Consider the following 112,819-nt stretch of genomic DNA (forward strand, 5'->3'; position numbering starts at 1 on the left):
GTCAGCAGGCAGGGGTCTCGGCGATAAAGCGGGGTCTCGGCGAGGGAGCTCAGGCGAGATGGAGCTCAGGCGAGGATGAACGTGACCTCGACCTCGACGGGGGTGTCGAGCGGCAGCACCGGCACGCCGACGGCGGCGCGGGCGTGCTTGCCCGCGTCACCGAAGATCTCGCCGAGCACCTCGCTGGCACCGTTGATCACGCCGGGCTGCCCGGTGAACGACGGATCGGATGCCACGAAGCCGCCGACACGCAGCACCCCGGCGATGTTGTCCACCCCGCCTGCAGCATCCGCGGCCGCGGCGAGCGCGTTCAGCGCGCAGGTGCGGGCATAGCCCTTCGCGTCGTCCGGGTCGATGTCGGCGCCGAGCTTGCCGGTCGCAGGCAACGCACCGTCGACGAAGGGGAGCTGACCTGAGGTGTAGACGAGGCCACCGTGCACGACGGCGGGAACGTAGGCCGCCACGGGTGCGGCGACGGCGGGAAGCTCAATGCCGAGCTCGGTCAGGCGCGCGGAGATGCTCATGCCGCACCGCCCTCGAACTGGCGGGCGGCCTCGGCGGCGGCCGCGAGGCCGGCGTTGCCTGCGGCATCCGCGGTGACGGGACGCTTGAAGTAGGCGACGAGACCGCCTTCGGGACCCGTGACCACCTGCACGAGCTCCCAGCCCTGCTTGCCCCAGTTGTTGAGGATGGCGGCGGTGTTGTGGATCAACAGCGGCGTGGTCAGATACTCCCACGTGGTCATGGCACTCCCGTCGAGGCTGGTATTCAGGGAACTCCCCTACGATCAAGCGTATGCCTGAAACGAAACGCTCGGTGAAGGGTGTCCTCGGCGGCCTGCTCGGCCTGGTCGGACTCAGTGCCGTCGCCGGACTCCTGGTCACGGCCACCGTCACGCCCGCCATCGCCATGGCCGGCTTCACCGGCTCGACCGCGATGTCGCTGTTCGAGGACCTGCCCGACAACCTCAAGGTCGGCACCCCGATGGAGCCCACCACGATCTACGGCACGAACGCCGAGGGCAAGGCATTCCAGCTCGCGACGTTCTACGACCAGAACCGCATCCCGGTGACCTTCGACGAGGTCTCGCCGGTCCTCTACGACGCCATCCTCTCCAGTGAGGACAAGAGCTTCTACGAGCACGGCGGTGTGAACCTGGGCGCCACAGTCAAGGCCGTCGTCGACAACATCCGTGGCACGTCGTCGCGCGGCGCCTCGACGATCAGCCAGCAGTTCGTGAAGAACGTGCTGATCCAGGAGTGCGAGAAGGGTGTCTCTCCCAGCGAGGAGGACTACTCCGAGAAGCTCAACGCCTGCTGGACCGAAGCGACCCAGGCGACCGGCTCTGAGGGTGTGGAGCGCAAGCTGCAGGAGATGCGCTACGCGATCCAGATCGAGAAGGACTACTCGAAGAACGACATCCTGCTCGGCTACCTCAACATCGCCAACTTCGGCGGTCAGACCTACGGCATCGAGGCCGCGGCGAACTACTACTTCGGCACCACCGCCGCCAAGCTCACCCTGCCGCAGGCGGCGACCCTGGCCGGCATCGTGCAGAACCCGAACCGCTACCGCATCGACAAGCCGGGCGGCACGGGAACGGATGCCGAGGACAACCCGACCAACGGCGCCGACGACGGCTACGCCGACACCAAGGTGCGTCGTGACTATGTCATCAAGCGCATGTTCATCGACGGCAAGATCACCGAAGAGCAGCGGGATGCGGCCTACGAGACGCCGATCGAGCCGAAGATCACCCCGTCCACCCAGGGCTGCGCGGCGGCAGGCAAGAACGCCTACTTCTGCCAGTACGCCAAGTCGATCGTCGAGAATGACCCCGCCTTCGGCGAGACCAAGGCTGAGCGCCAGGAGAACCTGCGCCGCGGCGGCATGCAGATCTACACCTCGCTTGACATGCGCGTGCAGCAGGCCGGTATCGACGCGATGGCTGCCAACGCCCCCGTCTACCTGGACGGCAAGGACTTCGGTGCCAGCGGTGTGACGATCGAGACTGGCACCGGTCGCGTGCTCGCGATCGTGCAGAACACGAAGTTCAACGAGACGGCGAACGCCAATCGCGCCAAGGGTGAGACGAGCCTCGTCTACGCGGCCGACAAGACCCACGGCAACTCGAACGGCATGCCGCCCGGATCCGCCTATAAGTTGTTCACGCTCATCGACTGGCTGGAGAAGGGCCACTCGGTGAACGAGGTGGTCAACGGCAACACGCGCGTGTTCAACAACTTCACCGTCTGCGAAGAGCCGTTCTACAACGACGAGATGATCTACAACTACAACAAGCAGCGAGGCTTCACGGGCACCGTGCGCCAGTTCACGGCGAAGTCGCTCAACACCGGCTACCTCGCGATGGCCGAGCAGCTCGATACCTGCGACATCAACAAGGTCGCCGAGCGCATGGGCGTGCACCTCGGAAACGGCGGCCCCGTCGGCGGCGAGCCCGATCGCCCGAACAAGCAGGACGGCAACTACCCCTACGACTCCGTGCTCGGGTCGAAGTACATCGCACCGATCCAGATGGCCGGCGCGTACGCGACCGTCGCGAACAAGGGCAAGTACTGCACGCCGCGCGCGATCGACAAGGTCATCGGTCAGGACGGCAAGGAGATGACGCTGCCGGAGTCCAAGTGCTCGCAGGTGATCGCACCCGAGGTCGCCGCGACGGCCGCCTACGCACTGGAGAGCGTGATGCAGAGCGGCGGTACCGGTGTGACCGCCCGCCCCTACGACGGCGTCCCCCTGATCGGTAAGACGGGTACCCACCAGTCCTTCGCCACGTCGATGACCGAGTCGAGCACCAAGACCACCACCATGGTCTGGGCCGGTGCGATCACGGGCGACTTCAGCATGGCGCAGACGTACTGGAACGGCATCCAGATGTCGCAGATCCGGTACTACATCGCCCGGGCCATGCAGGGTGCGGCCAACGCCGCGTATGGAGGCGACGCCTTCCCCGCACCGGACCGCAACCTCACCCGCCAGGTGCTGCGCGACCTGCCGAACGTCGTCGGTCAGCCCCTTGATCAGGCTCGGCAGACCCTCGAGAACGCGGGCTTCCGCGTGAACGTCGGCGAGGCCATCGACAGTGAGGTCGCCGCGGGCAGCGTCGCCGAACAGACGCCCGGCGCCGGCCGCGTGGCCGGCGGTACAACGGTGACCCTGGTGCCCAGCACCGGAAAGGCACCCGCTCCGGAAGAAGTTGATGTGCCGAACGTGACAGGGCAGAAGTTCAGCCAGGCCAAGAAGGCGCTCGAAGACGCTGGCCTGGCGGTCTCGGGCGACTGTGATGGCGGTGACGATGTCACCGCTCAGGAGCCCGCGGGCGGCAAGGCGGCACCGGGCACCACGATCACCCTGGTGTGCGATTGAACGCGTCCACTCAGCGCCATCCGGCCCTCACCACGCTCGGCGTGGTGGGGGCCGTCGGCCTGGGTGCCGCCGTCTGGGGCATCGGCATCGAACGGTATCTGTTCACGGTGCGTGCGGCGTCAGCTGCCGCCCTCCCGCCGGGTTCCGCGCCGTTGCGTGTGCTGCACATCTCCGACGCCCATATGGCCCCGTGGCAGCACCGCAAACAGCAGTGGCTGGCATCCCTCGCCGAGCTCGAGCCCGATCTCATCATCAACACCGGAGACAACCTCGGTCACCGCGATGGTCTCGACGGCATCCGACGGGCCTTCGCACCGCTCGCCGGCATCCCCGGGGTGTTCGTGCACGGTTCGAACGACGTCACCGCGCCCACGCCGCGCAACCCCCTGAAATACTTCGCAGGGCCGTCGAAGAAACACAGCGACAAGCCGCTGCTCGACACCGCAGGTCTCGACCGGTACCTGACCGACGCTCTCGGCTGGCACGATCTCAACAACACCGCCGCCCGTGTACAGGTCGGCACCCGCACGATCGACACGTTCGGTGTGAATGACGCCCACCGCAACTGGGATGACCTCGACGCGCTGCCTGACGCGATCGCCGGCCTCGGCGAACGGGATGCGGCTACTCCCCTACTCGGTGTCACCCATGCCCCCTACCAGCGCGTGCTGAATACGTTCAGCTACCTGGGCGCGGATGCCATCTTCGGCGGCCACACCCACGGCGGTCAGGTGTGTGTACCGTTCTACGGCGCCGTGGTCGCCAACTGCGACATCCCCCTGAAGCAGGCCAAGGGACTGAGCACCTGGTCGTACGGCGACCGCGAAGTGCCGCTGAACGTCAGTGCCGGCTGCGGCCACTCGATCTACGCACCCGTGCGCTTCGCTTGCCGCCCCGAGGCAACGCTGTTGACGCTGACGGCGCGCGACTGACATGCGCACGTGTCGGATGACACGATCAAACCAGGAACCCCGCAACGACCCAGAGTAACGCCAAGCAGGCTCCAGGTTAGGCGACTGCGACCATCAGCCGTGTCACCACGACCGCCGCAATCTGAGCACTTGTCAGAACGACGCTCATCGCCGACGTGATCACAATCAGGCCTCGACGTGATAGCCATCGCGAGTGTTGCCATAGCAACATGGCCAGAAACGAGGTGAGCATCGGACCTGAAGCGGTAAAAAGCGCGACGAAAAATACGCCCGTGACGAGGACGCTGCGCGAGTCCAGCAGAAATATGCCGAAGTACAGCACTGAGAGCGCGATCGAGGCGAGCCCTGCGACAACACAAACAATCAGAACTGCCTGCCGCTGCCTAGCCGAAAGACCCCCGATACAGGATCCCACGATCAAGGCGGCGGAGACGCCGATGAGCAGGAGGAACAGAACTGGTGCGAGGTCGGAAGTTCCACCCTGCCTGGGAAGAAGGAGGTCTCCAAGACTGGTGAGCAGGACGATGCTCGCCGCGGAGTTCGCCGCAATCAGGGTCGCAGTAATCGTCGATGACAGGTGATTCATCACCGCTTGACGCTCCTTGCGCGCTTGGTTCGATCTCATACTGTCACCATCGCACCCTCACCCGTGAACGGCCCGACTACAGACCGGCAAACGCAATCACAGCGTCTGAAAAGCCCCACCTACAAGTAAGAGACTTATGGGTGCTATTGGGGCTCGAGTTTTGAGGGCAGTGGATGCTGGCCCGAACCTTAGTCCCGCTGGAGGCCAGCGACGGGGTGCGAGAAGCTGCCTCTGATAAGGACGCCCGACGGACGCCTCGCTCCACGCTGTGGTCCAACGGCGGACACACCTCAATTGGGCGTTTGAGTACTTCACGGGGTAGACTCGAACGGTTGTCAAACGGGGTGTGGCGCAGCTTGGTAGCGCGCTTCGTTCGGGACGAAGAGGTCGCAGGTTCAAATCCTGTCACCCCGACACAGCACACGAGAGGGATCGGTCGCGAGGCCGGTCCCTCTCGCTGTTTCCGAAGCTTCTCCCCCTACGATCGGGCCCATGAGCACAGACAGTCCGCCACGGCGCAGCCTCGCCCTCCCCGTCGCCCTCGTGCTCGGCATCCCGTACCTGATCGGGCTGCTTCTGCTCACCATCTGGCCGCGCCCCGTGCAGGACAGCGCCCCGGTGATCCTCGATCTCGTGGTGCGCGCAGTGCACCGCGGCCTGGGCTGGACATGGCTGGGTTTCAGCGAGCTCGAGGCGATCGCGAACGTGCTGGTGTTCGTGCCGATCGGCACCCTCGCCTTCCTCGCCTTCCGCCGGGTCGCCTGGCCGCTCGCCTTCGCCGCGGGCCCACTGCTCTCACTCGGGGTCGAGTTGGTGCAGAAGGCGGCCCTGCCGCACCGGATCGGCTCTGTCGCCGACATCGTCCTCAACTCGGTCGGCGCCACCCTCGGCGTGCTCCTCGCGTGGGCCATTGCCGCCGCGGTCTCCCAGCTCCGCCCCTCTAAACTGGAGGCATCATGAGCATGCCCCGCCTCGTCGCCTTCGACCTTGACGACACTCTCGCCCCGTCGAAGGGCACCATCGACTCCCGGATCGCCGACCAGCTGCGCGCCCTGCTGCGCGTGACCCAGGTCGCCATCATCTCCGGCGGAAACGAGCAGCAGTTCCGCACGCAGGTGATCGCCCGGCTCGCCGACACGGATGCCGACGACCTCAGCCGTCTGCACCTGCTGCCCACCTGCGGCACGCGCTACCTGCGCTTCGACGGCGAAGGTTTCACCCTCGTGTACGCGCATGATCTCGCCGACGATGAGAAGTCCGCCGCCATGGCGGCCCTGCGTGAAGAGGCCGAGAAGCTCGGCCTGTGGGAAGAGCAGACCTGGGGCGAGATCCTCGAGGACCGCGGCTCCCAGATCACCTTCTCGGCCCTCGGCCAGAAGGCCCCGCGCGACGCCAAGCACGCCTGGGACCCGAGTGGCGACAAGCGCTCTGCGCTGCGTGACGCGGTGGCCCCGCGCCTGCCCGACCTCGAGGTGCGTTCGGGCGGTTCGACGTCGATCGACATCACCCGTTCGGGCATCGACAAGGCCTACGGCATGCGTGAGCTCGCCGCCCGCACCGGCATCGACCTCACCGACATGCTCTTCTACGGCGACCGTCTCGACGAGGGCGGCAACGACTACCCGGTCCTCGCGCTCGGCGTGCCCTCGGTGGCCGTCGTCGACTGGGAAGACACCGCCGCGAAGCTCGACGAACTGCTCGAGACCGCGAACGCCGGCTGAGCCGGTCGGCGCGCGGCCCCTGCCCTATGCGGTGACCGCACCTGCCGCATCCCTCGCCACCGGCACGAGGCGCGTCAGCTGCGTCACGTGCGCCGGCGTGAGCTCGTCCAGCGACGAGACGCCCAGCAACCGCATGGTGCGCTCGATCTCGGTGCGCAGAATCGCGATCGCCCGGTCGACCCCCTGCCGCCCACCGGCCATCAGCCCGTACAGGTAGGCGCGCCCGATGAGCGTGAAGTCCGCCCCGAGCGCGATGGATGCCACGATGTCGGCGCCGTTCATGATGCCGGTGTCGATCATCACCGTGAAGTCGTCACCGACCGCACGCCGCACCTGCGGCAGCAGGTGGAACGGGATGGGAGCACGGTCCAGCTGACGCCCGCCGTGGTTGGAGAGCACGATGCCGTCGACTCCCGCGTCACGCAACCGCAACGCATCCTCGGTGGTCTGCACGCCCTTGACGACGATGTTCCCCGGCCACAGGTCACGGATGATGGCGAGGTCGTCGTAGCTGATCGTCGGATCCATCGCCGCATCCAGCAGCTCGCCGACGGTGCCACCGGTCGTGCTCAGCGACGCGAACTCGAGCTTCGGTGTGGTGAGGAAGTCGTACCACCACCACGGGCGCGGGATGGCGTTGATGATCGTGCCGAGGGTCAGCTGCGGCGGGATGGAGAATCCGTTGCGCTTGTCGCGCAGGCGGGCACCGGCCACGGGTGTGTCGACCGTGAAGTGCAGGGTATCGAACCCGGCGGCCGCGGCGCGGCGGGTGAGCTCATAGGAGATCTCCCGGTCGCGCATGACGTACAGCTGGAACCAGTTGCGCGCCGGCACCGGCCCCTGCGGCTCGCGAAGGGTCGCCGCCTGCACTCCTTCGATCGAGGTCGTCCCCAGCGTGGAGAGCGTGAACGGGATGCCCGCCGCGGCGGCCGCACCGGCACCGGCGACCTCCCCCTCGGTCTGCATGAGGCGGGTGAATCCGGTGGGAGCGATGCCGAACGGCAGGGCGCTGGGTGCGCCGAGGATCTCGACCGAGGTGTCGACGGTCGGCGCCGGCGTGAGGATGCCGGGGTGGAACTCGACGTCTTCGAAGGCCTGCCGCGCGCGCTGCAGCGACAGCTCGCCCTCGGCGGCACCGTCGGTGTAGTCGAAGGCCGCCTTCGGTGTGCGTCGCTTCGCGATCGTGCGCAGGTCGGCGATCGTCAGGGCCGCGTCGAGCCGGCGCGTGCGGGCGTTGAGCTCGGGCTTCTTGAATCGCAGCAGCTCGAGCAGCTCGGCGGGGTTGGGCAGCTGACGCTGAACCATGGTGTCCTCTCGGGGGTCAACCGGAGACGAGTCCGGTGGTGCGGTAGTAGTCGGTGATGTGCTCACGGACGAGCCGAGACGCCGCCTCAGCGTCGCCCGCGTCGATCGCGGCCACGAGCGCGCGGTGCTCGGCGCGCAGGCCATCGGCGGTCGTGTGCCAGTCATCCACGCGGGCGGAGCCAGCCAGCACGTACGACTCGATCGAGGTGCGCAGCCCCGCCATCATCGCGGCGATCACGGTGTTGCCCGACGCCTCGGCGAGCGACAGGTGCAGCTGGGCGTCGAGCGCGAGGAACTCCGCGGCGGTGAGACCTGCCGCATCCATCGCTTCCAGCATCCGGTGCGCTTCGGCGGTATCGCGGCGGGAATCGGTCGCGAGCGCCCTGGCCACGGCATCCTCGAGCACGAGTCGGGTCTGCACGACATCCGCCAGCGGGAAGCCCTGTGCGGCCACCTGCAGCCGCAGCAGCGCCGACATGCCCCCCTGGGGCGTGGCGATCACGATGGCGCCCGCCTGCGGGCCGGAGCCGGTGGCTGTGCGGATCAGACCCATGACCTCGAGCACGCGCAGTGCCTCCCGCACGCTGGACCGCCCCACACCGAGGTCGGCCGACAACTCGCGCTCTGAGGGCAGGTGGTCGCCGGGGCCGAGGCGTCCGTCGAGCAGGTCGCGTTCGAGATGCTCGAGCACGACCTGCCAGGCGCGCGGGGCGTCGCTCATCCGTCCTCCTGTGGTCAGACCACAGACTAGCCGGATGTGGTCAGACCACGCAAGGTCGGGATTCAGCCGAGGACGCCGCCGGATTCGCGCAGGTAGCAGTCGCCGCACAGCGACTCATAGGTCACGGCAGCGCCGTCGATGGCCACCTGGTCGCCGTCGAAGACGAATCGCCCGTCGACGATGCGTCCGTTGAACACCGCCTTGCGCCCGCAGCGACAGATCGTCTTGAGCTCTTCGAGCGTGTGCGCGATCGCCAGCAGCCGCGCGGACCCGGGGAAGGCATGCGTGAGGAAGTCGTTGCGGATGCCGTAGGCCATCACCGGGATACCGTCGAGCACCGCAATGCGGAACAGGTCGTCGATCTGCTCGGCCGAGAGGAACTGCGCCTCGTCCACCAGCAGGCAGGCGACATCGACCGGTCCGGTCGGGATCAGCTCATCCTCCGTCGACCGGCGCAGCCGATCCCGCTGGGCCTGGAAGAGTGCACGCGCACTCTCCCCCGCGCCGATGAGGAAGTCCACCTCACGGGTCATGCCGAGCCGGCTCTCGATCTGCGAGGCGCCCTTGGTGTCGATCGCGGGCTTGGCCAGCAGCACCCGCTGCCCGCGCTCTTCGTAGTTGTACGCGGCCTGCAACAGGGCCGTGGACTTGCCCGAGTTCATCGCGCCGTAGCGGAAGTACAGCTTCGCCACGAGCGGCGCCTCAGGCCGTGAGGTCGAGCGCGGCGGCGGTCGCCTTCATCGAGGCCTCAGCCGCCGTGGCATCCTCGTTGAGCTTCTCGCCGAGCGTGGGGATCAACTCGCGCAGCGCGGGCTCCCAGCCGGCGTACCGCTCAGGGAAGCACCGCTGCAGCAGTCCGAGCATGATCGGCACCGCCGTCGACGCACCAGGCGATGCGCCCAGCAGGCCCGAGATGGTGCCATCCTCCGAGGCGATGACCTCGGTGCCGAACTGCAGGATGCCGCCCTTCTGGGCGTCCTTCTTCATCACCTGCGCGCGCTGACCGGCCTGGATCAGCGTCCAATCCTCGTCCTTGGCGGTGGGCATGAAGGTGCGCAGACTGTCGACCTTCTTGCCGTGGTTCTTCACCAGCTCACTGACGAGGTAGGTGATGAGGTCGGGGTTGGCGAACGCGACGCGCAGCATCGGCCACAGGTTGTGCAGGCGCACCTGGCCGACGATGTCGAACCACGAACCGTTCTTGAGGAACTTCGGGCTGAAGGTCGCGAACGGGCCGAACAGCAGCGACGACTCGCCGTCGACGACGCGAGCGTCGAGGTGCGGCACCGACATGGGCGGGGCGCCGACGGATGCCTGCGAGTACACCTTCGCCTTGTGCTGGGCGACGATGGCGGGGTTGGTCGTCTTGAGGAACTGTCCACCGATGGGGAAGACGCCGTAGCCCTCGATCTCGGGGATGCCCGAGTTCTGCAGCAGCTTGAGCGCCCAGCCGCCGGCACCGACGAACACGAAGCGGGCGTTCACCTCACCGGGGGCGTGGCCCACGGAGCGGCGGTACTTCACCCGCCAGGTGCCATCCTTGCGGCGCTTGAGGCTGCGCACCTCGGTGTCGGTGCGCACATCGACACCGCTCTGCTGCAGGTGGTCGAAGAGCTGGTGGGTGAGCGCACCGAAGTCGACGTCAGTGCCGGCCGGCACCCGGGTGGCCGCGAACGGCTCACCCTTGACGCGCTTCTGCATGAGCAGCGGTGCCCACTGGTTGATGACGCGGGAGTCCTCGCTGTACTCGATGCCCTCGAACAGCGGCTCGTTCTTGAGCACCTCGTAGCGCGCCTTGAGGTAGGCGACGTCCTTCTCGCCGCGCACGAACGTCATGTGCGGGGTGGAATTGATGAAGGTCGAGGGGGCATCCAGCACGCCACGCTCGACGAGCGACGACCAGAACTGGCGGCTCTGCTGGAACTGCTCGTTGATCGAGACGGCCTTGGCCGAGTCGAGCGAGCCGTCGGCGGCCTGCGGCATGTAGTTCAGCTCGCACAGGGCGGCGTGCCCGGTGCCCGCGTTGTTCCACGGGTTCGAGCTCTCCTGCCCGACATCGCTGAGGCGCTCGAACGCGACGATCTTCCAGTCGGGCTGGAGTTCGTGCAGCAGGGTTCCGAGGGTGGCGCTCATGATGCCACCACCGATCAGGACGACATCGACGGTTTCAGACACCAGAACAGTCTAGTTCGCCCACGCCCCCGGCGCCGTGCGCAGAACGTCGGTCTCTTCCGACCGCAGGGGCCTCCGCGGTGTCGCGAGAGGCCCCTGCGGCGGAAATTGACAGGTTCTTAAGAAGGTCAGGCGAAGACCCGGGCGGCGACGACCTCGGCGATCTGCACGGCGTTCAGCGCCGCGCCCTTGCGCAGGTTGTCGTTGCTGATGAACAGCACGAGCCCCTTGCCCTCGGGCGCGGACTGGTCGGCACGGATGCGACCGACGAAGCTCGGGTCCTTGCCCGCCGCCTGCAGCGGGGTGGGCACCTCGTCGAGCACGACGCCGGGGGCGGACGCGAGCACCTCGCGCGCCCGCTCGGGGCTCAGATCGCGCGCGAACTCGGCGTTGATCGACAGCGAATGTCCGGTGAACACCGGCACCCGCACGCACGTGCCGGCGACGCGGAGGTCGGGCAGTTCGAGGATCTTGCGGCTCTCGTTGCGCAGCTTCTTCTCTTCGTCGGTCTCGTTCAGACCGTCGTCGACGATGGAGCCTGCCAGCGGGATGACATCGAAGGCGATCGGGGCCACGTACTTCTCGGGCTCGGGGAAGTCCACCGCAGACCCGTCGTGCACGAGCCGCAGGGTGTCGCCCTGAGCGAGCACGCCCTCGACCTGACCGAGCAGCTCCTGCGCGCCGGCGAGGCCAGAGCCGGAGACGGCCTGATAGGTGGAGACGATGAGACGCTCGAGGCCGGCCTCGGCATGCAGGGCCTTGAGCACCGGCATGGCGGCCATCGTGGTGCAGTTGGGGTTGGCGATGATGCCCTTGGGGCGATCGTCGACCGCGTGCGGGTTGACCTCGCTCACCACCAGCGGCACCTCGGGGTCCATCCGCCACGCGCTGGAGTTGTCGATCACGACGGCGCCGGCCTCGGCGAAGCGCGGGGCGTAGGCGCGGCTGGCGGTGGCGCCGGCCGAGAAGAGCGCGATGTCGATCCCGGCGGCATCCGCCGTCTCGACGTCTTCGACGATGACGGTCGCGCCGCCGAAGTCGATGGCGGTGCCCGCCGAGCGCGCGGACGAGAACAGGCGCAGCTCGCGGATCGGGAACGACCGCTCCGCGAGAATCTCGCGCATCACGGTGCCCACCTGGCCGGTGGCGCCGACGATGGCGACGGAGAGTCCTGAGTCAGAGATGCGGGTCATGGGCAGAGTCCTTGGCGTGGAGACGGTGCGCCAGGCTCAGCCCCAGGGTGCGGATGCTGCGCCCGGCGCCGATGTCAGGGTTGCCGCGAGTCTACCCCGTCGCGGAGCGGGCGGATGCTCGCGCGTCAGCGACCGGTGCCGGCGTGAACGGTGGCCTCGATCTCGCTGTCGAGTCCGTAGGCGCTGTGCACCTCGCGGGCGGCGTCGGCGAGGTCGGAGCCGCGCAGCACCACCGAGATGCGGATCTCGGAGGTCGAGATCATCTCGATGTTGATGCCGGTCTTGCTCAGCGCCTCGAAAAGAATCGCCGAGACACCCGAGTGGGTGCGCATGCCGGCGCCGACGACCGAGAGCTTGCCGATCTGGTCGTCGTGCACGAGGTTCTCGAATCCGACATCGGCCTGCTCGGCGGCGAGGGCCTTCAGGGCCGCGGGAGCGTCGGACTTCGGCAGCGTGAACGAGATGTCGGTGCGGCCCGTGGAAGCTGCCGACACGTTCTGCACGATCATGTCGACGTTGGCGCCCGCCTTGGCGACGACCGTGAAGATCTCGGCGGCCTTACCCGGCACGTCTGGCACGCCGACGACGGTGATCTTCGCCTGCGTGAGGTCGGTGGCGACTCCGGCGACGATGGGTTCTTCCATGGCTGCTCCCTCGGTTTCGCGCGGGTCTTTCATACCCTCGCCCAGAACGTAGGTGCCTTCGGCCGACGAGAACGACGACCGGGCGTGGATGAGCACGCCGTGGCGGCGTGCGAACTCGACGGCGCGGATATAGAGCACCTTGGCGCCGTTGGCGGCCAGCTCGAGCATCTCTTCGCTGCTGATGACGTCGAGCTTGCGGGCCCGCGGGATGACCCGGGGGTCGGCGGTGAAGATGCCGTCCACGTCGCTGTAAATCTCGCAGACGTCGGCCTCGAGCGCCGCGGCGAGCGCGACGGCCGTGGTGTCGGAGCCGCCGCGACCGAGCGTGGTGATGTCGCGGGTGTCCCGGTTGAAGCCCTGGAAGCCGGCGACGATCACGATCGCACCCTCATCGAGCGCCTCACGCAGCCGCACGGGGGTGACATCGACGATGCGGGCGGAGCCGTGCTTGGCGTCGGTGATCATGCCGGCCTGGCTGCCCGTGAACGAGCGGGCCTCGAAGCCCATCGAGTGGATGGCCATCGCGAGCAGCGCCATCGAGATGCGCTCACCACTGGAGAGCAGCATGTCGAGCTCGCGCGGAGCGGGCAGCGGAGCGACCTGGTGGGCGAGGTCGAGCATCTCGTCGGTGGTGTCGCCCATCGCGCTCACCGCGACGACGACGTCGTGGCCGGCGCGCCGCGTGTCGACGATGCGCTTGGCGACACGCTTGATGCTCTCGGCGTCGGCGACGGATGAGCCGCCGTATTTCTGCACGATCAGGGCCACGTTCACTCCCGGGGGACGTCGGGCGGATCCGCCCACGCTCATTCTACGGATGACGCTCATGCGCCCCGGCGCATGTGACGGCTACAGCAGGCCGCGGCGGCGTGCCTCAGCGGCAGCCTGGGTGCGGCTGCCGGCGCCGAGCTTCTCGAGCACGTGCACGATGTGGGTCTTCACCGTTGCCTCACTGATGAACAGGCGCTCCGCGATCTCGCGGTTGCTCGCCCCCTCGTCCACGCACGCGAGCACCTCGCGCTCCCGGGCGGTGAGCGTCACGCGCGGGGCCCGCAGGGCGGCCAGCAGGCGGTCATCCCCGGGCGAGAAGACGAGCGAGCCCGCGGCGGCATCCGTGATGGCCTTGGCGATGACATCGGTGCCGACGTCTTTGAGCAGATATCCGGCGGCCCCTGCCTCGATCGCGCGGACGATCTGCGCGTCGTGGTCGAAGGTGGTGAGGATGATCACGGCAGGTGGTTCGTCGCTCGCCCGCAGGGCGGCGGTCGTCGCGACGCCGTCGATCCCCTCCCCCAGCCGCAGGTCGCAGAGCACGACGTCGGGATGCAGAGCGGATGCCGCAGCCACGGCCTCTTCACCGGTGCCGGCCTCACCGATCACCGTGAACCCGCGGCTCTCGACCACCGCGCGCAGACCCGCGCGCACGATCGGGTGGTCATCGACGATGAGCACCCGGATGCTCATGCCGTCACCTCAGCGCGCAGGGTCGTACCGGTTCCAGGGATGCTGTCGATCTCGAGCTCGCCGCCCAGTTCGCGCAGCCGGGAGCGCATGGCCACCAGCCCGTAGGAGCGTGACTGTTCCGGCAGGCCCTGCGGATCGAATCCGCGGCCGTCGTCGGCCACCGTGAGCCGCACGCGCTCCCCCACTGTGGCGAGGCTCACCTGCACCGCGCCCGCCCCGGCATGCTGGCGCACGTTGGCGAGGGCCGACTGCGCGATGCGGAGGAACATGACCTCCACGGGGGTGCGCAGCGGCGGCATCCGCTCGTCGACCGAGAGGGACGTGCGGATGCCGGTCTCGGCGGCCAGCGCGTCGAGCATGCGCCCGAGGGCTCCGGCGAGTGCGGTGTCGTCGAGGTCTGCGGGCGCGAGCGCGGCGACGATGCGGCGCAGCTCGACGAGGGAGTGCTGCGCGAGCGCGTCGATCTGCGGTAGCCGCTCCGCGTCTCCGGAGCGAGCCAGCAGCGAGACCGAGCTGAGCTCTTGTGCGATCGTGTCGTGCAGGTCGCGCGCCAGCCGGGTGCGCTCGCGTTCGGCGCCGGCCTCGTGCTGGGTGCGGGCGAGTTCGTCCTGCAGGGCGGCGGTCTCTTCGTGGGCGCGGACGAGCGAGTCGATCAGGCGCTCACGCTCGGCGGCGTCACGCAGGAGTGCGTCGTAGCCGAGCGAGACGGCCAGCGCGAAGCCGCCTCCGAGCAGGGGGCCGGCGATGTGGGCGAAGGTGAACGGGGCGTCGTGCAGCAGCGGCGCGAGGATCGCGGCGGCGAGCACGACCGCAGCGTACACGGCCGACCAGCCGGCGCGCAGCAGATGACCGGCCAGCAGCAACAGCGGGAAGGACAGCCACACATACTCGGCGGAGAGCACCAGCATCCCGCCCCAGATGAGCGTCAGGGCATACAGCCACCAGCGCGCGGCGCGCCCCTGCGCGTAGACGGCCCCCAGGGCGTACCAGGCGAGGAATGCTCCGGCGGCGAGCAGCGCCGGCAGGAGCGGCACGCCGGCGGATGTCGCACGGATGGTCGTCACCACGGCCAGGGCGACCGTGATCACGTGTAACGCAAAACGGGCGGCCCGCAGCATCCCCTGTCGGTCTGGCGCGGCACTCATGTATCGATTCTCTCGGGTCGGCGTCGCACGCACATCCCCGCCAGATCGATCCTTCGATCGATCTTGTGCCGCGTCGGGTCAGCGCACGATCGGTTCGGCGGCGTCTGGCAGCGGCGCCCGGGGCCGCATCCGTCCGCCCGTGGCGGCGAACCAGCATCCGATGAGGATGAGCGGGAACCCGATCAGCAGACCGGCGGTGACCGGCTCGCCGAGCAGCAGGGTGCCGAGCACGATGGCGACGACCGGGTTGACGTAGGTGAACAGCGGCGCCCGCACCGGGCCCACCTCGCGGATGAGCGCGAAGAAGGCGATGAACGCCACGGCTGTGCAGACGATGCCGAGCAGCAGGAGCGAGACGGTCGAGCGCACCGTCGGCACATCGTGCTGGGTGAGCAGCGCGGCGGGCAGGTAGCCGAGGCCGATGCCGAGCAGCGCGAGGGTGATCGTGCCGATCGAGGGCACATCGGCCAGCTTGTAGGCGATGATGAACGGCGCGATCGCGTAGAGCAGGGCCGTCAGCAGAATCTCGCCGATGCCGAGGAAGCTCGCCGCTCCCTGCGGGAAGAGCCCGGGCCCGGCGACCACGACGATCACCCCGGCGAAGCCGAGCAGCAGCCCGCCCAGGCGCAGCGGCGAGAGCACACTGCGGTCTCCGCGCAGCAGGGCGATGAGGGCGGCGAACAGTGGCACGGTGGCCACGAGCAGACCGGTGAGGCCGGAGGGCAGGGTCTTCTCGGCATGGCTGAGCAGCAGGAACGGCCCGGCCATCTCGATGAGCCCGAACGCGAGCACCCACGGCCAGTACTTCCAGGCGGCCTTGAGCGCTCCACTGCGGATGGCGAACGGCAGCAGCACGAGCGCGCCGAGCAGTGTGCGACCCGAGACGACAGCGGGCGGGCTGTACGAGTGCACGGCCTCTTTGATGAAGAGGTAGGTGATGCCCCAGACGATCGCCATCACGGCGAAGAGGATCCAGCCGCGACGGCTGATCCCCTGGCCCTGTGCGTTCACAGGCGGCGCCGGCCCTCGAATGCACGCCCGAGGGTGACCTCATCGGCGTACTCAAGGTCGCCACCGACGGGCAGACCCGAGGCGAGGCGGGAGACCGTGATCTGCATGCTGGTGAGCAGGCGGCTGAGGTAGCTGGCCGTCGCCTCCCCCTCGAGGTTGGGGTTGGTGGCGAGGATGACCTCTTGCACGGTGCCGTCGGCGAGGCGCGTCATCAGCTGCGCGATGCGCAGGTCGTCGGGGCCGACGCCGGCGATCGGGCTGATCGCGCCGCCGAGCACGTGGTACAGACCACGGAATTCGCGGGTGCGTTCGATCGCGGCGACATCCTTGGCGTCTTCGACGACACAGATGAGTTCGGGGTTGCGGCGCGGGTCGCGGCAGATGGCGCAGCGTTCCTGTTCTGCGACGTTGCCGCAGATCTCGCAGAAGCGCACGCGCACGCGAATCTCGGTGAGCAGCTCCGACAGGCGTGCCACGTCGAAGCTCGGCGTCTGCAGGATGTGGAACGCGATGCGCTGGGCCGACTTCGGCCCGATGCCAGGGAGGCGACCGAACTCGTCGATCAGTTCTTGGACAATGCCGTCGTACATCAGTTGAACCTCGTCGGGGGCTCGTAGGGCTCTTCACGCACGAAGGTCGCACCGAGCACCTGGCGCACGACAGCCTCGCCGTACCGCTGCACGCCCTGCGGCGCGGCGGAGCGTGACGAGACGACCGGGGTGGCCGGTGCTGTCCGGGGCGCTACCGAGGCGCCGTGAGACGTGGTGCGAGGTGCGGCAGTGGTGCGGGGAGCGGCCGTGGCGCGAGGTGCGGCAGGTGCAGCCGGTCGCGACGGCGCACTCCGGCCGTCGACCGGCGCCGGGCCGTCGTAGTCGGGGTCGTAGGGCGGTTCGTCGTCGAACGGGGGCACGTCGTCGTAGGGCGCGGGCGGCGCTGCGACGAGACCGTCGACCGGCGGCTTCGGCGCCGAGGGTGCGGCCTCGACGTCGGCCGGCTCCTCATCGACGGGGAACTGCGCGGGCCGTGCGGATGCCGCAGCGGCGCTCACCGCCACCTCGGCGTCGGCCGGCGTGACCGCGTTCGGAGCGACGGCAGCCGGTGCACCGGTCGCCACCGGTGCGGACGGCTTCTCGGCCCGGGGCGCGGAAGACGGGATCGGCGCGACTGCCCAGTCGGTCACCGCCGCGGATGCCGCGCGCGGGCCCGGCGTGCGCGCGGGCTTCTCCGCTGCCCCGCTGGGGCTCTGCATCGGGTTCGCCCACCCGGCGGCGGGGGCATCGTCCTGCGCGGGGCGCGGCGCGGATGCCGGAGCCGATGGTGCGGGCGACGCCGGCGGCGTGGGCGTGCTGCCGCCGCGCCCGCCCTCGTCCCCGGATGGGGGCAGCGGGGCCGGCCGGTACTTCACGGTGACGCCGAGCTCCTGCTCGATCGCGGTGCGCAGGTGGTCGCTCGTGCCCTTGCCGGGGGTGGTGCCCTTGAACCGCGCGACGTCGTTCGGGCTGCTGAACCCGAGGGTGAGCACCTCACTGTCGGTGTCGTAGGCGAGCGGCTGCACACCGGTGACGACCAGCCACGACGCACGGCTGATGCTCTCCAGACGCCCGAGGACTGCCGACCATGCCGCGCGAATGCGGTCGAAGTCGACCGGTCCTGAGGGCGCGGGGGGCGCAGCAGGCTGGGGGTCCGGTGCGGCGGGCGTACGGAGCGTGGGCACCGCTGGTGCGGCGGGTTCGGCTGATGCCGGTGATGCGGGTGCCGGTGACGCGGGTGCCGATGCCGCCGCCGGTTCCGGCGCCGCGGGCTGCGGCGCGGGGGCTGTCGCCGCCGGGCGGGCGGCAGGCGCCGGTGCCGTGGCCGGTACGGGGGCGCTCGTCGGTGGCGCCGATGCGGCGGGCACACTCGCGGGTGCGGCATCCGCTCCGGCGAGCACGCGGGCCACCATGAGTTCGAGGTGCAGGCGCGGAGAGGTCGCCCCGCTCATGTCGTCGAGCGCCTGGCTGACGAGGTCTGCGGTGCGCGACAGACGCGCCGTGCCGAAGCTCGCGGCCTGGGCACGCATGCGTGCCAGCTCGTCGTCGGGGATGCCGCGGAGCACCGCCGAGGCTCCCTCTCCGACGGCAGAGATGACGATGAGATCGCGCAGCCGCTCAAGCAGGTCATCGACGAAGCGACGGGGATCCTGCCCGGTCTGCACGACCCGGTCGACGGCGGGGAAGGCCGCCGCGGCGTCCGCCGCGCCCAGCGCCGCCACGATCTCGTCGAGCAGCTCGGCGTGCGTGTAGCCGAGCAGGGCGACCGCCCTGGCGTACGAGACCGTCGCCTGACCGGAGTCGGCCGCGACGTCAGAGCCGGCGATGAGCTGGTCGAGCAGCGACAGCGTGTCTCGTGGCGAGCCACCGCCTGCCCGCACCACGAGCGGAAGCACACCCTGCTCGACCTGCACGCCCTCCTCGGCGCAGAGCTTCTCGACGTACTCGAGCATGGCCGCCGGCGGCACGAGCCGGAACGGATAGTGATGGGTGCGAGAGCGGATGGTGCCGAGCACCTTCTCGGGCTCGGTGGTGGCGAAGATGAACTTCACGTGCGCGGGGGGCTCTTCGACGAGCTTGAGCAGCGCGTTGAACCCCTGTGGCGTCACCATGTGCGCCTCGTCGAGGATGAAGATCTTGAACCGGTCGCGGCTGGGCGCGAACGTGGCGCGCTCACGCAGGTCGCGGGCGTCGTCGACACCGTTGTGGCTGGCCGCGTCGATCTCGACGACGTCGAGCGAACCGCCGCCGTTGCGCGAGAGCTCGACGCAGCTCGGGCACACGCCACAGGGCGTGTCGGTGGGGCCCTCTGCACAGTTGAGGCACCGCGCGAGAATTCGTGCTGACGTGGTCTTTCCACACCCGCGTGGCCCCGAGAAGAGATACGCGTGGCCGACCCGGTCACCCCGCAGCGCCGTCATGAGGGGATCGGTCACCTGGGACTGCCCGATCATCTCCCCGAAGGTCTCGGGCCGGTAGCGGCGGTAGAGGGCTGTCGTCACCTGACCAGCCTACGGCGTGCCACCGACATCGAGGTCGCCGCATCCGGCATCCGCCCCCGCACACACGACGCCCCTCCCCACCGAGGCGGAAGGAGGGGCGTCGCGGTGCAGACCGTGCTGCGAATCAGTCCTCGTCAGCGACGACCGGGATCGCGCTGGTCGACACCGGCACGGTCGGAGCCATCAGCGTGCCATCGTCGCGGCGCGCCTCGGCGAACTTCTGCATGGTCGGACGGCCCTCGAGCACCGGGCCCTGGTCGGCCAGGGTCGCCACGGCATCCGCTCCTGCCGCCGCGGTGAACTCCTCACCACGCACCGTGAACGACACCGGCTCGCCCTCACGCACCGACACGCGCAGGGCGTCTCGGGTCAGCGTGACATCGAGCTGGGTGCCGTGCCACTGCAGCGGGAAGGCGAGCTCGGGCCAGTCGGCGGGCAGACGCGGGTCGAAGCTCAGCTTGCCGTCGTAGTCGCGCATACCGCCGAAGCCGCTCACCAGCGCCGTCCAGACGCCACCGGCCGACGCCACGTGCACACCGTCGGAGGCGTTGTGGTGCAGGTCGCCGAGGTCGACGAAGATCGCCTCCTCGAAGTACTCCTGCGCGAGGTCCTGATAGCCGACCTCGGCGGCCATGATCGACTGCACCACGGCCGACAGCGTCGAGTCACCCGTGGTGAGCGGGTCGTAGTAGTCGAAGTCGGCGAGCTTCTCCTCGGCGGTGAAGTGGTTGCCCTGCAGGAACAGCGCCAGCACAACATCGGCCTGCTTGAGCACCTGGAAGCGGTAGATCACCAGAGGGTGGAAGTGCAGCAGCAGCGGGCGCTGCGAGGCGGGAGTGCCCTCGAGGTCCCACACCTCCCGCTCGAGGAACAGCGAATCCTGCGGGTGGATGCCCAGGCTCTCGCTGAACGGGATGTGCATCGCCTCGGCGGCGCGCTCCCAGGCGTCCGGCTCACCGGCATCCAGCCCCGTGCGGTCGACGAGCTGGGCATAGGCCGCCGGGTCGTTGGCCTGGATCTCGCGCACCACCCGGGCGGCGAAACGCAGGTTGTAGCGGGCCATGACGTTCGTGAACAGGTTGTCGTTCACGACGGTCGTGTACTCGTCCGGGCCGGTCACACCGTGGATGTGGAAGGTCGCGTCGCCGTTCGTGCCACGCCAGAAGCCGAGCGTCGCCCACAGTCGCGCGGTCTCCACGGCGATGTCCGCACCGTCGTGGTAGAGGAAGTCGATGTCTCCCGTGGCGCGGGTGTACTTGCCGACGGCGAAGCTGATGTCGGCGTTGATGTGGTACTGCGCCGTGCCCGCGGCGTAGTACGCCGAGGCCTCTTCGCCGTTGATCGTGCGCCAGGGGAACAGGGCGCCCGCCTCGTTCAGCTGCGCCGCGCGCTTGCGGGATGCCGGCAGCATGAGCGCCCGCGCGCGCAGCGCGTTGCGCGCCCAGCGCGGGGTCGTGTACGCCAGGAACGGCAGCACGTAGACCTCGGTGTCCCAGAAGTAGTGCCCGCTGTATCCCGAACCGGTCAGGCCCTTCGCCGGCACGCCGGCGCCGTCTGCCCGCGCGGCCGCCTGCGCCAGCTGGTACAGGCACCAGCGGGTGGCCTGCTGCACGTCGTCGTGTGCGGCGATGCGCACATCTGAACGGCTCCAGAAGGCATCCAGCCACTCGGCCTGGCGAGCGAAGAGCGCGGCCGTGCCCTCGATCGCGGCGCGGTCGAGCGTGCGGCGGCAGCGGTCGACGAGTTCGCGGGCCGGCACGCCACGGGAGGTGTGATAGCTGACGGTCTTGGTGATGCGGATGGGCACCCCGGCCTTGGCCTGGATGCGGAAGACGTTCTTCGCGATGTCCGGCTCGACCAGAGCGCGGGCCGAGTACTCGTTCTCGGTCTCGATCGTGTGGTCGGCGACCACGGCGACCGTCATGCCCGAGTCGGCGACCCGGTACGACAGCGCCGAACGCAGGCCGTCCTGCCAGTACTCCTCCGGCTGCAGCACCCGCTCACCGCTGATCTTCTCCGCCTTGCGCGGGTCGAATCCGGCGCCCTTCTGGGCGACCGTCGGCGTGCCGGCGTAGATCCCGGCCCCGTCCTGACGGTTGAGGATCTGGCAGCTCACGGTGACCGGCGCGTCGGAGTTCTCGACGACGACGTCCAGGCGCAGCACGGCGAGGTGGCGCTCATCGAAGCTGACCAGGCGCTCGTCGTGGATGCGCACGCGCTTGCCCGACGGCGTCTCCCAGACCAGCGAGCGGCTCAGCACACCGGTGCGCATGTCGAGCACGCGCTCGTACTCGCGCACATCGGCCTCGTCGAACGACAGCGGCTCGTCGTCGACGTAGACGCGCATGATCTTGGCATCCGGCGCGTTCACGATGGTCTGGCCGACCTCGGCGAAGCCGTAGGCCTGCTCGGCGTGCCGGATCGGCCACGTCTCGTGCAGGCCGTTGATGAAGGTGCCGTGCTCGTGGGCACCACGTCCCTCGACGTGGTTGCCGCGCAGGCCCAGGTACCCGTTGCCGACGGCGAACAGCGTCTCAGAGACACCGTTCTGCTCGTAGCGGGTCTCGACCAGTCGCCAGGGGTCGACGGGATAGCGGTCGCGGTCGATCATGCGTTCTCCGTTGCAGTGGGGAGGAGGCGGGCAAGGTCGTCGACGATCACGGTCGCGCCGGCGGCGCGGAGCGCCTCGGCGCCTGCTCCCCGGTCGACCCCGATCACGACGGAGTATCCGGCGGCCGCCGCAGAGGCGACCCCCGAGGTGGCGTCCTCGACGGCGATGGCGACAGACGGGTCGACGCCCAAGGCCCGAGCACCCTCACGGAACATGTCGGGCGCGGGCTTGGAGGCGAGGTGGTCGCGTTCGGCGACGACGCCGTCGACGACCACGGTGAAGAAGTCGCGGATGCCGGCGCTGGCCAGCACCTCTTCGGCGTTCTTCGAGCTGGAGACGACACCCATCGGCACGCCGGCATCCTTCAGCACCTGCAGCAGGGCGAGCGAGCCGGGGAAGGGCGCGATGCCCTCGCTGCGCAGCGTGGCGGCGAAGGCGGCGTTCTTGCGGTTGCCGATGCCGCACACGGTCTCGGCCTCGGGCGCGTCGTCCACGTCACCCCACGGGATCTCCACGTTGCGGTTATGCAGCAGGCTCGCCACACCGTCATAGCGCTTCTTGCCGTCGACGTAGTCGAAGTAGTCGGCATCGCTGTACGGCGGCTCGATGTTCCAGGCCGCGAAGACCTCGTCGAAGACGCTCTTCCAGGCGCGCATGTGCACCTCGGCGGTGGGGGTCAGAACCCCATCGAGGTCGAACAGCACGCCGGGCGCGCGAAGGAGGTCAGGCAGGGACTCTGACACGGGGATCCTCCCGGTTGAGCAACGGATAAAAAGGGGGCACCGGGGGTGCTCGCAGACCAGCGTAGTGGCGCGGTGGCCCGCGGTGCACGGATTACAGATCAGACGGCGGCGAGCGTCTGTCTGGCGATCTCGAGCTCCTCGTCGGTGGGCACCACGAGCACCGCCACGGCCGAGTCGTCGGTGGAGATCAGACGGATGCCCTTGGCCTTGCGTTCATTGCGTTCGGAGTCGATCCGCACCCCGACGAAACCGAGGGTGGAGAGTGCGTCCGCGCGCACTTTCGGGGCGTTCTCGCCGACCCCGGCGGTGAAGGAGATGACATCCACTCCCCCGAGTTGGGCGATGTAGGCACCCGCGTAAGCACGCAGCCGGTGGATGTACACGTCGTAGGCGAGGGTCGCCGCCTCATCACCCTCGGCGACGCCGGCGAGGATGTCGCGCATGTCGTTGCGGCCGGCCAGCCCGAGCAGGCCGCTGCGCTTGTTGAGCAGCTCGTCGAGGTCGTCGATCAAGAGCCCCGCGCGGCGGGCCAGGTGCAGCAGGGCGGCGGGGTCGAGATCGCCAGACCGGGTGCCCATGACCAGCCCCTCGAGCGGGGTCAGACCCATGGACGTCTCCACCGAGAGTCCCCCGTCGATCGCGGTGACCGAGGCCCCGTTGCCGAGGTGGAAGACCAGCTGGCGCAGCGTGGCGAGGTCGCGTCCGAGGAAGGCCGCCGCCTCTTCTGAGACGTACTTGTGGCTGGTGCCGTGGAAGCCGTACCGGCGCACGCGGTGCTCGCGGGCGAGGTCGGCATCGATCGCGTAGGTGTAGGCCGCCGGCGGCAGCGTCTGGTGGAAGGCCGTGTCGAAGACGGCCACGTGCGGCACGTCGCCGAAGACGGTCTTCGCGGCACGGATGCCGGCGAGGTTGGCGGGATTGTGCAGTGGCGCGAGCACGCAGAGCTCGCCGATCTGCCGTTCGACGTCGCCGGTGATCAGGGTGGGGGCGAAGAAGCGGGCGCCGCCGTGCACGACGCGGTGCCCGACGGCGACGGGCGGATGCTCGGCGAGCTGGGGGCCGTGCTCGGCGAACTGGGCGAGCATCGCGGCGAACGCCGCATCGTGATCGGGAACGGGCTGTTCGGAGCGGTAGGTCGCGTCGAGCATCGTCACGGCCGGCTCGCCCGGCGCGGCCTGCGGATGCACGGTGTGCGAGATCACGCTGAGCGGCTGGCCGATGCGTTCGATGAGCCCCGAGGCCAGAGGCACCTCGGTCGCCGTGTCGATGAGGCTGTACTTCAGCGACGACGAGCCGCTGTTGATCACGAGGACGACGCTCACGAGCGATCTCCCTGCGCCTGGATCGCGGTGATCGCGACGGTGTTGACGATGTCGTCCACCAGCGCGCCACGGCTGAGGTCGTTGATCGGCTTGTTCAGACCCTGCAGCACCGGGCCGATCGCCACCGCGCCGGCCGAACGCTGCACCGCCTTATACGTGTTGTTGCCGGTGTTCAGGTCAGGGAAGACGAAGACGGTCGCCCGTCCCGCGACCGCCGAATCCGGCAGTTTCGCCTTGGCGACCGCCGCGTCGGCGGCGGCGTCGTACTGGATCGGACCCTCGACGGGCAGTTCCGGCATCCGCTCCCGCACGAGGGCTGTCGCCTCGCGCACCTTGTCGACGTCGGCGCCGGTGCCGGAGGCGCCGGTGGAGTAGGAGAGCATGGCCACCCGCGGGTCGATGCCGAACTGCTGGGCGGTGGCCGCGGAGGAGATCGCGATGTCGGCGAGCTGGATGCTCGTCGGGTCGGGGATGACCGCGCAGTCGCCGTACACGAGCACCCGGTCGGCGAGCGCCATGAGGAAGACGCTGGAGACGACATCGACGCCGGGTTTCGTCTTGATGATCTCGAACGAGGGGCGGATGGTGTGCGCCGTCGTGTGCGCGGCGCCGGAGACCATGCCGTCGGCGAGGCCGGTGTGCACCATCATCGTGCCGAAGTACGACACGTCGGTGACGGTGTCGGCCGCCTGCTGCAGTGTGATGCCCTTGTGGGCGCGCAGGCGTGCGTACTCCTCGGCGAACCGCTCGACGAGCGCCGGGTCGGTCGGGCTCAGCACGTGTGCGGCATCGATGTTCAGGCCCAGCGCGGACGCGCGGGCACGGATCGACTGCTCGTCACCGAGGATGGTGAGCTCGGCGACGTCGCGGGCGAGCAGGATCGAGGCGGCGCGCAGGATGCGGTCGTCGTCGCCCTCGGGCAGCACGATGTGCTGGCGGTCCGAGCGCGCGCGTTCGATCAGGCCGTACTCGAACATCAGCGGAGTCACCACGGTCGACTCGGCCAGCCCCAGCTCGATGCCGAGCTCGGTGAGGTCGACGTGGGTCTGGAACAGCGACAGCGCCTTCTCGTAGCGCTGCACGGACTCGGCGGTGAGCCTGCCCCGGGTGTTCATGATGCTCGCGGCGGTGTCGTAGGTGCCGAGGTCGGTTGCGACGATCGGGATCGAGAGCGTGAAACCGTCGAGCAGCGTCTGCACGGACTCCGGCAGCTCGAACGGCCCGTTGAGCACGATGCCCGCGATCTGCGGGAACGTGCCCGAGGCCGAGGCGAGCAGGGTGGCCAGCAGCACATCGGTGCGGTCGGCGGCGATCACCACCACCGCGTCGGCGGTCAGACGCGGCAACACGTTCACCATCGACATGCCGGCGATGACGACGTCGAAGGCCTCACGGTCGAGCAGTTCGGGGGCGCCCTTGACGAGGCGGCCGTCGATCGCGCGCAGGATGCTGCGCATCGAGGGCGCGACGAGCGAGCGATCTTCCGGCAGCGCCCACACCGCGGTGTGCGGTGAGTGCACGGCGCGGACGGCCTCGATCGTGGCATCCAGCTGCGCGGGGTCGGCGCGGTTGACGACGACGGCGAACAGGGATGCCTGCTCGACGGCGAGTTCCGCGACGGCGAGCGCAGCGATCTGCCCCACCTCGCCGGGGGTGCGCGCGGTGGTGGTGCCGAGCTGCTCGGCGCGGCGCTGCTGATCACGGCCGGAGATGACGAGCATGACCGGGGCGCCGAGGTTCGCGGCGATCCGCGCGTTGTAGCTGAACTCGGCGGGGCTGGCGACGTCGGTGTAGTCGCTGCCGACCACGACCACCGCGTCGCAGCGGGCCTCGACGGCTTTGAATCGCGCGACGATCGTGGCGAGCGCACGGTCGGGGTCGTCGCGCACGTCGTCGTAGGTGACGCCGACACCGTCGACATAGTCGAGCTGCACCCCGTCGTGCGCGAGCAGCAATTCGAGCACGCGGTCGCGCTCCTCGCCGGGCCGCACGATGGGGCGGAACACTCCGACGCGGGGCGAGACCCGCATCAACGCGTCAAGCACCCCCAGGGCGATCGTCGACTTTCCGGTGTGTCCCTCGGCCGAGGTGATGTAGATGCTCTGCGCCACGGCTCCAGCCTAGGTCTGAGGGATGCCGCTGACCTAGGAATCCGGTGTGCTCTGAGCGCACTCCCCCGACAGCCTGTCGACGATCTCTGCCGCGTCATCGGCGAAGCGGGCGTAATGCTCGGGGTCGCTGTTGATCTGCACCCGATGGATCGCCTGCGACGGTGGCAGCTGCTGCCACCCGCTCAGGCGCGCCAACCGCTCGTAGAAGAGGGTCGCCGCAGTCGCCGGATCCATCCGTTCCTCGACGCTCCCCCACCAGTCCTGCTGCTGGAACAGCCCGATGCTCGAGGTGCGGGAGCCGTCTGGGTTGGTGACCCCAGAGGTCTCCCAATCGCCGTAGTCGATGTTGCGCAGCGAGCTCTCCCCCATCGCCGCCATCACCCCGAGGATCTGCCCGTCGCGGTCGAACCCGAGTGCGTCGGCGGTGCGAATGATGATCGCCGCGTTCTCGAGCTGCTCACCCCGCCAGCCGCTCACCCCGAACGGAGGGAAGGACGCCGGTTCGACGATGCAATACCGAGTGGATGGATGCTGCGCTGTCGCGACACCGATCACGCCGAGGACGAGCGCGAGACCGAGCCCGCTGACCGCCGTGATCGCGAACACGCGCCTCCCCCGGGCGCGCCGGGCGCGGCGCTTCGTGAGGCGGCGGCGCTCGGCCGCCGTGCGGGTACGGGTGCTCACGCGCTCACGGCGCGCCGGCGGCCACCCAGCGCCGCGAGACCGCCACCGATCGCACCGAACAGGTGTGCCTGCCACGAGACCCCCGCAGCCGCGTCGAACACGCCGCCGAGCATGGCACCGCCGTAGAGCACGATCACGATGAGGGCGATCGCCGCGTACAGCAGCCGGTGCGCCAGGCGCGCAGGCGAGAACACGCGCAGCACGACATACCCGAAATAGCCGAACACGAGCACGGAGGCGCCGACCGTGAGGGTACCGGGCGCATTGAAGAGCCAGGTGCCCAGACCCCCGATCACGGCGGCGAAGGCGGTGACCGTCCAGAACCGGACCGCCCCCTCGACCGCGACGAGGCAGCCGAGCACGAGCAGCGGTCCGGTGTTGGCGATGAGGTGCGCCCAGTTCGCGTGCAGGAGAGGGCCGAGCACGATGCCGAGCAGACCCTGCAGATCCCACGAGCGCAGTCCGAAGCCGGTGAACGACAAGGGCAGCACGGCATCCACGAACTGGATCACCCACATGGCGGCCACGAGCAGCACGGGCGCGAGAAATCGCGAGAAGGTGCTGGGCTGTGCGGCCGTCGCTGGGGCGCTCATGGGCTGATCCTCGCAGAGCGAGTGTTGAGGTCGCTGACAGGGGAAAAGAAAAGACCCTCCGCGCACCCGACAGAGCCCGGTTACCCTTGCTACGTTTCCGTCCTGGGGGAATTGGCCTGGATGCCGTCACGCGGAGAGCCGCCGACAAGTCTACCCGACCCGGCCACCCCTCGCGCACCGAGCCCGCTCCCAGGTGAACGCGTACGATCGACACAGACGCACCGACGCGAGAGGCACCGCATGCAGGAGACCGATTCCCCCATCACGGCCGAGCAGTTCGCGGTGCAGACCTCGCGCATCATCGCGTCGGTGAGTTCGGTGATCGACGGCAAGCCGGATGCCGTGCGCAGTGCGCTGGTGTGCCTGCTGGCGGAGGGGCATCTGCTCATCGAAGACGTGCCGGGGGTCGGCAAGACCATGCTCGCGCGAGCGCTCGCCGCCAGCGTCGATGCGACCGTGCGCCGCATCCAGTTCACCCCCGACCTGCTGCCCGGCGACGTCACCGGCGTCTCGGTGTATGACCCCGCGGATCGCGAGTTCGAGTTCAAGCGCGGTGCAGTGTTCGCCAACATCGTCATCGCCGACGAGATCAACCGCGCCTCGCCGAAGACGCAGTCGGCACTGCTGGAAGCCATGGAGGAACAGCAGGTCACCGTCGACGGCACCACGCATCCGCTCCCCGAGCCGTTCCTCGTCGTCGCGACCCAGAACCCGCTCGAGATGGAGGGCACCTACCCGCTGCCCGAGGCGCAGCGGGACCGGTTCATGATGCGCATCTCGATGGGGTACCCGGATGCCGCCGCCGAGACCCTCATGCTGCGCCAGCGCGAGCGCATCAATCCGCTCACCGCCGTCACCGCGATCGCCGACGCCGCCTCGATCCGGCAGCTGATCGTGTGGGCGCGCCAGGTGCACGTCGCCGAACCCCTCGAGGAATACGCCGTCGCCCTCGCCCAGGCGACCCGGATGGACCCCAGCCTGCACCTGGGCGCGAGCCCCCGGGCCACCCTGCAGCTGGTCCGCGCCGCGAAGGTGTGGGCCGCGCTCGACGGGCGCGATTTCGTGCTTCCCGACGATCTCACGGCGCTGCTCATCCCGGTCTTCGCGCACCGTCTGCTGCCCGCCCGCGGCGTGCACCGCGCCGGCGCCCAACCCGTCGAAGCGGCCCTGCGCCAGATCATCGACCGCGTTCCCGTCCCGCTGGCGATCGGGCGCGTCTGAGACATGCGTCGCCGGCCCCTGACCACCCGCGGCGTGGGCACACTGCTGCTCGGCCTGCTGCTGGTCGTCGCCGCCAATGTGCTCGGCGCGCGCTCTCTGCTGTACGTCGCGGTGCTGCTGCTGGCCCTGCCGCTGTTGGCTCTGCTGGCCGTACACCTGCCGCGCCGCCGCGGTGAGGTCTCGCGCGTGATCTCGACCGATCTGCTCACCGTGGACGAGGTATCGCGGGTGTCGGTGCGTTTCGATCTGCGCTCGATCGGCATCCCCCGCGGGGTGTGGCACGACACGTTGCCGCCGGCCGTCTCCGGAGACGCCTCGGGCGACTATCCGGGTGAGACGGCGACGCTGCGCTATGAGCTCATCGGGGTGCAGCGCGGCGTCTCGTCGCTGGGCCCGCTCGTGCTGCGCACCGTCGATCCGTTCGGTCTTGCACAGCGCGAGGAGTCGTTCGGCAGTACCCGCATGATCACGGTCGTGCCCCAGGTGCTGGCCCTGGTCTCGCTGCCCACCAAGGTGGGTGCCGCCGGGGGCACGGCACAGACCCGGTCCAGCCGGCTCGGCCAGGGCAGCGACGACCTCATCCCCCGTCGCTATGCCGCAGGCGACTCGATGCGCCGCATCCACTGGCGGGCGACAGCGCACCGCGGTGACCTCATGGTGCGCCAGGAGGAGGAAGAGGCCAGTCCTGACGCGATGGTCGTGCTCGATCGCGCCGCCGCGCACTGGCCGCGCCCCGGCGACGACCCCGACCCGGGTTTCGAGGCAGCCGTCTCGCTGTGCGCATCGGCCGCGCTGCGGCTGATGCAGGACGGCTACAGCGTCGACGTGGTGGATGCCGGAGGCACCCTGCTCGGCGCACTGCGCGGCCACGAAGACGACCGCGACTCGCTGCTGGCGGCCCTGGCGACCGTCGCGCCGCGCGGTGAGGCGCGCGACATCCGCACGATCGTCGGCGGCACCCCGCCGGGCCCGCTCGTGTTTATCACCGGGCGTCTCGACGAAGAGGCGGCCGGCCGACTGAGCACCGCGGGCGCCGCGGCACCGCTGCTGTTCGCGGTCGACCCGGCACCGGGGGCGATCGCCGCCGCCACCCGGCGCGGCTGGCATGCGGCCACGCTCGACCCCGCCGGTGACCCCGCCGAGATCTGGCACGACGCCCTGCCCACGTTCGGAGTGAGCGGTGTCTGAGGCGACGCGTGCGCCGCGGAGGCCCTCCCCTACGCCGAGTGCGGAGAAGCAGCGCTCCCCGCTGGCCATCGCCCTGCTCACGCTGGCGGCGACGGTCGTCGCCGTCTGGCCGTACACCAGCGTAATCACGCCGGGACTGTGGACGACCGCGATCGTGCTGGTCGTGCTCGTCGTGGCGGTCTCCGGGCTGGTCGTGCGGCTGGCCGCGCGGCGGCTCGCCCCGGGTATCCGTGCCGTCCTCGCCGTGGTGGTGCAACTGCTCACCGCGACGGCAGCGGCGACAGCCCTGCTCGCCGAGCAGACGGCGCTGTTCGGCATCATCCCCACCTCCACCACATATCGATTGCTGGAGGTGCGTTGGGCAGAGGCGGCGCAGGAGATCCTCCAGGGCGCGGCGCCCCTGCCCGCCACCCTGGCGCTCGCGACACTCATCGCCCCCGCCTTTGCCGTGATCGCGATCCTTGTCGACCAGCTCATCGCCGAGCGGCTGGCGTTGCTGACGATCGCCTTGACCACCCTTGTGGGCGTGGTGCCGATGATCCTCTCGTTCGGCGGAGTGAACTTCGGATGGTTCCTCGCGCAGGCGATCATCGTGCTCGTGGTGCTGCGCGCCGCGGCTCGCGGTGATCGTCGCAGCGCGCGTGAGAGCCCGGTCGTCGTGGTCGGCGCGGTCGGCGTGGGCGCGATCGCGGGCGCGGTCGTGCTCGCCCCGGCACTGCCGTTGAGCCCTCCGCTGGGCGGAGTCGGGCCTGTGCTGACCATCGACGCGACCCTGCGCCTGGGCGATGACCTGCGCCGCCCGAACAACGTCGAGGTGCTCACGATCGCCACCGAGGAGACCCAGGCGCCGTACCTGCGGCTGGCGACCCTGTCGCGGTTCGACGGCGACACCTGGCGACCGGACGGCGGCACCAACCAGAGCGTCACCGAGGGATTCGGACCGGTCGACTGGGACGCAGAGATCGAGAGCGAAGAACGGCAGACGTCGATCCGGGTGCTGGGGGTCTCCAGTCCGCTGCTGCCGGTGCCGTATGCGGCGGAAGAGGTGGACGGACTGGGCTGGCGGTGGAACGTGGTGCTCGAGAACCGCACCGTGCGCAGCCCCTCGCAGGATTCGCTGGGCGCCGACTACACCGTGACCTCTCGCGCGGCGGAGCCGACGCTCGAGCAGATCCGCGCGAGCAGCGCCCCGCCACGCCAGCTGCCCCTGCCCGCCGACCTGCCGGCGGTGATCTCCGAGACGGCCCGCGACGTGACCGGTGACGCGACGAACGACTTCGACCGGCTGATCGCGCTGCAGGAGTGGTTCCGCACCGAGTTCTCCTACTCGTTGGATGCCCCGGTGGAGGAGGGTTTCGACGGCACGGGGGTCGACGCCGTGGCGACGTTCCTCGAAGCCCGCACCGGATACTGCGTGCACTTCGCCGGCGCGTTCGCTCTGATGGCGCGTTCCCTCGACATGGAGGTGCGCGTCGTCGTCGGCTACCTGCCCGGCACCCGCACCACCGAGAAGCGCGGTGACGAGAACATCTTCACCGTGACCAGCGATCAGCTGCACTCCTGGCCCGAGGTGTTCTTCGAGGGCATCGGCTGGGTGCCGTTCGAGCCGACCGCGACGCTGGGCGTTCCCACCTCGTTCGCCTCGGGTGAGACCGGCGGCGGGGCGGGCGAAGGACCCGACGCGCCGACGGCGACGACCTCCCCCACGCCCACGGCGACCTCCGCCACGGACGCCGGCGCGGATCAGGACACCGGCAATGCTCCCGGCGCCGACAGCCTGCGAACCCTCGACCCCACCCCGCTCGGGCTGACCCTGCTCGGCATCCTCATCGTGGTGCTGCTGCCAGGGATCATCCGGCTGATTCGCACACGCCTGCGACATGCGAGGGCGCGGGACGGTTCGGCGACGGACGCCTGGCATGAGCTGTTGGACACGCTCGTGGATCTCGGGCTGCCCGCGCCCGAGGCGCAGACGCCGCGTGCCCTTGCCGCGCAGTTGGTCGCCACCCGCGGGGTCGACGCCGCGGCGATCGGTACGCTGGCGGATGCCGTGGAGCAGACCAGCTACGCCAGGGACCCCCGCGCGGCGGGCGACCTGTCGGGGCCGCTGTCGGAGGTGACGGCGGCGCTGCGCGCGAGTGTCGACCGGCGGGTGCGCACCACGGCGCGGCTGCTGCCGCGTTCGCTCATCACACCGCAGCGGACACGGCGCCCGCTGGCATCCTGACCGCTCAGGCGGCCGCGTGCTCGGTGCACCGCACCGTGTCGCAGGCTGCGCAGACGACGAACTGCCGGCGGCACGAGGCGTCGGGGCAGTTCGCGGTGCGGGCGGTCGGTTCACCGCACCCGGCGCACGTGCCGATCACGGCGGTGTGGTCGGAGAAGTCGACCGACCCACGCCCGTCGAACACGTACAGCGAGCCGTCCCACAGGCCGTCATCGCCGTAGGTCTCGCCGTAGCGCACGATGCCGCCCTCGAGCTGGTACACCTCGCCGAAGCCGCGGGCGGTCATCAGGCTCGAGAGCACCTCGCAGCGGATGCCGCCCGTGCAGTAGGTGACCACGGGCTTGCCCTTGAGGTCGTCGTAGACGCCCGAGTCGAGCAGCCGTACGAAGTCGCGGGTGGTGTCGGTGTCGGGCACGATCGCCCCGCGGAACCGGCCGATCTCTGCCTCGAGCGCGTTGCGTCCGTCGAAGAAGACCACCTCGTCGCCACGCGCGTCGACCAGCTCATGCAGCTGCTGCGGGGTGAGGCGGATGCCGCCGCCGACGACACCGTGCTCATCGACCTGCAGCTCGCCCGGCGCACCGAACGAGACGATCTCGTCTCGCACCTTGACGCTGAGCTTCGGGAAGTCGAGGCTGTGCCCGTCGGCATCCACCCCGGTGCCCTCGCTCCACTTGATGTCGGCGTCGCGGAACGCGGGGTATTCGCGGAACCGGCGCACCCAGGTCTTCACCGCGGGCAGGTCGCCGCCGAGGGTGCCGTTGATGCCGTGCTCGGAGATGATGATGCGCCCGCGCAGGTGCAGCGAGGCCGCGAGGTCGCGCTGCCACAGCCGGATCGCCTCGGGGTCGGGCAGCGGGGCGAACGCGTAGAACAGAACGATCTTGGGGGTGGCCACCCAGAGATTCTAGGCCGGGGCGCCTGCGGTCGGGCGGGGCGTCTGTGATCGGCTAGGATGGACAGGTTGTTCCTTGGTGACGTGTCCGAGCGGCCGAAGGAGCACGCTTGGAAAGCGTGTGTTGTGCAAGCAACCGCGGGTTCGAATCCCGCCGTCACCGCCAAACGTCTGAAGGGCTCCGCGCATGCGGGGCCCTTCAGACGTTTATTGGACACTGTGGGATTCGGGAGGAGCGAGCGCAGCACGCGACGGCTCCCGCCGTCACCGCCAAACGTGAAGGGGCCTCGCTACGCGGGGCCCCTTTCGCGTGCCCACCCGTCAGTCGAAGCGGATGCCGTACATCACGGTGTCCGGCCCGGACTCGAGACGGTGCATGCCGAGGCGCTCGTAGAACGCCCCTGCCCCCGCGTTGGACGGGTTCATGCCCAGGTGCAGCCCCGCCACCCCGCGGGCGCGCAGCTCGGCGAACAGCATGTCGGTCAGCCTGCGACCCAGACCCTGCCCCTGCGTCTCAGGCAGCAGGTCGATGTGCAAGTGCGCCCGGTACTCAGCCGCGTGCTGCTCGGTGCCAGGCGCACGCCGCTCCGCGTAACCGATCATGCGGTCCTGACGTGTGGGTTCGGTCTCACCCGAGAGCGGATAACTCCCGGCCCGCGTCGGCCACCACTCGTCGCGGAACCACCGCTCGAAGGCATCCGTGTCGTCGGTCGCGACGATGTACCCGATCACGCGCCCGTCGGCCGCCTCGACCACCCAGGCCAGATCGGGGTGCCGGCGCACATACGGAACGGCGAAGATGTCGCCCCAGAGCCGGTCGTCGGTGAACACCCCTGTGGCATCGCCACCGGCATCCGCGGTGCGCACGCACACGTCATACAGGGCCTCGTCGTCGCCAGGGCGATAGGGGCGGATGCGGGCGGGCTCGGTCGCTGCGGCCACGGGGGTCTCCTCATCGGTCATGCGGCGGGTGCGGCCGATCCAGCCGGGCACGATCGCGGCGACCAACAGGGCGCCGGCCGCGCCGGCGAGCGCCCCGCCCAGGGTGTCGGTGATCCAGTGCACGGCCAGCACGGTGCGGGAGAAGCCCATCAGCACGGTCCACACGACGCCGGCGATCGCCACCCACACACGAGGGAAGATCAGCCAGAGCACCACGGCGATGGTCGCCGCATTGGCCGTATGCCCCGACGGGAATGAACCGTAGTCGGAGGCGACGAGCATGTCGTCGGGACGCGCCCGACCGAACAGGCTCTTCAACACCTGCACCAGCAGGGCGCTGAACAGGAACGCCATCAGCGCATACAGCGCCTCCCACCGACGATGGGCGAGGAACAGGGCACCAGCGATCGCCAGCGGCGCGATGACCGCGGCGATCACTCCCCCTCCGACGCGGTTCATCACCTGCGCGAAGAGCAACAGCGCCTCCGGCCGAGTGGCGATCACCAGGTCGTGCCACCACTGGTCGAAAACCGGGATGGCCCCTCCTTCGAGCACGACCACGAACAGGCCGAGCACACAGGCCAAGGTGAGCGCGGAACCACCGGCGATGAGAAGTCGTCGTCGCGTCATCCGCCCATTCTGCCCTCTCTGCCCGAGCCGCACGCCGGGCGCGCTCAGGGCGCCAGCATCCCGACCGTCCGCGGCCGCACGATGAGCCACAGCGAGAGGATGGCGATCACGGCGCAGCCGACCATGACCGAGGCCATGGTGGTCGCCGTGATGCCGGATTCGGCCGAGATGAGTCCCACCACGGGCGAGATGATGGCTGCCACGCCGAAGTTCGTCGCCCCGAGCAGGGATGCCGCGGTGCCAGCCGCCTTGCCGTGGCGGTCGAGCGCGAGCACCTGCACGCACGGGAACGTGAAGCCGCAGGCCGTCATGAAGAACCACAGCGGCACGACCGTGCCCCAGAAGCCCCAGCCGACCTGATCGGCGAGGATGATGGCCGCGCCCGAGATGAGCAGGAACGCGGTGGAGACGGCGAGCACCCACTGCGGTCCGAACCGCGTCGCGAGGCGCGAGGAGATCTGCACACCGCCCACGACGCCGATCGAGTTCACGGCGAACAGCAGCCCGTAGGCCTGCGGGTCGAGGCCATGGGTCTGCTGGAACAGGAACGGCGAGGCCGAGAGGTACGAGAACAGGCCAGAGAAGGTCATGCCGCCGATGATGAGCACGCCGAGGTAGACCCGGTCGGTGAGCACGCTGCGGTAGCGCTGCCACACGGTCGTGCTGCCCCGGTCGTTACGCCGCTCACGCGGCAGCGTCTCGGGGAGGAACACCAGCGCCGAGACCAGCATCACCGCGCCATAGGCGGCGAGCACGACGAAGATGCCCCGCCATGGCATGACCGTGAGCAGCGCCGATCCGATCAGGGGGGCCACGACGGGTGCGACACCCGAGACGAGCGCGAGCCGCGAGAGCATCACCACCAGCCGCTGGCCGCCGAACAGGTCACGCACGATCGCCATCGCGACCACGCCGCCCGCGGCCGCGCCGATGCCCATGAGCACGCGGGCAGCGCCCAACAGCAGCAGGTCAGGGGCGAGGGCGGCAGCGATGCTGGCCAGCACGTGCAGGGCTGTCACCGCGATCAGCGGCACCCGCCGACCGACCTTGTCACTGAGCGGGCCCACCACCAGCTGCCCGATCGCGAAGCCGATCATCGTGCCGGTCAGCGTGAGCTGGATCATCCCCGCCGAGGTGCGGAAGTCGCTCTCCAGCTGCGGGAAGGCCGGCAGGTAGAGGTCGATCGTGAACGGCCCGAGAGCGGTGAGCGCCCCGAGCAGGATGATGTACAGCACGCGGCGTCGCGTGGGGATCGCGTCGCCGGGATGCAGCATGATCGGCGCGGTCGCCGGGTTGGCGCCGAGCGTGCGGATCGCGCCGGTGGAGGTGGGGATGCGGAGACTGCCGGTGGGGGTGCGTTCGTCGGTCACAAGGAGCTTTCGCGAGAGAGGGGGATGCTCCGCCGAATCGTTTCGACGTGGGGAATCACCCATGCTACCCCGCCGGCCGTCGCGCGGTCAGCCGGAGATGCGGCCCAGCGCCTGCTCGAGGTCGGCGATGAGGTCGGAGACATCTTCGATGCCGACCGACAGTCGCACGACGTTTTCGGGCACGGCGAGCTCGGTGCCGCGCACCGAGGCGTGCGTCATATCGGAGGGGTACCCGATCAGCGACTCCACGCCACCGAGCGATTCCGCGAGCTGGAACAGCTCGGTCGACTCGGCGAAGGCGCGTGCCGCCTCCGGGCCGCCGGAAAGGGCGAGCGAGAGCATGCCGCCGAAGGCACTCATCTGGCGGGCCGCAATCTCGTGACCGGGGTGACCGGCCAGACCCGGGTAGTAGACGGCCTCGAACTCGGGGCGCTGCTGCGCCCACTCGGCGATCGCCTGCGCGTTCTCGGAGTGCTGGCGCATGCGCACCGCGAGCGTCTTGATACCGCGGGTGGTGAGCCAGGCATCCATCGGCGCCGAGACAGCACCCACCGCGAACTGCTGGAAGGTCACCTGCTCGACGAAGCGCTCGTCGCCGAAGATGAGCGCGCCGCCGAGCACGTCGGAGTGCCCGCCGAGGTACTTGGTCGTGGAGTGCACGACGATGTCGGCCCCGAGCGCGAGCGGCTGCTGCAGGGCCGGCGAGGCGAAGGTGTTGTCGACGACCACGAGGACACCTGCCGCATGCGCGATCTCGGCGATCTGGGCGATGTCGACGATCTTCAGCAGCGGGTTGCTGGGCGTCTCGACCCAGACGATCTTCGTCTCGGGCCGGATCGCCGCGCGGAGCTGGTCGGCGTCGCCGAGCTCGATCGTGGTGGTCTCGATGCCCCACGGAGCCAGCACCCGGCTGAGCAGCCGGTAGGTGCCGCCGTAGACGTCGTTGCCGATCACGATGTGATCACCCGGCCGCAGGATGCTGCGGAGCAGGGCATCCTCGGCGGCGAGGCCCGAGGCGAAGGACAGCGCAGCCGCCCCGCCCTCGAGTGCCGCGAGCTGTGTCTGCAGCGAAGACCGCGTCGGGTTGCCGGCGCGGTTGTACTCGTATCCGTCGCGGAGTCCGCCGACGCCATCCTGCACATGTGTGGACGACTGGTAGATCGGCGGGATGATCGCCCCGGTGGTGGGGTCGGGAGCCTGGCCTGCGTGGATGGCACGGGTGGCGAAGGCGCGGTCGGACATGACTCTCCTGAGATCGGGGGGACGGTATCTCAACGGTACTCGCCCCCGGAGGCGCCGAGGCGACTCCTGTGACGTGCGGTAACGGGCGGCGGTCAGCGCGAGAGGTATCCCAGCAGGTCCTGCCGGGTGAGCACAGTATGCGGCTTGCCGTCCTGGGTGACGAGCAGCGCATCGGCATCGGCGAGCGCCGCCCGCGCCTGCTCGACCGGAGCATGGATGCCGATGAGCGGCAGCCGCTCCCCCACATGCGCACCGACCGCGTCGCCCGGCTGCGCCTCGGCGCGGAAGAGCAGATCCAGCAGACCCTTCTCATCGACCGTGCCGACCACCTCGCCCATCATCACGGGCGGTTCGGCGCTGAGCACCACCAGCTGTGACACGTCGTACTCGGTCATCACCCCGATCGCGTCGAGGACGGTTTCGGAGGGATGCACGTGCACGAGCTCGGGGATCGCCCCACCACCGCGCGCCGGACGGGCGGCGAGCACGTCCGCGACGGTCTCGCCCGCCTCGACGGCGCTGAAGCCATAGGAGCGCATCCAGCCATCGTTGAAGATCTTGCCCAGATAACCGCGCCCGCCATCGGGCAGCAGCACCACCATGACGGCCTCCGCCGGCAGGGCGCGGGCGACCCGCAGCGCGCCGACGACGGCCATTCCGCTGGACCCGCCGACGAGGATGCCCTCCTCGCGGGCGAGCCGGCGCGTCATCGCGAAGGCCTCGGCGTCGCTCACCGCGACGATCTCATGCGGCACGGCAGGGTCGTAGGCACCGGGCCAGATGTCCTCCCCCACGCCCTCGACGAGATACGGGCGACCGGTGCCTCCGCTGTATACGCTGCCCTCGGGGTCGACACCGACGATGCGCACCGCATCGCCGGAGACCTCGCGCAGGTAGCGGCCGGTGCCGGTGATCGTGCCGCCGGTGCCGACGCCGGCGACGAAGTGGGTGATCGTGCCGTCGGTGTCACGCCAGATCTCCGGCCCGGTGGTCTCGTAGTGGCTGCGCGGACCGTTCGGGTTCTCGTACTGGTTGGGCTTGAACGCCCCCGGAATCTCGCGCGCGAGCCGGTCGCTGACGCTGTAGTACGACTCGGGACTGTCTGCGGGGACCGACGTCGGTGTCACCACCACGTCGGCACCGTAGGCGCGCAGCACGTCGATCTTGTCGGTGCCGACCTTGTCCGGCACGACGAACACGCAGCGGTAGCCGCGCTGCTGCGCCACGAGAGCGAGCCCCACCCCGGTGTTGCCGCTGGTGGGTTCGACGATCGTGCCGCCGGGCTGCAGGTGCCCCGCCTTCTCGGCCGCGTCGATGATCCGCTCGGCGATGCGGTCCTTGGCTGAACCACCCGGGTTCAGGTACTCGAGCTTGACCAGCACGGTGCACGCGATGTCGTCTGTGACGCGGTGGAGTCTGACGAGGGGCGTGTCACCGATGAGGTCGGTGATCGAGTCCGCGAAGTGCATGATTCCAGCGTACGCAGAGTCTCGCGCAGACAGACGAAAGCCGGATGCTGCGCTTGCGGCAGCATCCGGCTTTCGTCGTTTCGGCTGCGTCAGCCCTTCGTGGCGCCGGCCAGCAGGCCGCGGACGAAGAACCGCTGCAGGGCGAAGAACACGATCAGCGGAACGATGATCGAGATGAACGTTCCCGCCGACTGCAGGAACCACTTGTTGCCCCAGGTGCCGGACAGCGAGTTCAGCGCCTGAGTGATCGGCAACGCCCCTGGCGAGGCGAAGATCGTCGCGACCAGCAGGTCGTTCCAGACCCAGAGGAACTGGAAGATCGCGAACGAGGCGATGGCCGGCATGGCCAGCGGCAGGATGACCCGGAAGAACACCTGACCGTGACCGGCGCCATCGACGCGCGCGGCCTCGATGATCTCACCCGGGATCTCCGAGATGAAGTTGTGCAGCATGAACGTCGCCAGCGGAAGAGCGAAGATCGCGTGAGCGATCCACACGCGCGCGAAGCTGTACTGCACATCGTTGAGCGCCAGGCCGGGGAAGATCATCACATCGTTGATGACCAGACCGTCCGAGAACAGGCTCAGCAGCGGCACGAGGGCCATCTGCAGCGGCACGATCTGCAGCGCGAACACGAAGATGAACAGCATGCTGCGACCCTTGAAGTCGATCCATGCGAACGCGTAAGCGGCCAGCGCGGCGATCACGATCGGGAAGACCGTGGCCGGGATGGTGATCGCCAACGAGTTGATGAACGCGGTGCCGAGAGTGGTCGACGTGCCACCGGCGCTCAGTGCCTGGGCGTAGTTCTCGAGCGTGAACTCGGGGTCGGTGAAGACCGTCCACCAACCGGTCGACTGCGTGTCGGCACCGGGTCGGAACGAGGTGACGAACAGGCCGAACGTGGGGATCGTCCAGAAGACGGCGATGATGATCGCGACGATCGTCGCGCCCTTCGACGTCAGCTTCTTCTGCGCGGTCGCCTCATTCCGGCGCGTGTCGCGCTCGACCTGACGCTTGGTGCGCGTGTCCATGACGATGGCTTCGGTGGTGGACATCAGCGGATCTCCCTCTGCTTGCGCATCGAGCGGGCGTTGTAGATGATCAGCGGCAGCACGAAGATGAACAGCACCACGGCCAGGGCCGAGGAGTGTCCGTAGCTCTGGAAGCGCTGCTGCTGGTTCACCATCTCGAAGCCGAGAACGGTGGTCTCGTCACGGCCACCGGTCATGACGGCGACGATGTCGTACACCTTCAGCGAGGCGATCGTGATGGTCGTGAGCACGACGATCAGGGACGAGCGGATGCCGGGGACGGTGACGTTCCGGAACCGCTGCCAGGCGTTGGTGCCGTCGAGCTGTGCTGCTTCGAGCTGCTCGGCGGGAACGGCCTTGATCGCGGCGGAGAGGATCACCATGGCGAAACCGGTCTGGGTCCAGATGAAGACGATCAGCAGCATGAAGGTGTTGATGATCGGCTTGACAGCCAGCCAGTTCACCGGGTCGCCACCGAACAGGGTGACGATGGCGTTGAGCAGACCGATCTGGTCGCCCTGCCGGTAGTCGTACATGAACTTCCAGATGATGCCGGCGCCGACGAACGAGATCGCGACGGGCATGAACACCAGGACCTTCAGCACCTTCTCACCGCGTGCACGGTCGATGAAGACGGCGTAGGCGAGTCCGATGGCGACCGAGAAGATCGGTGCCAGCAGGGCCCAGATCAGGGTGTTGACGACCGACGAGGTGCCGACCGGGTTGGTGAACACCCAGATGTAGTTCTCGAGTCCGACGAAGTTGGCCCCCGTCTTGTCGAAGAACGACTTGAAGAACGTCGAGATCGCCGGGTAGATCAGGCCCAGGATCAGCAGCAGCGCCGCCGGGGTCATGAACAGCACGAGCTGGAACAGGTAGCCGGCTCCCTGACGGGAGCGGTAGTCGGCGAAGAACAGCAGTGCGCCGGCGAGCAGGGCGATCGCGATCACGTACAGCAGCGCGTTGGAGTACGGGCGCAGCAGCATGAAGGCGAGCACGGGGATGGCGAGGCACGCCACGAGCCGCAGGATGAAATAGCCACGGCCGGGGCGGGGTGCGTACTCGATGAGCACGAGCACGACGCCCACCACGAGGGCGAACACCAGCAGGATGACCGGGATCTGCGCCAGCGGATGCAGACCGCCGAGCCAGACGAAGAAGCTGTTCAGCGAGAAGCCGATGGTGACCCGGGACGGGTCTTCGACCGGAGCGCTGAAGATGAGCAGGAAGAACACGGCCGCGAGGAGCACGAAACCGATGATCACGACGGTGCGCGTGATCGCACGCCCCCGTGGGTCGGCACCGTGGGTCATCGACGGCGGGCCCTCAGTTACAGGACTGTCGACTGTCGTTTGCGACATGGAAAACCTTTCGAGTACAACGCTGGACTCAACCGGATGCGACTGCGGGGCCGGGTCTTGCGACCCGACCCCGCAGCGCCGTGCGGGTTGCGTTCAGACTATCGATGAGTGCTGATCGCAGCCGCTCTTAGTTCTCGTAACCGGCCTGGATGTCGGAGAGCACCGTGGTGGTGTCCTTGCCGTCGATCCAGTCGACCATGCCCTTCCAGAAGGAACCGGCGCCGACCGTGGACGGCATCAGGTCAGAGGCGTCGAAACGGAACACCGTGGTGTCGTCCTGCAGGACCGTCATGGCCTCCTGGAGGAACTCGCTCGAAGCGAGCGTCGGGTCGGCGTTCTTGTTGGCGGAGATCACACCGCCGAGCTCGACGCGAGCGTCAGCGAACTCGGGCGAAGCCATGAACTCGAGCACCTTGACGGTGGCCTCGTCGTCGTTGAAGGCTGCGACGAACTCGCCGCCACCCTCGACCTGCAGCTCACCCTCGGTCATGCCGGGGAGCAGGAAGGCGTAGACGTCACCGTCGGGAGCGACCGTGGGGGTCTCGCCGTCAGCCGTCTGCACGTCGAGGAAGTTCGCCGACAGGAACGATGCCTGGTGGGTCAGCGCGCAGGTGCCGTCGGCCACCTTGGCGGCGACGTCGGCGAACGCGGTCGAGTTGATGCTCTTGACGTCACCGAATCCGGCGTTGACGTACTCCGGGTCGAGCAGGATGGTGCCGACCGCGTCGAACGCGTCCTTGATCTCGGGGTCGGTGAACTTCACGTCACCGGCGATCCAGGAGTCGTAGACCTCGGGGCCGGACTGGCGCAGGACGAGGTCCTCGATCCAGTCGGTGCCGGGCCAGCCGGATGCCGCGTCGGACGCGAAGCCGGCGCACCACGGTGCCTCGCCCGACTTCTCCTTGATGGTGTCGGTGAGCGTGATCAGCTCGTCCCACGTCTTGGGAACCTCGAGGCCCCACTCCTCGAACGACGCCGGCGAGTACCAGACGTAGCCCTTGAGGTTGGCGAGCATCGGAGCAGCGTAGAACGTGTCGTCGAAGGTGCCGTAGGCCTTCCAGTCCGCAGACCAGTTCTCGTCGACGGCAGCCGAGACGGACTCGGGCGCGGGGGTGACCTTGCCGGTGTCGACAAGGGTCTTCAGCAGACCGGGCTGCGGAACGATGGCGATGTCGGGCGCGTCGCCACCGGTCACCTTGGTGACGATGTTGCCCTCGAATGCCTTGTCACCGGTGTACTCGACCTTGATGCCGGTGTCTTCGGTGAACGCGGCGAAGGACTCGTTGAGGTCGTCGGCCTCGGTGCCGGTGATACCGCCCGAGATGCGGACCGTCTGCGAACCGGAGTCGCCGCCGGGGCTGTCCGTGCTCTCGGCACAGCCAACGAGCGTGATGCCCAGCACGGTCGGGATCGCGAGCGAGGCGAGCAGCGCGCGCCGCTTGGTCATACCCATGTGTCTTCTCCTCTTTCAGGGTGGATGAACCGCCTCCAACGGCCGATCCTCGCTACTTTGCGGAACCGATTCCAGAGTGACTTCAGGCGATTCCTGGACAACCTACTGGCCAATCCACCCCCGGCACAATACGGAATTGTCACAGATCGGCAACCTTTCGAGATGCGCCAGAAACCCCGAAGTCGATGCGACTGAAAGAAAAGTGTGGAACCGGTTTCCGACACGCCTGTAAACCGCTAATCTGTGAGCGTCACGTGCCGTACCCACCCCCGTTGGCCGCGACGACAGCCGAAAGCGGTCGAGGAGGACCCATGAGCACCATCGCCGATGTCGCGGCGCGTGCCGGTGTGTCCAAGGCGACCGCGAGCAGGGCTTTGAGCGGACGCGGCTACGTCTCAGAAGACACCAGACAGCGCGTGGAAGACGCCGCCGCCGCACTCGCCTATGTCGCGCACTCGTCTGCCACGAGCCTCGCGACCGGACGCACGCAGACCGTCGGCGTGGTCATGCCCCTGGTGGATCGGTGGTTCTTCGCCGAGGTGCTCTCGGGCATCCAGCAGGCGCTCTTCGCCCTCGACTACGACCTCGCCCTCTACGGCATCCCCGGTGACGCCCTCAGCCGCGAACGGCTGTTCACGACGATGCTCCCCCGGCGTCGCTTCGACGGGATCATCGCGGTGGGGATCCAGCCGGATGCCGTCGAGCTCGAGCACCTGCGCCGGGCGCAGCGCCCCCTGGTCAGCGTCGGACCGTTCAGCGACAGCGTCACCTCGATCGCGATCGACGACCGCGCGGCTGGTCGGATCGCCACCGAGCACCTGATCGAGCTGGGACACACCGACATCGCCTTCCTCGGGGCCTCCGGCACTGCCTACCCGCACAGCTTCGGTGACGACCGTCGGATCGACGGCTACCGTGAGGCGCTCGCCTCAGCCGGGCTGTCATCGGCGGCACGGATCGTTGATGCCGCTCCGACCATGCCGGGTGGCTACGCGGCGGCGGCCGAGCTGCTCGGCGACCGGCGCGGCAGGCCCTCGGCGATCGTCGGCGTCTGCGACGAGGCCGCCATCGGCGCGATGATCGCCACACGCCGGCTGGGCATCACCGTGCCGACCGAGCTGAGCATCATCGGCATCGACGATCATCAGCACGCCGAGATGTTCTCTCTGACGACGATCCGGCAGGCGCCCCGCGAACAGGGCGTGGATGCGGTGCGGATGCTGCTGGAGCGTATCGAGCATCCGGATGCCCCTCTCGGTCAGGTGGTCGCCTCCTCCGCTCTGGTGGTGCGCGCCTCGACGGCCGCACCACGCTGACCGACGGCGCCCACAGACGCACGAAGGCCCCGAGCACATGCCCGGGGCCTTCGAAAGAAGCGCTGACGCGCTGGAATTACTTGAGGGTGACGGTGGCGCCAGCCTCTTCCAGAGCAGCCTTGGCCTTCTCGGCGGTCTCCTTGTTGGCGCCCTCGAGGACGGCCTTCGGAGCGCCGTCGACGACAGCCTTGGCCTCGCCGAGGCCCAGCGAGGTGAGCTCGCGGACGGTCTTGATGACCTGGATCTTCTTGTCGCCAGCAGCCTCGAGGATGACGTCGAAGGAGTCCTTCTCCTCAACCTCTTCAGCAGCGCCTGCGCCACCAGCGCCGGCAACGGCGACGGGGGCGGCAGCGGTGACGTCGAACTTCTCCTCGAACGCCTTGACGAACTCGCTGAGCTCGACGAGGGTCAGGCCGGCGAACTGCTCAAGCAGCTCCTCAGTGGTGAGCTTAGCCATGATGTATCTCCTAGATAGATGGGGTTTGTGAGAACGAGAACGCCGGTCGCTTACGCGGCCTCAGCGGTCTCCAGCTTTTCGCGAAGAGCATCGATGGTGGCCGCAGCCTTGCCCATCGTGGCCTTCATCATGCCCGCAGCCTTCGCCAGCAGAACCTCACGGCTCTCGAGCGCGGCGTACTTGTTGACCTCGTCGGCGGTGAGCGAGTTGCCCTCGAACACGCCGCCCTTGATCACGAGAAGCGGGTTGGCCTTGGCGAAGTCACGCAGAGCCTTGGCAGTGGCGACGAAGTCACCGTGCACGAAGGCGACAGCCGACGGACCCTTGAGGTCCTCGTCCAGCGCCGTGATCCCCGCGTTGTTGGCGGCGATCTTGGTCAGCGTGTTCTTCACCACGGCGTACTCAGCGTCCTGACGGATGCTGTTGCGCAGCTGCTTGAGCTGGGCAACCGTCAGACCGCGGTACTCGGTCAGCAGGACGGCGTTCGAGTTCTCGAATGACTTCGTGAGCTCGGCGACCGATGCATCCTTCTGCGCCATGGTCACTCCTTGGTGGGTACGGAATGCCTCACGGTGGTGAGGCATTGGACCGGCGACCGCCCGCCCGGAAAAACAGAAGAGCTCCGGCGCAAGCGCACGGAGCTCAGAAGAAGTTCGTGTCACCTGCGCGGGCCCCTGCTGAGCAGAGCTTCGATCTTCGCGCTTGCGCACGACGATGACCAGCGGTCTTCGGTTGATCCCATGCTACGACATCCAGGACGACCACCCAAATCGAGGGGGCGCGCCGCCACGGTCGGCGTGTGACGCCGCCGCCGTCCGCGGCCAGGGGTAGCCTCGTGAGGTGACCCCGGAACTCGAAGCGCGCATCGTCGCCGACTCCCGCGACCGGGTCGCGTGGCTTCGGGCGCGAGCCCGTGGGATCACCGCCACCGACGTCGCAGGCCTCTCCGGCGCCGCCTCGATCGCCAGGGCCGCTGATGCCAAACTCGGCGCCGGCCCCCGCTTCGGCGGCAACGCGTACACCGATCATGGCCGGCGTCGCGAGCCCGAGATCGCGGCATGGGTCGCTGCGACACACGGCATCCTTCCCTCCAGCGCCCTGTTCTGCGCCGAGACCGAAAAGCGCCACCTCGCCACCCCCGACGGCGTCTGCGTCGACGGCGATGGCCGCGTGCTGCTGGCCGAGATCAAGACGACGAACAAGTCGTGGCGCACGATCCCTCGTACCTACCTGCGCCAGGTGTGGTGGCAGCAGCACGTGCTCGGCGCCGAGCGCACGCTGTTCGTCTGGGAAGAGCACGACGACTTCAACCCGATCCACGATGAGCCCAAGTCGGTGTGGATCGAGCGGGATGACCGTGAGATCGGTCGCCTCGTCGGACTCGCCACCGACCTCATCGACGAGTTGTACCGGCGCACCACGGGCCGCGAGGTGCCGGCACGCGGCCCCGAGGCCGCACCGACGCGACGCGAGCAGTTGCGCGAACGCGACGCCTTCCGCGCACTCGCCCTGGCGGATTGACGCGCACCGCCCCCTCCGCGAGTTAGTTGACGAAACTCAACCATCGGCGTATGGTTGACAAGTTCAACGATTTCGTGCGCGCCACTGTCGACGCCGCATCCCCCTCGACAACGGAAGGCGTGCATGTCACACCCGTCCCCCTCCTCCATGACGCACCGCCAGGTGCTCGAGGCACTCACCGGCCTGCTGCTCGGCATGTTCGTCTCGATGATCGCCGGCACCGTCGTCTCCACCTCGATGCCGGTCATCGTCCACGACCTCGGCGGCGACCAGGCCGCCTACACCTGGGTGATCACCTCGACCCTGCTGACGACGGCGATCGCGACCCCGATCTGGGGCAAGCTGGCCGACCTGTTCAACCGCAAGCTGCTCATCCAGATCGCTCTGGTGATCTTCGTGCTCGCCACCGCCGCGGCCGGCTTCGCTCAGGACACGAACGTGCTCATCGCCTTCCGCGCGGTGCAGGGCATCGGGGCCGGTGGCCTGGCCGCCCTCAGCCAGGTGATCATGGCCGACATCATCAGCCCGCGCGAGCGGGGGCGCTACATGGGCCTGTTCGGCGCCGTGATGGCCGTCGCCACGGTCGGCGGCCCGCTGCTGGGCGGCTGGATCACCGACACCCTGAACTGGCGGTGGAACTTCTTCGTCGCGCTGCCCTTTGCGGTGGCCGCGCTGTTCATCTTGCAGAAGACACTGCACGTGGCGAACAACCGCACCCGCAAGGTGTCGATCGACTACACGGGCATCGTGCTGCTGTCGGTCGCGGTCTCGCTGCTGCTGATCTGGATCACCAACGCCGGCTCCTCCTTCGACTGGTGGAGCATGCAGACCGTGCTCATGGTCGGTGGCGCACTCGTCGCGGCGATCGTCTTCGTGATCGTCGAGCTCAAGGTGCGCGAGCCGCTCATCCCGCTGACCCTGTTCCGGGGCCGCACCTTCACCCTCTCGGTGCTCGCCTCGATCTCGATCGGCGTGGCCATGTTCGGCACCTCGGTCTACCTGGCGCAGTACATGCAGCTCTCCCGCGGGGCCTCCCCCACGCAGGCGGGGCTGATGACCCTGCCGATGATGGCCGGCCTGTTGCTGTCGTCGATCATCGTCGGTCAGCTCGTCACGCGGTACGGCCGCTGGAAGCCGTACCTGATCGCCGGATCGGTGATGCTCATCGCCGGCTCGATCCTGCTCTCGACACTGCACTACGACACGAACTTCGTCCTCGTCTCGATCTACATGTTCCTCATGGGCGCGGGCGTGGGCATGACCATGCAGAACCTCGTGCTCATCGTGCAGAACGTCGCGAAGCCGAGCGAGATGGGCGTGTCCAGCTCTGGGGTGACCTTCTTCCGCAGCCTCGGCGGCACCGTCGGCGTCTCGGTCATGGGCGCCGTGGTCGCAGGACACATCACCACGCTGTTCTCCGACGGCAAGGAGAAGCTCGGCGCCGCCATCGCCCAGCTCGGCGAGAAGGGCGCGGCCGTGGCCGAGCAGCTCAGCAGCGGCACGCTGCCCGAGGTGCGCCTGCTGCCCGAGCCGGTGCGCTCGATCATCGAGGACTTCTACGCCCAGGCGATCTCGCAGTCGTTCCTCATCGGGGTGCCCCTTGCGGTGCTCAGCCTGGTCGCGATCCTCTTCCTGCCGAACACGCCGCTCACGCGGATGACGACCTCCGAACGGGCCGCGGCGGAGCGGGTCAAGGGCGAGTCGCACGCGATCGAGGAGGCGGCGGAGATCGCCGTCGCCGACGCCACTGCCCTGGCCGGCGCGCACACCGACACGATCCCGGTGATCCGCCCCGAGTCCGAGCGCGGTGAGGAGAGCGGCCGCGGCGATGAGCGCTGACTCCGGCACCCCCCAGGAGCGTGCGAGCGCGGTCCGCTCGCTCGAGGCCGAGTTCGCCGAGCTGATCAACCACACCCGTCGGGTGATGGTCGAGAATGCGAACCGGGTGAGCCCGGGGATGCTTCCCGGGGCCTACAAGGTGCTCTCGACGATCGAGCGTTGCGAAGAGGTCACGGCCTCGGCCCTGGCCGAGCGGCTGCTCAGCGACAAGGGACAGGTCAGCCGCACCGTGCGCGAGCTCGAAGACCTCGGCTTCGTCGAGCGCACCCCCGATCCGCGCGACCGCCGTTCCGCGCTGCTGCGAGTCACGCCGCTGGGTTCGCAGCGTCTCGCGGCAGCCAGGGAGCCGCAGGAGGGGCGGTTGCTGCGCACCCTCGAGGAGTGGAGCCTTGCCGACATCGACAACCTCACGCGACTGCTGCGTGCCCTCGTGACCGGAGTGAGTCCCTCCCGCGACTGACCCTGCCGGGCGCGGTCAGCGCGCGGTGCCGATCTGGGCATCCAACCGGTGCGGATTGACGTCGAGGACCGCGCGGTCCCAGTCAGCGAGATCGGCGGCGAGCGCGTAGGTGTCGTTGAGGAACGTCAGCAGCGTCTGCTCCGGATCGGCACTCGTGCGCACCTGCTCGTAGGGCAGGATCCACTCGCCGAGACTCGTGTCGAACTCGCCCACCGATACCGTCCCGTCGTTGTATCCGGGCGGGGTGGGGTTGGCGTAGGCGTAGAAGCTGCCCTCCTCCGAGCCACCGGCCCAGAACCCGGCACTGGCGTTCTGCCACGACTCGGCCTCCTGCATGACCCAGCTCGGGCACGAGGGCGGAGGGGTGCCCTCCCAGGTCGGAGCCAGCCGCCCGGAGTAGCGCACGCAGGACAGATCCATCGAGCCCCAGAACAGTTGCACCGGGCTGTCCTTGCCGGCGAAGCCGGCGCGCCACTGCTCGAACACCGCATTCGCGGCGAGCAGCTGCCGCCAGAAGGTCTGCGCATGCTCGGGGACATAGGTGTGGTGCGCGGTGTCCTCGGCGAACGGCACCGCCGGGGAGACCTCGTTCGGGCTGGCGACGATGATGCAGTCCAGGTGCAATGCCCGCAGCGCTGCCATGGTGGCGGCGTAGAAGTCGGCGACGGTGCGCGAGCGCAGCGCCACGGTCTGCTGGTCGCCCGCGCTGGTGCGGATCACGAGCTGGTGGTCGATGAAGTCGAACTCGGCGTCGAAGCTGAGCCCGCGGTCGCGCATGAGCCCCGTGCGCAGCCCTCGGGCGCTGACTTGGAAGGTGACGTTCCACCAGTGGTTGATGAGCGCAGTGGAGGCCAGCTCGATCTTGCCGACGATCTGCAACCACATGTGCAGCGTCTCGCGGGTGTCGGTCCAGTCGGCGACCTTCAGCGCCGGCCAGCTTTCGTTCTCGGGCATCATCGGCTCCCGCCTGTGAGGGGTGTGGCGTCGAGTCTGCCAGAGCAGTGGCCGCCGCGCCTCACCGGCGCAGGACGCGTGCGGCTTCCGCGGCGACCTCGGCGGCGATGACGTCGAGCAGCTCAGAGCGCAGATTCCACTGCTGCCAGTACAGCGCCACCCGCACGGCCGGGCCTCCGAGGCCCGTGAGCTCGGGGCTGTCCTGCAGCACCGGCAGCATGCCCCAGCCCAGCCCCAGCTGCACGGCGAGGGCGTAGTCATGAGAGGCGGGCACATAGTGACGCGGCACTCCCTGGTGGGCGACCCCCATGGCGCGCAGCCAGTCGTGCTGCAGACTGTCGCGGCGGTCGAAGTCGACGAAAGGTGCGGCGGCGAGGGCCTCCGCCGTGATGCCGTCCGGGAACCACCGCTCGGCGAAGGCGGCGTCCGCGACCGCCCGGTACTCCAGCACGCCGAGCGGGCTGACCGAGCATCCGCTGACCGGCTCGCTCTGACTCGTGACGGCCGCCATCACCGTGCCGGACTCGAGCAGCCGTGCCGTGAAATTCTGATCGTCGCGGTGCAGGTCGAAGTCGATGCCCCGGCGGGCCGAGAGCCGAGCCAGCGGGGGCAGGAACCAGGTGGCCATCGAGTCGGCGTTGACGGCAAGCGGGATACTGATGCGCGCGGCATCCGTCTCATCGACGAACCCGACGCCGCTGAGCGCATCGTGCTCCAGCAGCGCGATCTGCCGCGCCAGTCGCACGACCGCCTCTCCTGCTTCGGTGAGCGTGGCCGGCTTGGAGCGCACGACGAGGATGCGGCCGAGCTGCTGCTCGAGCGTCTTCAGTCGCTGGCTCACCGCGGAGGGGGTGATCCGCAGGCGCCGTGACGCCGCGTCCAGCGTGCCTTCCGCGGCGACGGCGGCGACGGTGGCGGCGAGTTCAGGATCGATCTTCACATTAGCGATGCTAATGGTGCATGAGTAATCTTCGCTGGTGCTGTCGTCGCGAGGTTCCTAGTCTGAGAACATGCTCTCGCTCCTCGCCGGCCTCGGACTCGGCCTCTCGCTCATCATCGCCATCGGCGCACAGAACGTCTTCGTGCTGCGTCAGGGCATCCGCCGCGAGCACGTGCTGGCCGTCGTCATCATCTGCGCACTGTCGGATGCCGTGCTCATCATCGCCGGCGTCGCCGGCCTCGGCTACATCATCAACGCCGCCCCGTGGCTCGTCGTGGTCGCCCGCTGGGCCGGCGCGATCTTCCTCACCGTGTATGGCCTGATGGCGGCGCGACGGGCCTGGCGCGGCGGCGATGAGGCCCTCGAAGTCGAGGCGGAGGAGAGCGCCGCGTTCGCCGGTGGCGGCACGGCGACCGTCACCCGCACGGCGACCCGCACCGCCCTCGCACCGGTGATCCTCACCACACTCGCCCTGACCTGGCTGAACCCGCATGTCTACCTCGACACGGTGCTCATGCTCGGCTCGATCGCCGCGACCCACGGGGACCAGCGCTGGCTCTTCGCCGCCGGCGCTGTCGCGGCGAGCATCCTGTGGTTCACCGGCCTCGGTTTCGGTGCCCGTTATCTGGGTCGCTGGCTGCGCACGCCGCGCGCCTGGCGCGTGCTGGACGCCATCATCGCGGTCGTGATGATCGCCCTCGCGATCAGCCTCGTGCTGCCGGTGCTCGGCGGCTGAGGGTCATCCCTCGATCTCAGCCGACCGGAAGGCTACGAGAGCGCGGATGAGATCGTCCGGTATCGGAGTGCCGGGGCGGAAGCGAATCGCCCCGGTGCTCGCATCGGCTCCGTCGATCTCGGCCACCTGCGCGGATACGGCCGCCACGGCGGCCGCACTGAATGGATACACGCCCAGATGCCGTGCCGCCCTGATCGCCGAGATCAATACCTTGCCACGGTGCTTCAGCGCGGGCATCCGATAGCCGGTGCCCTGCTCGGCATCCGGCACGACCTCCCGCGCGAGCGCGTAGACGCGCGCCAACGCCGCCCGATCGTCTGGATCCTCGACGCCGGCGAGGTATTCGTCCACTGCACCCATGGGGGCATCATGGCACGGGAGTCAGTCGCCCTCCAGAGGGCGGAGGATGCGGGTGAGGAAGCGCTGCGTGCGCTCGTGCCGCGGGGCGGTGAACAGCTGCTCGGGCGGCCCCTCCTCGACCACCACTCCCCCATCGAGGAAGAGGACGTGATCGGCGGCCTCGCGCGCGAAGGCCAGCTCGTGCGTGACGACGACCATGGACCAGCCCTCGTCGGCGAGCTCCTTGATCACCAGAAGCACCTCGCCGACCAGCTCGGGGTCCAGCGCGCTGGTGGGCTCGTCGAACAGCAGCAGCTCGGGCTTGAGTGCGAGCGCCCGCACGATGCCGACGCGCTGCTGCTGACCACCGGAGAGCTCGTGCGGGTAGGCGTCTTCCTTGTCGGCGAGTCCCACCCGGGACAGCAGCGCACGCGCCTCGGCGACGACCTCGTCCTTCGGGCGACGCTGCACGCGCCACGGACCCTCGATCACGTTCTGCAGCACCGTGAGGTGCGGGAACAGGTTGTGGTGTTGAAAGACCATGGCCGAGCGGTCGCGCAGCGCGAAGCGCTCATTCTTATCGATGCCGACCGTGAAGTCGGCCTCCGGCGCCCCGGCGATCTCGAGCGTGCCCGCGTCGGGAATCTCGAGGCCGTTCAGCGAGCGCAGCACCGTGGTCTTGCCCGAGCCACTCGGCCCGATGAGCACGACGACCTCGCCACGGTGCAGCGTCAGATCGACCCCGCGCAGCACCTCTCGGTCGTCGAAGCTCTTACGCAGACCCCTGGCGGTGAGCAGTGCGGAGGTGCCCGATCTCTCAGCGCGCGACATGACGATCCAATCTGCTCTCCACCACGTTCTGCAGCGTAGACAGCACGAGGCAGATCACCCAGTACACGAGGGCCGCGGCCAGATACACGACCATGAACTTCAACGATGCCGAGGCGATCTGCTGGGCCACTTTGAACAGCTCGGTCACGAGGATGAGCGCGGTCAGCGACGTGTCCTTGACGAGCGAGATGAACGTGTTCGACAGCGGCGGCACCGACACCCGGGCGGCCTGCGGCAGGATGATGCGCACCAGCGTGCGCGTGCGCCCCATCCCGACCGTGTACGCCGCCTCCCACTGCCCCTTCGGGACAGAGAGGATGGCGGCACGGATGACCTCAGCCGCGTAGCCGCCGACGTTCAGCGACAACGCGATGATCGCGCTCGGCCACGGGTTGATGAGCACGCCGATCGACGGCATCCCGTAGAAGATCACGAACAGCTGCACGAGCAGCGGCGTGCCCCGGATGACCGAGATGTAGGCGCGCGCGATCCCGGAGAGCACCCGATGCTCGGAGATGCGCATCAGGGCCACCGCGACCGCGATCGCGAGCCCCACCAGGAAGGAGATGATCGCGAGCGGGATCGTCACGGTCACGCCCGCCAGGGCCAGCGGCCCCAGCGAGCTGAGGAACAGCTCCCATTCGCTCATCGACTACTCGGTGACGTCGGCGCCGAAGTACTTGTCGCTGATCTCGGCCAGAGTGCCGTCAGCACGCAGCTCGTCGAGCGCACCGTCGATCGCCTCGATCAGCGCCTCGTGCTCCTTGGTGGCCACGAAAGCCTGCTCGCCGGCCTCGTCGGTCTCGGCGGCGATCTTCAGGCCCGTGGGGCCGTCGGTCTTCTCGTAGTCGAGGAAGGTGAGCTTGTCGTTGATGGTGGCATCCACGCGCCCCTGCTCGAGCAGGGCGACGGCCTGCGCCCAGCCCTCGACGCCCTCGACCTTGGCGCCGGACTCAGTGGCAAGCTCGTACCAGTTGCTGGTCAGCGACTGCGCGGTGGTCTTGCCCTCGAGGTCGGCGAAGGACGAGATCGAGTCGTCGTCCTCGAGCGTGACGATCACGCCGGGCGAGACCGTGTACGGCTCGCTGAAGAGGTACGAAGCCTCCCGCTCGGGGTTGATGCTCACCTGGTTGGCGATCACGTCGAAGCGGCCGGCGTCGAGGCCGGCGAAGATGGCATCCCACTGCGTCTCCTGGAAGACGATCTCGAGGTCGAGCTTCTCGGCGACGGCCTCGATGATCTCGACGTCGTAGCCGATGAGGTCGCCGGTGCCACCGTCGTCGTGGAAGCTGAACGGGCGGTAGGTGCCCTCGGTCGCGACCGTGAGCGTGCCGGGGGTGACGAGGCCGTATTCGTCGTCGCCACCTGCGGCGGGCGTCTCGTCGGTCGACGCGGTGCTGCTGCAGCCGGCGAGGACCGTGGCGGCGAGGCCGAGGGCGGCGAAGGCGGTGACGGCGGTGCGACGACGGATCATGTTCGGATCTCCTGGTGATTCGGATATGCGCCGGATGCCGGCGACCGACCTACAGTACGCCGAGAGGCGACCGGATGCCGCATCATGTGACGTTCGATGTCACACGATACGACGCAGAAGACCCCCGCCCGAAGGCGAGGGTCTTCCGGAACGCAGAGGTTCCTGATCCTGGAGGGATCAGATGGCGTTGACGTCCAGCGGGATGCCGGGGCCGAACGTGGTCGACACGGCGCCCTTCTGGATGTAACGGCCCTTCGAGCTCGACGGCTTCAGACGCACGATCTCTTCGAGCGCTGCGGCGATGTTCTCGTCGAGCTGCTCGGCCGAGAACGAGGACTTGCCGACGATGAAGTGCACGTTGGCGTGCTTGTCGACGCGGAACTCGATCTTTCCGCCCTTGATCTCCTCGACGGCCTTGGCCGGGTTCGGAGTCACGGTGCCGGTCTTCGGGTTGGGCATGAGGCCACGCGGACCCAGCACCTTGCCGAGACGACCGACCTGGCCCATGAGCTCAGGGGTCGAGACCGCGGCGTCGAAGTCGGTCCAGCCGCCGGCGACCTTCTCAATCAGCTCGGTGCCACCGACCTCGTCGGCGCCCGCAGCCAGAGCCGCTTCAGCAGCCGGGCCGTTCGCGAACACGATGACGCGAGCGGTCTTACCGGTGCCGTGCGGCAGCATGACGGTGCCGCGCACCATCTGGTCTGCCTTGCGCGGGTCGACCGAGAGCTTCAGCGCGACCTCGACGGTCGAGTCGAACTTCGACGAGCCGGTCTCCTTCGCGAGGGCGACTGCCTCGGAGGGGGTGTAGAAACGGTCAGCCTCGATCTTCGCCGCTGCTGCCTTGTATGCCTTGGACTTGGTAGTCATTGTCTTTCCCCTCAGCCCTCGACCGTGATGCCCATGGAGCGGGCGGTGCCAGCGATGATCTTCGAGGCGGCCTCGATGTCGTTCGCGTTCAGGTCAGCCTGCTTCTGCTCGGCGATCTGACGGACCTGCTCGGCCGAGATCTTGCCGACCTTGACGGTGTGCGGCGTGGACGAGCCCTTCTGCAGGCCAGCGGCCTTCTTGATGAGCTCCGCAGCCGGCGGGGTCTTCAGGACGAACGTGAAGCTGCGGTCCTCGTAGACGGTGATCTCCACGGGGATGACGTTGCCGCGCTGCGACTCGGTCGCGGCGTTGTACGCCTTGGTGAACTCCACGATGTTGACGCCATGCTGACCGAGCGCGGGGCCGATCGGCGGCGCCGGGGTGGCTGCACCGGCGTTGATCTGAAGCTTGATCAGGCCGGTCACCTTCTTCTTCGGTGCCATTCTCTTTCCTTTCATCGAGGCGGATGACGAGCATCCGCTTCTCCCGCGGGACCGGCATTTCCGGAGCGCGGTGATGTTCGTGCTCGCGCACAAACCATGTCAGTCTACCCGATCCCGGCCCATGCTGGAGAACGCGAAAGGCCCCGCCGAAGCGAGGCCTTTCTGACGTGATGTGGGTCAGATCATCTTGGTGACCTGGTCGAACGACAGCTCGACCGGGGTCTCGCGCTCGAAGAGCGAGACGAGCACGGTGAGCTTGCCGCTCTCCGGCTTGATCTCGCTGATCGAACCGGGAAGACCGGCGAACGAGCCTTCCTTGATGGTGATCGTCTCACCGACCTCGAAGTCGACCTCGGCGGCGACCGGACGCGCGACGGCCGTGCCGCCCTTGGCGTTGATCGACTTCGCGGTGGGGACGTCCTTGACCTCGACGAGCGACTTCAGCATGTTGAAGGCCTCTTCGAAACGCAGCGGGGTCGGGTTGTGGGCGTTGCCCACGAAGCCGGTCACACCGGGAGTGTGACGCACGACCGACCAGGTGTCCTCGTTGAGCTCCATGCGCACGAGCACGTAGCCGGGGATCCGGACGCGCGTGACCATCTTGCGCTGACCGTTCTTGATCTCGACGACGTCCTCCATCGGGACCTCGATCTGATAGATGTCGTCCTCGACCTCGAGCGTGGACTTGCGCTGCTCGATGTTGGCCTTCACCTTGCGCTCGAAGCCGGCGTAGGAGTGGATGACGTACCACTTGCCGGGGAGCATCCGCAGATCCATGCGGAACGCCTCGTACGGGTCCTCCTCGGCGGCGTCGACCTCGGCGTCAGCCTCGGCGACGTCGGCCACGAATGCGGGGTCGAGCGCCGGAGCGTCTTCGTCGCCGTTCACGTCGGGACCGTCGTAGGGCGAGACCTCCTCGGCCGCGGCGGCCTCGATCTCGGCAGCCTCTTCGGCCACAGCGTCGTTGAGGACTTCAGCGGCAGCTTCAGACTCTGCTGCCTCGTCCAGGTTGAGAGCGTCGTTCACGATCGCGTCTGCCTCCGGGTCGTCGATGTCGATGTCGGCATCCGTGTCGTCCGAATCCTCGTCGTCGCCCTCGACCTCGACGTGCAGAGCGATGTGCTCCGCCGCGGTCACCGAGCGCTCTTCGGCCGCCAGGACGTTGCCCTCCTGGGCTTCGTCCTCCTCGCTGGACTGCTCTGCAGCGGTGGCCCAGTCGGCGTCGTCGGAATATCGTTCAGACACGTTGCTTCTTTCCGTTCACTGCGGCGAGCGCCGCAGGTGCGTCAGTTGCCGGGAACCCCGAACACGAAGTGCGTGGCATAACCGAAGATCGTGTCGAGGCCGTAGACGAGGCCCATGACGATCAGCACGAAGACCAGGACCACCAGCGTGTAGCGGATGAGTTCCTTGCGGGTGGGGGTGACCACCTTGCGGAGTTCACCGATCACCTGGCGGAAGAACAGGGCGATCCGGCCGAAGAAGCCGAGCTTCCGGTCGCGGATTGCGCCCGCGCCTGCCGCGACGACGTCGCCGTGCACTTCGTCCTGAGCCATCCTGCGTGTACCTTTCGTGTGCCAGCATCGCGCTGACGCGCAGGGCGGACAGGAATCGAACCTGCAACCTGCGGTTTTGGAGACCGCTGCTCTGCCAATTGAGCTACCGCCCTAGAGGTCATCAGACCCCGGGATCCGCATCCCGCCTCGCCCGCTCGGGGCACGGTGAAGGATGCAGACAACTGCCTGTCCAGTGTACGACATCCGGCGACGTGCGCCGAATCAGAACAGCTGTCGCCAGTTCGCCTTGGCCAGATCCAGCAGTTCATCGCCGCGTCCGGAGAGGACGGTGCGGATGGCGTACAGGGCGAATCCCTTGACCTGCTCGGCCGTGATCGTGGGCGGCATCGACAGCTCCTGCCGCTCGGTGACGACGTCGAGCAGGGCCGGCCCGTCGTGGGCGAGCACCTCGGCGACAGCATCGGCCAGGTCTTCACTGCGCTCCACCCGGCGGGCGAAGATGCCCATGCCCTGGGCCACCGCGGCGAAGTCGGGGTTGATCAGGTCGGTGCCGAAGTTGACGAAACCCGCCGCCTTCATCTCGAGCTCGACGAAGTTCAGTGACGAGTTGTTCACGACGATCGTCTTGACCGGCAGCCGGTTCTGGGTGAGCGAGATGAGCTCGCCCAGCATCATCGTCAGGCCGCCGTCACCGGCCAGCGCCACCACCTGGCGCCCCGGCTGTGCCGCCTGGGCGCCGATACCGTGCGGCAGCGCGTTGGCCATGGAGCCGTGCGAGAAGGAGCCGATCAGGCGGCGGTCCTTCGTCATCCTGAAGTAGCGCGCCGCCCAGACGGTCGGCGAGCCCACGTCGGCGGTGAAGATCGCGTCGTCATCGGCCGCCTCGCTGATCAGGCGCGCGAGGTACTGCGGGTGGATGGGCTGGTGGCCGTGCGCCGGCACGGCGAGCTCGTCGAGCTTGGCCCTCGTCTTGCGGTAGTGCGCGGTCGCATCCTCGAGGTGCGCCCTGTCGTTCTTCTGCGCCAGACGGGGCAGAAGGGCGGCGACGGTGTCCTTCACGTTGCCAACGAGCCCGAGGTCGAGCGGATGCCGCTTGCCCAGCTGGGATCCGCGGATGTCGACCTGGATGGTGGTGGCGTGCTCGGGGTAGAACTGCGTGTACGGGAAGTCCGAGCCGAGCACGAGGAGCGCATCCGCACCCTCCATCGCCCGGTAGCCGGAGGCGAAGCCGAGCAGACCCGTCATGCCCACATCGAACGGGTTGTCGTGCTCGATGAACTCCTTGCCGCGCAGGGCGTGCACGATCGGTGCGCCCAGGCGGTCGGCCAGCGCGATCACCTCGTCATGCGCGCCCTCGACGCCGGCTCCGGCGAGGATCGTCACCTTCTTCGCCGCATTGAGCAGGGCGGCGGCTTCGGCCAGCTCGTCACCGCTGGGCGTGACCACGGGGCGGGTCTGCTGAACCTTCACCGCGCGGTCGTCGTGGATCTCGGCCAGGGCGACATCGCCCGGGATGACGAGTACGGCGACCCCGCGCTCTTCGATCGCAGCGCGCATCGCGATCTCGAGCAGGCGCGGCATCTGCTTCGGGTCGGCGACGTACTCCACGTACACGCTGCACTCGCGAAACAGCTCCTGCGGGTGGGTCTCCTGGAAGTAGCCGGTGCCGATCTCGACGGTCGGGATGTGGGCGGCGATCGCGAGCACCGGCACACGCGAGCGGTTCGCGTCGAACAGACCGTTGATCAGGTGCAGATTGCCGGGGCCGCATGAGCCAGCCACCACGGCGAGATCGCCGGTGATCGCGGCCTCCGCGGCGGCGGCGAACGCGGCGGACTCCTCATGTCGCACGTGCACCCACTCGATGCTGCCGTCCTTGCGGAGCGCGTCGGTGAAGCCGTTGAGCGAATCACCCGGGATGCCGTAGACGCGCTGGATCCCGTTGGCGTGAAGCGTGCGGACGATGTTCTCGGCGACGTTGGTCATGCCCAGACCATATGCCCGTTCTCAGCCTGTTCAGCTCACGGCACGCGCGACGGCGTCGAAGGCCTTGACGGTCCACAGCAGCTTCTCCGCGTCCTGCGGGGTGGGCCAGCTGGAGACCTTCGCGGCGACGACCATGGCGGGCCTGTTCACGTAGATCATCTGACCGTGGATGCCGAGGGCGAGGAAGACGTCCGCGCCCGGATACGGGAACCAGAATCCGTTGCGATACATCCCACCGGGCATGAGCGTCGGCTCCGGGGCGTTCGCGAACGCGGCCCGGGAGTCGGGTGCGCCGGCGAGGGTCTCGGCGATCCACCACTCCGGCAGCACCTGTCGGCCGTCGAGCGCAGCCCCGTCGCGGAGGAACAAGGTGCCGAAGCGCACGAGATCCTGCAGCGCGGCCGACACACCACCGTCGAACATGCCGGCCCCGACCGAGTCGACGCCGATGTTCGCCGCGTGGCGCGCCCCCATCGGCGCCCACAGCCGCTGGGACATGAGATCAGCGGCGTGCAGGCCCGTCGCGCCCTCGAGCACGAAGGCCAGCGCATCGGTCTCGCAGGACTTGTAGTCGAAGCGCCCGCCGTGCGGGCCGTCGGCGCGCAGCGAGGCGAGGAAGTCGAGCAGGGTCGCGGGGGCGTCGGGGTGCCGCCGGGGCGCCCACCCGATGGCCTGCTCGAGCAGACGCACCTCGGCGTTCTCGTCGAGGTAGGCCTCCGAGAAGTGCACCCCCGTGCGCATGTCGAGCAGGTCGCGCACGCGGGCGCCGTCATAGCCGGAGCCGGCGAGCGCCGGCACGTAGCTGGTCACCTGCGCACCGGCATCCAGCTCGCCGGCGCCCATCAGCACGCCGGCCACCGACGTCGTCAGCGACTTGCTGACCGACATCAACAGGTGCAGGGTCTCCGGGGTCATCGTCCCGTAGTACTGCTCCCCCATCACCGCGCCGTCACGGGCGATCATCCAGCCGTCGGTGAAGGTGGTGCCGATGACATCCTCGAACGGCGCCGAACGCGACTCCCACGGATGCGGCACCTCGATGTGCGCGAGGTCTGCGGGCACGCTCGGCAGCGCCAGCGACCGCTCCCCCGCCGGGATCGCGCGCACGGGCAGGAAATCCGCCATGTGCTGCATCGACCACTGGATGTTCGGCGCCGCCTGCCAGGCATCCAGCGGCGGCACGAGTCCTGCAGCCGCCGGCGCGATCGTCTCGATCGCCTCGGTCACCGGAGGCAACTCGATCGCCTCGGTGACGGCGGGCAGGTCGAAGGGCGTCTGATCAGACTCGAAGTTCATCACTTCGAGTCTGGCACGGCCATGTGGACCGCCTCGGCCACCGGAGCGGCCGGGGGCAGGACGGTCGTGGCGTACATCGCGCGGATCGAGTCGATGAGGTGGCGCGCTCGGATCGACAGCTTCCCGCCCAGCGTCTGCAGGCGTCCCTTGGTCACGAGGATGCCGAGGTCGGCGCCCTTCCAGCGGTAGTCGCCGGGACCGTAGATGCGCAGGAAGAACGCCTCATTCTCGCTGCCGAGCAGGTGCCAGTCGAGGTCGCCCTGCGAGAACGCGAGCCGGCCGTGGGCGTCGAGCACGTACCGACCGCTCGGCGGCGCCACGTCGATGTGCTCGACGGTGTCGGCCGTGTGCTTGATGATCATGTGGCTCCACACGTCGGCCGATGCCAGCTCTTCCCAGCGCTCGTTGACCTCGTCGACGTCGAGGGTGAAGTCGACGCCGGCGTACTCGAGCAGGTGGAAGACGAACAGCGGCACATCGGCATAGGCGCCGGCGGTGACGTTGGTGATGGCCGAGGCGCCCGAGATGCGCGGGTTCAGCTCGCCGAGGTACACCTCGCCCGTGTCGGTGTCGAGCAGCACGTCGACCTCGAAGAAGCCCCGGTACCCTTCCTGGCCGAGGCGGTCGCCGAGGGTTCGGACCATGCTCATGGCGGCGTGCCGGGTGGCATCGTCGAGCACGCCGGGGAACATCTCGTTGCCGGCCCAGCCACCGCGGTAGGGGGTGAGCTCTTTGTGCCCGGTGATCTCGGTCATGAACGGGCCGACGACGGTGCCGTGGCGGGTGAGGACGGCCTCGACGGCGATCGGGCGGTTGTTGATCCGCTTCATCACCTTGATCTCGGTGCCGAGCACGTCGCCTGCGATCTTGTCGAAGCCGCGCTTGTCGGTGACGAAGTACGTGGTCTTGCCTGAGTCGCCGTAGGCGGTCTGGATCACGAGATCCGTGCCGAGCCCCGCCTTCTCGGTGACCTCGACCAGCTGCTCCCACGAGTCGACCGTGGTGATGATGTTGGGCACGCTGGGCACGCCGACGGAGTCCGCGATGCGGGTGGTGGTCATCTTCGAGTCGAGCCGCTCGCGCAGTTCGGCCGAGGGCAGGATGAGCTCGTAGCCGAGCTCGGCGCAGATCGCCTCGGATTCCTCGTCGAAGAACACCATCGCGATCTTCGGCTTCTCACCGGCCGGGGTGAGGCGGGCGATGTGGGCCCGCACCTCGTGGTGCCGGAGCAGCCAGTTGTTGATCTCCTCGCCGCTCTGGAACTCGATGTACGGCTTGTGGATCGGGCTGAACACGCGCGGGTGCGTGCCCTTCCAGCTGTCGTAGTAGGTGATGTACGAGAAGCCGCGCACCCACCGGTCCAGCCCCAGCAGATTGAACGCCGAGGCGCCGACGAAGAAGATCGGCGTGCGGTTGGTGCGGAAGAAGTGCCGGATCTCCGACATGTTGCGCAGGCCGTGCGCCGGTTCGGTCCTCGCCCCCACCGCGATCTCGGGATCCAGGGTGGGAACGGCCACCGGAAGCGGACCGGTGGCCAGCGAGGAGGCCTTCGGCACGGGCGTGCGTGCCGTGGATCGTTTGGCGGCCGGCTTGCGGGCGGCGGGCTTCTTGGCCGCGGCCTTGCGCGCGGCCGGCTTGCGAGCCGCCGGCTTCTCGCCGGCGGCTCGAGCCTGGGGTTCCGCCGATTTCGCCTTCGAAGCTCGCGACGTTCCCTCGGCTGCGGGATCGGTGTTTCTCGCCATGGTCGTGCTCCTTCAGGTCTCTCGGCGGTGACGGCTCACCCGATACGGATGAGCTTCTTGTTGACGAACTCGTCGGCGGCCAGCAGGCCCATCTCGCGCGAGGTGCCGCTGCGCTTGACGCCGCCGAAGGGAAGTTCGGGGCTGTCAGCGAGCACGACGTTGACGAACACCATGCCGGCGTCGATGTTGTTGGCCACGCGCTCGGCCTGCTCGGCATCGGTGGTGAACACGTACGACCCGAGGCCGAACGAGGTGTCGTTGGCGAGAGCCACGGCAGCCTGCTCGTCGGCGACGCGGTAGACGACCCCGGCCGGGCCGAACAGCTCCTCGCCGTAGACGTCCATCTCAGGGGTGACGTCGGCGAGAAGCGTCGGGGCGAAGAACGCGCCCTCTCGGGTGCCGCCGGTGAGCAGCGTCGCACCCTGCGCGAGGGCGTGGTCGATCTGCTCCTGCAGACGCTCCGCTGCCAGCTCCGACGAGAGCGGGCCGAGGACGGTGTCCTCCTTCGTCGGGTCCTGCGCGGTCACGGCCGACAGACCGGCGACGAACTTCGAGGTGAACTCGTCGTACAGGCTGTCGACGATGATGAACCGCTTCGCCGCGTTGCAGGACTGGCCGTTGTTGTCGAGGCGGGCATCGATCGCCGCCTGCACGACGTCGTCGAGGTTCTCGGCGGAGAGGACGATGAACGGGTCGGAGCCGCCCAGCTCGAGGGCGACCTTCTTCAGGTTGCGTCCGGCGATCTCGGCGACGGCGGCACCGGCGCGCTCGGAGCCGGTGACCGAGACGCCCTGCACGCGCGGGTCGGCGATGATGTCGGCCGACTGCTCGTTCGTCGCGTACACGTTCACGTAGCCGCCATCCGGCAGGCCGCTGTCACGGTAGATCGCCTCGAGGGCTGCCGCAGACTCGGGGCACTGCGGAGCGTGCTTGAGGATGATCGTGTTGCCGATCGCGAGGTTCGGGCCGGTAAAACGCGCCACCTGGTAGGCGGGGAAGTTCCACGGCATGATGCCGAACAGCACGCCCAGCGGGGCGCGACGGACCACCGCGCTGCCGTCGCCGAGGATGTCCAGCGGCTGGTCGGCGGTGATCTTGTCGATGTTATCGGCGTAGAACTCGACGATGTCGGCGGCGAAGTCGACCTCGCCCTCGGCGGCAGCGATGGGCTTGCCCATCTCGCGCACCATGATCGCGGCCAGTTCGTCCTTGCGCTCGCGGTGCAGCTCGGCGATGCGGCGGATCACCACGGCACGCTCGGCGGGCGGCTTCGCCGCCCAGACCTCGGCGCCGGCGGTCGCACGGGCGATCGCATCCTGGATCTGCGCATCGGTGAAGGTGTCGTACGTGGCCACGGTCTCGCCGGTGGCGGGGTTGACGACGGCGTAGTCAGTCATGTTCGCTTCCTCTTCTGTAGAGCGGTGTCTCGTGCGGCGGTCAGTTCGGGATGAGCGTGTACTTCGTCGACAGGTACTCGTGGATGCCCTCGAAGCCACCCTCGCGGCCGACGCCGGACTGCTTGACGCCGCCGAACGGCGCGGCGGCGTTCGAGACGACACCCGCGTTCAGGCCCATCATGCCGGTCTCCAGCGCGTCGATCATCCGCATGCCGCGACCGAGATCTTCGGTGAAGACGTACGACACGAGTCCGTACTCGGTGTCGTTGGCCATGCGGACGGCCTCTGCCTCGTCGGTGAACGTGGCGATCGCCAGCACCGGCCCGAAGATCTCCTCGCGGAGGATGCCGCTGCCCGGCACGACATCGGTGAGCACGGTGGGCTCGTAGAAGCTTCCTGCGCCGTCGAGCGCCTTGCCTCCGGCGAGCAGGCGCGCACCGCGTCCGACCGCGTCATCGACGAGCTCGCCGGCCTTGGCGACGGCATCCGCATCGATGAGCGGGCCGATCGCGACGCCCTCCTCGGTGCCACGGCCGATCTTCATCGCCTGCACGCGCTCGGCGACGCGACGCGAGAACTCCTCGGCGACGTCCTGGTGCACGATGAACCGGTTCGCGGCCGTGCAGGCCTGGCCGATGTTGCGGAACTTCGCCGCCATCGCACCGTCGACCGCCTTGTCGAGGTCAGCGTCCTCGAACACGACGAACGGGGCGTTGCCGCCGAGTTCCATCGAGACCCGCAGCACACCCTCGGCGGCCTGGGAGATGAGCTTGCGGCCCACCTCGGTCGAGCCGGTGAACGAGAGCTTGCGCAGGCGCGGGTCGGCGATGATCGGCGCCGAGAGCGCGCCCGAGCGCGAGGTCTGCACGACGTTGACGACGCCCTTGGGCAGGCCTGCCTCCTCGAGCAGGCTCGTGAAGAACAGCGTCGTCAGCGGGGTCAGTGCCGGGGGCTTGATGACCACGGTGCAACCGGCGGCGAGCGCGGGAGCGATCTTGCGGGTCGCCATCGCGAACGGGAAGTTCCACGGCGTGATGAAGAACGACGGACCCACGGGACGCTGCGAGACGACCATCTGGCCGGTGCCCTCCGGGTTCGAGCCGAAGCGACCCGAGATGCGCACGGCCTCCTCGCTGAACCAGCGCAGGAACTCGCCGCCGTAGACGACCTCACCGCGCGCCTCGGCGATCGGCTTGCCCATCTCGAGGGTCATCAGCAGGGCGAGGTCTTCCTTGTGCGCCTGCACGAGGTCGAACGCGCGGCGCAGGATGTCGCTGCGGGTGCGCGGGGCGGTGGCCGCCCAGGCATCCTGCGCCGCGACGGCGGCATCGAGCGCACGGATGCCGTCGGCGGGCGTCGCGTCGGCGATCTGACGGATGACCTCGCCGGTGGCCGGGTCGTGCACGTCGAACGTGCGCTCCCCCTCGGCCGCGACCCACTCGCCGCCGATGAAGAGGCCGGTGGGGATGCGGTCGAGCAACTCCTGCTCGTTGGGTGCGATCTGCGTGGTCATGAGCTCTCTTTCTCTGTGGAGGGGAGGGTCAGCGCCGGCGGGCGCTGGGCGGGGCGTCCATGCTCAGCGTCTCGCCACGGAAGAAGGCAGGGCGACGGATCGACTGCCAGATCATGATGGCGATGCCGGCGACGATCACCGTGACACCGAGGATGAACACGAGCCCGACGCCGCCGATGCTCGATCCGCTGCCGTACTCGGGGTCCATCGAGTCGATCAGGGTCGTCACGAACAGCACCGCGAGGATGCCGCCGCCGACCAGCGGGAACAGGAACGTGAAGAAGAAGCTGCGCGCCGAGTCGAACCACTGCTTGCGGAAGTACCACACGCAGGCGAAGGCGGTCAGGCCGTAGTAGAAGCAGATCATCATGCCCAGCGACAGGATCGTGTCGGTGAGCACGTTCTCGCTGACCAGACGCATGACGGCGTAGAACACCGAGGCGACGATCGCCGAGACGATGGTGGCGTAGCCGGGGGTGAAGAACCGCGGGCTCACCGCGGCGAACTTCTTCGGCAGGGCGCCGTAGTGCCCCATCGCCAGCAGGGTGCGGGCAGGGCCCACCGCCGTCGACTGCAGCGAGGCGGCCGAGCTGGAGAGCACGGCGAGCGAGACCAGGAACGCCAGCGGACCGAGCACGGGGTCGGAGAGCGCGAAGAAGACGTTCGCCGAGATGTCCTCGTTGGCAAGTCCCAGCGGCCCGGTGCCGACACCGGCGAACATGATCAGGCCGACGGCGAGCAGCAGGTAGAGGCTCACGACGATGATGACCGTGAGCATCGCGGCGCGACCGGGGGTGCGCTCGGGATCCTTGGTCTCCTCGTTCATGGTGAGCACGACGTCCCAGCCCCAGAAGATGAAGATGGACAGCGACAGACCGGCGGCGAAGGCGCTGAAGGTGGGCACCTCGAACGGGTTGAACCAGGACCACGAGAAGGCGGTGGGGTCGGGTGCCTCACCGTCGAGGGCCTTGATGATGGCCACGGTCGCGAACAGCACGAGCACGACGAGCTGGAAGCCGACGAGGATGTACTGGAAGCGCTGCGTGGTCTGCATGTCGCGGTACGACACGAGCGTCGCGCCGAGCATGAACAGCAGGCAGACCACGACGTTGATGATGGGGTTGAACGCCAGGTCGGCGATGGCCTCGTTGCCGCTGAGCTGGGCGATGAGCAGGAACAGGAACTCGACGGCGATGCCGGCGAGGTTCGACAGCACGATGACGGTCGCGGCGATCAGGCCCCATCCCGTCATCCAGCCGATCCACGGGCCGAAGGCCCGCACACCCCAGGTGAACGAGGTGCCGGAGTCGGGCATGGCGCGGTTCAGCTCGCGGTATCCGAACGCGGTCAGCAGCATCGGGATGAAGCCGACGAGGATGATCGCGGGCACCTGGGTGCCGACTTCGGCGACGGTCGGACCGAGCGAGGCCGTGAGGGTGTAGGCCGGTGCGATCGTGGCGATGCCGATGACGACGGCGCCGAGCACGCCAACGGTGCCGACGCTCAGTCCCTTGCGGGAGATGCCGGTGGTGACCGGCGATTCGGGCCCCATTGCCCGATCAGTGTTGCTCATGGACGGACTCCTGCTTCGGCGCGGGTGCGCGGGACGACGATCATCGGGACGGGAAGGACGTGCAGCATCTTCGCTGCGGTCGATCCGAGGAAAAGCCGGCGGGGCTGGGCGAGCCGGCTGGAGCCGACGAGCATGACCTCGCCTTCCTGCCAGGGCAGGTGAGCGACGGCATCCTCGACACTGTCGCCGGGCGCCTGCTCGACGATGACCTCGACCTCGGCGGGCAGTGCCGCCTTGGCCGTGCTGAGGACATCGCCGCCATGGGTGGCGCCGATCTGACGGATCTCACCGGTGTCGAGCCCGGGCGGGGCATCGAAGGGCACCAGCGAGACCAGACGCAGCGCACTGCCGGCATCCGTGGCCAGCGTGACGGCCTCATCGAGCAGGGCGTCGGCGCCGGGGCGGGTGCCGATCGCGACCGTGATGCGGCCGATCGGGGCCAGGCTGTTCAGTCCGGCGGCGGTGCCCGCGGGGGCGAGCGCGACGGGAATCGTCGACGAGTGCAGCAGCTCGGATGCCACGCTGCCGAGGCGGTGGCGGCCGAACAGACCGCCGCCGGCGGCGCCGATCACGATCAGGCGAGCGTCGAACTCCTCACCGGCGGCGATGAGGCCGGCGGCGAACGACTCCGAGAAGCGCACATGCCCATGCCGGACGATGTCGGCGGGGATGGCGGTCATCGCCTCGGCGAGCCATTCCCTGCCCTGCGTGCGGATGTACTCCTCGTACGCCCGCTCGGGGGCGACGGCCGCATTGCGGGTGCCCTCCACCGGCATCACGATGACCAGGTGCAGATCAGCCTTCAGGCAGCGCGCGAGGCGGGTGCCGAGGGCCACCGCATCCGCGCCGGCATCCGTCGCGGTGTAGCCGACGACGACCGAGCCGGTCATGCCCGTGCTGCTTCCACGATCTGCTCGGCGACCAGGCGACCCATGCGGATCGCACCGTCGACGTGCTGGTACCCGGCACCGGCCATGTCGCTGCAGGCGAAGCTGATCGGGCCGACGGGGGTGCGCAGGTCGGCGCCGTAGCGGTGCAGGCCACCCATGTCGAAGCTGGCCGCGTAGGCGCCGCGGGTCCACTCCTCGCTGCCCCAGTCGCTTTCGTAGTACACGATCGGGTTCTTCGCCTCGGGCCCGTAGTAGTGCGAGAGGGATTCGAGGATGCGCTCCTTGCGCTCCTCGGCGGAGAGCGTGAAGACGTCGTCGGCGTTCTGGTCGGAGACGAAGCCCACCAGAGTGCCCCGCTCGTCGCCGTAGTTGGTGTTGTCGTACGCCTCGTGCGAGAGCTCGTACGGGCTGAACGCGGTGCCGCTCAGGCCCTGCTCACGCCAGAACGGGCGGTCGTAGACGGCGTGCACCTTGACCACGAAGCCCATCGAGAGGTGCTGGTGCAGCTGGTGCTGGCGGCGCGGCAGCGGCGGCACGAAGCTGATGCGGTTGTAGAGCACGGGGGCCAGGGCGAGGATCGCACGGCGGGCGTGCACGGTGAGTTCGTCGGTGTAGGCGGTCACGCCCTCGTCGCCCCACTCCAGGGTGCGGACGGGCTGGTTCAGCAGCACGTCGTCGCCGAGACGCTCGGCCAGGTGCAGCGGCACCTGCTGCAGACCGCCGACGACGCGCTTGTCGAGGATGAAGTCGGCGTCGACGAGGTTCGAGTACGAACCGGCGGATGCGGCCATGAGCAGCGACTGCAGCAGCGAGAAGGTGTGCGTCGGCTTGGTGAGCATCGCCGAGCCCGTGGCGAAGGCGAGGTTGCGGACGGCCTCGTCATCGTCGGTCTGCGCGCGGAGCCAGGCATCCCACGTGATGTGGTCCCACTCCTCCGCCTTCGGGTGCTCCCACGGACGATCGGGATCGATCTCGGCGACCATCGCGTCGAGGCGTTCGGTGATCTCAGCGATCACGGCCTCGGTCTCGGGCGAGACGGGGAACATCTCGCCGGTGAAGCGGTGACGCTCGCCGTCGGGTCCGATGTAGACGCTGTCGCCGTCGCGGTAGCGCGAGTACGTCTCGAGCCCCAGTTCGGCGACCGTCTCGATGAGCGCATCCTGATCGGGCGACACCCACTGTCCGCCGATCTCGAGCATGGCGCCGTCGATGACGTCGGTCCAGAGGCGGCCACCGACGCGGTCGCGCGCTTCGAGCACGACGACCGAGAGGCCGGCTTTGCGCAGTTCGTTGGCGGCCGTGAGGCCCGCCGCTCCGGCACCGACGATGACCACGTCGCGCGTGAGCTCCTGAGTGTTCATGTCAACTTCCTCGTTGTCTGGTGTGGCAGGGGTGAAGCATGTCGGGGGAAGGAAGGGTATCCCGGTCGCGGCCCGATATCCCCCGATACGGGCCGCGACCGGTGGTTCAGAGTGCCTTCAGCGCGGCGGCGATGACGTCGAGGCCCTCGCCGAGCAGCTCGTCGCCGATGGCCAGCGGGGGCAGGAAGCGGATGACGTTGCCGAAGGTGCCGCAGGTGAGCACGATCACGCCCTGGGCGATGGCCGCCTTGGCGACCGCCGACGTGAGGGCGGCATCCGGCGCGCCGGTCGCCGGGTCGACGAATTCGGCCGCGATCATGGCACCGTGGCCACGGATGTCACCGATGCGGGCATCCTCCTGCTGGATCTCCCGCAGGCGAGAGGTGAGCAGCGCGCCGATCTCGGTGGCCCGCTCGACCAGGCCTTCGTTCTCGTAGACGTCGATCGACGCGAGCGCAGCAGCGCAGGCGATCGGGTTGCCGCCGTACGTGCCGCCCAGGCCGCCGGCGTGCGCGGCATCCATGATGTCGGCGCGACCGGTGACACCGGCCAGCGGCAGACCGCCGGCGATGCCCTTGGCCGTGGTGATGAGGTCGGGCTCGATGCCGAAGTGCTCGCTGGCGAACATCGCGCCGGTGCGGGCGAAGCCGGTCTGCACCTCGTCGGCGATGAAGACGACGCCGTTGTCGCGGCACCAGGCCACGACATCCTCGAGGAAGCCGTCGGCCGGAACGATGAAGCCGCCCTCGCCCTGGATGGGCTCGATGATGACGGCGGCGAGGTTGTCGGCGCCGATCTGCTTCTCGATCAGGGTGATCGCAAGGGCCGCCGCCTCAGGGCCGGTCAGTCCGTCACGGTAGGGGTAGGAGGCGGGGACGCGGTAGACCTCGGGGGCGAACGGGCCGAAACCGCTCTTGTAGGGCATCGACTTGGCGGTCAGCGCCATGGTGAGGTTGGTGCGGCCGTGGTAGCCGTGGTCGAAGGCGACGACAGCCTGGCGGCCGGTGTGCTTGCGGGCGATCTTGATCGCGTTCTCGACGGCTTCGGCACCGGAGTTGAACAGCGCGGTCTTCTTCGCGAAGTCGCCCGGGGTGAGGCGGTTCAGCGCCTCCGCGACGTCGACGTACGACTCGTACGGCGACACCATGAAGCAGGTGTGCGTGAACTGTGCGGCCTGAGCGGCGACGGCCTCGGCGACCTTGGGGTGCGCGTTGCCCACCGAGGTGACGGCGATGCCGCTGCCCAGGTCGATCAGGGAGTTGCCGTCGGCGTCGAGGAGCACTCCCCCGCCGGCGGCGACGGTGACGACGGGCATCGAGTGCGCGACGCCGGCCGCGACGGCCTCCGACTTGCGGGCGAGGATCTCGGCCGAGCGCGGGCCGGGCAGTTCGGTGACGAGGCGACGGACCTGCGGGAGGGAGGGTCCGCCGATGGGCGCGGTCGTAGGCTCATCGATGAGGGTCATGTGGTGAGGCTACGGCGCCACCCCTTCCGAATGCATTCGCCGGAGCGTACAATCAAGCTGAATACTTCGCCGATTCGTACATCAAGAGGCTCCGCCATGGACACTGCCGCCGCGCCGACGCTGCGCGCCCTGATCGGGCGACCGGATCTGCGCCTTCGCGCGGTGACCGCCCAGGAAGACCTTCCGGAGGGCGCGCTCGATCGCGCGGTGCGCTGGGTGCACAACTCCGACCTGGCCGATCCGACACCCTTTCTGGCTGATGATCTCGTGCTGTTGACCACCGGCACGCAGTTCTCGGCCGCGACGGATGTCGCGGCCTACGTCGCCCGGCTCGCCCGCCGCGGCGTCCTCGGCCTCGGCTTCGGCTCTGGGGTGCACCGCAGTGGTGTGCCGGAGGAGCTCGTCGAGGCGTGCCTGGCGCATGGCTTAGCGCTATTCGAGGTGCCCTACGACATCCCCTTCCTGGCGATCGCCCGCGCACACGCCGAAGCGATCGCCGCCGAGGCCTACGCCCGCCGCACCTGGGCCCTCGAAGCACAGCGCGCGCTGGCCGTGGCGGCGCTGCGCCCGCGGGGGCTCGAGCCGACGCTCGCCGAGCTGTCGCGGCGGCTCGGCTGCTGGGTCGGCATGTTCGACGCCTCCGGATCGCCCGTGCATCAGCATCCGGCGGCATCGCACGACGCCGCCGAGGTGGCACCGGCGGTGAGCGACCTGCTCGCCCGCGGCGGCGCCGCCAGCCGCACGACCGAGAGCGCCGAGCAGGCGTACACCCTGTTCACGGTGGGGCGCACGGGCCACCTGCGCGGGGTGATCGCGATTGCCGCGACCGCCCTTGACCCCGAGACACGGGCCGTGGTGACGTCGGTGATCGCGATGGCGGGCCTCGCTCTGGAACAGAGCGAGCAGCTGTCACGGGCGCGACGCCGCCTGCACACCCAGCTGCTCGGGTCGCTCCTCGGAGACGATCCGACGCTGGCGCGACGCGTGCTCGGTTCGCTCCCCCACGCACCCGTGGTGGTCGCCCTCGCCGACAGCGCTCGCGCGAGCACGGCGATCGAATGGTGGGATCGGCGACGCGCGGAGACCGGCACCGCCGCCTTTCTCGCCGAGGGGCCCGACGGTCTGACGATCTGCGTGTCGGCCGAGGATGCCGGCGCCATCGACGACCTGGCCGCCCAGCTGGGAGCACCCGTGGGCCTGTCGGGAGCGTGGGACTACGGACGGTTCTCGCAGGCGCATGCGCAGGCTCAGACCGCCCTGCGGCGCTCGAGCGGCCCCGGCGTCACCCGGTATGCGGATGCCGCCTCGGGCGGCGTGCTCGACGCGCTGGCCACCGATGAGGCCCGCCTGATCGCGCAGACCCGGCTCGCCCCGGTGCGCGAGCACGATGCGGCCTCCGGCGCCGAGCTGGAGCGCACCCTGACCGTGTGGCTCGAACACGACGCCGGCATCGAGAGCGCCGCCGCCGCGCTCGGCATCCACCGTCACACCTTGCGCTCGCGCATCGCGCAGGCCGGAACCCTGCTGGATGCCGACCTGTCGTCGTTCCCGGCGCGCGCCGAACTGTGGGCGGCACTGCGCACGGCGGAGTGAGAGACCCGCGTCACACCGGAGCGTGCGCCTCGAGGAACTCGTAGACGTCGGTCGTGTCCACGCCAGGGAAGGCACCGGTGGGCAGGGTCGCCAGCAGTGTGCGCGGCGTCTTCACGTTGGGCCAGGAGTTCTCGCGCCAGCGCTCCTCGAGATCGGCGGGTGCCCGACGACAGCATGTCTCGACCGAATGCTTGGACACGCCGCGGTTCGGGGTGTCGCGCCCGACGAACCAGCGCGTGTCGTCGAATCGCACGCCCACGCTCACCGAGTGCAGTCCCTCGCTGGAGGGCTCCACGCGCGCTGTGCACCAGTAGGTGCCGTTGCCGGTGTCGGTGTACTGGTAGTAGGGGTTGAACCGGTCTTCCACGTCGAACACGACCCGGCTGGTCCACTTGCGGCAGCACATCTGGCCCTCGATGGCGCCCAGGCGGTCGGTGGGGAAGTTCACATCGTCGTTCTCGTACGCCTTGGTGATCGTGCCGGATTCGTGCACCTTGAGGAAGTGCACCGGGATGTCGAGGTGGCGGGTGGCGAGGTTGGTGAACCGGTGCGCGGCGGTCTCGTACGACACGGAGTACGTGTCGCGGATGTCTTCGATCGAGATGGCGCGACGCGCCTTGGCATCCGCCAACATCGGCACCACGTGCGCTTCCGGCACGAGCAGGGCCCCGGTGAGGTAGTTCGTCTCGACACGTTGCCGCAGGAATTCCGCGTAGCTGCGCGGTTCGGCATGGCCGAGCATGCGACTGGACAACGCCTGCAGCACGGCCGTGCGGGCGTCACCCTTGGCCGGGATGCTGCTGGAGAGGTACAGCCGCCCGTTGGCGAGGTCGGCGACGCTGCGGGTGGTCTGCGGCAGGTCGGGCGCGTAGTGCAGCGTGAACCCGAGGTGGGCGGCGATCTCTGAGGCCGTGCGCTGGGTGAGCGGCCCGCCCGGATGCCGCACAGCGGCGAGGATCTCGGCGGCCTTGGCCTCGAGATCGGCGAAGTGGTTGTCCTGTGTGCGCATGAGGTGGCGCAGTTCGACGTTGGCGCGCCTGGCCTCTTCGGGGGTGGCTGCCCGCTCATCGCGGAGCCGCTCGATCTCGCCGTGCAACGCCAGCATGGCGGCGAGCGCCTCGGAGGGCACCGACTTCGCGATGCGGAACGGGGAGATGCCCAGCGCTTGAAAGGTCTGCCCCTTCATCGCGCGTTCCAGGGTGATCTCCATGCTGCTGCGCTCATCGAGCGGCTCGCCCTCGAGCAGTGCGTCGATCGTGGTGCCGAGCGCCTTCGCGATCGCCTGCAGCAGGGTCAGCTTGGGCTCGCGCTTTCCGGTCTCGAACATCGACAGCTGACTGGGGGCGCGGCCGATCGCCGTGGCCAGTTCCTCCAGGGTGAGACCGCGCGCGGTGCGCAGCTGGCGGATGCGGCGGCCGATCGTGAGCGCGTCAGATTCCTCGTCCATGGCCGCGAGTCTGTCACAGAAACAGAAATTCGAGCAAACTTCTCCTCTGATTTGGCCAGGAGGGCCGCGGAACTTCACTCAAGGTGGAACCAAGCCACCCGGCACACCGCCAGATCATTCGACGGAGAAAGGTCACCGATCATGAGCACCCCCACCATCACCGCCCCGGTTCCCACGGCGCAGCAGGGCCCGTCGATCACGGTCACCGGCCCCCTCCGCGAGCGCTATGACGAGATCCTCACCCCGGAGGCCATCGCCTTCCTCGCCGAGCTGCACCACCGATTCGCCTCCCGCCGGCACGACCGGCTCGCCGACCGCATGCGCCGGCGCTTCGAGATCGGCAACGGCCACGACCCGCGCTTCCGCGACGACACCGCGCACATCCGCGAGGACGCCGACTGGCAGGTCGCCGGAGCCGGGCCCGGCCTCGAGGACCGCCGCGTGGAGATCACCGGCCCGACCGACCCGAAGATGACCATCAACGCGCTCAACTCGGGCGCTCGCGTCTGGCTGGCCGATCAGGAAGACGCCACCAGCCCCACCTGGCGCAACGTGATCGAGGGCCAGCTCTCGCTGCGCGACGCGATCCGCGGCGAGCTCAGCTACACCTCACCCGAGGGCAAGGAATACCGCGTCACCGCTGAGCGGACGCCCACGATCGTGATGCGCCCGCGGGGCTGGCACCTGCCCGAGAAGCACATCGAGTTCGTCGACCGCGTGGGCCGCACCACCGCGGCATCCGGTTCGCTGGTCGACTTCGGCCTCTACTTCCTGCACAACGCGCAGGCCCTGATCGACGGCGGCCGCGGTCCGTACTTCTACATCGCAAAGCTCGAGTCCAGCGACGAAGCCAAGCTGTGGGACGACGTGTTCTCCTTCGCCGAGGAGTACATCGGCATTCCGCACGGCACGATCCGCGCAACGGTGCTGATCGAGACGCTGCCGGCGGCGTTCGAGATGGACGAGATCCTCTACGAGCTGCGCGACCACTGCGCGGGCCTGAACGCCGGACGCTGGGACTACATCTTCTCGATCATCAAGAACTACCGCGGGCGCGGCGCTCGGTTCGTGCTGCCCGACCGCAGCGAGGTGACGATGACCGTCCCGTTCATGCGCGCCTACACCGACCTGCTCGTGCAGACCTGCCACAAGCGCGGCGCCTACGCGATCGGCGGCATGAGCGCGTTCATCCCCAACCGCCGCGACCCCGAGGTGACGGCGCGGGCGATCTCGAAGGTCGCCGCCGACAAGAAGCGCGAGGCCGGCGACGGCTTCGACGGCACCTGGGTGGCCCACCCCGACCTCATCCCGACGGCGCAGGCCGAGTTCGACGCCGTGCTCGGCGACCGCCCGAACCAGGTCGACCGCCAGCGACCTGATGTGCACGTGGCGGCATCCGACCTGCTGGATCTGCACATCGGCCGCCCGATCACGGCCCAGGGTGTGCGCGACAACGTCTCGGTGGCCATCCGCTACCTCGAGGCCTGGCTGCGCGGACTGGGCGCCGTCGCGATCGACAACCTCATGGAGGATGCCGCGACCGCCGAGATCAGCCGGTCGCAGGTGTGGCAGTGGATCCACCAGGACCGCACCACCGAGGAGGGCACCCCGATCACGAGCGAGTACGTCGAAGGCCTCATCCGCGAGGTGCTCGATGCGGCGCCGCGTTCGGAGGGCGACCGGTTTGACGACGCCGCCGAGATCTTCCGCGAGGTCGCGCTGCGCGAGGAATTCCCCACCTTTCTCACCCTCGGTGCGTACAACCGCTACCTCGTCGAGACCGACTGAGCCACCACAGACCCGATCCACCATCCCCACCAGAAGAGGCATGACATGACCACGTACCAGAACGACATCGACGCGATCCGGTCGCTCACCCAGACCCACGGCTCCGCCTGGCGCGCCATCGACCCCGAGGCGGCCGCACGGATGCGGGCGCAGAACCGGTTCCGCACGGGACTCGAGATCGCGCAGTACACCGCCGACATCATGCGCCGCGACATGGACGAGTACGACGCCGACTCGTCGGTCTACACCCAGTCGCTCGGCGTGTGGCACGGCTTCATCGGGCAGCAGAAGCTCATCTCGATCAAGAAGCACCTGAAGTCCACGAACAAGCGGTACCTGTACCTGTCGGGCTGGATGGTCGCCGCGCTGCGGTCGGAGTTCGGTCCGCTGCCTGATCAGTCGATGCACGAGAAGACCGCGGTCCCCGCGCTCATCGAAGAGCTCTACACGTTCCTGCGCCAGGCGGATGCCCGCGAGCTCGACCTGCTCTTCACGCAGCTCGACGCGGCTCGTGCCGGCGGCGACGACACCGCGGTGGAGTTCATCCAGTCACAGATCGACAACTACGAGACCCACGTGGTGCCGATCATCGCCGACATCGACGCCGGCTTCGGCAACCCCGAGGCGACGTACCTGCTGGCCAAGAAGATGATCGAGGCCGGCGCCTGCGCCATCCAGATCGAGAACCAGGTCTCGGACGAGAAGCAGTGCGGCCACCAGGACGGCAAGGTCACCGTGCCGCACGAGGACTTCCTGGCCAAGATCAACGCGGTCCGCTACGCGTTCCTCGAGCTCGGCATCGACAACGGCATCATCGTCGCCCGCACCGACTCGCTGGGTGCCGGTCTCACCCAGAAGCTCGCCGTGACGAACGAGCCGGGCGATCTGGGCGACCAGTACAACTCCTTCCTCGACGTCGAGGAGATCTCGGAGGCCGAGCTCGGCAACGGCGATGTCGTGATCAAGCGCGACGGCAAGTTGCTGCGCCCCAAGCGCCTGGCCAGCAACCTTTACCAGTTCCGTCCCGGCACCGGCGAGGCCCGCGTGGTGCTCGACTGCATCACGTCGCTGCGCAACGGAGCAGACCTGCTGTGGATCGAGACCGAGAAGCCGCACGTCGAGCAGATCGCCGGCATGGTCGACGCCATCCGTGAAGAGATCCCGAACGCCAAGCTCGTCTACAACAACAGCCCCTCGTTCAACTGGACGCTGAACTTCCGTCAGCAGGCCTACGACCAGCTCGTCGAGCAGGGGGCCGACGTCTCGGCGTACGACCGTGCCGCGCTGATGAGCGTGGACTACGACGACACCGAGCTCGGGCGCCTCGCCGACGAGAAGATCCGCACGTTCCAGCGCGACGGGTCGGCTCGCGCCGGAATCTTCCACCACCTCATCACGCTGCCGACGTACCACACGGCGGCGCTGTCGACCGATGATCTGGCCCAGGGCTACTTCGGCGACGAGGGCATGCTCGCCTACGTCAAGGGCGTGCAGCGGCGGGAGATCCGCGGCGGCATCGCCACGGTCAAGCACCAGAACATGGCCGGCAGCGACCTCGGCGACAACCACAAGGAGTACTTCGCCGGCGACGCCGCCCTCAAGGCGGGCGGTCAGCACAACACGATGAACCAGTTCAGCTGACACGGCTGCACCCTTCGACAGGCTCAGGGACCCAGAAACCACACGGGTCGCTGAGCCTGTCGCCATTGGGTCGCTGAGCCTGTCGAAGCGTCACCACCGAAGGAGACCCCATGATCCCGACCGCCGACCTCTATGACGAGCACGGCGACGCCCTGCAATCCCTCGCCCTGCAACTGCGTTCCTTCGGCGGGCATCCTCGCTTCGCGGGCCCGATCCGCACGGTGCGTTGCTTCGAGGACAACGCACTGGTCAAGAGCGTGCTGGCGACGCCCGGCGACGGCGCGGTGCTCGTGGTCGACGGCGGCGGATCGCTGCAGACCGCGCTGATGGGAGACCTCATCGCGCAGAGCGCGGTCGACAGCGGGTGGGCGGGCGTGCTCATCCACGGCGCGATTCGCGACAGCGTGGCGATCGCCGAGCTGCCCCTCGGGGTGAAAGCGCTCGGCACGAATCCGCGCAAGAGTGCGAAGGAGGGTGTCGGCGTCGTGGATGAGGCCGTCACGATCGACGGCGTGGTGTTCCGCCCCGGCGCACGCCTGTTCGCCGATGAAGACGGCGTGCTCGTCGAACGGTGACCGGTGCGCGCCCAGGGCGTAGCCTGGGCACATGCGTGAGAAGACGGATGCCGCAAGCGTCTGGGACGACGTGGCAACGGAGTTCCTGCACCTGTACCCGCGAGGTGGTCGCCTGATCGGGGTCGCGGGAACGGATGCCTCCCGCTCGACGGCTGCCGCAGATGAGCTCGCCGCCGCTCTCGCCCGTGCGGGACAGACCATCGAGCGCACGCACTCCGACGATGGCGACGAAGGCGCCCTGCGCGACGGGCCGATTGCCGCGTTCCGCACCGACCGCACCGCGGACCGCGTGCTCGTCGCGTCCGGCCCGGCGGCGCTGCTGACACCGAGCGCCCGCGGCCTGTGGAACTTCAGCGTGTGGCAGCTCGCCGGCGATGAACAGCCGCACACCGCGGCATCCGTCCTCATCGACGTCACCGACCCTGCCCATCCCACTCGGCGCTTCGCCGACTACTGCGCCCTCCCCGCCGCCTACAGCGCCTGACCGGCGAGCCGGACGCGTCAGAGGAACGACGCCGCGACCGCGTTGCGGTGGTAGTCGAACACGACGCTCGTGCGGGTGGATGCCACGCTGCTCTGCGCTGAGAGGTGCTCGAGCACGAACTCCCGCATCTGCGACGAGTCCGCCACAGCGATGTGCAGCAGGAAGTCGTCGTCGCCGCCGAGGAAGAACACCTGAATCACCTGCGGCAGTGCGCGCACCCGCTCGGCGAACGCGACGATGCTCTCACGGCGCGCGCTGGGGCGCAGGCTCACTCCGATGATCGCCTGCAGGCCGGCACCCAGCATCCGCTCGTCGACGCTGGCGTGGAACCCGGTGATCACGCCGCGCTCGACGAGTGCGCGCAGCCGGGCATGCGCGGTCGAGGGGGCGACGCCGAGGCGTCCGGCGAGCTCGGCGTTCGTCATCCGTCCGTCAGCGGTGAGCAGCGCGACGATCTGCGTGTCGATCGCGTCCAGCGGCTGAACGCTGTTCGGCGAAACTGCTGGTGAGCCCATGTCCATGCGAATCATTATTCAGGATTTCGGGACAGAACGAATGTTCTTCGGATGCCCTGTCTCTCTGCCGATGTTTCTGCGATTCTGAAGGAGATTTGTTGCGCCCAGTTTTGGAGGATCGATGAAGATCGGCGTGCCCACCGAGGTCAAGAACAACGAGAACCGCGTAGCTCTCACGCCGGCGGGCGTCGACCGGCTCGTCCACGACGGCCATGAGGTCTTCGTGCAGGCGGGCGCGGGTCTCGGGTCGAGCATCACCGACGACGACTATCGCGCCGCGGGCGCACAGATCGTCGCGACCGCCGCTGAGGCGTGGGGCGCGGCCGACCTGCTGCTGAAGGTGAAGGAACCGATCGCCCAGGAGTACGGGTTCCTCCGCCCCGACCTCACTCTCTTCACCTACCTGCACCTGGCGGCCGACCGGCCATTGACCGAGGCCCTCGTCGCCGCCGGCACCACGGCGGTCGCCTACGAGACCGTGCAGTTGCCCGACCGCAGCCTGCCGCTGCTCGTGCCGATGAGCGAGATCGCCGGCCGCCTCTCGGTCACCATGGGCTCGTATCACCTGCTGCGCTCGAACGGTGGGCGTGGCACCCTGCTCGGTGGCATCGCCGGCACCCCGCGGGCGAAGACGGTCGTGATCGGCGGCGGTGTCGCCGGCGAGCACGCCGCGGCGAACGCCCTGGGCCTGGGGTCGAAGGTGACGGTCATCGACATCTCACTGCCGCGCCTGCGCGAGCTCGAGCACCGCTACGGCGGCGCTCTTGAGACCCGCACGTCGAGCCGGTACACGATCGCCGAAGAGCTCCGCGACGCCGACCTGGTGATCGGCTCGGTGCTCATCCCCGGTGCCGCGGCGCCCAAGCTCGTCACCGACGCCATGGTCGAGACGATGAAGCCCGGCTCCGTGCTCGTGGACATCGCGATCGATCAGGGCGGATGCTTCGAGGGTTCGCATCCGACCACCCACGACGACCCCACCTTCGCCGTGCACGACTCGATCTACTACTGCGTGGCGAACATGCCCGGTGCGGTGCCGGAGACGGCCACCCGGGCGCTCACGAACGCGACGCTGCCGTACGTGGCGGCGATCGCGAACAAGGGGTGGGAGAAGGCGGCGTCCGACGACGCGGCGCTCGCAAAGGGACTCAACGTGCAGGGCGGGCGCATCGTGCTGGATGCGGTCGCGCAGGCGCACGGACTGGCCTCGTAGCACTCCGACGAAAGATCGCCGTTTCTTGATGCCGCTGCGGGCCTGTCCGGCGCGGGTCACGCGAGTACGCTCGTAGTCGTGACTGAACGCGCTCCTCTCTCTCGCAAGCTCTCCGCCATCGCCGAGTCGGCCACCCTCAAGGTGGATGCCAAGGCCAAAGCCCTCAAGGCCGAGGGCAAGCCGGTGATCTCCTATGCCGCCGGCGAGCCCGACTTCGCCACGCCGCAGTTCATCGTGGATGCCGCGGCCGAGGCTCTCGCCGATCCCGCCAGCTACCGCTACACGCCCGCGGGCGGCCTGCCGGTGCTGCGCGAGGCTGTCGCGGCCAAGACGCTGCGCGATTCGGGCCTTGAGGTCTCCCCCAGCCAGGTGATCGTGACCAACGGCGGCAAGCAGGCGGTGTACCAGGCCTTCCAGGCGGTGGTGAACCCCGGCGACGAGGTGCTCCTGCCCGCCCCGTACTGGACGACCTACCCCGAGGCGATCCGCCTGGCCGACGGCGTGCCGGTGGAGGTCTTCGCCGGCGCCGACCAGGACTACAAGGTCACGGTCGAGCAGCTCGAGGCCGCACGCACCGACCGCACCACCGTGCTGGTGTTCGTCTCGCCGTCGAACCCCACCGGCTCGGTCTACACGCCCGAAGAGACCCGCGCGATCGCCGCGTGGGCGCTCGAGCACGGCATCTGGGTGATCAGCGACGAGATCTACCAGAACCTCACCTACGAGGGTGTCAAGGCGATGTCGATCGTCGAGGCGCTGCCCGAGATCGCCGGCCAGACGATCCTCGTCAACGGTGTCGCCAAGACGTACGCGATGACCGGTTGGCGTGTGGGCTGGATGGTGGGCCCGGCGGATGCCATCAAGATCGCCGGCAACCTGCAGTCGCACCTCTCCAGCAACGTCAACAACGTCGCGCAGAAGGCGGCCGTCGCCGCACTCAACGGCCCGCAGACCGAGGCCGAGCAGATGCGTGAGGCGTTCGACCGTCGTCGCCGACTCATCGTGTCGGAGCTGTCGAAGATCGACGGCATGCGTGTGCCGAACCCGCTGGGCGCCTTCTACGTGTACCCCGATGTGCAGGGCCTGCTCGGCCGCACCTGGGGTGGCGTGACCCCGACGACGTCGCTCGAGCTCGCCGACCTCATCCTCGACCAGGCCGAGGTGGCCGTGGTGCCGGGTGAGGCCTTCGGCCCCTCGGGATACCTGCGCCTGTCGTACGCGCTGGGGGATGACCAGCTGCTCGAGGGCGTGCAGCGCCTGCAGCGCCTGTTCGCCTGACCCCGCCGTCTCGACGCCGCGCCGCGCCGCGCCCGCACACTGCACGCGCCCGCCCCCTTCGCGCGCGCCCCTTCGCCGAGACCCCGTCTTATCGCCGAGACCCCGCGCTGTGGACGCACGCAGCACGGGGTCTCGGCGCGTACCCGGGGTGTCGGCGCGGGGCTCGGGCGGTCAGCCCTCGAAGCCGATGAGCCAGCGGATGCCGTAGCGGTCGACGAGCGTGCCGTCGTAGTCGCCCCACGGGCGCTGCTGCAGCGGGTCGATCACGTGCCCGCCGGCGGCGAGCGCATCGAACCACCCGGTGAGCGTGGAGTCGTCGGTCGTGCCGAGCAGAGACAGGAACATGCCGCTCATCTGCACGCCGTCGTCATCTGCGCCGGCATCCGCCGCGGCGAGATCGACCGGGCCCGACAGCTGACCATGCGCGATCGCATCGCCCGGCCCATCGTGTCGCCCGGCCGTGGCGTAGTCGAACAGGCGCAGCTCACCGCCGAACACGGAGCGGTAGTGATGCAGCGCCTCGGCCGCGTTTCCGGGGAAGAGCAGATACGGCGTCGGTACAGTCATCCATCGAGCGTACGTGGCAGGTGCAGAGGCCGCTACAGCTCCACGTCGACGAGCACCGGCTCGGGCTGCAGCAGCAGGCCGAACTCGGCGTGCACGCGGCTCTGGATGAACCGGGCCAGCTCCGAGACCTCAGCGGCCGTCGCCCCTCCCCTGTTGGTGAGGGCGAGAGCGTGCTTGGTCGAGACCGAGGCGCGCGAGCGCGGCAGCTTGAATCCCTTGCGGATGCCGGCGTGCTCGATCAGCCAGGCGGCGCTGACCTTCACCTCAGCCTCGCGGACGATCGGCGTCGGCATGACACCGCCGTAGACAGCGAGCGGAATCACCGTGACGGTGTCGAGGTCGGGTTCGACGGGCCACCGCGGGCACTCGGCGGGGAGCGATCGCGCTACGCGCTCGGACACGATCGCGTTCTGGAAGAACGAACCGGCGCTGTGCGTGTCGGGGTCGGCGTCGTCGAGCAGCATCCCCTTCGCCGCGCGCGTGGCGAGGATGCGCTCGCGCACCCACGGCAGCGGCACCGGCGCGTGATCTTCGAGACCGAGGGCCCGTCGCAGCTGCTCCCCACGGATCACGCGGCCTTCGCTGCCAGTGGCGGCGAGGTCGAGCGTGACGGAGAGGATGACGGCCCGCCGATCCGGCGCCGAGCCGTAGTGGTGCTTGAGCACCGAGGTGCGGAAGCCAAGGCCGAGCTCCTCGGCTGGCACGGTGATCGGCCCGATGGCATCCTCGTCGATGAGCTCCACCTCGACGAGCGTTTCCTGGATCTCCTGGCCGTATGCGCCGATGTTCTGCACCGGTGCGCCGCCGACGGTGCCGGGGATGCCCGACATCGCCTCGATCCCCGCATACCCCCGCTCCACGGCATAGGCGACGAGCTCATCCCACGAGTGACCCGCCTGCACACGCAGGCGCACGCGCCCCTCGTGCGGCGACGGCAGCTCTTCGACGCCGCTGGTAAGAACGCGGATCACGGTGCCGTCGAACGGCACGTCTCCGGCGAAGAGGTTCGATCCGCCACCGAGCACGAACCACTCATCACCCCGCGCCCAGGTCTGCTGCAACGCGTCGATCAGCTCGGGAACCGTGTGCGCCTCGAGCATCCGCTCCGGGGCGGCTCCGGTGCGGAGTGTCGTCAGTTCGCGGAGCGGGATCGGCGTGATCTCGGCCATGTCAGAGCGCCACCCGCAGCTGCGCCTTGACCAGAACCGTGTTCTCGGCGTACTTGACCGTGAGGTCGATGCGCGCCGAGGTGTCGTCGACCGCCCCGACCTTGGCCACGACGTGCACATCGGCGCCGGTGTCGGGGTCGACGACGACGGGCTTGGTGAAGCGCACCCCGTAGTCGATGAGCTTCACGTCGGCGGGCAGCGCCGCAAGCACGACCGATGACGCGAGGCCCATGGTGAGCATCCCGTGCGCCAGCACGCCGGGCAGCCCGACAGCGGCGGCGATGTCGTCTCGGTAGTGGATCGGGTTGAAGTCGCCCGAGGCGCCGGCGTACCGCACGAGCGATTCACGCGTCAGGTGCAGGGTGCGCTCGGCGATGACATCGCCCACGGCGTAGCCCATCACTCCCCCTCTCCCACCAGCAGCACGCTGGTGGCGGTGACGACATGCGCACCGCTCGTGTCGGTGATGATCGCCTCGCTGGTGATCATCGCGTTGCCCCCGAGGGTGCGGATGCCGGTGACCTGCAGCTGTCCGGTGAGCTCGTCGCCGGCGACGATCGGGCGCGAGTACTGGAACTTCTGCTCGGCGTGGATCGTGCGCGAGAGCTCGATCCCGGAGTCGTCGAGGGCGAGGAGCTGCTGCAAGGTCTGGTCCTGGATGACCATCGCAAAGGTCGGCGGGGCCACCACGTCGGCGTACCCGGCCGCGCGCGCGGCCTCGACGTCGGTGTGCTGCGGCGCATCGGCGAAGACGGCGCGCGCGAACTCGCGCACCTTCTCTCGCCCGACGAGGTACGGGGCGGTCGGCGGGAACTCACGTCCGACGAGATCAGGGTTCACTGGCACCCTTCGATCCTACCGAGGGGCACACTCTTGACTCCCTCCGAGCGAATGTGGTGCTATGTGGTTGTTTGATGCGCAATATACGCAAAGACAATCACATAGATAGGGCAACGATGACGTTAACCTCCCCACGGCTCACGGGCCGACGACAGATCACCGCTCTCGGACTCGCTGCGGCCATGGCCGTCACGGGCGTCGGCCTCACCGGCCTGGGCGCATCAGGTGCCGCAGCCGCGGCACCCGGATCGAGCTCCGCCCCCACCCCGATCACACCTAAACCCGCCAGCCCTGAAGTGCCCGTCGACGCCGCAGGCACCTCCATCGGTGCCATCACCGCGGTTTCGCAGAGCGGCGCCAGCGTCACCCTCACCGCAGAGAACGGCGCGATGCGAATCACCTTCCTCGAAGACGGCACGTTCCGTCTGGAAGCCGATCCCTCCGGCGCGTTCACCGACCCGGCCAACACCCCACAGGGCGATCCGACCCGCACCGCGAACATCGTCGTCGGATCAGACAGCTTCGATGCATCCCGCATCACCGTCGACGACGACGACGACACCATCTCGATCTCCAGCGCGAAGGTCACCGTCACGATCGACCGGGGCACCGGCGCCGTTTCGGCCACGAAGGCCGACGGCACCGCGATCTTCGCCGAGAAAGCACCGATCACCTTCAGCGCCACCACCGCCACCCAGCACCTGAAGGCGGTCGAGGGCGAGCAGTTCCTCGGCGGCGGCATGCAGAACGGCCGCTCGATCCACACCGGGTCGGTCATCAACGTCTCACGCAACACCGACTGGGACGACGAGGGCTACCCCAACGCGGTGCCGTACTACATGTCGTCTGAGGGATACGGCGTGCTGCGCAACACGTTCGCGCGCGGCACGTACGACTTCAAGAACGGCACGACCACACACCAGGAGCGCCGCTTCGACGCTTGCTACTTCGTGGGAGACTACGGCGCGTCACTCGAGTCGTACACCCAGCTCACCGGCCGTCCGATGATGCCGCCGGTGTATGCACTCGAGTACGGCGACGCTGACTGCTACAACCGCTCAAGCCCCACCTACAACGCCTATCGCGACCCGGCCAAGCTCCGCACCCCGCAGGCGCTCGACTTCGCGCAGGACTTCGTCGACTATGACATGCCCGCCGGATGGATGCTGGTCAACGACGGCTACGGGTGCGAGTACCAGGAGCTGCCAGAGACCATCGACGCGATCGAGGAGCAGACCGGGCTCAAGACCGGCCTCTGGACCGAGCGCTCACTGACCAACCAGGAGTACGAGGTCGGCGAAGCGGGCGTGCGGCTGCGCAAGCTCGACGTCGCCTGGGTCGGTCACGGTTACCGGATGTCGCTGACGGGATGCGAGGCCGCGCACAGCGGCATCGAACAGTACTCGGATGCTCGCGGCACCTCGCTCATGGTGGAGGGCTGGGCCGGGTCGCAGCGCTGCGGCATGCAGTGGACAGGCGACCACACCGGTAACCTCGACGCGGTTCGCTGGCAGGTCTCTGCGCTCACAGGCGCCAGCAACTCGGGCCTGCCGTTCACCACTGGCGACGTCGACGGCATCTTCGGCGGGTCGACCGAAAGTTACGTGCGTGACTTGCAGTGGAAGGCGTTCGCGCCGGCGCTGTACTCGATGAGCGGTTGGGCAGCGAAAGACAAGCGCCCCTGGCTGTACGGCGAGGAAGCGACAGACATCAATCGGTCGTATCTCCAGCTGCGCCAGCAACTGATGCCGTACATCTACACCCTCGCCGCAGAGTCGCACCGCTCCGGACTGCCGATGATGCGCTCGCTGGCTCTCGAGTACCCGAAGGATCCGGGTTCGTACAGCGTCGAGGCGAACAACGAGTTTCTGCTCGGCGGCGACTACCTCGTCGCCCCGGTCTTCACCAAGACCACGGTGCGCAACGGCATCTATCTGCCGGCCGGCGAGCAGTGGATCGACTACTGGACCGGCACCGTGTACGAGGGCGGTCAGGTGCTCAACGGCCACCCCGCGCCGCTGGACAAGCTGCCGATCTTCGTACGCGCCGGGGCCGTCGTCCCGCAGGGAATCGTGGCCCGCAACGCCTCGCTTGTCCCCGAGGACTCGGCCGTGACAATCACCACCTACCCGCAGGGTGAGAGCTCGTTCGCCCTCTACGAGGACGACAAGGTCACCCGCGCCTACGCCGACGGTAAGTCGAGCACACAGAAGATCAGCGTGGATGCACCAGAGGCGGCCAAGAAGGGCACCGTCACGATCACACTCGGTGAACGTGACGGCGACTACGACGGCAAGGCCAAGGCCCGCCCCTATGTGATCAAGGCCCACACGGGATCGGCACCGAAGAACGTCACCGTCGCCGGCACCCGTCTGAGCGAAGCACCGTAGCTGACCGCTCTCGCCGAGCGCAAGACCGGCTGGTTCTTCGACGCCGACGACGCGGGCGGAGTGATCACCGTGAAGACGGGGTCGATCGCATCGGATCGCAGCGCCGAGGTCGTGCTCACCGCGACCAGCGCCGTCGGTGGGCGAGACGCAGACGTCACCGCGGCGTCCGTCTCGGTCGATGTCGACGAGCGCGTCTTCCAGGGTGAGGAGACCACCCTCACCGCCACGTTCCGCAACACCGGAACCAAGAAGAAGGAGAACGTGGTGCTCACGCCGGTCGCTCCCGCCGGCTGGACGCTCGTGTCGTCCGAGGGAGATCGACCCGGGCTCGTGAACGCGGGCGCGTCGGCGACGGCGAGCTTCACGTTCGAGGTCACGGATGTTGCCGAGGCCGACCAGCAGACCGTGAAGGTCGTGGCCGGCTACACCTCGCAGAAGCTGGCGCAGGAGGTGACGGGCGCCAATGAGATCTACGTCGCCTTTGGCTCTCTCGCCGGCGCTTACAACGCCGACTCGGTGACCACGCTGACGACGGCGAAGGATGGTGACTTCGACGGTGGCGGCGCCTCATTCTCGGCTGAGGCGCTGGAGCGCGCAGGTGTCACGCCCGGGTCGACCGTCACGGTGGGCAGCGGGGAGGCGGCGATCGGCTACACCTGGCCCTCCGCCACGGGCGCCGATGACTCGGTGGCACCGGCCGGACAGACGATCTCACTGCAGGGCCAGGGCACGCACCTCGCCGTGCTCGCCTCGGCTGCGTCTGGCGGCGGCGTGAACCCGTCGATCGAACTGCACTATGCCGACGGCACCGTCAGCACGCAGAACCTGTTCATTCCAAACTGGCTGCAGCAGGCATCCGGTCTCGGGGGCGCCACCGTCGCGGTCGTTTCAATGGGGCGCAACAACGCCAACAACCCCGCCGTCTACGAGTACTCCGGATACAGGTATCAGGTGTACTCCAACCTCGTGCGGCTGAACCCATCGAAAGAACTGGCGTACGTGGTCCTGCCCACCGAGAGTCGGCTACGCATCTTTGACTGGAAGATCGTCGACCAGCCGCTGCCGCCGTCGCCCTCTGGCACCATCGGGGCTGCAGAGCTTCCGTGGCTGAGCGCCACGAACGGCTGGGGCGTGATTGGGAAGAACGTGGCGAACAAGGACGCTGCGAACTCCCCCGACCTGCCGCTCGCGATCAACTACGTCGACCCGGCAACGGGCACCTACCCGACCTATCAGAAAGGCCTGGGTGTGCACGCTCAGTCCAAGATCAGCTACTACACGGGTGGCGCCTGCACGGCCTTCACCGCTGAGGTCGGACTCGAGAAGGGCTTCGCCGGCAATGTGATCTTCAAGGTCGACATCGACGGCGTGAACAAATACCAGTCACGCACCTACACACCGGGCTTCGCCCCCGAGTCGGTCGACATCGACCTGCGCGGCGCGCAGTACGTCGACCTCATCGTCGAGGCGCCCGGATCGATCAACGGAGCGCACGGCGTGTGGGGTGATGCCACCTTCCACTGCGAGTGAGCACTGTCTGAACAGGGGCGGCGTCTCAGATGAGACGTCGCCCCTCAGCCGTGCCCAGGATCTGTCAGGCCCGACGTCCTCGGACGGCCTTGATCGCCATCTGAGCGGCGATGAACGCGAGATATGCCGCGAAGAGCATGTTGCCGACGAAGGGGTTGACCACGGTGGCCAGCCACGCTCCGATCGCCGTGGTCGCGCACGCGGAGACGCCGACGAACGCGGCAGCAGTGAGGTCGACGTTGCGCCGGCGCAGGTTGCCGATGGTGCCCGAGACCGCTGTCGGGATCATCATGAGCAGCGACGTGCCCTTCGCCGCGAGGTCGCTCGTGCCGAACAACAGCATCAGCACGGGTACGACGACGACTCCGCCTCCCACGCCGATGAGGCCGGCGAGGATGCCGGTGAACACGCCGACTCCGGCGAGACCCAGTCCGGCGAGCCAGGTGAGTTCGAGCACGGCACCGCGGGAGGGGATCACGATGAACAGACTCACGATCACCACGAGCAAGAAGCCGACGAAGCCCCAGCGCAAGGCGGTCTGCGAGATGCGGGGCAGCAGCCACGTGCCGATCTGGGCGCCCACGACCGCACCCGCAGCGAGGATGAGCGCGGGGATCCACTCCACCGCGCCGGCGAGGGCGTACGAGATGACACCGACACCGGCCGTCGGCACGATCGCCGCCAGGGAGGTGCCAGCGGCCCGCCGCTGATCGAAGAACAGCAGGAACACCAGCAGCGGCACGATGACCGTTCCACCGCCGACTCCGAACAGGCCCGAGAGGAGACCTGCGAGCAGACCGATGCCGATGAAAGCCGCGTACGCGCGAGGCCCCCGGGTGGTGGCCTGATCCGCATGCACAGATCCAGACTATCCCCCGGGGGCGACGCGCTTCCGACCCTCAGACCTCCTGGGCGATCCCGTCGGCACGCTCTCTGGCACTGCGTCTCAGCCCATGCGAGACTGAATCACATCGCGGGGTGCTCCGCGATCACGATCGAAGGAGATCTCCATGCTGCACAGCCGCTTCGCTGACGTCGACATCCCGAACGTCCCGGTGTACGACTACCTCTTCGGATCGCTCGAAGACGAACGCCTGGACGCCGTGGCGATCATCGATGGCATGAGCGGCGCCGAGACGACCTACCGCCAGCTCATCGGCCAGATCAACCTGTTCGCCGGCGCCCTCGCCTCCCGCGGCATCGGCGTGGGCTCCGTGGTCGGCGTGCTCTGCCCCAACGTGCCGGCGTTCGCAACCGTGTTCCACGGCATCCTGCGCGCAGGAGCCACCGCGACCACGATCAACTCGCTGTACACGCCCGACGAGATCGCGAACCAGCTCACCGACGCCGGCGCCGAGTGGCTGATCACCGTCAGCCCCCTGCTGCCTGGCGCCCTCGCCGCTGCCGAGAAGCTGGGGATGCCGGCTGATCACCTCATCGTGCTGGACGGCGCCGAGGGGCATCCCTCTCTCCCCTCCCTGCTCGCCGAGGGGCATGAAGCACCAGAAGTGAGCTTCGATCCAGCCACGCATCTCGCCGTGCTGCCCTACTCGTCCGGCACGACCGGGCGACCGAAGGGCGTCATGCTCACGCATCGCAATCTCGTGGCCAACGTCGCACAGTGCGCGCCCGTGCTGAGTGTGAATGATGACGACCGCGTGCTCGCGGTGCTGCCGTTCTTCCATATCTACGGCATGACCGTGCTACTGAACTTCGCCGTCCGGCAGCGGGCGGCCCTGGTCACGATGCCGAAGTTCGATCTGCCGGAGTTCCTGCGCATCATCAGCGAGCACCGCACCTCGTGGGTCTTCGTGGCCCCGCCGATCGCGGTCGCGCTGGCGAAGCATCCGATCGTCGACCAGTACGACCTCTCCCCCATCCGCGTGATCTTCTCCGGCGCGGCACCCCTGGACGGCGCACTGGCCGCTGCCGTCGAGCGGCGCCTGGGCTGCGCGGTGGTGCAGGGCTACGGCATGACCGAGACGAGCCCGGCCGTGAACCTCATCCCCGGCGAGCGTGACGACATCGACAAGTCGTCGATCGGCCCCCTCGTGCCGAACACCGAGGCGCGCCTGGTCGACCCCGAGACCGGGGCGGATGTCGACGTGCCCGCTGCGGGCACGAGCGCACCGGGCGAACTGTGGGTGCGCGGGCCGCAGGTGATGACGGGATATCTGAACCGCCCGGAGGCGACCGCCGAGATGCTCGATGACGAGGGCTGGCTGCGCACCGGCGATGTCGCGACCGTCACCGACGGCGAGATCTTCCGCATCGTCGACCGCCTCAAGGAACTCATCAAGTACAAGGGCTACCAGGTGGCGCCCGCCGTGCTCGAGGCGGTGCTGCTCGAGCATCCTTCCATCGCCGATGCCGCCGTGGTCGGCGCGAACGACGACGACGGCCAGGAGGTGCCGAAGGCGTTCGTCGTGCGACAGGCGGATGCCGAACTCACCGCGCAGGACGTCATGGACTTCGTCGCGGCGAAGGTCGCCCCGCACGAGAAGGTACGCCTGGTCGAGTTCATCGACGTCGTGCCGAAGTCGGCATCCGGCAAGATCCTGCGCAAGGACCTGCGCGCCCGCGCCTGACCCCGCCGCACCTACGACGAAGCCCGCCTCCTTTTCGGGAAGCGGGCTTCGTTCGTGTGTACTGCTGCGGCTTACTTGCCGGCCTCGGTGAAACCAGCGGCCTCAGCGGCCTCGGGGGTGCGGAACCACACCTCAGCGATGGTCTGGTCGTACCACTGGCCATCCGGGCGGTGGAACTTCATCGAGTCCTTGTTGCCCTTGATGTCGAAGCCCTCGGGAGCCGAGCCGTCCTCGAGAGGAGCGGCGGAGTCGTCACCGAATTCGCCGACGAGAGCGGCGGGTGCGGCGGTCTCCTCGGCGGGAGCCTCCTCAGCCTTCTCAGCCTTGGCGGGCTTGGCAGCCTTCTCAGCCTTCGGGGCAGCCTTGGCGGCGGCCTTCTTCTTCGGGGTGACGGGCTCGAGGACGAGCTCGATCACGGCCATGGGGGCGTTGTCACCCTTGCGGTTGCCGACCTTCGTGATGCGGGTGTAGCCACCCTCACGCTCGGCGACCAGCGGAGCGATCTCGGCGAACAGCACGTGCGTGGCGTCCTTGTCACCGATGACCGAGAGCACGCGACGACGAGCGTGCAGGTCACCGCGCTTGGCGAAGGTGACGAGGCGCTCGGCGAGCGGACGCAGGCGCTTGGCCTTGGTCTCGGTCGTCTTGATCGACTTGTGGGTGAACAGCGCCGCTGCGAGGTTCGCGAGAAGAAGGCGCTCGTGGGCGGGGCCGCCTCCGAGGCGGGGACCCTTGGTGGGCTTGGGCATAATCGTCTAACTCCTGGTCAGATAAAGGTCGGGTTTCAGAAGGATTCGTCTTCGCTGCCGCCGTAGAAGTGGGCGCCGTCGAAACCGGGCACCGAGTCCTTCAGCGACAGTCCGAGCGAGACGAGCTTGTCGCGCACCTCGTCGACCGACTTCTGTCCGAAATTGCGGATGTTCATGAGCTGCGTCTCCGAGAGGGCGACGAGCTCCGCGACGGTGTTGATGCCCTCGCGCTTGAGGCAGTTGTACGAGCGAACCGACAGGTCGAGGTCCTCGATCGGCATCGACAGCTCGCTGGAGAGAGCAGCCTCGACCGGCGCCGGGCCGATCTCGATGCCCTCAGCCTCGACGTTCAGCTCGCGGGCGAGGCCGAACAGCTCGGTGAGCGTCTTGGCAGCCGAAGCGACGGCGTCGCGGGGGCTGATGGCCGACTTGGTCTCGACGTCAAGGACGAGCTTGTCGAAGTCGGTGCGCTCACCGGCACGGGTGGCGTCGACGCGGTAGCTGACCTTGAGCACCGGCGAGTAGATCGAGTCGATCGGGATCTGACCGGCCTCGGCGTACTCGTTGCGGTTCTGCGCAGCCGAGACGTAGCCGCGGCCACGCTCGATGGTGAGCTCGAGCTCGAAACGAGCGGTGTCGTTGAGGGTCGCGATGACGAGGTCGGGGTTGTGCACCTCGACGCCGGCCGGAGCCGAGATGTCAGCCGCGGTGACCTCACCGGCGCCGGTCTTGCGCAGGTAGGCGGTGATCGGCTCGTCGCGCTCCGAGGAGACGACCAGCTGCTTGATGTTGAGGATGATCTCGGTGACGTCTTCCTTCACACCCGGGATGGTGCTGAACTCGTGCAGCACGCCGTCGAGGCGAATGGTGGTGACGGCAGCGCCGGGGATCGACGACAGCAGGCTGCGACGCAGCGCGTTGCCGATCGTGTAGCCGAAGCCGGGCTCGAGCGGCTCGATGACGAACCGGCTGCGGTTCTCGGAGAGCTTTTCCTCGGTGAGAGTGGGACGCTGTGCGATGAGCACTATGTGTTCCTTTCGATCACATGCCCGCTATATGACATGTGCTGGGTGAGGTCTTGAGTTGTGGAAAAACCAGAGGCGAGGATGCCGGCCCCTCAGGGACCGACATCCTCGTTACGCATCAGACGCGGCGGCGCTTCGGCGGGCGAACGCCGTTGTGAGCCTGGGGCGTCACGTCCTGGATCGAACCGACCTCGAGGCCGGCGGCCTGGAGCGAGCGGATCGCGGTCTCGCGACCGGAGCCCGGGCCCTTGACGAAGACGTCGACCTTCTTGACGCCGTGCTCCGCAGCCTGGCGGGCAGCGGACTCCGCTGCCATGCCTGCGGCGTACGGGGTCGACTTGCGCGAGCCCTTGAAGCCCACGCCACCCGACGAGGCCCAGCTGATGACAGCGCCGGACGGGTCGGTGATCGAGACGATGGTGTTGTTGAACGTCGACTTGATGTGGGCCTGGCCCAGCGCGATGTTCTTCTTCTCCTTGCGGCGCGGCTTGCGCGCGGCGGCCTTGGGTGCAGCCATGATTCTTGTCTCCTAATCCCTGGCCGCTTAGCGGGCCTTCTTCTTGCCTGCGACGGTGCGCTTCGGGCCCTTGCGGGTACGCGCGTTGGTCTTGGTGCGCTGTCCGCGGACCGGGAGGCCACGACGGTGGCGAAGGCCCTCGTAGGAGCCGATCTCGACCTTGCGGCGGATGTCTGCGGCGACCTCGCGGCGCAGGTCACCCTCCACCTTGTAGGTGCCTTCGATGTAGTCGCGGAGTGCGACGAGCTGCTCGTCGGAAAGGTCCTTGACGCGGATCGACTCGTCGATCTCGGTGGCCTTGAGGATCTCGACCGAGCGGGTACGGCCGATGCCGTAGATGTACGTGAGGGCGATCACCACGCGCTTGTCGCGCGGGATGTCAACGCCGGCAAGACGTGCCATGCGAATTCTCCTGGAGTGAGTGGAGGTGTGGAGCAGGATCGGTGCCCGGGCCTCCGCCCCGAGGTGTCAGCCACTGCATGAGTGGCGTCTGATCCTGCCGTTAGTCGTATTGAGTTGTATCCGTTGTCTCGCTGCGCGCACTCGGCAACCGGAGCCGGTCGCCGAGCGGGCGTCGCGATTCAGCCCTGGCGCTGCTTGTGGCGCGGGTTGCTCTTGCAGATCACCATGACGCGACCGTGACGACGGATCACGCGGCAGTGGTCGCAGATGGGCTTGACGCTGGGGTTGACCTTCATGATGTTTCCTGTTCGCTGTCTTCGTACCGCCCCGAGGGGCAGGCCGTTACTTCTCGACCGATCAGCGGTAGCGGTAGACGATGCGGCCGCGGGTCAGGTCGTAGGGGCTGAGCTCCACGACCACGCGGTCCTCGGGGATGATGCGGATGTAGTTCTGCCGCATCTTTCCGGAGATCGTTGCCAGAACCTTGTGTCCATTGCTGAGCTCAACGCGGAACATCGCGTTGGGCAGAGCCTCGGACACGACGCCCTCGATCTCGATGACACCGTCTTTCTTAGCCATAGCCTCGCTGACGCTTCTGCAGATCGGTCGATCTGCGGTGGATGGATGGTTTGTGGTGCCGCCGGTCCGGACACGCCGGATCAAGGCGCAAGGCACCAAAGATCTATGATAGACCCTCTTGACCTCGGCGGCAAATGGGGCGATCATGTGCGCCCCGCGGTCTCACTTCAGCAGGGCTTCCATCTGCGTGATCTCACCGGCCTGCAGGTCGAGGCGCGTGCCATTGACCTCGACCGTGGGGGTGCCCTGGATGTCGTTGGCCTTGGCCTGTGCGGCACCGAACTTCTTGTAGGTGCCGTCGGCGATGCATCTGGCGGCGTCGCCCGCGCCGACCTCCTCGGCCATGGCGGCGAGCTGCTCGTCGGTCAGACCCGTGGTGTTCTCGGCCGGCTGGTTGGTGAACAGCGACTCCATGTAGTCGAGGGCGAGGTCGGGGTTGCTCTCGGCGACGCAGAACATCGCGGCGGCCGAGCGCGAGGAGTACTCCGCGCCCTGCGAGTAGTGGTCGAGGATCGCGATCGGGTGGTACTCGAGCGTGATCTTGTCGTCGGCGGCCGCCTGCTGCAGCTGCGCGCCGTACTGCTGCTCGAAGCTGTTGCAGATCGGGCACATGAAGTCGATGTAGACCGCGACGGTGTCCTCGCCGTCACCGAAGGTCAGCGCGCCCGTCTCGGAGTTGATCAGGTCGCCCTGCGGGGCGGGACCGGCATCCGTCGCCTGGTTGTTCAGCCACACCACGACGACGCCGAGCACGACGAGCACGACGACGACGGCGATGGAGATTCCGATGGCGAACCAGTTGGTCTTGCCCTGAGCAGCAGCAGCCATTGCATTCCGATCTGTGAGTGGTTCCGCCCATGACAGAACCCGCTTGCCTCTGCATCCATCATGCCGGGTGAACGCTATGTCTCGCGTGTGAACCGGCTGAGGCGCCCGCGGCTCGACGCGCCGGTTCTGCGCCGACGCGCCGGTGGCGGGCAGGCGCGTCGGCGCAGAAGCGGCGTCTCGGTGGCCCCGCTTCGTTACCCCCATCGGGCGCGCACGCCGAGTTATCCCCCGCCACCGCGGGTGCGCGCCCCAGAAGGCCCCTCGCGTTGCAATGATCGCGGGATGCCCCTGCTACTCACTGACCGCGCCCTGGTGGAATCCCCCGTCGAGTTGTTCACCGCGAGTGAGGGAAGGATGGCCGGGCTGCGGCTGCCCTCCCCGGAGTACGTGCGTGTGCGCCCGGGCGTGTACGCGCGGCGCAGGGCGTTCGCGGCACTGACCCCGTGGGGGCGCTACGCCGCGCGCGTTCACGCCTTCGTCCGCACGCATCCGGACGCGGTACTCAGCCACGAGTCGGCAGCCGTCATCCACGGGCTTCCCCTGTTCGGTGAAGCCCGCTGCATCCACACGTACGCGCCGCAGAGCGCGACGACGCACGTGCGCGGCGACGTGCGCCTGCACGCCAGCGTCGAGCCGCGTGCGCACGAAATCATCGGCAACATCCGGGTCACCACACTGGTCGAGACCGTGGTTGATCTCGCCCGAGTGCTGCCTCCCGCGCAGGCTCTCGCCGTCGCGGATGCCGCGCTCTCCGCCGTCCAAGGCGGTGGGGCGCACACCGTCGACGAGTTTCAGACCCGGTGCGCCAGCCGCGAGAACCCGCGGGGCGTCGCCGCGGCGAGGTGGGTATGGGACAACGCGGACGGCCGCAGCGAGTCCCCGACGGAGAGCGTGAGTCGCGCGGTGATCGGCTGGTGCGGGTTCGAGCCTCCCGAGCTGCAGCGTGAGTTCGCCTACGACGGGTCGCGGGATCGCTCGGACTTCTATTTCCCGAGCGCGCAGGTGATCGGCGAGTCAGACGGGTGGGGCAAGTATGGGCTTGACGATCCGGAGGTAGCCGCTCAGCGACTCAAGGATGAGAAGCGGCGTGAAGACCGCCTGCGTCGGCACGGACATCCCGTCGTCCGCTGGGAGACGCGGGATGCGTGGCGGGTGGCACCGCTGCGCGATCGGCTTTTGGAAGCGGGCGTGAGGCGCGTGCGCCCGGCATCCGCTGCGTTCCTCGCCACGCTCCGCCACCGCACCCGCCGCGCCTTCTGAGCTCGACACGCCGCCCCTGCGTCGAGACGCCTGCGCACAGCAGGCGCGCCAGCGCAAAACCGGCGCGTCGACAGAGCAGCTGCCGGATGCGGCGGAGGGGTCCGCAACTCCGGACAGCCCCTTGACGATGCGGATGCTGCCCCGCAAGCATCCGGCGCACACCACCTCCCGGCCCGAAACGCCGCTCCTGCGTCGAGACGCCTGCGCAGCGCAGGCGCGCCAGCGCAGAACCGGCGCGTCGAACAGGCGCGGCTCAGGCCAGCGGAACAGGAACCACGCCGAACGGCGCAAGGCCTGCGGCCCCGCCGTCGGGGGCGGTCAGCACCCAGACGCCGCCGTCGTGGCGGGCAACGCTGTGCTCCCAGTGGGATCCGTCGGTACCATCCACGGTCGAGACCGTCCAGTCATCGTCCTCGACGAACGTGGCCTCGCCACCAGCGGTGACCATCGGCTCGATCGCGACGACCAGGCCGGGGCGGATCTCCGCGCCCTCATCCGGCGTCGCATAGTTGAAGACGCTCGGCGCCTCGTGCATCTTGCGCCCGATGCCGTGGCCGACGTATTCGCGCAGGATGCCGTAGCTCTCCCCCGACACCTCGGAGGCGCCCTGCGCCAGGATGTAGTCCTCGATCGCGGCACCGACCTCACCCAGGTGCGACGCCGTGGCCAACGCGGCGATGCCGGCCCACATCGACCCCTCGGTCACGCGCGACAGTTCCTCGCGGCGGGCGACCAGCTCAGGGCGCTCGGGATCGGGAACGACGATCGTGATCGCACTGTCGCCGTTCCACCCCTCGAACTGCGCACCGCAGTCGATCGAGACGATGTCACCCGGCTGCAGCACGTACGAGCCGGGGATGCCGTGCACGACCTGCTCGTTGACCGAGATGCAGGTCGTGTTGCGGTACCCGCGCACGAGCTTGAAGTTCGACTCGGCCCCGCGGCCGGTGATGATCCGCTCTGCCGCGCTATCCAGTTCCCCGGTCGTCACGCCCGCGCGCACAAGGCTCCGCACCTCGGCGAGAGCAGCGGCGGTGATGAGTCCAGGCTCGATCATCGACCGCAGCTGAGCCGGCGTCTTGTAGATGCCGCGACGGAACATGTCAGACCCGCTGCGCGAGACCGCGCGCGGCGAGAGCGGCGCCGATACGCTCGGTGATCGCCTCGAGCGAGCCGACGCCGTCGATCCGGTCGACGATGCCGCGCTCGGCGTACACCTCGATGATCGGAGCGGTCTCCTGCTCGTAGATGTCCAGACGCTTCGCGATCGCCTCGGCCGTGTCATCCGCGCGGCCCTGCTCGATCGCACGCAGCCGCAGACGCTCCAGGCTCTCCTCGCGCGGCACGTCGAGCAGGATCACGGCATCCAGCGTCTCGCCACGCTCGCCGAGGAACTCGTCGAGGTGGGCGACCTGCGCCGTGTTGCGCGGGTACCCGTCAAGCAGGAAACCATTCGCGGCATCGTCCTGCGACAGACGATCACGAACGATGGCGCTGGTCAGCTCGTCGGGGACGAGGTCGCCGGCCTCCATGATGGCCGTCACCTGCTGGCCGAGCTCGGTGCCCGCCTTGATGTTGGCGCGGAAGATGTCGCCCGTGGAGACCACGGGGATGCCGAAGGCCTCGGCCACGAGGACACCCTGGGTGCCCTTGCCCGAGCCCTGCGGGCCGACGATGAGCAGGCGTGCGGATGCGGTCATCGGAGGAGCCCTTCGTAGTGGCGCTGCTGCAGCTGCGCGTCGATCTGCTTCACGGTCTCCAGACCCACACCGACGATGATGAGGATCGAGGCGCCGCCGAACGGGAAGTTCTGGTTGGCCTGCACCGTCGCCAGGGCGATCAGCGGGATCAGCGCGACCAGGCCCAGGTACAGCGAACCGGGGAACGTGATGCGGGTGAGCACGTAGTCGAGATACTCGGCGGTGGGACGACCGGCACGGATACCGGGGATGAACCCGCCGTACTTCTTCATGTTGTCGGCGACCTCGACCGGGTTGAAGGTGATCGCGACGTAGAAGTACGTGAAGCCGATGATCAGCAGGAAGTACACGGCCATGTACAGCGGCTGGTCACCCGTGCTGAAGTTCGTGAGGATCCAGGTCACCCACGCCGGCGGCTCGGTGCCGTCGGTGGGAGTGTTGAACTGCGCGATCAGCATCGGGATGTACAGCAGCGACGAGGCGAAGATGATCGGGATCACACCGGCCATGTTCACCTTGATCGGGATGTACGTGTTCGTACCGCCGTACGTGCGACGACCGACCATGCGCTTGGCGTACTGCACCGGGATGCGGCGCTGCGACTGCTCGACGAAGACGACGAGAGCCATCACGACGATGCCGATGATCAACACCAACAGGAACGTCTCGAAGCCGCGGGCCTCCCAGATGCTCCACATCGCGGCCGGGAAGGTGGCGGCGATCGAGGTGAAGATGAGCAGCGACATGCCGTTGCCGATGCCACGCTCGGTGACCATCTCGGCGAACCACATGATCAGACCCGTGCCGGCGGTCATCGCGATGATGATGAGCAGCTGCGCCCACCACACGTCGTTCGTGAGCAGCTGCTGGCAAGCGGCGACATCGGTGGCGCCGAAGAGCTGACCGCTGCGTGCCACGGTGACCAGCGTCGTCGACTGCAGCAGTGCGAGCGCGATCGTCAGGTACCGGGTGTACTGGGTGAGCTTGGCCTGACCGGCCTGGCCCTCCTTGTGCAGCGCCTCGAAGTGCGGGATGACGACGCGCAGCAGCTGGGTGATGATCGTCGCCGTGATGTACGGCATGACGCCGAGCGCGAAGATCGACAGCTGCAGCAGTGCACCGCCGGAGAAGAGGTTGACGAGCCCCAGAAGACCCTCGGTGCCCGCGTTGGCTGCCAGACACTGCTCGACGTTCGGGAAGTTCACGAACGGAGCGGGGACGTTGGAGCCGAGGCGGTACAGCGCGATGATGCCCAGGGTGAATAGGATCTTCGCTCGCAGATCAGGCGTGCGGAAGATTCGCGCGATGGCGCTAAACAAGGGTGGTCCTCCTGAAGGGGTTGCCGCCGAGTGATGGGCGGCCGAAAGTCCAGGGTAACGCAAAGGAGGGGCCGGAGAATCTCCGACCCCTCCTTGCGATGGTCACTTGATAGATCCGCCTGCGGCGACGATCTTCTGCTCAGCCGAGCCGGAGACCTTGTCGACCGAGACCGTGAGCTTGACGGAGATCTCTCCGTCGCCCAGAACCTTGACCTTCTCGTTCTTGCGAACCGCACCCTTGGCGACCAGGTCGCTGACGGTGACGTCGCCACCCTTGGGGTAGAGCTCCGCGAGCTTGGCCAGGTTCACGACCTGGTACTCGACGCGGAACGGGTTCTTGAACCCGCGCAGCTTCGGGGTGCGCATGTGCAGCGGCATCTGCCCACCCTCGAAACCGACGCGAACGGTGTTGCGGGCCTTGGTGCCCTTGGTGCCGCGACCTGCGGTCTTACCCTTGGAGCCCTCACCGCGACCGACACGGGTCTTCGCGGTGTTGGCGCCGGGGACCGGACGCAGGTGGTGCACCTTCAGCACGCCGGGGCGCGAGGCGGGAGCCTCGGCCTTGGCAGGGGCCTTCTTGGCGGCCGGCTTCTTGGCGGCTGCCTTCTTCGGGGCCTTCTCGGCCTCGACGGCGCTTGCACTGAGCTCAGCCGAAGTGTTCTTCTCAGCCATTAGTCGATCTCCTCAACCTTGACGAGGTGAGCGACGGCACGGACGTAGCCGCGCGTCTGCGCGTCATCCGGACGGACGACCGAGTCGCCGATTCGCTTGAGACCGAGCGAACGCAGCGTGTCGCGCTGGTTCTGCTTCTCACTCACCTTGGACTTGACCTGCGTGACCTTGAGGCGCGCAGCCATCAGGCACCTACCTTCTGCGCGGCGGCGGCCGCAGCGGCCTTCGCCTCGTTGCGGATGATGATCTCCGGAACGACGGCGTCGTAGTCGAGACCACGACGAGCGGCGACGGCGCGCGGCTCCTCGAGGGACTTCAGTGCCTCGACGGTCGCGTGCACGATGTTGATCGTGTTCGACGAGCCGAGCGACTTCGACAGGACGTCGTGGATGCCGGCGCACTCGAGCACGGCGCGGACGGGACCACCGGCGATAACACCGGTACCGGCAGCAGCCGGACGCAGCAGCACGACACCGGCAGCGGCCTCACCCTGCACGGGGTGCGGGATGGTGGAGCCGACGCGGGGCACGCGGAAGAAGTTGCGCTTGGCCTCTTCGACACCCTTCGAGATGGCCAGGGGTACCTCGCGGGCCTTGCCGTAGCCGACGCCGACCAGACCGTTGCCGTCACCGACGACCACGAGAGCGGTGAAGCTGAAGCGACGACCACCCTTGACGACCTTCGAGACGCGGTTGATGGTGACAACGCGCTCCAGGAACTGGTTGTCGCCACGGTCGCGCGAGTTGCGGTCGCGGCCACCCTGGTTGCGGTCGCCACGGCCACCGCGACGTCCGTCGCGCTGGTCGCGCTGCGGCTCGGTCTGAGCCTCGGCGGCAGGAGCCTGCTCGGTCACTTCGTTCTCCTTGATGTCACTCACAGTGCCAGCCCCCCTTCACGGGCGCCATCGGCAATGGCGGCGACACGACCGGCGTAGCGGTTACCGCCACGGTCGAACACAGCCTCGGAAACGCCGGCGGCCTTTGCACGCTCAGCGACGAGCTCGCCGACCTTGCGGGCCTTGGCGGTCTTGTCACCGTCGAGCGAGCGCAGGTCGGTCTCGAGCGTGGAAGCAGAAGCCACGGTGTGACCCTTGCTGTCATCGACCAGCTGCACGAAGACGTGGCGTGCAGAGCGGGTGACGACCAGGCGCGGACGCGCCTCGGTGCCCACGATCTTCTTGCGAAGACGCGCGTGACGACGCGCGCGGGCGGCGGACTTTGACTTAACAGCCATGGTTACTTACCACTCTTTCCGGCCTTGCGACGCACGATCTCGCCTGCGTAGCGAACACCCTTGCCCTTGTACGGCTCGGGCTTGCGGATCTTGCGGATGTTGGCAGCTGCCTCGCCGACAGCCTGCTTGTCGATGCCGCTCACGGTGAGCTTGTTGGTGCCCTCGACCGTCAGCGTGATACCCACCGGCGGGTCGATCAGCACGGGGTGCGAGAAGCCGAGAGCGAACTCGACCGAGCTGCCCTTCTGCTGCACGCGGTAACCGGTGCCGACGACCTCGAGGCCCTTGGAGTAGCCCTCGGTGACGCCGATGATGTTGTTGTTGATGAGCGTGCGGGTCAGGCCGTGAAGCGACCGCGACTCGCGCTCGTCGTCGGGACGGGAGACCAGAACCTGGCCCTCCTCGACCGCGACCTCGATGGGCTCGGCCACCTGCAGGGTGAGCTCACCCTTGGGGCCCTTCACCGCGACCGCACGGCCGTCGACCGAAACGGTCACGCCCGCGGGGATCTCGATGGGAAGTCGTCCAATACGCGACATGTCAGATCACCACACGTAGGCGAGAACTTCTCCGCCCACGCCCTTCTGCTCTGCCTGACGGTCGGTGAGAAGACCGGAGGAGGTGGACAGGATGGCCACGCCCAGGCCGCCGAGGACCTTGGGAAGCTCGGTGGACTTCGCGTACACGCGGAGGCCGGGCTTCGAGACGCGCTTGATGCCAGCGATGGAACGCTCACGGTTCGGGCCGTACTTCAGCGACAGCGTGAGGTTCTGGCCGACGCGCGCGTCGGTGACCTCGAAGCCGGCGATGTAACCCTCCTGCTGGAGGATCTCGGCGATGTGCGACTTGAGCTTGCTCGCGGGCATGGTCACGGAGTCGTGGTGCGCCGAGTTCGCGTTGCGCAGACGGGTCAGCATGTCTGCGACCGGGTCTGTCATTGTCATTGTTTTCTTCTTTCGATCATGAGGTTTCGGCTGCCGTTACGCGACAGACGACCTGCGATGAACACGCAATCTTCAATTGTAGGGCACGCACGGAAGGATGCCGAACGCCGGAGCGTCCGGCATCCATCCGGTCATGCGGGATCAGGCCGGGGCGTCGGCGGCCTTGAACGGGAAGCCGAGGTGGCGGAGCAGTGCCCGACCCTCGTCGTCCGTCTTGGCCGTGGTGACCACGGTGATGTCGAAGCCGCGGACGCGGTCGATCTTGTCCTGATCGATCTCGTGGAACACGCTCTGCTCCTGGAGACCGAAGGTGTAGTTGCCGTTGCCGTCGAACTGCTCGGCCGAGAGGCCGCGGAAGTCGCGGATGCGGGGCAGGGCGAGGTTGACCAGGCGGTCCAGGAACTCCCACGCGCGGTCACCACGGAGGGTGACGTGCGCGCCGATGGCCTGACCCTCACGCAGCTTGAACTGCGCGATCGACTTGCGAGCCTTGGTGACGATCGGCTTCTGACCGGTGATCTTGACGAGGTCGTCGACCGCGCCCTCGATCACCTTGCTGTCACGAGCCGCCTCACCGACACCGGTGTTGACGACGACCTTGACCAGACCAGGGATCTGCATGACGTTGACGTAGCCGAACTCGTCCTGCAGCTGCTTCTTGATCTCGTCGTTGTACTTCGCCTTCAGGCGCGGCTGGATCTTGCCAGCCTGCGCGGCGTCAGTCGTAGCCATCAGAGGTCCTTACCTGACTTCTTCGCGTAGCGCACGCGGACCGTGCGCTTCACGCCGTCCTTGACCTGCTCCTCGACCCGGTGGCCGACACGGGTCGGCTTCTTGGTCGAGGGGTCGACGACGGCGACGTTGGAGATGTGGATCGGGGCCTCGACGGTCTCGAGTCCACCGGTCTTGGTGCCGCGCTGGGTCTGGCCGACACGGGTGTGCTTGGTGACGTAGTTCACGCCCTCAACCACGACGCGGTTCTGCTCGACGAGGACCTCGAGGACCTTGCCCTGCTTGCCGCGGTCGCCGCCCTTGTCCTGCTTACGGCCGGTGATGACCTCGACGAGGTCACCCTTCTTGATGTTCGCCATGATCAGATGACCTCCGGGGCGAGCGAGACGATCTTCATGAACTTCTTGTCACGAAGCTCACGACCGACCGGTCCGAAGATACGGGTGCCGCGGGGCTCCCCGTCGTTCTTCAGGATCACGGCGGCGTTCTCGTCGAACTTGATGTACGAGCCGTCGGGACGGCGCGTCTCCTTCTTGGTGCGGACGATGACGGCCTTGACCACGTCGCCCTTCTTGACGTTGCCGCCAGGGATCGCGTCCTTGACCGTCGCGACGATGGTGTCACCCAGACCGGCGTACCGGCGGCGCGAGCCACCGAGAACGCGGATCGTGAGCAGCTCCTTCGCGCCGGTGTTGTCGGCGACCTTGAGGCGGGACTCCTGCTGAATCACTTGGCCTTCTCCAGAATCTCAACCAGACGCCAGCGCTTGGTGGCGCTCAGCGGCCGGGTCTCGTTGATGAGGACGAGGTCGCCGATGCCGGCGGTGTTGTTCTCATCGTGCGCCTTCACCTTGGAGGTGCGGCGGATGACCTTGCCGTAGAGCGGGTGCTTCACGCGGTCCTCGACCTCGACGACGATGGTCTTGTCCATCTTGTCGCTGACGACGTAGCCACGACGAGCCTTGCGGTAACCGCGGACGACGGACTCGTCGGCCACGGCTGCCTCTGCAGCCTTCTTCTCAGCCATTACTCGGCCTCCTCCTTCGGCGCCTCAGCCTTGTCGGCCTTCTTCGCCTTCGCCTTGGACGCCTTCGCCGGAGCCTCGACCGGAGCGGGCGTCGCACGGATGCCCAGCTCGCGCTCGCGGATCACGGTGTACAGGCGCGCGATGTCGCGCTTGACGGCGCGGATGCGGCCGTGGCTCTCCAGCTGGCCGGTGGCCGACTGGAAACGGAGGTTGAACAGCTCCTCCTTGGCCTTGCGCAGCTCCTCGACGAGGCGCTGGTCTTCGAACGTGTCGAGCTCTGCCGGAGCGAGCTCCTTGGTGCCGATCGCCATTACGCGTCGCCCTCCTCGCGCTTGATGATGCGTGCCTTGAGCGGCAGCTTGTGAATGGCCCGGGTGAGGGCTTCGCGTGCGAGCTCCTCATTCACGCCCGCGACCTCGAAGAGGACACGGCCCGGCTTGACGTTGGCGACCCACCACTCGGGGGAACCCTTACCGGAACCCATTCGGGTTTCGGCCGGCTTCTTCGTGAGCGGACGGTCGGGGTAGATGTTGATCCACACCTTTCCACCACGCTTGATGTGACGGGTCATCGCGATACGAGCGGACTCGATCTGACGGTTGGTCACGTAAGCGGGGGTCAGTGCCTGGATGCCGAATTCACCGAAGGAGACCTTGGTGCCGCCGGTAGCCTGACCCGAACGCTTCGGGTGGTGCTGCTTGCGGTACTTGACCTTACGGGGGATGAGCATTATGCCGACGCTCCTTCTGCAACAGGTGCCTCGTTGCGCGGCGCACGGCGGCGGTCGCCACCACGGTCACGCGAAGGCTTCTGGTTCGCCTGCTCGCGAGCGAGCTCCTTGTTGGTGAGGTCGCCCTTGTAGATCCAGACCTTCACGCCGATGCGGCCGAAGGTGGTCTTCGCCTCGTAGAAGCCGTAGTCGATGTTCGCGCGCAGCGTGTGCAGCGGCACACGACCCTCGCGGTAGAACTCGGAACGGCTCATCTCCGCGCCGCCGAGGCGGCCGGAGACCTGGATACGGATGCCCTTGGCGCCGGCGCGCTGCGCGCCCTGCAGACCCTTGCGCATCGCGCGACGGAACGCCACACGAGCAGAGAGCTGCTCCGCGATGCCCTGCGCGACGAGCTGAGCGTCAGCCTCGGGGTTCTTGACCTCGAGGATGTTCAGCTGGATCTGCTTGCCGGTGAGCTTCTCGAGGTCGCCGCGAATGCGCTCGGCCTCAGCACCACGACGACCGATGACGATACCCGGGCGCGCCGTGTGGATGTCCACACGCACGCGGTCGCGGGTGCGCTCGATCTCGATGCTGCTGACACCGGCGCGGTCCAACTGCGTCTGCAGCAGGCGACGGATCTTGATGTCCTCGGCCACGTAGTCCGCGTAACGCTGACCCGGCTTCGTCGAGTCCGAGAACCAACGCGACACGTGGTCGGTGGTGATGCCGAGGCGGAAGCCGTACGGGTTAACCTTCTGTCCCATTACTTGCTCGCCTTCTTCGTCTTGGCTGCCGGAGCCGCGTCAGCGACCTCGGGGGTTGCCAGCACGACCGTGATGTGGCTCGTGCGCTTCTTGATCTGGAATGCGCGACCCTGAGCACGGGGCTGGAAACGCTTGAGCGTCGTGCCCTCGTCGACGTACGCGTTCTTCACGTACAGGTCCTGCTCATCCAGGAACTCGCCGTCGCGATCTGCCTTGACCTGAGCATTCGCGATGCCGGCCTCGACGAGCTTGTAAATGGGCTCGCTGGCGCTCTGCTGCGCGAACTTCAGGATGGCAAGTGCCTCCTGGGCCTGCTTGCCCTTGATGAGTGCAACGACACGACGAGCCTTCTGAGGGGTCACGCGGATGTGTCGCACACGTGCGATGGACTCCACCATTTCTCTCTCCTCTATCGCCCCCGCGTCAGCGGCGGCGGCCCTTCTTGTCGTCCTTCTCGTGGCCGCGGAAGGTGCGGGTGGGCGCGAACTCGCCCAGCTTGTGACCGACCATGGTCTCGGTCACGAACACAGGGATGTGCTTGCGACCGTCGTGCACGGCGATGGTGTGTCCCAGCATGGCGGGGATGATCATCGAACGACGCGACCAGGTCTTGATGACGTTCTTGGAACCGGCTTCGTTCTGCGAGGCCACCTTGCGAAGCAGGTGCTCGTCGACGAAGGGGCCCTTCTTGAGACTACGTGGCATCTTCCTCTACTCCTACTTGCGCTTCTTGCCAGCGGTGCGGCGACGGACGATGTACTTGTCGCTTTCCTTGTTGGCGTGACGGGTGCGACCCTCAGCCTGACCCCAGGGGGTGACGGGGTGACGACCACCGGACGTCTTGCCCTCACCACCACCGTGCGGGTGGTCGACCGGGTTCATGGCGACACCACGCACGGTCGGGCGGACGCCCTTCCAGCGCTTACGGCCGGCCTTACCCCAGTTGATGTTCGACTGCTCGGCGTTGCCGACCTCGCCGATGGTCGCGCGGCAGCGCGCATCGACGTTGCGGATCTCGCCCGAGGGCAGACGCAGCTGCGCGTAGGGACCGTCCTTGGCGACCAGACGCACGGATGCGCCGGCCGAACGGGCCATCTTCGCGCCACCGCCGGGACGGAGCTCGATCGCGTGGATCACCGTACCGGTGGGGATGTTCTTCAGCGGCAGGTTGTTGCCGGGCTTGATGTCAGCGCCGGCACCCGACTCGACGATGTCGCCCTGCTTCAGCTTGTTCGGCGCGATGATGTAGCGCTTCTCGCCGTCGAAGTAGTGCAGCAGCGCGATGCGTGCGGTGCGGTTGGGGTCGTACTCAATGTGAGCGACCTTGGCGTTGATGCCGTCCTTGTCGTTACGACGGAAGTCGATAACGCGGTACTGGCGCTTGTGGCCACCACCGATGTGACGGGTCGTGATGCGGCCCTGGTTGTTGCGGCCACCGGTCTTGCTCAGCGGGCGCAGCAGCGACTTCTCAGGCGTCGATCGGGTGATCTCGGCGAAGTCGGCCACCGACGAACCGCGGCGACCCGGGGTCGTGGGCTTGTACTTGCGAATAGCCATTATTAGTCCTTATCCCCCGGTCAGCCGACTGCCGTGAAGATGTCGATGGAACCCGACTTCAGGGCGACGATGGCGCGCTTGGTGTCCTTGCGCTTGCCCGTGCCGAAGCGGGTGCGGCGGGCCTTGCCGACGCGGTTGATCGTGTTCACCGAAGAGACCTTCACACCGAAGATCTTCTCGATGGCGAGCTTGATCTCGGTCTTCGAGGCGCGCGGGTCCACGAGGAAGGTGTACTTGCCCTCGTCGATCAGGCTGTAGCTCTTCTCGGAGACGACCGGCCCCAGGATGATGTCGCGCGGGTCCTTGTTCAGGGCCGTCGCGAGAATGTTCTGCTCGGTCATGCCGAGACCTCCTCGGATGCGCCGGTCTTCGAGGCGATGAAGCCCTCGAGCGCGGCCTTGGTGAAGACGATGTCGTCGGAGACGATCACGTCGTAGGCGTTCAGCTGGTCGAAGCTGAGCACGTGCACGTGCGCAAGGTTGCGCACGCTCTTCACGGTCAGCTCGTCGTTGCGGTCGATGACCACGAGCACGTTCTTCGAGCCGGCGACAGCGCTGAGCAGAGCAGCAGCGGTCTTGGTCGAGGGGGTGCTGTCGGCGACGAAGGCCTCAACGGCGTGCAGACGCTCACCGCGGAAGCGGTCGCTGAGCGCGCCACGGAGGGCGGCAGCGATCATCTTCTTGGGGGTGCGCTGCGAGTAGTCGCGGGGCTTCGGGCCGTGGACGATGCCACCACCGGTCATGTGCGGCGCGCGGATCGAGCCCTGACGGGCGTTACCCGTGCCCTTCTGCTTGAAGGGCTTGCGGCCGGCACCGGAGACCTCACCACGACGCTTGGTCGAGTGGGTGCCCTGGCGAGCAGCGGCGAGCTGCGCGACGACCACCTGGTGGATCAGCGGGACGTTGGTCTTGACGTCGAAGATCTCGGCGGGCAGCTCGATGGAGCCGGCCTTCTTGCCGTCGACCTTGAGAACGTCAATCGCGAGAGTCGAGTCAGCCATGGCGATCAGGCTCCCTTCACTGCGTTGCGGACGAAGACGATGCGACCGCGCGCGCCGGGGACAGCGCCCTTGACGAGCAGCAGACCCTTCTCGGCGTCGATGGCGTGCACCTTGAGGTTGAGGACGGTCACGCGCTCGCCACCCATACGGCCAGCCATGCGCATGCCCTTGAAGACACGGCTCGGGGTCGACGATGCGCCGATCGAGCCGGGCTTGCGGTGGTTGCGGTGTGCACCGTGCGAAGCCGAGACGCCCTTGAAGTTGTGGCGCTTCATGACACCCGCGGTGCCCTTACCCTTGCTGGTGCCGACGACGTCGACCAGCTGGCCGGCCTCGAAGGTGCCGTCAACGGTGAGCTCCTGGCCCAGCGAGTAGTCAGCGGCATCCGCGGTGCGGACCTCGGTGACGTGGCGACGCGGCGTGACGCCGGCGGCCTCGAAGTGGGCGGTCAGGGGCTTGTTGACCTTGCGGGGGTCGATCTGGCCGTACGCGATCTGCACGGCGTTGTAGCCGTCCTTCTCGGGGGTGCGGACCTGGGTCACCACGTTCGGAGCGAGCTCGATCACGGTGACGGGGACGATCTTGCCGTTCTCGTCCCAGACCTGGGTCATGCCGAGCTTGGTGCCGAGCATGCCCTTGGAAATCTTTGCGTTGATGTCAGCCATGTCGAACCTCAGAGCTTGATCTCGATGTTGACATCGGCCGGCAGGTCGAGACGCATCAGCGAGTCGACAGCCTTGGGCGTCGGGTCGACGATGTCGATCAGACGCTTGTGGGTGCGCATCTCGAAGTGCTCGCGGCTGTCCTTGTACTTGTGGGGCGAACGGATCACGGCGATCACGTTCTTCTCCGTCGGAAGCGGCACGGGGCCGACGACGGTCGCGCCCGCACGGGTCACGGTGTCGACGATCTTGCGCGCCGACGTGTCGATGACCTCGTGGTCATACGACTTCAGGCGAATGCGGATTTTCTGTCCCGCCATTGCTTGCTCTCTCTCTATAAGCGTCGTACCGTCCGGGGCCGGGTGACCCTGGGGCATTGGACGCGCGTCGGCGCTGGTTGCGCCCACTGTTCTGCTGTCAACCGCATACCCGGGGCATGCGGATGCCGACTCCTCCGCGCAGGCGCGGAAGTACCCGTGAAGGTGATGTCGGTTTGTGTGCTCTGCTGCCCGCGGCCTAGATCCCTGCGCTGCATCTCGTGAGAGAGCGCCGTCTATGCACTGCCCTGGCAGTGATCCCGCGCATCACGAAGAGCACAGGAATGTGGAACCTGTCTATTCTGCCATGCGGGTTTTCGAATGCGCAAACCCGGGCGTGTCGCGCTCGCTCAGAGGGCGTGACGGCCCCTAAGGGACGCGCAGGGTGGGGCATCCCCATGCCCCACCCCGCGCTGGGGAATGTCCGGCGTGAGGGGGGCACGCCGGACAGGAGCATGCGGCGAGAAGGGTCGCCTGCTGCTCCGTTCGTGGGCGCGTCCGGGGTGGGCGATGGGCAGGGAAGCGCATCGGCGGATGCTCCGCGCGCCATGCACGCTGTTCCCCAAGATGAATCCTCAATTCGACGACGTCCCATACGTCGCTGCGGGGGCAGAAACCCCCAGACCAGCCGCTCGACCCCAGTCGGCGCTCACAGTCTAGGGGACGAGACGCCGGGGCGACCAGCATCCGTCACCCGGCGCGCCGCCCCAGGCACGCGACGAGGGCGGCACACCCGCAGGTGCACCGCCCTCTTCAGCTCGGGGTGAGGTTACTCGTTGCCGATGCTCTTGTCGACGTTGTCACGGACCTCGTCGATCTTGTCGGCCGCACCGGGTGCGACCTTCTTGGCGAAGCCGGAGACGCCGTCGAGGATCTTGTCGCTGATGCCTTCGGCCTGCTCGCTGTGCAGGGCCTCGTCGACCTTCTCCTTGTTCTGCTCGTACAGGTCCTTGCCCTTGTTGACAGCGTCGCCAACCGCGTCGTTGATGCCCATGTGGCCTCCAGTGCTTCGTGATGGGTACGGCGCTGGGCGCGCCAGGTACATTCTTACGCCATCCCGCGCGCGCGCAACAGAGTCAGACACGACAAAAGGGCCGGACCCGAAGGTCCGACCCTTTTGCGAGAAAGCAGATGCTTACTTGATGATCTTCGTCACCGTACCGGCACCCACGGTGCGGCCACCCTCACGGATGGCGAAGCCGAGGCCCTCCTCCATGGCGATCGGCTGGATCAGCTCGACCGTCATGTCGGTGGTGTCGCCGGGCATGACCATCTCGGTGCCCTCGGGCAGCGAGATGACGCCGGTGACGTCGGTGGTACGGAAGTAGAACTGCGGGCGGTAGTTCGTGTAGAAGGGGTTGTGGCGGCCACCCTCGTCCTTGGACAGGATGTACGCGGTGCCCTCGAAGTCGGTGTGCGGGGTAACCGAACCCGGCTTCACGATGACCTGGCCGCGCTCGACGTCCTCACGCTTGGTACCGCGGAGCAGAAGACCGCAGTTCTCGCCGGCCCATGCCTCGTCGAGCTGCTTGTGGAACATCTCGATACCGGTGACCGTGGTCTTGACGGTCGGACGCAGACCGACGATCTCGACCTCGGAGTTGATGGCCAGGGTGCCACGCTCGGCACGGCCGGTCACCACGGTGCCACGACCGGTAATGGTGAAGACGTCCTCGACGGGCATGAGGAACGGCTTGTCACGGTCACGCTCCGGGTCCGGAACGCTGTCGTCGACAGCCTGCATGAGCTCGAGGATCTTCTCGACCCACTTCTCGTCACCCTCGAGCGCCTTCAGCGCCGAGACCTGCACGACGGGAGCGTTGTCGCCGTCGAAGCCCTGGCTGGAGAGCAGCTCGCGGACCTCGAGCTCGACGAGCTCCAGGATCTCCTCGTCGTCGACCATGTCGCTCTTGTTCAGGGCGACGAGCAGGTAGGGAACGCCGACCTGCTTGGCGAGCAGCACGTGCTCACGGGTCTGAGCCATCGGGCCGTCGGTGGCGGCGACCACGAGGATCGCGCCGTCCATCTGAGCAGCACCGGTGATCATGTTCTTGACGTAGTCGGCGTGGCCGGGTGCGTCGACGTGAGCGTAGTGACGCTTCGGGGTCTCGTACTCGATGTGCGAGATGTTGATGGTGATACCGCGCTGGCGCTCCTCGGGAGCGGAGTCGATCGACGCGAAGTCACGCTGGACGTTGGTGTCCGACGGGTACTTGTCGGCGAGCACCTTCGAGATCGCAGCCGACAGCGTGGTCTTGCCGTGGTCGACGTGACCGATCGTTCCGATGTTGACGTGCGGCTTGGTCCGCTCGAACTTGGCCTTGGCCACTTGGTCCTCCTCAGGACAGTCGTGTGGAGGTGTCCGGGCACTGGATTGCGACCGGATCTCCACGGGTGATGTTTCTCAGTTTAGTAGAGAGATTCCTATGAAGTTGTGTATACCCCGGGGATGCCGTCCGGCACCCCCGGGGGTAAGGACTTACTCGCCCTTGGCCTTCTGGATGATCTCGTCAGCCACGGCCCGGGGGACCTCGGCGTACGAGTCGAACTCCATCGAGTAGACGGCACGGCCCGAGGTCTTCGAGCGCAAGTCACCGATGTAGCCGAACATCTCGGACAGCGGCACCGACGCGCGAACGACCTTGACGCCCTGGGCGTCCTCCATCGACTGGATCTGGCCACGACGCGAGTTCAGGTCACCGATGACGTCGCCCATGTACTCCTCGGGAGTACGGACCTCGACGGCCATCAGCGGCTCGAGCAGCACGGGGTTCGCGCGGCGCGCGGCCTCCTTGAAGCCCATGGAACCGGCGATCTTGAACGCCATCTCCGAGGAGTCGACGTCGTGCGCGGCACCGTCGACGATGGTCGCCTTGACGCCCACCATCGGGTAGCCGGCCAGGACACCGACGTTCATCGCGTCCTGGAAACCGGCGTCGATCGAGCCGATGTACTCACGCGGGATGCGACCACCGGTCACGGCGTTCACGAACTCGTAGGTCTTCTCACCGTCGAGCTCAAGCGGCTCGATGTTGAACTGGATCTTCGCGAACTGACCCGAACCACCGGTCTGCTTCTTGTGCGTGTAGTCGTGCTTCTCGACGGCCTTGCGGATCGTCTCGCGGTACGCCACCTGGGGCTTGCCGACGTTCGCCTCGACGCGGAACTCGCGCTTCATGCGGTCGACGAGGATGTCCAGGTGCAGCTCGCCCATGCCCTTGATGGTCGTCTGACCGGTCTCGGGGTTGAGCTCCGTGCGGAAGGTCGGGTCCTCTTCAGCGAGCTTCTGGATCGCGAGACCCAGCTTCTCCTGGTCGGCCTTGGTCTTCGGCTCGATGGCGACCTCGATCACCGGCTCCGGGAAGGTCATCGACTCGAGGACGACCGGCTGCGCCATGTCGGCGAGGGTGTCACCGGTGGTGGTGTCCTTCAGGCCGATGACGGCGTAGATGTTGCCCGCGGTGAGCTTGTCGACCGGGTTCTCCTTGTTGGCGTGCATCTGGAAGATCTTTCCGATGCGCTCCTTCTTGCCCTTGGTCGAGTTGACGACCTGGGCGCCCGACTCGAGCTCGCCCGAGTAGACGCGGACGTAGGTCAGACGACCGAAGAAGGGGTGCACGGCGACCTTGAACGCCAGAGCAGCGAACGGGTCCTTGGCGTCGGGACGACGCACGATGACCTTCTCCTCGTCCTTCGGGTCGTGCGCCTCGATGTCGGGCACGTCCAGCGGGGACGGAAGGTAGTCAACAACGGCGTCGAGCATCGGCTGCACACCGCGGTTCTTGAACGCGGAGCCGCAGAGCACGGGGTAGATCTCCGAGGCGATCACGAGCTTGCGGATCGCGCCCTTGATCTCGGCCACGGTGAGCTCTTCGCCACCGAAGAACTTCTCCAGCAGCGCGTCATCGGTCTCGGCGACCGTCTCGAGCAGCTGCTGACGGTACTCCTCGGCACGGTCCTTGAGGTAGTCCGGGATCTCCTGGATCTCGTACGACGCACCCATGGTCACGTCACCCTTGGCGTCGCCGGGCCACACCAGGGCGCGCATCTCGATGAGGTCGACGACACCGACGAAGTCGTTCTCTGCACCGATGGGCAGCTGGATGACCAGCGGCTTGGCGCCGAGGCGGTTCACGATGGTGTCGACGGTGTAGTAGAAGTCGGCGCCCAGCTTGTCCATCTTGTTGACGAAGCAGATACGCGGGACGTTGTACTTGTCGGCCTGACGCCACACGGTCTCGGACTGGGGCTCAACGCCCTCCTTGCCGTCGAAGACGGCGACAGCGCCATCGAGGACGCGCAGCGAGCGCTCGACCTCGACGGTGAAGTCCACGTGACCGGGGGTGTCGATGATGTTGATCTGGTGCTTGTTCCAGAAGCTGGTCACGGCGGCAGACGTGATCGTGATGCCGCGCTCCTTCTCCTGCTCCATCCAGTCGGTCGTCGACGCGCCGTCGTGGGTCTCGCCGAGCTTGTGGTTCACACCCGTGTAGAACAGGATGCGCTCGGTCGTGGTGGTCTTTCCGGCATCGATGTGCGCCATGATGCCGATGTTGCGGACCTTGCTCAGGTCGGTGAGCACTTCTTGTGCCACGGGGGTTCCTCCGGGATGGTTCAGGAACGATCAGGATGTGGGAGCGGATGCCGCGGTGGCGGCATCCGCTCTGCCCTTTACCAGCGGTAGTGGGCGAAGGCGCGGTTCGACTCGGCCATCTTGTGGGTGTCTTCGCGGCGCTTGACCGCGGCACCCAGGCCGTTCGAGGCGTCGAGGATCTCGTTCTGCAGACGCTCGGTCATCGTCTTCTCACGACGGCCCTTCGCGTAGCTCACGAGCCAGCGCAGCGCGAGGGTGTTCGCGCGGTGCGGCTTGACCTCGACCGGCACCTGGTAGGTCGAGCCACCGACGCGGCGGCTGCGGACCTCGAGGGTCGGGCGGACGTTGTCGAGCGCCTTCTTGAGCGTCGCGACGGCGTCCTGGCCGTTCTTGGCCTCGACGCCGGCGAGGGCGCCGTAGACGATCGACTCGGCGAGCGACTTCTTGCCGTCGACGAGGATCTTGTTCACCAGCGAGGTGACGATCGGTGCGCCGTAGACCGGGTCGTTGACGACGGGGCGCTTCGGGGCGGGTCCCTTACGAGGCATCTAACTCAACCCTTCTTCGCGCCGTAGCGGGAACGAGCCTGCTTACGGTTCTTGACTGCCTGGGTGTCGAGCGCACCACGGACGATCTTGTAGCGGACACCGGGGAGGTCCTTCACACGACCACCACGGACGAGCACCAGCGAGTGCTCCTGGAGGTTGTGGCCCTCACCGGGGATGTACGCAGTGACCTCGGTACCGTTGCGGAGCTTCACACGAGCGACCTTACGCATCGCCGAGTTCGGCTTCTTCGGGGTGGTGGTGTACACACGGGTGCACACGCCGGCCTGCTGCGGGTTCGCCTTCAGGGCGGGCGCCTTGGTCTTGGTGACCTTCGGCGTGCGTCCCTTGCGAACCAACTGCTGAATAGTTGGCACGTTCTCTCCTCATAGTGCTGCACGGTGACAGCGTGATGGGTTTCACATCATGACCCACCGGCGCAGCGGAACCGCCGAACCTTTGGTGTGGTGGGTATGCCGTGGGGGCGAACCGGCGGTGCCGGAGCCCAGCGCGCACGCACAAGTGTGCGCACACTCGATCAAGTGTAATGCGCCGTAACGAGCACGGTCAAGCGAGGCCCCCGGTGTTCGCTCAGCGCAGATCGCGCACGCGGGCGACCACTCCCCTGCCTTCGCCTGCCCTGCGTTCACTGGTCACCGCGATGATCAGCAGCACCGCCCCGACGACGGCGAGCGTGATCCACCACGGCATCGCCTCGATTCCCCGTCCCAGCTGC

At 68.1% G+C, this 112,819-nt stretch carries 115 protein-coding genes, 3 tRNA genes and 1 other RNA gene (1 of these 119 cut by a window edge); 25 read left to right on the forward strand and 94 right to left on the reverse strand.

The window, feature by feature from the left end:
- Nucleotides 1-65: 65 nt before the first annotated feature.
- Both WDU93_RS00005 and WDU93_RS00010 read right to left on the reverse strand, forming a co-directional pair.
- The gene (locus tag WDU93_RS00005; protein ID WP_337316055.1) at nt 66-524 is read right to left on the reverse strand and encodes a RidA family protein; all 459 of its coding nucleotides are present in this window, start codon (nt 522-524) and stop codon (nt 66-68) included.
- Entirely contained in the window at nt 521-745 is a 225-nt protein-coding gene (locus tag WDU93_RS00010) for a Sp36 family protein (RefSeq protein ID WP_337316057.1), read from the reverse strand. Before WDU93_RS00010 ends, WDU93_RS00005 begins: the two co-directional genes overlap by 4 nt.
- A 50-nt stretch (nt 746-795) precedes the next feature.
- Here WDU93_RS00010 and WDU93_RS00015 point away from each other — a divergent pair, with 50 nt between their 5' ends.
- Complete coding sequence (locus WDU93_RS00015) at nt 796-3,387, forward strand: transglycosylase domain-containing protein (RefSeq protein ID WP_337316059.1); 2,592 nt, start codon at nt 796-798, stop codon at nt 3,385-3,387.
- Nucleotides 3,384-4,319 (forward strand): metallophosphoesterase, encoded by a 936-nt coding sequence (locus WDU93_RS00020; protein ID WP_337316061.1) that lies wholly within the window; start codon nt 3,384-3,386, stop codon nt 4,317-4,319. The genes WDU93_RS00015 and WDU93_RS00020 overlap by 4 nt, the downstream gene beginning before the upstream one ends.
- A gap of 76 nt (nt 4,320-4,395) precedes the next feature.
- Here WDU93_RS00020 and WDU93_RS00025 read toward each other — a convergent pair whose 3' ends face one another.
- Nucleotides 4,396-4,908 (reverse strand): hypothetical protein, encoded by a 513-nt coding sequence (locus tag WDU93_RS00025; RefSeq protein ID WP_337316063.1) that lies wholly within the window; start codon nt 4,906-4,908, stop codon nt 4,396-4,398.
- A 337-nt stretch (nt 4,909-5,245) separates the two neighbouring features.
- Here WDU93_RS00025 and WDU93_RS00030 point away from each other — a divergent pair.
- The 3 genes from WDU93_RS00030 (at nt 5,246) to WDU93_RS00040 (ending at nt 6,626) form a co-directional block, all read left to right on the forward strand.
- Nucleotides 5,246-5,319 (forward strand) — tRNA-Pro (locus tag WDU93_RS00030).
- Nucleotides 5,320-5,397: 78 nt separating this feature from the next.
- Nucleotides 5,398-5,865: a VanZ family protein gene (locus WDU93_RS00035; protein ID WP_337316067.1), complete on the forward strand. Its 468-nt coding sequence runs from the start codon at nt 5,398-5,400 to the stop codon at nt 5,863-5,865.
- Complete coding sequence (locus tag WDU93_RS00040; protein WP_337316069.1) at nt 5,862-6,626, forward strand: HAD hydrolase family protein; 765 nt, start codon at nt 5,862-5,864, stop codon at nt 6,624-6,626. Before WDU93_RS00035 ends, WDU93_RS00040 begins: the two co-directional genes overlap by 4 nt.
- 24 nt (nt 6,627-6,650) lie before the next feature.
- Here WDU93_RS00040 and WDU93_RS00045 read toward each other — a convergent pair whose 3' ends face one another.
- From WDU93_RS00045 to ffs, 18 genes are all read right to left on the reverse strand, one after another.
- Complete coding sequence (locus WDU93_RS00045) at nt 6,651-7,931, reverse strand: alpha-hydroxy acid oxidase (protein WP_337316071.1); 1,281 nt, start codon at nt 7,929-7,931, stop codon at nt 6,651-6,653.
- 16 nt (nt 7,932-7,947) lie between these two features.
- Nucleotides 7,948-8,652, reverse strand: a complete 705-nt coding sequence (locus WDU93_RS00050) for a FadR/GntR family transcriptional regulator (RefSeq protein ID WP_337316073.1) — start codon at nt 8,650-8,652, stop codon at nt 7,948-7,950.
- Nucleotides 8,653-8,714: 62 nt separating this feature from the next.
- Entirely contained in the window at nt 8,715-9,344 is a 630-nt protein-coding gene (locus WDU93_RS00055) for a thymidine kinase (RefSeq protein ID WP_337316075.1), read from the reverse strand.
- 10 nt (nt 9,345-9,354) lie between these two features.
- Nucleotides 9,355-10,827, reverse strand: a complete 1,473-nt coding sequence (locus WDU93_RS00060) for a malate:quinone oxidoreductase (protein ID WP_337316077.1) — start codon at nt 10,825-10,827, stop codon at nt 9,355-9,357.
- A gap of 125 nt (nt 10,828-10,952) precedes the next feature.
- A complete protein-coding gene (locus tag WDU93_RS00065; protein WP_337316079.1) occupies nt 10,953-12,017 on the reverse strand; it encodes an aspartate-semialdehyde dehydrogenase in 1,065 nt (354 codons plus the stop codon).
- A 125-nt stretch (nt 12,018-12,142) separates the two neighbouring features.
- Nucleotides 12,143-13,429: an aspartate kinase gene (locus tag WDU93_RS00070; RefSeq protein WP_337317257.1), complete on the reverse strand. Its 1,287-nt coding sequence runs from the start codon at nt 13,427-13,429 to the stop codon at nt 12,143-12,145.
- Nucleotides 13,430-13,510: 81 nt separating this feature from the next.
- On the reverse strand, nt 13,511-14,125 hold the full coding sequence (locus WDU93_RS00075) for a response regulator transcription factor (RefSeq protein WP_337316085.1): 615 nt from the start codon (nt 14,123-14,125) through the stop codon (nt 13,511-13,513).
- A complete protein-coding gene (locus WDU93_RS00080) occupies nt 14,122-15,270 on the reverse strand; it encodes a sensor histidine kinase (protein WP_337316087.1) in 1,149 nt (382 codons plus the stop codon). Before WDU93_RS00080 ends, WDU93_RS00075 begins: the two co-directional genes overlap by 4 nt.
- 78 nt (nt 15,271-15,348) lie before the next feature.
- Nucleotides 15,349-16,281 carry a DMT family transporter gene (locus WDU93_RS00085; RefSeq protein ID WP_337316090.1) on the reverse strand — a complete coding sequence of 311 codons (933 nt, stop codon included), beginning with the start codon at nt 16,279-16,281 and terminating at the stop codon, nt 15,349-15,351.
- The gene (gene recR / locus WDU93_RS00090) at nt 16,278-16,871 is read right to left on the reverse strand and encodes a recombination mediator RecR (protein ID WP_337316092.1); all 594 of its coding nucleotides are present in this window, start codon (nt 16,869-16,871) and stop codon (nt 16,278-16,280) included. Before recR ends, WDU93_RS00085 begins: the two co-directional genes overlap by 4 nt.
- Nucleotides 16,871-19,312, reverse strand: coding sequence for a DNA polymerase III subunit gamma and tau (locus WDU93_RS00095; protein ID WP_337316094.1), 2,442 nt, complete (start codon nt 19,310-19,312; stop codon nt 16,871-16,873). Before WDU93_RS00095 ends, recR begins: the two co-directional genes overlap by 1 nt.
- A gap of 124 nt (nt 19,313-19,436) precedes the next feature.
- Nucleotides 19,437-21,923 (reverse strand): glycoside hydrolase family 65 protein, encoded by a 2,487-nt coding sequence (locus tag WDU93_RS00100; RefSeq protein ID WP_337316096.1) that lies wholly within the window; start codon nt 21,921-21,923, stop codon nt 19,437-19,439.
- Nucleotides 21,920-22,666: an HAD family hydrolase gene (locus tag WDU93_RS00105; RefSeq protein WP_337316098.1), complete on the reverse strand. Its 747-nt coding sequence runs from the start codon at nt 22,664-22,666 to the stop codon at nt 21,920-21,922. Before WDU93_RS00105 ends, WDU93_RS00100 begins: the two co-directional genes overlap by 4 nt.
- A 98-nt stretch (nt 22,667-22,764) precedes the next feature.
- Nucleotides 22,765-23,988 (reverse strand): acetate/propionate family kinase, encoded by a 1,224-nt coding sequence (locus tag WDU93_RS00110; RefSeq protein ID WP_337316100.1) that lies wholly within the window; start codon nt 23,986-23,988, stop codon nt 22,765-22,767.
- Nucleotides 23,985-26,099, reverse strand: coding sequence for a phosphate acetyltransferase (gene pta, locus WDU93_RS00115; protein WP_337316102.1), 2,115 nt, complete (start codon nt 26,097-26,099; stop codon nt 23,985-23,987). The genes WDU93_RS00110 and pta overlap by 4 nt, the downstream gene beginning before the upstream one ends.
- Nucleotides 26,100-26,132: 33 nt before the next feature.
- A complete protein-coding gene (locus WDU93_RS00120) occupies nt 26,133-26,783 on the reverse strand; it encodes a hypothetical protein (RefSeq protein ID WP_337316103.1) in 651 nt (216 codons plus the stop codon).
- Nucleotides 26,780-27,376: a rhomboid family intramembrane serine protease gene (locus tag WDU93_RS00125; protein ID WP_337316105.1), complete on the reverse strand. Its 597-nt coding sequence runs from the start codon at nt 27,374-27,376 to the stop codon at nt 26,780-26,782. The genes WDU93_RS00120 and WDU93_RS00125 overlap by 4 nt, the downstream gene beginning before the upstream one ends.
- Before the next feature lie 46 nt (nt 27,377-27,422).
- Nucleotides 27,423-27,519, reverse strand: an RNA gene (gene ffs / locus WDU93_RS00130) — signal recognition particle sRNA small type.
- A gap of 97 nt (nt 27,520-27,616) precedes the next feature.
- Here ffs and WDU93_RS00135 point away from each other — a divergent pair.
- From WDU93_RS00135 to WDU93_RS00145, 3 genes are read left to right on the forward strand one after another with little or no spacing between them, the layout of a single operon-like run.
- Nucleotides 27,617-28,597 carry an AAA family ATPase gene (locus WDU93_RS00135; protein ID WP_337316107.1) on the forward strand — a complete coding sequence of 327 codons (981 nt, stop codon included), beginning with the start codon at nt 27,617-27,619 and terminating at the stop codon, nt 28,595-28,597.
- 3 nt (nt 28,598-28,600) lie between these two features.
- Nucleotides 28,601-29,785 carry a DUF58 domain-containing protein gene (locus tag WDU93_RS00140; protein WP_337316109.1) on the forward strand — a complete coding sequence of 395 codons (1,185 nt, stop codon included), beginning with the start codon at nt 28,601-28,603 and terminating at the stop codon, nt 29,783-29,785.
- Nucleotides 29,778-32,012 carry a transglutaminase TgpA family protein gene (locus tag WDU93_RS00145; RefSeq protein ID WP_337316111.1) on the forward strand — a complete coding sequence of 745 codons (2,235 nt, stop codon included), beginning with the start codon at nt 29,778-29,780 and terminating at the stop codon, nt 32,010-32,012. The genes WDU93_RS00140 and WDU93_RS00145 overlap by 8 nt, the downstream gene beginning before the upstream one ends.
- A gap of 4 nt (nt 32,013-32,016) precedes the next feature.
- Here WDU93_RS00145 and trhO read toward each other — a convergent pair whose 3' ends face one another.
- Nucleotides 32,017-32,910 (reverse strand): oxygen-dependent tRNA uridine(34) hydroxylase TrhO, encoded by an 894-nt coding sequence (gene trhO / locus WDU93_RS00150; protein WP_337316113.1) that lies wholly within the window; start codon nt 32,908-32,910, stop codon nt 32,017-32,019.
- A 75-nt stretch (nt 32,911-32,985) separates the two neighbouring features.
- Here trhO and WDU93_RS00155 point away from each other — a divergent pair.
- Nucleotides 32,986-33,073: transfer RNA gene (locus WDU93_RS00155), tRNA-Ser, on the forward strand.
- Between the two features lie 155 nt (nt 33,074-33,228).
- On the opposite strand, the gene WDU93_RS00160 is transcribed toward WDU93_RS00155, so the two are convergent.
- The 7 genes from WDU93_RS00160 to WDU93_RS00190 all read right to left on the reverse strand — a co-directional run bounded on the left by WDU93_RS00160 (nt 33,229) and on the right by WDU93_RS00190 (nt 42,408).
- Entirely contained in the window at nt 33,229-34,479 is a 1,251-nt protein-coding gene (locus WDU93_RS00160; RefSeq protein ID WP_337316115.1) for a GNAT family N-acetyltransferase, read from the reverse strand.
- Between the two features lie 44 nt (nt 34,480-34,523).
- Nucleotides 34,524-35,753: a multidrug effflux MFS transporter gene (locus WDU93_RS00165; RefSeq protein ID WP_337317259.1), complete on the reverse strand. Its 1,230-nt coding sequence runs from the start codon at nt 35,751-35,753 to the stop codon at nt 34,524-34,526.
- A 183-nt stretch (nt 35,754-35,936) separates the two neighbouring features.
- On the reverse strand, nt 35,937-37,091 hold the full coding sequence (locus WDU93_RS00170; RefSeq protein WP_337316117.1) for a cystathionine gamma-synthase: 1,155 nt from the start codon (nt 37,089-37,091) through the stop codon (nt 35,937-35,939).
- Nucleotides 37,092-37,183: 92 nt separating this feature from the next.
- Nucleotides 37,184-38,560, reverse strand: coding sequence for a cystathionine beta-synthase (locus tag WDU93_RS00175; RefSeq protein WP_337316119.1), 1,377 nt, complete (start codon nt 38,558-38,560; stop codon nt 37,184-37,186).
- Between the two features lie 89 nt (nt 38,561-38,649).
- Nucleotides 38,650-39,594 carry a carbohydrate ABC transporter permease gene (locus WDU93_RS00180; protein ID WP_337317261.1) on the reverse strand — a complete coding sequence of 315 codons (945 nt, stop codon included), beginning with the start codon at nt 39,592-39,594 and terminating at the stop codon, nt 38,650-38,652.
- Between the two features lie 23 nt (nt 39,595-39,617).
- Entirely contained in the window at nt 39,618-40,955 is a 1,338-nt protein-coding gene (locus WDU93_RS00185; RefSeq protein WP_337316121.1) for a carbohydrate ABC transporter permease, read from the reverse strand.
- 127 nt (nt 40,956-41,082) lie between these two features.
- Entirely contained in the window at nt 41,083-42,408 is a 1,326-nt protein-coding gene (locus WDU93_RS00190; protein WP_337316123.1) for an ABC transporter substrate-binding protein, read from the reverse strand.
- Nucleotides 42,409-42,719: 311 nt separating this feature from the next.
- Between WDU93_RS00190 and WDU93_RS00195 the strand changes: the two genes are divergently transcribed.
- The gene (locus WDU93_RS00195) at nt 42,720-43,724 is read left to right on the forward strand and encodes a LacI family DNA-binding transcriptional regulator (protein ID WP_337316125.1); all 1,005 of its coding nucleotides are present in this window, start codon (nt 42,720-42,722) and stop codon (nt 43,722-43,724) included.
- Between the two features lie 76 nt (nt 43,725-43,800).
- Here WDU93_RS00195 and rplL read toward each other — a convergent pair whose 3' ends face one another.
- Together rplL and rplJ are read right to left on the reverse strand one after the other, a co-directional pair.
- Nucleotides 43,801-44,181 (reverse strand): 50S ribosomal protein L7/L12, encoded by a 381-nt coding sequence (rplL, locus tag WDU93_RS00200; protein WP_337316127.1) that lies wholly within the window; start codon nt 44,179-44,181, stop codon nt 43,801-43,803.
- A 50-nt stretch (nt 44,182-44,231) separates the two neighbouring features.
- Nucleotides 44,232-44,720, reverse strand: coding sequence for a 50S ribosomal protein L10 (gene rplJ / locus WDU93_RS00205; RefSeq protein ID WP_337316129.1), 489 nt, complete (start codon nt 44,718-44,720; stop codon nt 44,232-44,234).
- Nucleotides 44,721-45,021: 301 nt separating this feature from the next.
- Here rplJ and WDU93_RS00210 point away from each other — a divergent pair, with 301 nt between their 5' ends.
- From WDU93_RS00210 to WDU93_RS00220, 3 genes are all read left to right on the forward strand, one after another.
- The gene (locus WDU93_RS00210) at nt 45,022-45,702 is read left to right on the forward strand and encodes a YqaJ viral recombinase family protein (RefSeq protein WP_337316131.1); all 681 of its coding nucleotides are present in this window, start codon (nt 45,022-45,024) and stop codon (nt 45,700-45,702) included.
- A 147-nt stretch (nt 45,703-45,849) separates the two neighbouring features.
- Nucleotides 45,850-47,541, forward strand: coding sequence for an MDR family MFS transporter (locus tag WDU93_RS00215; protein WP_337316133.1), 1,692 nt, complete (start codon nt 45,850-45,852; stop codon nt 47,539-47,541).
- Nucleotides 47,531-48,001 carry a MarR family winged helix-turn-helix transcriptional regulator gene (locus tag WDU93_RS00220; protein ID WP_337316135.1) on the forward strand — a complete coding sequence of 157 codons (471 nt, stop codon included), beginning with the start codon at nt 47,531-47,533 and terminating at the stop codon, nt 47,999-48,001. The genes WDU93_RS00215 and WDU93_RS00220 overlap by 11 nt, the downstream gene beginning before the upstream one ends.
- A gap of 15 nt (nt 48,002-48,016) precedes the next feature.
- On the opposite strand, the gene WDU93_RS00225 is transcribed toward WDU93_RS00220, so the two are convergent.
- Together WDU93_RS00225 and WDU93_RS00230 are read right to left on the reverse strand one after the other, a co-directional pair.
- On the reverse strand, nt 48,017-48,955 hold the full coding sequence (locus WDU93_RS00225) for a DUF5996 family protein (protein ID WP_337316136.1): 939 nt from the start codon (nt 48,953-48,955) through the stop codon (nt 48,017-48,019).
- Between the two features lie 61 nt (nt 48,956-49,016).
- A complete protein-coding gene (locus WDU93_RS00230; RefSeq protein WP_337316138.1) occupies nt 49,017-49,895 on the reverse strand; it encodes a LysR family transcriptional regulator ArgP in 879 nt (292 codons plus the stop codon).
- Between the two features lie 70 nt (nt 49,896-49,965).
- Between WDU93_RS00230 and lysE the strand changes: the two genes are divergently transcribed.
- Nucleotides 49,966-50,631: an L-lysine exporter gene (lysE, locus tag WDU93_RS00235; protein WP_337316140.1), complete on the forward strand. Its 666-nt coding sequence runs from the start codon at nt 49,966-49,968 to the stop codon at nt 50,629-50,631.
- Between the two features lie 3 nt (nt 50,632-50,634).
- Here the strand turns inward: lysE and WDU93_RS00240 are convergent, their stop codons facing one another.
- The 18 genes from WDU93_RS00240 to gabT form a co-directional block, all read right to left on the reverse strand.
- Nucleotides 50,635-50,991 (reverse strand): iron chaperone, encoded by a 357-nt coding sequence (locus tag WDU93_RS00240; RefSeq protein WP_337316142.1) that lies wholly within the window; start codon nt 50,989-50,991, stop codon nt 50,635-50,637.
- 21 nt (nt 50,992-51,012) lie between these two features.
- Complete coding sequence (locus WDU93_RS00245; RefSeq protein ID WP_337316144.1) at nt 51,013-51,801, reverse strand: amino acid ABC transporter ATP-binding protein; 789 nt, start codon at nt 51,799-51,801, stop codon at nt 51,013-51,015.
- On the reverse strand, nt 51,788-52,450 hold the full coding sequence (locus WDU93_RS00250) for an amino acid ABC transporter permease (protein WP_337316146.1): 663 nt from the start codon (nt 52,448-52,450) through the stop codon (nt 51,788-51,790). Before WDU93_RS00250 ends, WDU93_RS00245 begins: the two co-directional genes overlap by 14 nt.
- A gap of 3 nt (nt 52,451-52,453) precedes the next feature.
- Complete coding sequence (locus WDU93_RS00255; protein WP_337316148.1) at nt 52,454-53,275, reverse strand: amino acid ABC transporter substrate-binding protein; 822 nt, start codon at nt 53,273-53,275, stop codon at nt 52,454-52,456.
- A 177-nt stretch (nt 53,276-53,452) separates the two neighbouring features.
- Nucleotides 53,453-54,142 carry a 50S ribosomal protein L1 gene (rplA, locus tag WDU93_RS00260; RefSeq protein ID WP_337316150.1) on the reverse strand — a complete coding sequence of 230 codons (690 nt, stop codon included), beginning with the start codon at nt 54,140-54,142 and terminating at the stop codon, nt 53,453-53,455.
- Between the two features lie 11 nt (nt 54,143-54,153).
- Nucleotides 54,154-54,585, reverse strand: a complete 432-nt coding sequence (gene rplK / locus WDU93_RS00265; protein WP_337316152.1) for a 50S ribosomal protein L11 — start codon at nt 54,583-54,585, stop codon at nt 54,154-54,156.
- 177 nt (nt 54,586-54,762) lie between these two features.
- Nucleotides 54,763-55,830 carry a transcription termination/antitermination protein NusG gene (nusG, locus tag WDU93_RS00270; protein WP_337316154.1) on the reverse strand — a complete coding sequence of 356 codons (1,068 nt, stop codon included), beginning with the start codon at nt 55,828-55,830 and terminating at the stop codon, nt 54,763-54,765.
- 41 nt (nt 55,831-55,871) lie between these two features.
- Nucleotides 55,872-56,141: a preprotein translocase subunit SecE gene (gene secE, locus WDU93_RS00275; RefSeq protein WP_337316156.1), complete on the reverse strand. Its 270-nt coding sequence runs from the start codon at nt 56,139-56,141 to the stop codon at nt 55,872-55,874.
- Between the two features lie 40 nt (nt 56,142-56,181).
- Nucleotides 56,182-56,254, reverse strand: a tRNA-Trp gene (locus WDU93_RS00280).
- A gap of 109 nt (nt 56,255-56,363) precedes the next feature.
- Nucleotides 56,364-58,088, reverse strand: coding sequence for a ubiquinone-dependent pyruvate dehydrogenase (gene poxB / locus WDU93_RS00285; protein WP_337316158.1), 1,725 nt, complete (start codon nt 58,086-58,088; stop codon nt 56,364-56,366).
- 30 nt (nt 58,089-58,118) lie between these two features.
- The gene (locus WDU93_RS00290) at nt 58,119-59,384 is read right to left on the reverse strand and encodes a serine hydrolase domain-containing protein (RefSeq protein ID WP_337316160.1); all 1,266 of its coding nucleotides are present in this window, start codon (nt 59,382-59,384) and stop codon (nt 58,119-58,121) included.
- Entirely contained in the window at nt 59,384-61,126 is a 1,743-nt protein-coding gene (locus WDU93_RS00295; protein ID WP_337316162.1) for a biotin carboxylase, read from the reverse strand. The genes WDU93_RS00290 and WDU93_RS00295 overlap by 1 nt, the downstream gene beginning before the upstream one ends.
- A gap of 35 nt (nt 61,127-61,161) precedes the next feature.
- Nucleotides 61,162-62,523, reverse strand: coding sequence for an NAD-dependent succinate-semialdehyde dehydrogenase (locus WDU93_RS00300; RefSeq protein ID WP_337316165.1), 1,362 nt, complete (start codon nt 62,521-62,523; stop codon nt 61,162-61,164).
- Nucleotides 62,524-62,563: 40 nt separating this feature from the next.
- The gene (locus WDU93_RS00305) at nt 62,564-64,036 is read right to left on the reverse strand and encodes an NAD-dependent succinate-semialdehyde dehydrogenase (protein WP_337316167.1); all 1,473 of its coding nucleotides are present in this window, start codon (nt 64,034-64,036) and stop codon (nt 62,564-62,566) included.
- A 28-nt stretch (nt 64,037-64,064) separates the two neighbouring features.
- Nucleotides 64,065-65,609, reverse strand: a complete 1,545-nt coding sequence (locus WDU93_RS00310; protein ID WP_337316169.1) for an APC family permease — start codon at nt 65,607-65,609, stop codon at nt 64,065-64,067.
- On the reverse strand, nt 65,606-66,499 hold the full coding sequence (locus WDU93_RS00315) for a universal stress protein (protein WP_337316171.1): 894 nt from the start codon (nt 66,497-66,499) through the stop codon (nt 65,606-65,608). Before WDU93_RS00315 ends, WDU93_RS00310 begins: the two co-directional genes overlap by 4 nt.
- A complete protein-coding gene (locus WDU93_RS00320; protein WP_337316173.1) occupies nt 66,496-67,860 on the reverse strand; it encodes a flavin monoamine oxidase family protein in 1,365 nt (454 codons plus the stop codon). The genes WDU93_RS00315 and WDU93_RS00320 overlap by 4 nt, the downstream gene beginning before the upstream one ends.
- A 106-nt stretch (nt 67,861-67,966) precedes the next feature.
- Nucleotides 67,967-69,325, reverse strand: a complete 1,359-nt coding sequence (gabT, locus tag WDU93_RS00325) for a 4-aminobutyrate--2-oxoglutarate transaminase (protein WP_337316175.1) — start codon at nt 69,323-69,325, stop codon at nt 67,967-67,969.
- 96 nt (nt 69,326-69,421) lie between these two features.
- Here gabT and WDU93_RS00330 point away from each other — a divergent pair, with 96 nt between their 5' ends.
- Complete coding sequence (locus WDU93_RS00330) at nt 69,422-70,918, forward strand: PucR family transcriptional regulator (protein WP_337316177.1); 1,497 nt, start codon at nt 69,422-69,424, stop codon at nt 70,916-70,918.
- Nucleotides 70,919-70,928: 10 nt separating this feature from the next.
- On the opposite strand, the gene WDU93_RS00335 is transcribed toward WDU93_RS00330, so the two are convergent.
- Complete coding sequence (locus tag WDU93_RS00335; protein ID WP_337316179.1) at nt 70,929-72,365, reverse strand: helix-turn-helix domain-containing protein; 1,437 nt, start codon at nt 72,363-72,365, stop codon at nt 70,929-70,931.
- Nucleotides 72,366-72,506: 141 nt separating this feature from the next.
- Here WDU93_RS00335 and aceB point away from each other — a divergent pair, with 141 nt between their 5' ends.
- The 4 genes from aceB (at nt 72,507) to WDU93_RS00355 (ending at nt 76,853) form a co-directional block, all read left to right on the forward strand.
- Nucleotides 72,507-74,153, forward strand: a complete 1,647-nt coding sequence (aceB, locus tag WDU93_RS00340; protein WP_337316181.1) for a malate synthase A — start codon at nt 72,507-72,509, stop codon at nt 74,151-74,153.
- Nucleotides 74,154-74,198: 45 nt separating this feature from the next.
- On the forward strand, nt 74,199-75,794 hold the full coding sequence (locus WDU93_RS00345) for an isocitrate lyase (RefSeq protein WP_337316183.1): 1,596 nt from the start codon (nt 74,199-74,201) through the stop codon (nt 75,792-75,794).
- Nucleotides 75,795-75,904: 110 nt separating this feature from the next.
- Nucleotides 75,905-76,369 carry a ribonuclease E activity regulator RraA gene (rraA, locus tag WDU93_RS00350; RefSeq protein WP_337316185.1) on the forward strand — a complete coding sequence of 155 codons (465 nt, stop codon included), beginning with the start codon at nt 75,905-75,907 and terminating at the stop codon, nt 76,367-76,369.
- Between the two features lie 31 nt (nt 76,370-76,400).
- The gene (locus WDU93_RS00355) at nt 76,401-76,853 is read left to right on the forward strand and encodes a hypothetical protein (RefSeq protein ID WP_337316187.1); all 453 of its coding nucleotides are present in this window, start codon (nt 76,401-76,403) and stop codon (nt 76,851-76,853) included.
- Nucleotides 76,854-76,870: 17 nt separating this feature from the next.
- Here the strand turns inward: WDU93_RS00355 and WDU93_RS00360 are convergent, their stop codons facing one another.
- Nucleotides 76,871-77,368, reverse strand: a complete 498-nt coding sequence (locus WDU93_RS00360; RefSeq protein ID WP_337316190.1) for an Lrp/AsnC family transcriptional regulator — start codon at nt 77,366-77,368, stop codon at nt 76,871-76,873.
- Nucleotides 77,369-77,489: 121 nt separating this feature from the next.
- Between WDU93_RS00360 and ald the strand changes: the two genes are divergently transcribed.
- Together ald and WDU93_RS00370 are read left to right on the forward strand one after the other, a co-directional pair.
- Nucleotides 77,490-78,581, forward strand: a complete 1,092-nt coding sequence (ald, locus tag WDU93_RS00365; RefSeq protein ID WP_337316192.1) for an alanine dehydrogenase — start codon at nt 77,490-77,492, stop codon at nt 78,579-78,581.
- 78 nt (nt 78,582-78,659) lie between these two features.
- Entirely contained in the window at nt 78,660-79,859 is a 1,200-nt protein-coding gene (locus tag WDU93_RS00370; RefSeq protein WP_337316194.1) for a pyridoxal phosphate-dependent aminotransferase, read from the forward strand.
- Nucleotides 79,860-80,030: 171 nt separating this feature from the next.
- Here the strand turns inward: WDU93_RS00370 and WDU93_RS00375 are convergent, their stop codons facing one another.
- From WDU93_RS00375 to WDU93_RS00390, 4 genes are read right to left on the reverse strand one after another with little or no spacing between them, the layout of a single operon-like run.
- On the reverse strand, nt 80,031-80,426 hold the full coding sequence (locus WDU93_RS00375) for a VOC family protein (RefSeq protein WP_337316196.1): 396 nt from the start codon (nt 80,424-80,426) through the stop codon (nt 80,031-80,033).
- Nucleotides 80,427-80,458: 32 nt separating this feature from the next.
- Entirely contained in the window at nt 80,459-81,595 is a 1,137-nt protein-coding gene (locus WDU93_RS00380; RefSeq protein ID WP_337316198.1) for a UDP-N-acetylmuramate dehydrogenase, read from the reverse strand.
- 1 nt (nt 81,596) lies between these two features.
- Nucleotides 81,597-81,995 carry a MaoC/PaaZ C-terminal domain-containing protein gene (locus tag WDU93_RS00385; RefSeq protein WP_337316200.1) on the reverse strand — a complete coding sequence of 133 codons (399 nt, stop codon included), beginning with the start codon at nt 81,993-81,995 and terminating at the stop codon, nt 81,597-81,599.
- Entirely contained in the window at nt 81,995-82,441 is a 447-nt protein-coding gene (locus tag WDU93_RS00390; protein WP_337316203.1) for an FAS1-like dehydratase domain-containing protein, read from the reverse strand. The genes WDU93_RS00385 and WDU93_RS00390 overlap by 1 nt, the downstream gene beginning before the upstream one ends.
- Before the next feature lie 110 nt (nt 82,442-82,551).
- On the opposite strand from WDU93_RS00390, the gene WDU93_RS00395 reads away from it, so the two are divergent.
- Both WDU93_RS00395 and WDU93_RS00400 read left to right on the forward strand, forming a co-directional pair.
- The gene (locus WDU93_RS00395) at nt 82,552-84,825 is read left to right on the forward strand and encodes a glycoside hydrolase family 31 protein (RefSeq protein ID WP_337316205.1); all 2,274 of its coding nucleotides are present in this window, start codon (nt 82,552-82,554) and stop codon (nt 84,823-84,825) included.
- 60 nt (nt 84,826-84,885) lie between these two features.
- A complete protein-coding gene (locus WDU93_RS00400; RefSeq protein ID WP_337316208.1) occupies nt 84,886-86,355 on the forward strand; it encodes an NPCBM/NEW2 domain-containing protein in 1,470 nt (489 codons plus the stop codon).
- Between the two features lie 64 nt (nt 86,356-86,419).
- Here the strand turns inward: WDU93_RS00400 and WDU93_RS00405 are convergent, their stop codons facing one another.
- On the reverse strand, nt 86,420-87,214 hold the full coding sequence (locus WDU93_RS00405; RefSeq protein WP_337316210.1) for a sulfite exporter TauE/SafE family protein: 795 nt from the start codon (nt 87,212-87,214) through the stop codon (nt 86,420-86,422).
- A gap of 151 nt (nt 87,215-87,365) precedes the next feature.
- Here WDU93_RS00405 and WDU93_RS00410 point away from each other — a divergent pair, with 151 nt between their 5' ends.
- Nucleotides 87,366-88,943, forward strand: a complete 1,578-nt coding sequence (locus WDU93_RS00410; protein WP_337316212.1) for an AMP-binding protein — start codon at nt 87,366-87,368, stop codon at nt 88,941-88,943.
- Between the two features lie 71 nt (nt 88,944-89,014).
- Here the strand turns inward: WDU93_RS00410 and rplQ are convergent, their stop codons facing one another.
- The 7 genes from rplQ to WDU93_RS00445 all read right to left on the reverse strand — a co-directional run bounded on the left by rplQ (nt 89,015) and on the right by WDU93_RS00445 (nt 93,043).
- Nucleotides 89,015-89,692 (reverse strand): 50S ribosomal protein L17, sunset domain variant, encoded by a 678-nt coding sequence (gene rplQ / locus WDU93_RS00415; protein ID WP_337316213.1) that lies wholly within the window; start codon nt 89,690-89,692, stop codon nt 89,015-89,017.
- 35 nt (nt 89,693-89,727) lie between these two features.
- A complete protein-coding gene (locus WDU93_RS00420) occupies nt 89,728-90,717 on the reverse strand; it encodes a DNA-directed RNA polymerase subunit alpha (RefSeq protein WP_337316215.1) in 990 nt (329 codons plus the stop codon).
- A 118-nt stretch (nt 90,718-90,835) separates the two neighbouring features.
- Entirely contained in the window at nt 90,836-91,234 is a 399-nt protein-coding gene (gene rpsK, locus WDU93_RS00425; protein ID WP_337316217.1) for a 30S ribosomal protein S11, read from the reverse strand.
- Nucleotides 91,235-91,261: 27 nt separating this feature from the next.
- On the reverse strand, nt 91,262-91,636 hold the full coding sequence (gene rpsM, locus WDU93_RS00430; RefSeq protein ID WP_337316219.1) for a 30S ribosomal protein S13: 375 nt from the start codon (nt 91,634-91,636) through the stop codon (nt 91,262-91,264).
- 179 nt (nt 91,637-91,815) lie between these two features.
- Entirely contained in the window at nt 91,816-91,932 is a 117-nt protein-coding gene (gene rpmJ / locus WDU93_RS00435; RefSeq protein WP_071644008.1) for a 50S ribosomal protein L36, read from the reverse strand.
- A gap of 61 nt (nt 91,933-91,993) precedes the next feature.
- Nucleotides 91,994-92,215, reverse strand: coding sequence for a translation initiation factor IF-1 (gene infA, locus WDU93_RS00440; RefSeq protein WP_018171468.1), 222 nt, complete (start codon nt 92,213-92,215; stop codon nt 91,994-91,996).
- Nucleotides 92,216-92,377: 162 nt separating this feature from the next.
- Entirely contained in the window at nt 92,378-93,043 is a 666-nt protein-coding gene (locus tag WDU93_RS00445) for a DsbA family protein (protein ID WP_337316237.1), read from the reverse strand.
- 282 nt (nt 93,044-93,325) lie between these two features.
- On the opposite strand from WDU93_RS00445, the gene WDU93_RS00450 reads away from it, so the two are divergent.
- The gene (locus WDU93_RS00450) at nt 93,326-94,303 is read left to right on the forward strand and encodes a hypothetical protein (RefSeq protein WP_337316239.1); all 978 of its coding nucleotides are present in this window, start codon (nt 93,326-93,328) and stop codon (nt 94,301-94,303) included.
- Nucleotides 94,304-94,556: 253 nt separating this feature from the next.
- On the opposite strand, the gene map is transcribed toward WDU93_RS00450, so the two are convergent.
- The 29 genes from map to WDU93_RS00595 form a co-directional block, all read right to left on the reverse strand.
- Nucleotides 94,557-95,405 carry a type I methionyl aminopeptidase gene (gene map, locus WDU93_RS00455; protein WP_337316241.1) on the reverse strand — a complete coding sequence of 283 codons (849 nt, stop codon included), beginning with the start codon at nt 95,403-95,405 and terminating at the stop codon, nt 94,557-94,559.
- A 1-nt stretch (nt 95,406) separates the two neighbouring features.
- Nucleotides 95,407-96,003: an adenylate kinase gene (locus tag WDU93_RS00460; RefSeq protein WP_337316243.1), complete on the reverse strand. Its 597-nt coding sequence runs from the start codon at nt 96,001-96,003 to the stop codon at nt 95,407-95,409.
- The gene (gene secY, locus WDU93_RS00465) at nt 96,000-97,322 is read right to left on the reverse strand and encodes a preprotein translocase subunit SecY (protein WP_337316244.1); all 1,323 of its coding nucleotides are present in this window, start codon (nt 97,320-97,322) and stop codon (nt 96,000-96,002) included. Before secY ends, WDU93_RS00460 begins: the two co-directional genes overlap by 4 nt.
- A gap of 102 nt (nt 97,323-97,424) precedes the next feature.
- Nucleotides 97,425-97,994 (reverse strand): 50S ribosomal protein L15, encoded by a 570-nt coding sequence (rplO, locus tag WDU93_RS00470; protein ID WP_337316246.1) that lies wholly within the window; start codon nt 97,992-97,994, stop codon nt 97,425-97,427.
- On the reverse strand, nt 97,994-98,179 hold the full coding sequence (rpmD, locus tag WDU93_RS00475; RefSeq protein WP_045249910.1) for a 50S ribosomal protein L30: 186 nt from the start codon (nt 98,177-98,179) through the stop codon (nt 97,994-97,996). The genes rplO and rpmD overlap by 1 nt, the downstream gene beginning before the upstream one ends.
- A complete protein-coding gene (gene rpsE, locus WDU93_RS00480; protein WP_337316251.1) occupies nt 98,179-98,871 on the reverse strand; it encodes a 30S ribosomal protein S5 in 693 nt (230 codons plus the stop codon). Before rpsE ends, rpmD begins: the two co-directional genes overlap by 1 nt.
- Entirely contained in the window at nt 98,868-99,227 is a 360-nt protein-coding gene (rplR, locus tag WDU93_RS00485; RefSeq protein WP_337316253.1) for a 50S ribosomal protein L18, read from the reverse strand. The genes rpsE and rplR overlap by 4 nt, the downstream gene beginning before the upstream one ends.
- A 2-nt stretch (nt 99,228-99,229) precedes the next feature.
- Nucleotides 99,230-99,766, reverse strand: a complete 537-nt coding sequence (rplF, locus tag WDU93_RS00490; protein ID WP_337316255.1) for a 50S ribosomal protein L6 — start codon at nt 99,764-99,766, stop codon at nt 99,230-99,232.
- A 6-nt stretch (nt 99,767-99,772) separates the two neighbouring features.
- Nucleotides 99,773-100,171 carry a 30S ribosomal protein S8 gene (gene rpsH, locus WDU93_RS00495; protein ID WP_337316257.1) on the reverse strand — a complete coding sequence of 133 codons (399 nt, stop codon included), beginning with the start codon at nt 100,169-100,171 and terminating at the stop codon, nt 99,773-99,775.
- 141 nt (nt 100,172-100,312) lie between these two features.
- Nucleotides 100,313-100,903 carry a 50S ribosomal protein L5 gene (gene rplE, locus WDU93_RS00500; RefSeq protein WP_337316259.1) on the reverse strand — a complete coding sequence of 197 codons (591 nt, stop codon included), beginning with the start codon at nt 100,901-100,903 and terminating at the stop codon, nt 100,313-100,315.
- The gene (gene rplX / locus WDU93_RS00505) at nt 100,903-101,262 is read right to left on the reverse strand and encodes a 50S ribosomal protein L24 (protein ID WP_337316261.1); all 360 of its coding nucleotides are present in this window, start codon (nt 101,260-101,262) and stop codon (nt 100,903-100,905) included. The genes rplE and rplX overlap by 1 nt, the downstream gene beginning before the upstream one ends.
- 2 nt (nt 101,263-101,264) lie before the next feature.
- Complete coding sequence (gene rplN / locus WDU93_RS00510; RefSeq protein WP_025102399.1) at nt 101,265-101,633, reverse strand: 50S ribosomal protein L14; 369 nt, start codon at nt 101,631-101,633, stop codon at nt 101,265-101,267.
- Entirely contained in the window at nt 101,630-101,929 is a 300-nt protein-coding gene (gene rpsQ / locus WDU93_RS00515; RefSeq protein WP_337316265.1) for a 30S ribosomal protein S17, read from the reverse strand. Before rpsQ ends, rplN begins: the two co-directional genes overlap by 4 nt.
- A complete protein-coding gene (gene rpmC, locus WDU93_RS00520) occupies nt 101,929-102,240 on the reverse strand; it encodes a 50S ribosomal protein L29 (protein WP_337316267.1) in 312 nt (103 codons plus the stop codon). The genes rpsQ and rpmC overlap by 1 nt, the downstream gene beginning before the upstream one ends.
- Nucleotides 102,240-102,659 (reverse strand): 50S ribosomal protein L16, encoded by a 420-nt coding sequence (gene rplP / locus WDU93_RS00525; RefSeq protein WP_179410064.1) that lies wholly within the window; start codon nt 102,657-102,659, stop codon nt 102,240-102,242. Before rplP ends, rpmC begins: the two co-directional genes overlap by 1 nt.
- A complete protein-coding gene (gene rpsC, locus WDU93_RS00530; RefSeq protein ID WP_337316271.1) occupies nt 102,659-103,408 on the reverse strand; it encodes a 30S ribosomal protein S3 in 750 nt (249 codons plus the stop codon). Before rpsC ends, rplP begins: the two co-directional genes overlap by 1 nt.
- On the reverse strand, nt 103,408-103,806 hold the full coding sequence (gene rplV, locus WDU93_RS00535) for a 50S ribosomal protein L22 (protein ID WP_337316273.1): 399 nt from the start codon (nt 103,804-103,806) through the stop codon (nt 103,408-103,410). The genes rpsC and rplV overlap by 1 nt, the downstream gene beginning before the upstream one ends.
- Before the next feature lie 25 nt (nt 103,807-103,831).
- Nucleotides 103,832-104,113 (reverse strand): 30S ribosomal protein S19, encoded by a 282-nt coding sequence (gene rpsS, locus WDU93_RS00540; RefSeq protein WP_337316275.1) that lies wholly within the window; start codon nt 104,111-104,113, stop codon nt 103,832-103,834.
- A gap of 12 nt (nt 104,114-104,125) precedes the next feature.
- The gene (rplB, locus tag WDU93_RS00545) at nt 104,126-104,965 is read right to left on the reverse strand and encodes a 50S ribosomal protein L2 (RefSeq protein WP_337316277.1); all 840 of its coding nucleotides are present in this window, start codon (nt 104,963-104,965) and stop codon (nt 104,126-104,128) included.
- Nucleotides 104,966-104,985: 20 nt separating this feature from the next.
- Nucleotides 104,986-105,306 carry a 50S ribosomal protein L23 gene (gene rplW, locus WDU93_RS00550; RefSeq protein WP_337316279.1) on the reverse strand — a complete coding sequence of 107 codons (321 nt, stop codon included), beginning with the start codon at nt 105,304-105,306 and terminating at the stop codon, nt 104,986-104,988.
- Nucleotides 105,303-105,965 (reverse strand): 50S ribosomal protein L4, encoded by a 663-nt coding sequence (gene rplD / locus WDU93_RS00555; RefSeq protein ID WP_337316281.1) that lies wholly within the window; start codon nt 105,963-105,965, stop codon nt 105,303-105,305. The genes rplW and rplD overlap by 4 nt, the downstream gene beginning before the upstream one ends.
- 5 nt (nt 105,966-105,970) lie before the next feature.
- On the reverse strand, nt 105,971-106,630 hold the full coding sequence (gene rplC, locus WDU93_RS00560) for a 50S ribosomal protein L3 (protein WP_337316284.1): 660 nt from the start codon (nt 106,628-106,630) through the stop codon (nt 105,971-105,973).
- Between the two features lie 8 nt (nt 106,631-106,638).
- On the reverse strand, nt 106,639-106,947 hold the full coding sequence (rpsJ, locus tag WDU93_RS00565) for a 30S ribosomal protein S10 (RefSeq protein ID WP_193596815.1): 309 nt from the start codon (nt 106,945-106,947) through the stop codon (nt 106,639-106,641).
- A 766-nt stretch (nt 106,948-107,713) separates the two neighbouring features.
- On the reverse strand, nt 107,714-107,938 hold the full coding sequence (locus WDU93_RS00570) for a hypothetical protein (protein WP_337316288.1): 225 nt from the start codon (nt 107,936-107,938) through the stop codon (nt 107,714-107,716).
- Between the two features lie 141 nt (nt 107,939-108,079).
- Complete coding sequence (gene tuf, locus WDU93_RS00575) at nt 108,080-109,273, reverse strand: elongation factor Tu (RefSeq protein WP_337316290.1); 1,194 nt, start codon at nt 109,271-109,273, stop codon at nt 108,080-108,082.
- Between the two features lie 150 nt (nt 109,274-109,423).
- Complete coding sequence (gene fusA, locus WDU93_RS00580; RefSeq protein ID WP_337316292.1) at nt 109,424-111,538, reverse strand: elongation factor G; 2,115 nt, start codon at nt 111,536-111,538, stop codon at nt 109,424-109,426.
- Between the two features lie 77 nt (nt 111,539-111,615).
- Nucleotides 111,616-112,086 (reverse strand): 30S ribosomal protein S7, encoded by a 471-nt coding sequence (gene rpsG, locus WDU93_RS00585; protein ID WP_337316294.1) that lies wholly within the window; start codon nt 112,084-112,086, stop codon nt 111,616-111,618.
- A gap of 5 nt (nt 112,087-112,091) precedes the next feature.
- Nucleotides 112,092-112,460, reverse strand: coding sequence for a 30S ribosomal protein S12 (gene rpsL / locus WDU93_RS00590; protein ID WP_005050525.1), 369 nt, complete (start codon nt 112,458-112,460; stop codon nt 112,092-112,094).
- A 214-nt stretch (nt 112,461-112,674) separates the two neighbouring features.
- Nucleotides 112,675-112,819, reverse strand: partial view of an SCO7613 C-terminal domain-containing membrane protein gene (locus tag WDU93_RS00595; RefSeq protein WP_337316302.1) — the 3' end only. Its footprint extends 3,545 nt past the window's final position; only the last 145 of its 3,690 coding nucleotides appear in the window; its start codon lies off the right edge, out of view; its stop codon occupies nt 112,675-112,677.

The organism is Microbacterium istanbulense (genome assembly GCF_037204145.1).
Lineage (GTDB): Bacteria > Actinomycetota > Actinomycetes > Actinomycetales > Microbacteriaceae > Microbacterium > Microbacterium istanbulense.

Coding starts and splice junctions, on each gene's coding strand:
- WDU93_RS00005 (WP_337316055.1), bottom strand. CDS start 524: ATGAGCATCTCCGCGCGCCTGACCGAGCTCGGCATTGAGCTTCCCGCC.
- rplB (WP_337316277.1), bottom strand. CDS start 104,965: ATGGCTATTCGCAAGTACAAGCCCACGACCCCGGGTCGCCGCGGTTCG.
- WDU93_RS00410 (WP_337316212.1), top strand. CDS start 87,366: ATGCTGCACAGCCGCTTCGCTGACGTCGACATCCCGAACGTCCCGGTG.
- rplE (WP_337316259.1), bottom strand. CDS start 100,903: ATGGCTACGACTGACGCCGCGCAGGCTGGCAAGATCCAGCCGCGCCTG.
- infA (WP_018171468.1), bottom strand. CDS start 92,215: ATGGCTAAGAAAGACGGTGTCATCGAGATCGAGGGCGTCGTGTCCGAG.
- WDU93_RS00360 (WP_337316190.1), bottom strand. CDS start 77,368: ATGGGCTCACCAGCAGTTTCGCCGAACAGCGTTCAGCCGCTGGACGCG.
- poxB (WP_337316158.1), bottom strand. CDS start 58,088: ATGACCAACGTCGCCGAGAACATCGTCCGCACGCTTCACGCCAACGGG.
- secE (WP_337316156.1), bottom strand. CDS start 56,141: ATGGCTCAGGACGAAGTGCACGGCGACGTCGTCGCGGCAGGCGCGGGC.
- WDU93_RS00450 (WP_337316239.1), top strand. CDS start 93,326: ATGCCCCTGCTACTCACTGACCGCGCCCTGGTGGAATCCCCCGTCGAG.
- WDU93_RS00245 (WP_337316144.1), bottom strand. CDS start 51,801: ATGTCGCGCGCTGAGAGATCGGGCACCTCCGCACTGCTCACCGCCAGG.
- WDU93_RS00335 (WP_337316179.1), bottom strand. CDS start 72,365: ATGGACGAGGAATCTGACGCGCTCACGATCGGCCGCCGCATCCGCCAG.
- rpmJ (WP_071644008.1), bottom strand. CDS start 91,932: ATGAAGGTCAACCCCAGCGTCAAGCCCATCTGCGACCACTGCCGCGTG.
- lysE (WP_337316140.1), top strand. CDS start 49,966: ATGCTCTCGCTCCTCGCCGGCCTCGGACTCGGCCTCTCGCTCATCATC.
- WDU93_RS00140 (WP_337316109.1), top strand. CDS start 28,601: ATGCGTCGCCGGCCCCTGACCACCCGCGGCGTGGGCACACTGCTGCTC.
- WDU93_RS00175 (WP_337316119.1), bottom strand. CDS start 38,560: ATGCACTTCGCGGACTCGATCACCGACCTCATCGGTGACACGCCCCTC.
- WDU93_RS00345 (WP_337316183.1), top strand. CDS start 74,199: ATGACCACGTACCAGAACGACATCGACGCGATCCGGTCGCTCACCCAG.
- WDU93_RS00185 (WP_337316121.1), bottom strand. CDS start 40,955: ATGTCGCAAACGACAGTCGACAGTCCTGTAACTGAGGGCCCGCCGTCG.
- WDU93_RS00255 (WP_337316148.1), bottom strand. CDS start 53,275: ATGATCCGTCGTCGCACCGCCGTCACCGCCTTCGCCGCCCTCGGCCTC.
- WDU93_RS00215 (WP_337316133.1), top strand. CDS start 45,850: ATGACGCACCGCCAGGTGCTCGAGGCACTCACCGGCCTGCTGCTCGGC.
- rpmD (WP_045249910.1), bottom strand. CDS start 98,179: ATGGCTGCGCGCCTCAAGGTCACGCAGGTCAAGTCCAAGGTGAGTGAG.
- rplP (WP_179410064.1), bottom strand. CDS start 102,659: ATGCTCATCCCCCGTAAGGTCAAGTACCGCAAGCAGCACCACCCGAAG.
- rplC (WP_337316284.1), bottom strand. CDS start 106,630: ATGGCTGACATCAACGCAAAGATTTCCAAGGGCATGCTCGGCACCAAG.
- WDU93_RS00170 (WP_337316117.1), bottom strand. CDS start 37,091: ATGTCCGACCGCGCCTTCGCCACCCGTGCCATCCACGCAGGCCAGGCT.
- gabT (WP_337316175.1), bottom strand. CDS start 69,325: ATGACCCTCATCGATGAGCCTACGACCGCGCCCATCGGCGGACCCTCC.
- WDU93_RS00300 (WP_337316165.1), bottom strand. CDS start 62,523: ATGACTGACTACGCCGTCGTCAACCCCGCCACCGGCGAGACCGTGGCC.
- WDU93_RS00460 (WP_337316243.1), bottom strand. CDS start 96,003: ATGACCGCATCCGCACGCCTGCTCATCGTCGGCCCGCAGGGCTCGGGC.
- rplK (WP_337316152.1), bottom strand. CDS start 54,585: ATGGCACCGAAGAAGAAGGTGACCGGCCTGATCAAGCTTCAGATCAAC.
- WDU93_RS00040 (WP_337316069.1), top strand. CDS start 5,862: ATGAGCATGCCCCGCCTCGTCGCCTTCGACCTTGACGACACTCTCGCC.
- rplF (WP_337316255.1), bottom strand. CDS start 99,766: ATGTCGCGTATTGGACGACTTCCCATCGAGATCCCCGCGGGCGTGACC.
- WDU93_RS00190 (WP_337316123.1), bottom strand. CDS start 42,408: ATGGGTATGACCAAGCGGCGCGCGCTGCTCGCCTCGCTCGCGATCCCG.
- WDU93_RS00375 (WP_337316196.1), bottom strand. CDS start 80,426: ATGACTGTACCGACGCCGTATCTGCTCTTCCCCGGAAACGCGGCCGAG.
- WDU93_RS00050 (WP_337316073.1), bottom strand. CDS start 8,652: ATGAGCGACGCCCCGCGCGCCTGGCAGGTCGTGCTCGAGCATCTCGAA.
- WDU93_RS00225 (WP_337316136.1), bottom strand. CDS start 48,955: ATGCCCGAGAACGAAAGCTGGCCGGCGCTGAAGGTCGCCGACTGGACC.
- rplX (WP_337316261.1), bottom strand. CDS start 101,262: ATGGCGAACATCAAGAAGGGTGACCTCGTCGAGGTCATCACCGGCCGT.
- rpsG (WP_337316294.1), bottom strand. CDS start 112,086: ATGCCTCGTAAGGGACCCGCCCCGAAGCGCCCCGTCGTCAACGACCCG.
- WDU93_RS00395 (WP_337316205.1), top strand. CDS start 82,552: ATGACGTTAACCTCCCCACGGCTCACGGGCCGACGACAGATCACCGCT.
- rplR (WP_337316253.1), bottom strand. CDS start 99,227: ATGGCTGTTAAGTCAAAGTCCGCCGCCCGCGCGCGTCGTCACGCGCGT.
- rpsS (WP_337316275.1), bottom strand. CDS start 104,113: ATGCCACGTAGTCTCAAGAAGGGCCCCTTCGTCGACGAGCACCTGCTT.
- WDU93_RS00385 (WP_337316200.1), bottom strand. CDS start 81,995: ATGGGCTACGCCGTGGGCGATGTCATCGCCGAGCGCACCCTGCACCTG.
- WDU93_RS00445 (WP_337316237.1), bottom strand. CDS start 93,043: ATGGCTGCTGCTGCTCAGGGCAAGACCAACTGGTTCGCCATCGGAATC.
- WDU93_RS00035 (WP_337316067.1), top strand. CDS start 5,398: ATGAGCACAGACAGTCCGCCACGGCGCAGCCTCGCCCTCCCCGTCGCC.
- WDU93_RS00330 (WP_337316177.1), top strand. CDS start 69,422: ATGGACACTGCCGCCGCGCCGACGCTGCGCGCCCTGATCGGGCGACCG.
- rpsM (WP_337316219.1), bottom strand. CDS start 91,636: ATGGCACGTCTTGCCGGCGTTGACATCCCGCGCGACAAGCGCGTGGTG.
- WDU93_RS00135 (WP_337316107.1), top strand. CDS start 27,617: ATGCAGGAGACCGATTCCCCCATCACGGCCGAGCAGTTCGCGGTGCAG.
- rraA (WP_337316185.1), top strand. CDS start 75,905: ATGATCCCGACCGCCGACCTCTATGACGAGCACGGCGACGCCCTGCAA.
- WDU93_RS00165 (WP_337317259.1), bottom strand. CDS start 35,753: ATGCTGCATCCCGGCGACGCGATCCCCACGCGACGCCGCGTGCTGTAC.
- rpsQ (WP_337316265.1), bottom strand. CDS start 101,929: ATGGCTGAGAAGAAGGCTGCAGAGGCAGCCGTGGCCGACGAGTCCGTC.
- WDU93_RS00075 (WP_337316085.1), bottom strand. CDS start 14,125: ATGAGCATCCGGGTGCTCATCGTCGATGACCACCCGATCGTGCGCGCG.
- WDU93_RS00290 (WP_337316160.1), bottom strand. CDS start 59,384: ATGAACTTCGAGTCTGATCAGACGCCCTTCGACCTGCCCGCCGTCACC.
- WDU93_RS00010 (WP_337316057.1), bottom strand. CDS start 745: ATGACCACGTGGGAGTATCTGACCACGCCGCTGTTGATCCACAACACC.
- recR (WP_337316092.1), bottom strand. CDS start 16,871: ATGTACGACGGCATTGTCCAAGAACTGATCGACGAGTTCGGTCGCCTC.
- WDU93_RS00125 (WP_337316105.1), bottom strand. CDS start 27,376: ATGAGCGCCCCAGCGACGGCCGCACAGCCCAGCACCTTCTCGCGATTT.
- WDU93_RS00320 (WP_337316173.1), bottom strand. CDS start 67,860: ATGAACACTCAGGAGCTCACGCGCGACGTGGTCATCGTCGGTGCCGGA.
- rpsK (WP_337316217.1), bottom strand. CDS start 91,234: ATGGCTGCACCCAAGGCCGCCGCGCGCAAGCCGCGCCGCAAGGAGAAG.
- rplQ (WP_337316213.1), bottom strand. CDS start 89,692: ATGCCCAAGCCCACCAAGGGTCCCCGCCTCGGAGGCGGCCCCGCCCAC.
- WDU93_RS00305 (WP_337316167.1), bottom strand. CDS start 64,036: ATGACCACGCAGATCGCACCCAACGAGCAGGAGTTGCTCGACCGCATC.
- WDU93_RS00160 (WP_337316115.1), bottom strand. CDS start 34,479: ATGACGCGACGACGACTTCTCATCGCCGGTGGTTCCGCGCTCACCTTG.
- WDU93_RS00100 (WP_337316096.1), bottom strand. CDS start 21,923: ATGATCGACCGCGACCGCTATCCCGTCGACCCCTGGCGACTGGTCGAG.
- WDU93_RS00380 (WP_337316198.1), bottom strand. CDS start 81,595: ATGGCCGAGATCACGCCGATCCCGCTCCGCGAACTGACGACACTCCGC.
- WDU93_RS00195 (WP_337316125.1), top strand. CDS start 42,720: ATGAGCACCATCGCCGATGTCGCGGCGCGTGCCGGTGTGTCCAAGGCG.
- rplJ (WP_337316129.1), bottom strand. CDS start 44,720: ATGGCGCAGAAGGATGCATCGGTCGCCGAGCTCACGAAGTCATTCGAG.
- rpmC (WP_337316267.1), bottom strand. CDS start 102,240: ATGGCGATCGGCACCAAGGAGCTCGCTCCGGCAGAGCTCGACACGTTC.
- rplD (WP_337316281.1), bottom strand. CDS start 105,965: ATGGCTGACTCGACTCTCGCGATTGACGTTCTCAAGGTCGACGGCAAG.
- WDU93_RS00315 (WP_337316171.1), bottom strand. CDS start 66,499: ATGACCGGCTCGGTCGTCGTCGGCTACACCGCGACGGATGCCGGCGCG.
- WDU93_RS00080 (WP_337316087.1), bottom strand. CDS start 15,270: ATGAGTGCCGCGCCAGACCGACAGGGGATGCTGCGGGCCGCCCGTTTT.
- WDU93_RS00240 (WP_337316142.1), bottom strand. CDS start 50,991: ATGGGTGCAGTGGACGAATACCTCGCCGGCGTCGAGGATCCAGACGAT.
- WDU93_RS00355 (WP_337316187.1), top strand. CDS start 76,401: ATGCGTGAGAAGACGGATGCCGCAAGCGTCTGGGACGACGTGGCAACG.
- ald (WP_337316192.1), top strand. CDS start 77,490: ATGAAGATCGGCGTGCCCACCGAGGTCAAGAACAACGAGAACCGCGTA.
- rplL (WP_337316127.1), bottom strand. CDS start 44,181: ATGGCTAAGCTCACCACTGAGGAGCTGCTTGAGCAGTTCGCCGGCCTG.
- rplA (WP_337316150.1), bottom strand. CDS start 54,142: ATGACTACCAAGTCCAAGGCATACAAGGCAGCAGCGGCGAAGATCGAG.
- WDU93_RS00310 (WP_337316169.1), bottom strand. CDS start 65,609: ATGAGCAACACTGATCGGGCAATGGGGCCCGAATCGCCGGTCACCACC.
- rplO (WP_337316246.1), bottom strand. CDS start 97,994: ATGGCTGAGAAGAACACTTCGGCTGAGCTCAGTGCAAGCGCCGTCGAG.
- rpsC (WP_337316271.1), bottom strand. CDS start 103,408: ATGGGACAGAAGGTTAACCCGTACGGCTTCCGCCTCGGCATCACCACC.
- WDU93_RS00015 (WP_337316059.1), top strand. CDS start 796: ATGCCTGAAACGAAACGCTCGGTGAAGGGTGTCCTCGGCGGCCTGCTC.
- rplW (WP_337316279.1), bottom strand. CDS start 105,306: ATGACCGAGCAGAACATTCTCGCGACGGCCCTGAACAAGGACCCGCGC.
- WDU93_RS00220 (WP_337316135.1), top strand. CDS start 47,531: ATGAGCGCTGACTCCGGCACCCCCCAGGAGCGTGCGAGCGCGGTCCGC.
- rpsJ (WP_193596815.1), bottom strand. CDS start 106,947: ATGGCGGGACAGAAAATCCGCATTCGCCTGAAGTCGTATGACCACGAG.
- WDU93_RS00045 (WP_337316071.1), bottom strand. CDS start 7,931: ATGGTTCAGCGTCAGCTGCCCAACCCCGCCGAGCTGCTCGAGCTGCTG.
- aceB (WP_337316181.1), top strand. CDS start 72,507: ATGAGCACCCCCACCATCACCGCCCCGGTTCCCACGGCGCAGCAGGGC.
- WDU93_RS00570 (WP_337316288.1), bottom strand. CDS start 107,938: ATGGGCATCAACGACGCGGTTGGCGACGCTGTCAACAAGGGCAAGGAC.
- rpsH (WP_337316257.1), bottom strand. CDS start 100,171: ATGACAATGACAGACCCGGTCGCAGACATGCTGACCCGTCTGCGCAAC.
- WDU93_RS00295 (WP_337316162.1), bottom strand. CDS start 61,126: ATGGCGAGAAACACCGATCCCGCAGCCGAGGGAACGTCGCGAGCTTCG.
- WDU93_RS00180 (WP_337317261.1), bottom strand. CDS start 39,594: ATGGACACGCGCACCAAGCGTCAGGTCGAGCGCGACACGCGCCGGAAT.
- rplV (WP_337316273.1), bottom strand. CDS start 103,806: ATGGTGGAGTCCATCGCACGTGTGCGACACATCCGCGTGACCCCTCAG.
- WDU93_RS00065 (WP_337316079.1), bottom strand. CDS start 12,017: ATGACCCGCATCTCTGACTCAGGACTCTCCGTCGCCATCGTCGGCGCC.
- WDU93_RS00250 (WP_337316146.1), bottom strand. CDS start 52,450: ATGAGCGAATGGGAGCTGTTCCTCAGCTCGCTGGGGCCGCTGGCCCTG.
- map (WP_337316241.1), bottom strand. CDS start 95,405: ATGTTCCGTCGCGGCATCTACAAGACGCCGGCTCAGCTGCGGTCGATG.